Annotated in this window: 103 protein-coding genes, 3 tRNA genes and 2 pseudogenes (2 of these 108 running past the window's edge); 66 read left to right on the plus strand and 42 right to left on the minus strand. The window is 67.0% G+C overall.

The features are described 5' to 3' along the window. The 3 genes in view from K3G64_RS16420 to K3G64_RS16430 are tightly spaced (each overlapping or abutting the next) and all read right to left on the minus strand, a layout consistent with a single transcriptional unit that may run on beyond the window. Positions 1-578, minus strand: the 5' portion of a protein-coding gene (locus K3G64_RS16420; RefSeq protein WP_238885796.1) for a thiolase C-terminal domain-containing protein. The gene continues 1,066 nt to the left of window position 1, outside the view; 578 of the gene's 1,644 nt are visible here — the first part of the coding sequence; the start codon lies at positions 576-578; its stop codon lies off the left edge, out of view. Then, positions 575-889: a ferredoxin gene (locus K3G64_RS16425; RefSeq protein ID WP_238885797.1), complete on the minus strand. Its 315-nt coding sequence runs from the start codon at positions 887-889 to the stop codon at positions 575-577. Before K3G64_RS16425 ends, K3G64_RS16420 begins: the two co-directional genes overlap by 4 nt. Further along, a complete protein-coding gene (locus K3G64_RS16430) occupies positions 886-2,175 on the minus strand; it encodes an NADH-ubiquinone oxidoreductase-F iron-sulfur binding region domain-containing protein (protein WP_238885798.1) in 1,290 nt (429 codons plus the stop codon). The genes K3G64_RS16425 and K3G64_RS16430 overlap by 4 nt, the downstream gene beginning before the upstream one ends. 36 nt (positions 2,176-2,211) lie before the next feature. Between K3G64_RS16430 and K3G64_RS16435 the strand changes: the two genes are divergently transcribed. After that, positions 2,212-2,685, plus strand: coding sequence for a hypothetical protein (locus K3G64_RS16435; RefSeq protein WP_238885801.1), 474 nt, complete (start codon positions 2,212-2,214; stop codon positions 2,683-2,685). A 91-nt stretch (positions 2,686-2,776) separates the two neighbouring features. Here the strand turns inward: K3G64_RS16435 and K3G64_RS16440 are convergent, their stop codons facing one another. From K3G64_RS16440 to K3G64_RS16455, 4 genes are read right to left on the minus strand one after another with little or no spacing between them, the layout of a single operon-like run. Then, a complete protein-coding gene (locus tag K3G64_RS16440) occupies positions 2,777-3,685 on the minus strand; it encodes an alpha/beta fold hydrolase (protein WP_238885804.1) in 909 nt (302 codons plus the stop codon). After that, positions 3,682-4,074, minus strand: coding sequence for a Rieske (2Fe-2S) protein (locus K3G64_RS16445; protein ID WP_238885807.1), 393 nt, complete (start codon positions 4,072-4,074; stop codon positions 3,682-3,684). Before K3G64_RS16445 ends, K3G64_RS16440 begins: the two co-directional genes overlap by 4 nt. 1 nt (position 4,075) lies before the next feature. Then, positions 4,076-5,218, minus strand: a complete 1,143-nt coding sequence (locus K3G64_RS16450) for an amidohydrolase family protein (RefSeq protein ID WP_238885810.1) — start codon at positions 5,216-5,218, stop codon at positions 4,076-4,078. Between the two features lie 28 nt (positions 5,219-5,246). Next, entirely contained in the window at positions 5,247-6,353 is a 1,107-nt protein-coding gene (locus K3G64_RS16455; RefSeq protein ID WP_238950739.1) for an amidohydrolase family protein, read from the minus strand. 290 nt (positions 6,354-6,643) lie between these two features. Here K3G64_RS16455 and K3G64_RS16460 point away from each other — a divergent pair, with 290 nt between their 5' ends. The 11 genes from K3G64_RS16460 (at position 6,644) to K3G64_RS16510 (ending at position 18,217) form a co-directional block, all read left to right on the plus strand. Continuing rightward, on the plus strand, positions 6,644-7,642 hold the full coding sequence (locus K3G64_RS16460) for an acyl-CoA dehydrogenase family protein (RefSeq protein ID WP_238885813.1): 999 nt from the start codon (positions 6,644-6,646) through the stop codon (positions 7,640-7,642). Further along, on the plus strand, positions 7,626-8,813 hold the full coding sequence (locus K3G64_RS16465) for an acyl-CoA dehydrogenase family protein (protein ID WP_238885815.1): 1,188 nt from the start codon (positions 7,626-7,628) through the stop codon (positions 8,811-8,813). The genes K3G64_RS16460 and K3G64_RS16465 overlap by 17 nt, the downstream gene beginning before the upstream one ends. A 5-nt stretch (positions 8,814-8,818) precedes the next feature. Continuing rightward, positions 8,819-9,622, plus strand: a complete 804-nt coding sequence (locus K3G64_RS16470) for an enoyl-CoA hydratase/isomerase family protein (protein WP_370646961.1) — start codon at positions 8,819-8,821, stop codon at positions 9,620-9,622. Between the two features lie 19 nt (positions 9,623-9,641). Beyond that, positions 9,642-10,964 carry an acyl-CoA dehydrogenase family protein gene (locus K3G64_RS16475; RefSeq protein ID WP_238885817.1) on the plus strand — a complete coding sequence of 441 codons (1,323 nt, stop codon included), beginning with the start codon at positions 9,642-9,644 and terminating at the stop codon, positions 10,962-10,964. Continuing rightward, on the plus strand, positions 10,954-11,730 hold the full coding sequence (locus K3G64_RS16480; RefSeq protein WP_238885820.1) for an SDR family NAD(P)-dependent oxidoreductase: 777 nt from the start codon (positions 10,954-10,956) through the stop codon (positions 11,728-11,730). Before K3G64_RS16475 ends, K3G64_RS16480 begins: the two co-directional genes overlap by 11 nt. Beyond that, positions 11,727-12,854: an LLM class flavin-dependent oxidoreductase gene (locus K3G64_RS16485; RefSeq protein WP_238885822.1), complete on the plus strand. Its 1,128-nt coding sequence runs from the start codon at positions 11,727-11,729 to the stop codon at positions 12,852-12,854. Before K3G64_RS16480 ends, K3G64_RS16485 begins: the two co-directional genes overlap by 4 nt. Further along, positions 12,851-14,020: a sulfotransferase family protein gene (locus K3G64_RS16490; RefSeq protein ID WP_238885823.1), complete on the plus strand. Its 1,170-nt coding sequence runs from the start codon at positions 12,851-12,853 to the stop codon at positions 14,018-14,020. Before K3G64_RS16485 ends, K3G64_RS16490 begins: the two co-directional genes overlap by 4 nt. A 1-nt stretch (position 14,021) precedes the next feature. Beyond that, positions 14,022-14,795 carry a sugar phosphate isomerase/epimerase family protein gene (locus K3G64_RS16495; protein WP_238885825.1) on the plus strand — a complete coding sequence of 258 codons (774 nt, stop codon included), beginning with the start codon at positions 14,022-14,024 and terminating at the stop codon, positions 14,793-14,795. 8 nt (positions 14,796-14,803) lie between these two features. Continuing rightward, positions 14,804-16,012, plus strand: a complete 1,209-nt coding sequence (locus K3G64_RS16500; RefSeq protein WP_238885826.1) for a DUF1214 domain-containing protein — start codon at positions 14,804-14,806, stop codon at positions 16,010-16,012. 18 nt (positions 16,013-16,030) lie between these two features. Next, entirely contained in the window at positions 16,031-17,395 is a 1,365-nt protein-coding gene (locus K3G64_RS16505) for an amidase family protein (protein ID WP_238885829.1), read from the plus strand. A 171-nt stretch (positions 17,396-17,566) separates the two neighbouring features. Further along, complete coding sequence (locus K3G64_RS16510) at positions 17,567-18,217, plus strand: TetR/AcrR family transcriptional regulator (protein ID WP_238885831.1); 651 nt, start codon at positions 17,567-17,569, stop codon at positions 18,215-18,217. On the opposite strand, the gene K3G64_RS16515 is transcribed toward K3G64_RS16510, so the two are convergent. The 5 genes from K3G64_RS16515 to K3G64_RS16535 form a co-directional block, all read right to left on the minus strand. Then, positions 18,200-18,640 (minus strand): hypothetical protein, encoded by a 441-nt coding sequence (locus K3G64_RS16515; protein WP_238885834.1) that lies wholly within the window; start codon positions 18,638-18,640, stop codon positions 18,200-18,202. The two genes, K3G64_RS16510 and K3G64_RS16515, sit on opposite strands and share 18 nt — an antisense overlap. Before the next feature lie 67 nt (positions 18,641-18,707). Beyond that, on the minus strand, positions 18,708-20,066 hold the full coding sequence (locus tag K3G64_RS16520; RefSeq protein ID WP_238885836.1) for a cytochrome P450: 1,359 nt from the start codon (positions 20,064-20,066) through the stop codon (positions 18,708-18,710). Positions 20,067-20,094: 28 nt separating this feature from the next. Next, positions 20,095-20,289, minus strand: coding sequence for a ferredoxin (locus K3G64_RS16525; protein ID WP_238885839.1), 195 nt, complete (start codon positions 20,287-20,289; stop codon positions 20,095-20,097). Positions 20,290-20,301: 12 nt separating this feature from the next. Further along, the gene (locus tag K3G64_RS16530) at positions 20,302-21,162 is read right to left on the minus strand and encodes a mycofactocin-coupled SDR family oxidoreductase (protein WP_238885841.1); all 861 of its coding nucleotides are present in this window, start codon (positions 21,160-21,162) and stop codon (positions 20,302-20,304) included. Between the two features lie 38 nt (positions 21,163-21,200). Beyond that, complete coding sequence (locus tag K3G64_RS16535; RefSeq protein WP_238885843.1) at positions 21,201-21,899, minus strand: SDR family NAD(P)-dependent oxidoreductase; 699 nt, start codon at positions 21,897-21,899, stop codon at positions 21,201-21,203. Between the two features lie 273 nt (positions 21,900-22,172). Here K3G64_RS16535 and K3G64_RS16540 point away from each other — a divergent pair, with 273 nt between their 5' ends. From K3G64_RS16540 to K3G64_RS16595, 12 genes are read left to right on the plus strand one after another with little or no spacing between them, the layout of a single operon-like run. Further along, positions 22,173-23,660, plus strand: a complete 1,488-nt coding sequence (locus tag K3G64_RS16540) for an aldehyde dehydrogenase family protein (RefSeq protein ID WP_238885844.1) — start codon at positions 22,173-22,175, stop codon at positions 23,658-23,660. Positions 23,661-23,715: 55 nt separating this feature from the next. Beyond that, a complete protein-coding gene (locus K3G64_RS16545) occupies positions 23,716-24,924 on the plus strand; it encodes a CaiB/BaiF CoA transferase family protein (protein ID WP_238885845.1) in 1,209 nt (402 codons plus the stop codon). Positions 24,925-24,942: 18 nt separating this feature from the next. Then, positions 24,943-26,112 carry an OB-fold domain-containing protein gene (locus K3G64_RS16550; RefSeq protein ID WP_238885846.1) on the plus strand — a complete coding sequence of 390 codons (1,170 nt, stop codon included), beginning with the start codon at positions 24,943-24,945 and terminating at the stop codon, positions 26,110-26,112. A gap of 10 nt (positions 26,113-26,122) precedes the next feature. After that, complete coding sequence (locus K3G64_RS16555) at positions 26,123-27,274, plus strand: thiolase C-terminal domain-containing protein (RefSeq protein ID WP_238885847.1); 1,152 nt, start codon at positions 26,123-26,125, stop codon at positions 27,272-27,274. Between the two features lie 4 nt (positions 27,275-27,278). Then, complete coding sequence (locus K3G64_RS16560) at positions 27,279-28,088, plus strand: MlaE family ABC transporter permease (protein ID WP_238885848.1); 810 nt, start codon at positions 27,279-27,281, stop codon at positions 28,086-28,088. A 3-nt stretch (positions 28,089-28,091) separates the two neighbouring features. After that, entirely contained in the window at positions 28,092-28,949 is an 858-nt protein-coding gene (locus K3G64_RS16565; protein ID WP_238885849.1) for an MlaE family ABC transporter permease, read from the plus strand. A 10-nt stretch (positions 28,950-28,959) separates the two neighbouring features. Continuing rightward, positions 28,960-30,159 carry an MCE family protein gene (locus K3G64_RS16570; protein WP_238885850.1) on the plus strand — a complete coding sequence of 400 codons (1,200 nt, stop codon included), beginning with the start codon at positions 28,960-28,962 and terminating at the stop codon, positions 30,157-30,159. Further along, positions 30,156-31,184, plus strand: a complete 1,029-nt coding sequence (locus K3G64_RS16575) for an MCE family protein (RefSeq protein ID WP_238885853.1) — start codon at positions 30,156-30,158, stop codon at positions 31,182-31,184. Before K3G64_RS16570 ends, K3G64_RS16575 begins: the two co-directional genes overlap by 4 nt. A gap of 8 nt (positions 31,185-31,192) precedes the next feature. Beyond that, entirely contained in the window at positions 31,193-32,296 is a 1,104-nt protein-coding gene (locus K3G64_RS16580) for an MCE family protein (RefSeq protein WP_238950743.1), read from the plus strand. After that, positions 32,280-33,776, plus strand: a complete 1,497-nt coding sequence (locus tag K3G64_RS16585) for an MCE family protein (RefSeq protein ID WP_238950745.1) — start codon at positions 32,280-32,282, stop codon at positions 33,774-33,776. Before K3G64_RS16580 ends, K3G64_RS16585 begins: the two co-directional genes overlap by 17 nt. Before the next feature lie 5 nt (positions 33,777-33,781). Continuing rightward, positions 33,782-35,110, plus strand: a complete 1,329-nt coding sequence (locus K3G64_RS16590; protein ID WP_238885855.1) for an MCE family protein — start codon at positions 33,782-33,784, stop codon at positions 35,108-35,110. Next, positions 35,110-36,873: an MCE family protein gene (locus tag K3G64_RS16595; protein WP_238885857.1), complete on the plus strand. Its 1,764-nt coding sequence runs from the start codon at positions 35,110-35,112 to the stop codon at positions 36,871-36,873. Before K3G64_RS16590 ends, K3G64_RS16595 begins: the two co-directional genes overlap by 1 nt. Before the next feature lie 63 nt (positions 36,874-36,936). Here K3G64_RS16595 and K3G64_RS16600 read toward each other — a convergent pair whose 3' ends face one another. Further along, positions 36,937-37,479, minus strand: a complete 543-nt coding sequence (locus K3G64_RS16600) for a hypothetical protein (RefSeq protein WP_238885859.1) — start codon at positions 37,477-37,479, stop codon at positions 36,937-36,939. 78 nt (positions 37,480-37,557) lie between these two features. Between K3G64_RS16600 and K3G64_RS16605 the strand changes: the two genes are divergently transcribed. Further along, a complete protein-coding gene (locus K3G64_RS16605) occupies positions 37,558-37,935 on the plus strand; it encodes a hypothetical protein (protein WP_238885861.1) in 378 nt (125 codons plus the stop codon). Positions 37,936-38,502: 567 nt separating this feature from the next. Here the strand turns inward: K3G64_RS16605 and K3G64_RS16610 are convergent. After that, positions 38,503-39,783 (minus strand): cytochrome P450, encoded by a 1,281-nt coding sequence (locus K3G64_RS16610; RefSeq protein WP_238885864.1) that lies wholly within the window; start codon positions 39,781-39,783, stop codon positions 38,503-38,505. Positions 39,784-39,980: 197 nt separating this feature from the next. Here K3G64_RS16610 and K3G64_RS16615 point away from each other — a divergent pair, with 197 nt between their 5' ends. Further along, positions 39,981-40,649, plus strand: a complete 669-nt coding sequence (locus K3G64_RS16615; protein ID WP_238885866.1) for a TetR/AcrR family transcriptional regulator — start codon at positions 39,981-39,983, stop codon at positions 40,647-40,649. On the opposite strand, the gene K3G64_RS16620 is transcribed toward K3G64_RS16615, so the two are convergent. From K3G64_RS16620 to K3G64_RS16630, 3 genes are read right to left on the minus strand one after another with little or no spacing between them, the layout of a single operon-like run. Further along, positions 40,607-41,065 carry a hypothetical protein gene (locus K3G64_RS16620; RefSeq protein ID WP_238885869.1) on the minus strand — a complete coding sequence of 153 codons (459 nt, stop codon included), beginning with the start codon at positions 41,063-41,065 and terminating at the stop codon, positions 40,607-40,609. The genes K3G64_RS16615 and K3G64_RS16620 overlap by 43 nt on opposite strands. Positions 41,066-41,110: 45 nt before the next feature. Next, on the minus strand, positions 41,111-42,256 hold the full coding sequence (locus tag K3G64_RS16625) for a thiolase family protein (RefSeq protein WP_238885872.1): 1,146 nt from the start codon (positions 42,254-42,256) through the stop codon (positions 41,111-41,113). A 14-nt stretch (positions 42,257-42,270) separates the two neighbouring features. Further along, positions 42,271-42,705 (minus strand): Zn-ribbon domain-containing OB-fold protein, encoded by a 435-nt coding sequence (locus K3G64_RS16630; RefSeq protein WP_238950746.1) that lies wholly within the window; start codon positions 42,703-42,705, stop codon positions 42,271-42,273. Between the two features lie 72 nt (positions 42,706-42,777). On the opposite strand from K3G64_RS16630, the gene K3G64_RS16635 reads away from it, so the two are divergent. Together K3G64_RS16635 and K3G64_RS16640 are read left to right on the plus strand one after the other, a co-directional pair. Next, a complete protein-coding gene (locus K3G64_RS16635) occupies positions 42,778-43,197 on the plus strand; it encodes a nuclear transport factor 2 family protein (RefSeq protein WP_238885875.1) in 420 nt (139 codons plus the stop codon). Then, entirely contained in the window at positions 43,194-44,006 is an 813-nt protein-coding gene (locus K3G64_RS16640; RefSeq protein WP_238885877.1) for an SDR family NAD(P)-dependent oxidoreductase, read from the plus strand. The genes K3G64_RS16635 and K3G64_RS16640 overlap by 4 nt, the downstream gene beginning before the upstream one ends. Before the next feature lie 83 nt (positions 44,007-44,089). Here K3G64_RS16640 and K3G64_RS16645 read toward each other — a convergent pair whose 3' ends face one another. Beyond that, positions 44,090-44,803 carry an enoyl-CoA hydratase/isomerase family protein gene (locus K3G64_RS16645; RefSeq protein ID WP_238885879.1) on the minus strand — a complete coding sequence of 238 codons (714 nt, stop codon included), beginning with the start codon at positions 44,801-44,803 and terminating at the stop codon, positions 44,090-44,092. 93 nt (positions 44,804-44,896) lie between these two features. Between K3G64_RS16645 and K3G64_RS16650 the strand changes: the two genes are divergently transcribed. The 6 genes from K3G64_RS16650 to K3G64_RS16675 all read left to right on the plus strand — a co-directional run bounded on the left by K3G64_RS16650 (position 44,897) and on the right by K3G64_RS16675 (position 51,642). After that, positions 44,897-46,450 (plus strand): AMP-binding protein, encoded by a 1,554-nt coding sequence (locus K3G64_RS16650; protein WP_238885881.1) that lies wholly within the window; start codon positions 44,897-44,899, stop codon positions 46,448-46,450. 69 nt (positions 46,451-46,519) lie between these two features. Beyond that, a complete protein-coding gene (locus K3G64_RS16655) occupies positions 46,520-47,710 on the plus strand; it encodes an amidohydrolase family protein (protein WP_238885882.1) in 1,191 nt (396 codons plus the stop codon). Positions 47,711-47,742: 32 nt separating this feature from the next. After that, complete coding sequence (locus tag K3G64_RS16660; protein WP_238950748.1) at positions 47,743-49,167, plus strand: FadD3 family acyl-CoA ligase; 1,425 nt, start codon at positions 47,743-47,745, stop codon at positions 49,165-49,167. A 147-nt stretch (positions 49,168-49,314) separates the two neighbouring features. Next, a complete protein-coding gene (locus K3G64_RS16665) occupies positions 49,315-50,250 on the plus strand; it encodes a hypothetical protein (protein ID WP_238885884.1) in 936 nt (311 codons plus the stop codon). Continuing rightward, positions 50,247-50,930, plus strand: coding sequence for a hypothetical protein (locus K3G64_RS16670; RefSeq protein WP_238885885.1), 684 nt, complete (start codon positions 50,247-50,249; stop codon positions 50,928-50,930). The genes K3G64_RS16665 and K3G64_RS16670 overlap by 4 nt, the downstream gene beginning before the upstream one ends. Before the next feature lie 13 nt (positions 50,931-50,943). After that, a complete protein-coding gene (locus K3G64_RS16675) occupies positions 50,944-51,642 on the plus strand; it encodes an IspD/TarI family cytidylyltransferase (RefSeq protein WP_238950750.1) in 699 nt (232 codons plus the stop codon). Here K3G64_RS16675 and K3G64_RS16680 read toward each other — a convergent pair. From K3G64_RS16680 to K3G64_RS16690, 3 genes are all read right to left on the minus strand, one after another. Then, positions 51,617-52,342, minus strand: a complete 726-nt coding sequence (locus tag K3G64_RS16680) for an IspD/TarI family cytidylyltransferase (protein ID WP_238885887.1) — start codon at positions 52,340-52,342, stop codon at positions 51,617-51,619. The two genes, K3G64_RS16675 and K3G64_RS16680, sit on opposite strands and share 26 nt — an antisense overlap. A 111-nt stretch (positions 52,343-52,453) precedes the next feature. Continuing rightward, positions 52,454-52,804: a DUF732 domain-containing protein gene (locus tag K3G64_RS16685; protein WP_238885888.1), complete on the minus strand. Its 351-nt coding sequence runs from the start codon at positions 52,802-52,804 to the stop codon at positions 52,454-52,456. Between the two features lie 125 nt (positions 52,805-52,929). Further along, on the minus strand, positions 52,930-53,262 hold the full coding sequence (locus K3G64_RS16690; RefSeq protein WP_238885889.1) for a hypothetical protein: 333 nt from the start codon (positions 53,260-53,262) through the stop codon (positions 52,930-52,932). A 23-nt stretch (positions 53,263-53,285) separates the two neighbouring features. On the opposite strand from K3G64_RS16690, the gene K3G64_RS16695 reads away from it, so the two are divergent. Beyond that, positions 53,286-53,444 (plus strand): hypothetical protein, encoded by a 159-nt coding sequence (locus K3G64_RS16695; protein ID WP_238885892.1) that lies wholly within the window; start codon positions 53,286-53,288, stop codon positions 53,442-53,444. A 137-nt stretch (positions 53,445-53,581) separates the two neighbouring features. Continuing rightward, positions 53,582-54,002 (plus strand): annotated as a pseudogene (locus K3G64_RS16700) (ChaB family protein). Here K3G64_RS16700 and K3G64_RS16705 read toward each other — a convergent pair. Then, on the minus strand, positions 53,999-55,309 hold the full coding sequence (locus tag K3G64_RS16705; RefSeq protein WP_238885893.1) for an MFS transporter: 1,311 nt from the start codon (positions 55,307-55,309) through the stop codon (positions 53,999-54,001). The pseudogene K3G64_RS16700 and the gene K3G64_RS16705 overlap by 4 nt on opposite strands. 328 nt (positions 55,310-55,637) lie before the next feature. Here K3G64_RS16705 and K3G64_RS16710 point away from each other — a divergent pair, with 328 nt between their 5' ends. From K3G64_RS16710 to K3G64_RS16735, 6 genes are all read left to right on the plus strand, one after another. Beyond that, on the plus strand, positions 55,638-56,393 hold the full coding sequence (locus K3G64_RS16710) for a MerR family transcriptional regulator (protein WP_238885895.1): 756 nt from the start codon (positions 55,638-55,640) through the stop codon (positions 56,391-56,393). A gap of 112 nt (positions 56,394-56,505) precedes the next feature. Then, complete coding sequence (locus tag K3G64_RS16715) at positions 56,506-57,225, plus strand: DUF1906 domain-containing protein (RefSeq protein ID WP_238950752.1); 720 nt, start codon at positions 56,506-56,508, stop codon at positions 57,223-57,225. A gap of 516 nt (positions 57,226-57,741) precedes the next feature. Next, positions 57,742-67,008 carry a type I polyketide synthase gene (locus tag K3G64_RS16720; protein ID WP_238885898.1) on the plus strand — a complete coding sequence of 3,089 codons (9,267 nt, stop codon included), beginning with the start codon at positions 57,742-57,744 and terminating at the stop codon, positions 67,006-67,008. A gap of 15 nt (positions 67,009-67,023) precedes the next feature. Then, positions 67,024-67,416 (plus strand): holo-ACP synthase AcpS, encoded by a 393-nt coding sequence (gene acpS / locus K3G64_RS16725; RefSeq protein ID WP_238885900.1) that lies wholly within the window; start codon positions 67,024-67,026, stop codon positions 67,414-67,416. A gap of 79 nt (positions 67,417-67,495) precedes the next feature. Then, positions 67,496-68,833, plus strand: a complete 1,338-nt coding sequence (locus K3G64_RS16730; protein ID WP_238885902.1) for a dipeptidase — start codon at positions 67,496-67,498, stop codon at positions 68,831-68,833. Continuing rightward, entirely contained in the window at positions 68,826-70,112 is a 1,287-nt protein-coding gene (locus tag K3G64_RS16735; protein WP_238885904.1) for a wax ester/triacylglycerol synthase domain-containing protein, read from the plus strand. The genes K3G64_RS16730 and K3G64_RS16735 overlap by 8 nt, the downstream gene beginning before the upstream one ends. Positions 70,113-70,147: 35 nt before the next feature. Here K3G64_RS16735 and bcp read toward each other — a convergent pair whose 3' ends face one another. After that, positions 70,148-70,636, minus strand: a complete 489-nt coding sequence (gene bcp, locus K3G64_RS16740; protein WP_238885905.1) for a thioredoxin-dependent thiol peroxidase — start codon at positions 70,634-70,636, stop codon at positions 70,148-70,150. A 113-nt stretch (positions 70,637-70,749) separates the two neighbouring features. On the opposite strand from bcp, the gene K3G64_RS16745 reads away from it, so the two are divergent. Next, on the plus strand, positions 70,750-70,977 hold the full coding sequence (locus K3G64_RS16745) for a DUF3618 domain-containing protein (protein WP_238885906.1): 228 nt from the start codon (positions 70,750-70,752) through the stop codon (positions 70,975-70,977). 532 nt (positions 70,978-71,509) lie between these two features. Here the strand turns inward: K3G64_RS16745 and K3G64_RS16750 are convergent. Continuing rightward, positions 71,510-71,585 (minus strand) — tRNA-Lys (locus K3G64_RS16750). Between the two features lie 153 nt (positions 71,586-71,738). On the opposite strand from K3G64_RS16750, the gene K3G64_RS16755 reads away from it, so the two are divergent. Continuing rightward, positions 71,739-72,956 (plus strand): L,D-transpeptidase, encoded by a 1,218-nt coding sequence (locus K3G64_RS16755; RefSeq protein ID WP_238885908.1) that lies wholly within the window; start codon positions 71,739-71,741, stop codon positions 72,954-72,956. Positions 72,957-73,172: 216 nt separating this feature from the next. Here K3G64_RS16755 and K3G64_RS16760 read toward each other — a convergent pair whose 3' ends face one another. The 4 genes from K3G64_RS16760 to K3G64_RS16775 are packed head-to-tail and all read right to left on the minus strand — an operon-like array spanning position 73,173 to position 79,311. Further along, positions 73,173-75,500, minus strand: coding sequence for an arylsulfatase (locus K3G64_RS16760; RefSeq protein WP_238885910.1), 2,328 nt, complete (start codon positions 75,498-75,500; stop codon positions 73,173-73,175). A 45-nt stretch (positions 75,501-75,545) separates the two neighbouring features. Beyond that, positions 75,546-76,163, minus strand: coding sequence for a hypothetical protein (locus K3G64_RS16765; RefSeq protein WP_238885912.1), 618 nt, complete (start codon positions 76,161-76,163; stop codon positions 75,546-75,548). A gap of 11 nt (positions 76,164-76,174) precedes the next feature. Next, on the minus strand, positions 76,175-77,788 hold the full coding sequence (locus tag K3G64_RS16770) for a long-chain fatty acid--CoA ligase (RefSeq protein ID WP_238885914.1): 1,614 nt from the start codon (positions 77,786-77,788) through the stop codon (positions 76,175-76,177). Next, positions 77,785-79,311: a WS/DGAT/MGAT family O-acyltransferase gene (locus K3G64_RS16775; RefSeq protein WP_238885916.1), complete on the minus strand. Its 1,527-nt coding sequence runs from the start codon at positions 79,309-79,311 to the stop codon at positions 77,785-77,787. Before K3G64_RS16775 ends, K3G64_RS16770 begins: the two co-directional genes overlap by 4 nt. A gap of 116 nt (positions 79,312-79,427) precedes the next feature. Here K3G64_RS16775 and K3G64_RS16780 point away from each other — a divergent pair, with 116 nt between their 5' ends. Beyond that, a complete protein-coding gene (locus K3G64_RS16780) occupies positions 79,428-80,774 on the plus strand; it encodes a PucR family transcriptional regulator (RefSeq protein WP_238885918.1) in 1,347 nt (448 codons plus the stop codon). Here K3G64_RS16780 and K3G64_RS16785 read toward each other — a convergent pair. The 5 genes from K3G64_RS16785 to orn all read right to left on the minus strand — a co-directional run bounded on the left by K3G64_RS16785 (position 80,771) and on the right by orn (position 84,572). Next, positions 80,771-81,574, minus strand: coding sequence for an SDR family NAD(P)-dependent oxidoreductase (locus tag K3G64_RS16785; protein ID WP_238885920.1), 804 nt, complete (start codon positions 81,572-81,574; stop codon positions 80,771-80,773). The two genes, K3G64_RS16780 and K3G64_RS16785, sit on opposite strands and share 4 nt — an antisense overlap. Positions 81,575-81,587: 13 nt before the next feature. Continuing rightward, on the minus strand, positions 81,588-82,436 hold the full coding sequence (locus tag K3G64_RS16790) for an SDR family NAD(P)-dependent oxidoreductase (RefSeq protein ID WP_238885922.1): 849 nt from the start codon (positions 82,434-82,436) through the stop codon (positions 81,588-81,590). 101 nt (positions 82,437-82,537) lie between these two features. Next, positions 82,538-83,404, minus strand: a complete 867-nt coding sequence (locus tag K3G64_RS16795) for an alpha/beta hydrolase fold domain-containing protein (protein ID WP_238885923.1) — start codon at positions 83,402-83,404, stop codon at positions 82,538-82,540. A gap of 420 nt (positions 83,405-83,824) precedes the next feature. Then, positions 83,825-83,897: transfer RNA gene (locus K3G64_RS16800), tRNA-His, on the minus strand. 27 nt (positions 83,898-83,924) lie between these two features. After that, positions 83,925-84,572 carry an oligoribonuclease gene (gene orn / locus K3G64_RS16805; RefSeq protein ID WP_238885925.1) on the minus strand — a complete coding sequence of 216 codons (648 nt, stop codon included), beginning with the start codon at positions 84,570-84,572 and terminating at the stop codon, positions 83,925-83,927. An 81-nt stretch (positions 84,573-84,653) separates the two neighbouring features. On the opposite strand from orn, the gene K3G64_RS16810 reads away from it, so the two are divergent. Beyond that, complete coding sequence (locus K3G64_RS16810; RefSeq protein ID WP_238885927.1) at positions 84,654-86,231, plus strand: helicase HerA-like domain-containing protein; 1,578 nt, start codon at positions 84,654-84,656, stop codon at positions 86,229-86,231. 86 nt (positions 86,232-86,317) lie between these two features. On the opposite strand, the gene cmrA is transcribed toward K3G64_RS16810, so the two are convergent. Further along, complete coding sequence (gene cmrA / locus K3G64_RS16815) at positions 86,318-87,124, minus strand: mycolate reductase (protein WP_238885928.1); 807 nt, start codon at positions 87,122-87,124, stop codon at positions 86,318-86,320. A gap of 26 nt (positions 87,125-87,150) precedes the next feature. Between cmrA and K3G64_RS16820 the strand changes: the two genes are divergently transcribed. Then, entirely contained in the window at positions 87,151-88,479 is a 1,329-nt protein-coding gene (locus tag K3G64_RS16820; protein ID WP_238885929.1) for an MFS transporter, read from the plus strand. On the opposite strand, the gene K3G64_RS16825 is transcribed toward K3G64_RS16820, so the two are convergent. Then, the gene (locus K3G64_RS16825; protein WP_238885930.1) at positions 88,476-89,255 is read right to left on the minus strand and encodes an MmpS family transport accessory protein; all 780 of its coding nucleotides are present in this window, start codon (positions 89,253-89,255) and stop codon (positions 88,476-88,478) included. The two genes, K3G64_RS16820 and K3G64_RS16825, sit on opposite strands and share 4 nt — an antisense overlap. 188 nt (positions 89,256-89,443) lie before the next feature. On the opposite strand from K3G64_RS16825, the gene K3G64_RS16830 reads away from it, so the two are divergent. The 3 genes from K3G64_RS16830 (at position 89,444) to K3G64_RS16840 (ending at position 91,782) form a co-directional block, all read left to right on the plus strand. Further along, on the plus strand, positions 89,444-91,285 hold the full coding sequence (locus K3G64_RS16830; protein ID WP_238950754.1) for an alpha/beta hydrolase family protein: 1,842 nt from the start codon (positions 89,444-89,446) through the stop codon (positions 91,283-91,285). Positions 91,286-91,377: 92 nt separating this feature from the next. Next, positions 91,378-91,587, plus strand: a complete 210-nt coding sequence (locus K3G64_RS16835; protein ID WP_238885931.1) for a hypothetical protein — start codon at positions 91,378-91,380, stop codon at positions 91,585-91,587. Between the two features lie 39 nt (positions 91,588-91,626). After that, a complete protein-coding gene (locus K3G64_RS16840; protein ID WP_238885933.1) occupies positions 91,627-91,782 on the plus strand; it encodes a DUF6131 family protein in 156 nt (51 codons plus the stop codon). 3 nt (positions 91,783-91,785) lie between these two features. Here K3G64_RS16840 and K3G64_RS16845 read toward each other — a convergent pair whose 3' ends face one another. Continuing rightward, a complete protein-coding gene (locus tag K3G64_RS16845; RefSeq protein ID WP_238885934.1) occupies positions 91,786-92,415 on the minus strand; it encodes an SACE_7040 family transcriptional regulator in 630 nt (209 codons plus the stop codon). Positions 92,416-92,505: 90 nt separating this feature from the next. Here K3G64_RS16845 and K3G64_RS16850 point away from each other — a divergent pair, with 90 nt between their 5' ends. The 5 genes from K3G64_RS16850 to K3G64_RS16870 are packed head-to-tail and all read left to right on the plus strand — an operon-like array spanning position 92,506 to position 98,521. Beyond that, positions 92,506-94,053, plus strand: coding sequence for a carboxyl transferase domain-containing protein (locus K3G64_RS16850; protein WP_238885936.1), 1,548 nt, complete (start codon positions 92,506-92,508; stop codon positions 94,051-94,053). 16 nt (positions 94,054-94,069) lie between these two features. After that, a complete protein-coding gene (locus K3G64_RS16855; protein WP_238885938.1) occupies positions 94,070-96,055 on the plus strand; it encodes an acetyl-CoA carboxylase biotin carboxylase subunit in 1,986 nt (661 codons plus the stop codon). After that, positions 96,052-97,212, plus strand: coding sequence for an acyl-CoA dehydrogenase family protein (locus tag K3G64_RS16860; protein ID WP_238885939.1), 1,161 nt, complete (start codon positions 96,052-96,054; stop codon positions 97,210-97,212). The genes K3G64_RS16855 and K3G64_RS16860 overlap by 4 nt, the downstream gene beginning before the upstream one ends. Next, positions 97,209-97,709 (plus strand): MaoC family dehydratase, encoded by a 501-nt coding sequence (locus K3G64_RS16865; RefSeq protein ID WP_238885941.1) that lies wholly within the window; start codon positions 97,209-97,211, stop codon positions 97,707-97,709. Before K3G64_RS16860 ends, K3G64_RS16865 begins: the two co-directional genes overlap by 4 nt. Continuing rightward, positions 97,709-98,521 (plus strand): HpcH/HpaI aldolase/citrate lyase family protein, encoded by an 813-nt coding sequence (locus tag K3G64_RS16870; RefSeq protein ID WP_238885943.1) that lies wholly within the window; start codon positions 97,709-97,711, stop codon positions 98,519-98,521. The genes K3G64_RS16865 and K3G64_RS16870 overlap by 1 nt, the downstream gene beginning before the upstream one ends. Before the next feature lie 148 nt (positions 98,522-98,669). On the opposite strand, the gene K3G64_RS16875 is transcribed toward K3G64_RS16870, so the two are convergent. Continuing rightward, positions 98,670-98,954: a hypothetical protein gene (locus K3G64_RS16875; RefSeq protein ID WP_238885944.1), complete on the minus strand. Its 285-nt coding sequence runs from the start codon at positions 98,952-98,954 to the stop codon at positions 98,670-98,672. Between the two features lie 231 nt (positions 98,955-99,185). Between K3G64_RS16875 and K3G64_RS16880 the strand changes: the two are divergent. The 5 genes and pseudogenes from K3G64_RS16880 to K3G64_RS16900 all read left to right on the plus strand — a co-directional run. Next, positions 99,186-99,317, plus strand: a pseudogene (locus tag K3G64_RS16880) (CoA ester lyase); the annotation flags it as partial. A gap of 100 nt (positions 99,318-99,417) precedes the next feature. Continuing rightward, a complete protein-coding gene (pdhA, locus tag K3G64_RS16885) occupies positions 99,418-100,533 on the plus strand; it encodes a pyruvate dehydrogenase (acetyl-transferring) E1 component subunit alpha (protein WP_238885946.1) in 1,116 nt (371 codons plus the stop codon). Next, entirely contained in the window at positions 100,530-101,588 is a 1,059-nt protein-coding gene (locus K3G64_RS16890; RefSeq protein ID WP_238885948.1) for an alpha-ketoacid dehydrogenase subunit beta, read from the plus strand. Before pdhA ends, K3G64_RS16890 begins: the two co-directional genes overlap by 4 nt. Further along, entirely contained in the window at positions 101,585-102,757 is a 1,173-nt protein-coding gene (locus K3G64_RS16895) for a dihydrolipoamide acetyltransferase family protein (RefSeq protein WP_238885949.1), read from the plus strand. Before K3G64_RS16890 ends, K3G64_RS16895 begins: the two co-directional genes overlap by 4 nt. Before the next feature lie 6 nt (positions 102,758-102,763). After that, a complete protein-coding gene (locus K3G64_RS16900; RefSeq protein WP_370646965.1) occupies positions 102,764-103,030 on the plus strand; it encodes a YchJ family protein in 267 nt (88 codons plus the stop codon). A 1-nt stretch (position 103,031) separates the two neighbouring features. Here K3G64_RS16900 and K3G64_RS16905 read toward each other — a convergent pair whose 3' ends face one another. From K3G64_RS16905 to K3G64_RS16925, 5 genes are all read right to left on the minus strand, one after another. Then, on the minus strand, positions 103,032-103,784 hold the full coding sequence (locus K3G64_RS16905) for an enoyl-CoA hydratase (protein WP_238885950.1): 753 nt from the start codon (positions 103,782-103,784) through the stop codon (positions 103,032-103,034). A gap of 33 nt (positions 103,785-103,817) precedes the next feature. Beyond that, positions 103,818-104,195 carry a hypothetical protein gene (locus K3G64_RS16910; protein WP_370646967.1) on the minus strand — a complete coding sequence of 126 codons (378 nt, stop codon included), beginning with the start codon at positions 104,193-104,195 and terminating at the stop codon, positions 103,818-103,820. 125 nt (positions 104,196-104,320) lie between these two features. Continuing rightward, positions 104,321-105,724, minus strand: a complete 1,404-nt coding sequence (locus K3G64_RS16915) for a PE-PPE domain-containing protein (RefSeq protein ID WP_238885952.1) — start codon at positions 105,722-105,724, stop codon at positions 104,321-104,323. Positions 105,725-105,811: 87 nt separating this feature from the next. Beyond that, positions 105,812-106,564 carry an acyl-[acyl-carrier-protein] thioesterase gene (locus K3G64_RS16920; RefSeq protein WP_238885954.1) on the minus strand — a complete coding sequence of 251 codons (753 nt, stop codon included), beginning with the start codon at positions 106,562-106,564 and terminating at the stop codon, positions 105,812-105,814. A gap of 39 nt (positions 106,565-106,603) precedes the next feature. After that, positions 106,604-106,676, minus strand: a tRNA-Arg gene (locus tag K3G64_RS16925). Positions 106,677-106,806: 130 nt separating this feature from the next. On the opposite strand from K3G64_RS16925, the gene K3G64_RS16930 reads away from it, so the two are divergent. The 6 genes from K3G64_RS16930 to ettA form a co-directional block, all read left to right on the plus strand. Next, positions 106,807-108,288 (plus strand): wax ester/triacylglycerol synthase family O-acyltransferase, encoded by a 1,482-nt coding sequence (locus K3G64_RS16930; RefSeq protein ID WP_238885956.1) that lies wholly within the window; start codon positions 106,807-106,809, stop codon positions 108,286-108,288. After that, a complete protein-coding gene (locus tag K3G64_RS16935; protein ID WP_238885957.1) occupies positions 108,285-109,976 on the plus strand; it encodes an HAD-IB family hydrolase/lysophospholipid acyltransferase family protein in 1,692 nt (563 codons plus the stop codon). Before K3G64_RS16930 ends, K3G64_RS16935 begins: the two co-directional genes overlap by 4 nt. Beyond that, positions 109,973-112,306, plus strand: a complete 2,334-nt coding sequence (locus tag K3G64_RS16940) for a glycerol-3-phosphate 1-O-acyltransferase (protein ID WP_238885958.1) — start codon at positions 109,973-109,975, stop codon at positions 112,304-112,306. Before K3G64_RS16935 ends, K3G64_RS16940 begins: the two co-directional genes overlap by 4 nt. Before the next feature lie 31 nt (positions 112,307-112,337). Then, a complete protein-coding gene (locus K3G64_RS16945; RefSeq protein ID WP_238885960.1) occupies positions 112,338-114,329 on the plus strand; it encodes a cytochrome c oxidase assembly protein in 1,992 nt (663 codons plus the stop codon). Between the two features lie 188 nt (positions 114,330-114,517). Beyond that, on the plus strand, positions 114,518-114,976 hold the full coding sequence (ssb, locus tag K3G64_RS16950) for a single-stranded DNA-binding protein (protein WP_238885962.1): 459 nt from the start codon (positions 114,518-114,520) through the stop codon (positions 114,974-114,976). Positions 114,977-115,096: 120 nt separating this feature from the next. Beyond that, positions 115,097-115,343, plus strand: the 5' end (the start) of a protein-coding gene (ettA, locus tag K3G64_RS16955; RefSeq protein WP_238885963.1) for an energy-dependent translational throttle protein EttA. Its footprint extends 1,427 nt past the window's final position; the window shows 247 of its 1,674 coding nt (coding positions 1-247); it begins with the start codon at positions 115,097-115,099; its stop codon lies off the right edge, out of view.

Here is a 115,343-nt window from a genome sequence, read left to right on the forward strand (position 1 = left end):
TCGCACGCCTCGATCGTCAGTGAAAGCGGCGGCACCATCAGCCGGCGCCCGAGCCGCGACGCGCCGATGCCGGTGATCGCCGAGTGCTCCTCGAACCGGTGCGTGGTCAGCGGGGGACTGACGTGCCTGGCGAAGTCCTGCGGCGGGATCTCGTCGTCGGGCAGCGGGCCGGACTGGCCGTCGCTGCTGGGCGCGAAGACCGGAAGCCAGACGTCCTCGAGTTCCTCGAACCGGACCTCGAGCAATTGCCCCAATTGCAGCTCGTCGGGCTCGCAGTCAACGATGTTGGTGGTCAACCGAACTCGCGGATCCTCGACCACGGCGACCTGGGCCACCACGTACGGTGGCGGCAGGTCGGGGAACCCGAAGCGGTGGTTGACGGTGAACGCCGACAGGGTGGCCTTGCCGGAGACGTCGCGCACACCCAGGTGGTGGCTGCGGCAGTACCGGCACACCGGCTGTGGCGGGTGGATCAGCGCGGCGCAGTCGCGGCATTCCTGGATGCGCAGGACGCCGTCGGCGCCTGCGGTCCAGAAGAATTCGTTGAGGACCGTCAGCTCGGGTAGCGGCCTGGTCACCGCACGAATCCCGAGATCGCCTCGCTGTTGTCGCCGGTTGTCGGATCGGGTTCGGGCGACTCGTGCGGTTCTTCGTGGAAGGCGTTGTCGTCGGAGGGCCGGTGTTCGCCCAGGTAGACAATCGCGTGCACAGGGCAGTCGAACAGCGCCCGCATCACAGCGTCGCGGTCCTTCTCGGGCACGGTGCCGTCGCCGATGAGCGAGGCGTATCCCCAGTCGTCGAGGGAGAAGTAGCCCGGCGCATGCTTGGCACAGATGCCGAATCCGTCGCACAGCGTCCGGTCCAGCCGAATCCTCAAGCCGTCACTCACGGTTTCACCGCCTCCACTTCGTACGGCCGCACCGCGTCGAACCTGTTGGTCCGACACGTCTCGCAGTCGCCGGCGAGGTGACGGGAGACCGCCTGGGGGAACTGGCGCAGCAGGCTGGCGGCGATGTTGGTGGCGCCGTCGAGGGTGCCGCAGGCGCCCCGTCCGCGCAGCACCACCGACCACCGTTCCAGCCGCGTGACATCCTCGTCGGTCGCCACTCCGTCGCGCAGCGCCGAGATGACGGCGGCCATCGCGGCGGTGCCGTTGAAGCAGCTGCCGCACTGTCCGGCGTTCTCGCGGTCGAAGTAGGACATCACCGACGCGGCGACGGCGACCGGGCAGTCGTCGGTGAGGATCGAGATCGCCCCGCAGCCCAGTCCGCTGCCGAGGCGGCGGATCGATTCGTGGTCCAGCGTCGCATCGAGGACGTCGGTGTTGAGCAGACCCGCGAAGTAGCCGCCCATCAACGCGCCGGTCACGGCCTCCCGGTCGACGCCGTGCGCCTGCAGCAGCTCGGAAAAGCCCACGCCGTGCGGTAACTCGTAGAGAGCCGGCGGCCTGCCGGCACCGGTGACCGTCGCCAGGAACGTGCCCGGCGACATCGGCGTGCCCACCGACCGGAACGCTAGTGAACCGTGTTCATGGATGAACGGCAGATTGGCCAGCGTCTCGACATTGCTGACCATGGTCGGGACACCGGACACACCCTCCTCGAAGGGGCGCGGCGGTTTGTCGGTGGGCTTGGCCGGACCGCCGTTGATGCGGCGCACCGCGGCGGTCTCCTCACCCGCGACGTAACCCGGTTCGACGGTGACGACGGCGATCGCGGTGCGCCCGAACGTATCCGGCGCGAGTTGGCCCAGTGCGGTGTTCACCGCATCGGTCGCCTGCTCGTCGGAGACGTACACGTAGGCGCGGCTGGCCCCGGCGACAGCGGCCGCCAGACGCAAGCCGTCCAGAACGAGGTGCGGACGGTGGCGCAGCAACCAGCGGTCCTTGATCGACGCCGGCTCGCCCTCTTCGCCGTTGGCGACGACGACGGTCTCCGATCCCCTCCGGTGGGCGTCGCGGACGGTGCGCAGCTTGGTCCCGACGGGGAAGGCCGCGCCGCCACGGCCCAGCAGGCCGGACAGTTCGACCTGTTCGACCAGCGCCTCGGCGTCGGTGAGCGGCAGGTAACCCCCGGCCTGCGCGTAGTCGGCGTAGTCCTCGGACCCCGCAGGCCGCAGCAGTCGCGGCGCGCTGTCCGGCCAGACGGCGACGGTGAGCCCGGTGGTGGTGGTCATGAAATGTCCTTGCGATCCGCGGATAGGCTGACGGACATGAGGACTGCGGTGGTTCGCGTCGGGGTCGACCGCGCGGGCGAACTCGATGCCGCACAACTGCGCGACGGCGCGGGCCGGTTGCGTGAGTTGGCCGGTGCGGCGGGCATCGAACTGGTGGACAACGACCTGGCCGGCCTGCCGCCGAAGCGCCGTGAGGTCGAACTGCTCATCGACGGCGTCGATCCCGAGACGCTGATGAAGACCGCAGTCGACCTGTGCGCCAAGGCTTTCGGCACCACGCCGGCTCCGGGGGTGGTGACCTTCATCAGCCGCGGCACCGACGACGACGCGTACGGCGTGCTCGCCGGACTGGGACTGACCGGTGACATCGAGCGTGTGCCCGGCGACGACGGCTGGGACGTCGTGCATGTGACGCTGCGCAAGGCCGACCTCGAGCGTGTCCCCGAAAGTCGCGTCCACACGGCACTCGAAGCCTCACTCAACTGCGAGGTGCTCATCCGCACGACGTAGGGCTCCCGCGGGCCGACCGCACGTTGTTGTACGCGACACGCCGGTGCAGTTGTACACCGTTGCGCCCTCGCTGTTCGCGGCCGTGCCTTCATCAGCTGTCCAGGAACCGCAAGATGGCGGGCGCGGCCTGCACCCACGTGTCGAACATGTTGAAACGTTTCACCTTTCCGGAGGCACGGGCCTCGCCGGCACGCTCCCATGCGTCTTCCGGCCAGGGCGGGTCGATCAATTGCGAGCCCTTGATCAGACAACTCACCTCGAGCGAGGTCCGCTTGGGGTGGTCCAGATCGTTCTCACCGCCGCGGATGATCAGCGTGGGCACCCTGATGTTGTCGAACATCTCGTCCTCGACGCCGGGGATCGTCTGGCCTGGCTTGGGCACGAACGCGTTGAGCCAGCGCAGCATCAGCTTGAGGAACTGGTCGGGATCCTGACCGAGGATGCGGTCGCGGTTGGCCGGGTTCTCGGCGATGCGCTGCTTCCATTCGTCGACGGCCGCAACGGCTTTCATGCCGGCGCCGCGAACCGCGAGGATGCTCGGCACGATGTAGTAGGAGCCCAGTACGAAGGATCCGTACACCCCGCCGACGATGTTCCACACCACCAGCTTTCGCACGATCTCGGGGTGCAGCATGGTGGTCAGCATCGAGTCGCGGGCACCGCCGGACCCGCCGGCGATGATGCACGGGCCGATGTCGAGACCGGTGATCAGCGCGTGCAGGGTATCGGCACGCATGTGCGATTCGCTCTGGCCGTAGAACTGGACGTCGGACTTGCCGCAGTTGGGCCGGTCCCACAGCAGCACCCGGTAACCGCCGTCGACCAGTTCCTGCGCCAGCGGGCGCAGCCCGTCGATGTCCTTGCTGAACCGGCCGCCCGGCGTCAAGGCGATGAAATCGCCCTCTTCGCCGAGGATCTCGTAGACGACGTTGCCGCCGTTGATCTCGATGGTCTTCTCGCCCCGCCCGAGCTTCGGCCCGGCGGACTCGGTGGCGGTCATGCCTGAACCAGCACGTCGTTGCCGACCACCCGGACGGGGTAGGTGCGGATACTCCACTCGGGCTTGACGGCGGTGGTGCCGGTGGCCAACTCGAAACCCCACTGGTGCCACGGGCAGTAGATGTACTCCATGTCGCGCACCATCACCGAATCACCGGGCACGGTCTCGTCGACGACGGTGCGTCCACGGGCGCGTCCCGAACACAACGGGCCGCCTTCGTGCGGGCAGTAGTTCGCGATGGCGTAGAAGGTGCCGTTGACGTTGTAGACGCCGACGCCGTGGCGGCCGATCGGCACGAGTTTGTGCTTGCCCGGCGGGATCTCGTCGACCGTGGCCACGACGTGCTCACGCCCCTGGGCGAGCCGGGGCGCCTTCTTCTGCTCGTCCAACTCAGAACACCCGAACCTGGCCCTCGAGGGCCGGGACCGTATCGGGCAGGTGGTAGGTCGCGATCCCGTTCTTGAACATCACGGCCTCGCGCGCATACTCGGGCAGATGCTTGACGAGCCAGCGCGGATCGTCGAACGTCCAGTGCGGGTAGTCCGAGGAGTACAGCAGGATCTTCTCGCACTCCATCCACTCCAACGCCCGGGACAACTCCGTCTTGTCCTCCGGATAGTCCAAGGGCTGCGTGGTGAACTTGATGTGGTCCTTGACGTACTCCGACGGCTTGCGCTTGATGTCCAGCCACGACTTGCGCGCCTCGTAGATCGCGTCCATCCGCCACATCAGCGGCAGGATCCAGGTGAACGCATGCTCCACCAACACGATCCGCAGTTTCGGGAAGCGGTCGAAGAGCCCGTCGAAGACCATGCTCATCACCTGGTTCGCCGCCAGCAGCGAGTAGGTGACCATGAAATCGTGGTTGTAGCTGGGGAACCCGACAGGGGGGATCGGTAGTTCCTCGTGATGGCTGCGCGACAGGTGACAGCTCACCGTGATGTCGTTGCGGGTGGCGGCCTCCCACAGCGGGTTGTACTTCGGGTCACCCCACGCCGGACGCGGTTCGGCCTTGATGAGGATCTGCGCCATATACGGGTGACCGGCCCAGCGCTCGATCTCGCGCGCCGCGTCCTCCGGCGCCTCGATCGCCGCGCAGATCGAGCCCCGCCAGCGCTCATGCCAGTTGTTCTTGCTGTCGAGCCAGTGGTGGGCCTGCCAGTCGTTGAGCGCAACGCTCATCGCGTGATTGACCTCGGGAAAGCGCGCCGGATACGCGGCGGGCTCCAGCACCGCGATATCGGCGCCGGCCTCCATGATCAGCTGCTTGAACGCCAGGTCGGGATCGCTGCCCGCGAAGTTGCCGTCCGCCGGGAAGGTGTCCACCCGCATCGCGTAGGCGTGTGCGTAGTCGGGTGCGTCGTAGTAGATCTGGTCGCCGACCTTGCGCGTCAGGAAGTACTTGCTGCGCCATGGCTCCGGGATGTACTGGGTCAGCTCGCCCGCCTTCGGCGTCGGATGCACGTCGGAGTCGACGCAACGCACCGCGACGCGCTCGGCCGCCGGCTTGCGCTCTGTGATCGTCACCGTCATCGTGCCCTCCTCGAAAGCCAAGTTCTCACTACTGTGCGCCTACCCCGGCCCCGACGTCTATGCCGTACAGCTGCGCGGCGTTTCGCCAGCACAGCTTGTCGCGTTGCTCGTCGGAGAACGTGCTCGGCACCTTGAGGTCGTTGAGCTGCCAGTGCGGGTAGCTCGAGCCGTACATCACCATGTCGTCCTTGCCGGTGAATCCGAACCACTCGCCGGCGAACTCCACATCGCCGGGCCCGTCCATCGCCCCCTGGACGAAGTACGTGTGTCCGGGCAGGTAGTCGCTCGGCATCTTCGGTGCCCACGGCGTCTGCTCCAGGTGTGGACGGCCGAAGCAGTCCATCCGCCAGATGAACGGCGTCAACAGGTCCGCGGCCCCGTCGGCCCAGACGAACTTCAACGTCGGCATCTTCTCGAAGACGCCTTCGACGATGAGATTCATCAGGTGGTAAAGGTAGTTCAGCGCCATGAAGCTGACGTAGTTCTCGTATGTCCTTGGCACGCCGGACGGGGTGGGGGCGAACTGCACTCCCGCGCCGACCTCGATGTGCACCGAAACTGGCAGATTCGCTTCGGCGGCCGCCTCCCACAGCGGCCAGTACTGCGGCTTGCCGTACAGCTCGCGAGACTGCAGCGGGACGCCCACCTGCACCACCCGCGGGTGGTCGGCGTACTTCTTCAGTTCGCGCAGCGCGCCGGTGATGTCGTCGGGGTTGACCCGGATCGTGCCGCGGAACCGGTCGGCGTAGGGATTGTCCTCGAGCCAGCGCGTCACCAGCATGTCGTTGTGGGCCGCGGCGATCGCGGTGCCCAGGTGGCGGTCGGGCATGATGCCGCGCGTCATCGGATGCAGCACCGCAACGTCCACGCCACGCTCGTCGAACAGTTGACCGCCGACGAAGTCGGGGTCCGAACCCGGATACCTGCGGTCACCGCTGGTGTTCGGCGCGTACTCGCCGCCGGGCGCCCCGTACCAGTCCATCTCATAGTCGGGGAAACCGCGGCTCTTGAACGGTTCGCGCATGAAGCCGCGCAGATCCTTGTTCGACTTGCTGAAGATGTGCACGCTCGCATCGATAAGGGGTGTGTTGAGCGGTGTGGTGACGGGTGTGGAGCTTCCGTCGGGGTGGTGCATCACCAAGGCTGTCCTCCGATGTCATCCGGCCGACGTCGGGCGTGTGTGGAGAGCGCTGCGCGAACCGCCGGACTGAGTCCCAGTGTAAAGCGTTGTTCTTCAATATCAAGAATCGAGTTCTCTACAGAACGCTTAATGAACCCGCAGGTCAGCGTAGGGGCTGGTCACCCGCACGGCACGCTGGTCGTGAAACGGGGTAGGCGGATACAGAGAACGGTTACAGCAGCTAAGGAGAATGTTATTCTCATCGCACACAGCGTCTGTGATCACGAGCGGCCCCGGGAGGCTTGGTGTTACTGGAGTTCGACGCCGATCAGCGGCTATGGCAGGAAACCGTGCGCGACGCGGTGACCAAGCAGTGCCCGGCGTCGCTGGTCCGCGGCATCGCCGAGAACGGCGTCGACCCCACGCCGCTGTGGAAGACCTACGTCGACGCCGGGTGGACCGAGCTGACGGATCCCGAGAACGCCGTCGAGCTGACGATCGTGCTGGAAGAGCTGGGGCGCGCCACCGATCCGACACCCTTCCTCGCGACGCTGACGCAGTTCGCCCCGCTGGCCGGCGACCGGTTCGACGCCCAGCAGGCAGCGACGGCGGTCTACGCGGGCGTGACCGCCCATCGCGACGCCGACGGGTGGGTGCTCAACGGCACGGCGCACCACGTGCTCGACGGCGACCGTGCCGAGCGCCTCGCCGTGGTGACCGACGCGGGCGTCTTCCTCGTCGACGCCGATCAGGTGACGGCGCGGCGCAGCCCGGTGTTCGACCCGGTGCTGCACATCGCCGAGGTGACGTTCGCCGACGTCCGGATTCCGGACGGCGACCGGGTGCGCACCGATACCGAGCGGGCCCGCCACATCGCGCTCACCGGGATGGCCATCACCATGGTCGGTGCCTGCCAGCGCATCCTCGATCTGGCCCTCGAACACGTGAAGCAGCGCCAGCAGTTCGGCGTCGCCATCGGTTCCTTTCAGGCCGTGCAGCACAAAGCCGTCGACATGCACGTCGCGACCGAACGCGCGCGGGCGCTCTCGTACTTCGCCGCGCTGACCATCGCGGCCGACGACCCGCGCAGGCGGCTGGCCGCGGCGATGGCCAAGGCGTCGGCGGGTGAGGCGCAGGCGCTGGTGTTCCGGCACGGCCTTCAGCTGTTCGGCGCGATGGGGTTCACGTGGGAGAACGATCTACAGTTCGCGCTGAAGCGGGCCAAGGCCGGCGAGCTGCTCCTCGGCGGCGCCGCCGAGCATCGCGCGATGATCGCGGAGGAGTTTCATGCAGCTGACTTTTGATTCCGACGTCGAGGAGTTCCGCGCCGAGTTCGCGGCTTTCCTCGACAAGCACCTGCCGTCGGAGGCGCAGACCCTGGAGCGGCCCCGATCGGTGTCACACATGCCGCAGTGGGCGCGGGACTGGCAGCGGCTGCTGTTCGACAACGGGTGGCTGTTACCAGCCCAGCCGCCCGAATTCGGCGGACGAAACGCCACCGTGCTGCAACAGTTCGTTCACCTCGACGAGCTGTGCCGACGGCGGATCTACCACAGCTTCAACCCGCAGGGCGTCAACATCGTTGCGGCTTCGTTGATCTCGTTCGGCTCTGAGGAACAGAAACAGCGTTGGGCGGTGCCCGTGCTGAGGGCGGAACTGACCGCCTCGCTCGGCATGAGCGAACCCAGCGCCGGATCGGATCTGGCGTCGCTGCGCACCCGAGCTGAGTTTGTCTCGGGCGTGGACGGCGACCACTTCGTCGTCAACGGGCAGAAGGTGTGGACCTCGGGCGCCCACGACGCCGACTTCCTGCTGGCGTTCGTGCGCACCGATCCGGATGCGCCCAAGCACAAGGGCATCAGCGCGCTCATCATCCCGACCGACACCCCGGGTGTGGTGTGTCGGCCGTTCGCCGATTTGTGTGGGGAAGAAAACCTCGACTTCAACGAGGTCTTCTTCACCGACGCCAGTGTGCCCGCCGAGAACCTTGTCGGCCCGCTCAACGGCGGATGGGGCGTGGCCAACGGCTCGCTCGGCCACGAGCGCACCATGATGTGGCTGGGTTTCGCCGACCGGATCGACAACATGATCGCCGACTTCCGGCCGCGGGGCCCGCTGCAGCGCGACCAGTACGCGACGACGATCATGGACTACCAGGCGCTGCGCGCGATGGGCTCGGCCGCGCTGGCACGGGCATCGCGGGGCGAGATGGACACCGCCTCGGTCTCGGTGCTCAAGCTGTTCGGGTCGGAGGCCGAGATGCGGGCTGCGGACACGGCTTTCACCGCCGCCGGCGCCGACGGCCTTACTCACCCCTCGACCACCGGCCGATACGCGCACATGAACCTCGACCACTACTTCGCCAGCTGGTTCGAGCGCTACGCGCGCAGCTTCTCCGGTACGATCGCCGGTGGCACGTCGGAGATTCAGCGCAACATCATCGCCACGCAGGTGCTCGGCTTGCCGCGGCGCTGATTTCAGTGACCGAGTCCGTTCCCACCCAAACCCACCCGGAGACGCTCGTCCTGGACCGGAGTCGCCCCGGCATCGTTGTCCTGCAACTGAATCGACCCAAGCAGCTCAACGCCATCAACGAGGCGATGCGCGACGCGCTGATCGAGGCTTTCGACTCGATCGCCGCCGACAACTCGGTGCACAGCGTCGTGCTGACCGGTGCCGGGCGTGGCTTCTGCGCGGGCATCGACGTGCGAAACTTCGGGCCGGGAATGCCGGAGGCGTCGGCGCCGACCATCGACCGGATGCGCTTCCAGGAGTCGATGGCCGCGCTACCCGAGGCCATCCGCGCGCTCCCCCAGCCGCTGATCGCCGCGGTCAACGGGCCGTGTGTCGGCGCCGGGCTGGCCCTCACACTGGCCTCCGACGTCCGGATCTGCTCCAAGGCAGCCTCATTCGGCAACGCCGCGATCCTGCTCGGACTCTCCGGCGCTGAGATGGGGATGAGCTACCACCTGCCGCGGATCGTCGGCACCAGCGTCGCGGCGGACTGGATGCTGACCGGGCGCATGGTGACCGCGGAGGAGGCCGATCGCCGCGGCTTGGTCAGCGAGCTCACCGAATCGGACCGATTGCTCGACCGCGCCGTGGAACTGGCCACCACGATCGCGGGCCTCTCGCCGCTCGGCGTGCAGTTGACCAAGCGAGCGCTGCAGGCCAACACCGACGCGCCGCTGGACGCCGCGGTAGAACTCGAGAACCGCAATCAAGTGCTTTCGCACGCCACCGAAGATGCGGCACAACGACGGCGCAAGTGGTCGGACACCTGAAACTCGCGAAAGGACATCAGTGGGCTGGGACTTCTCGACGGACCCCGAGTGGGCCGAGCAAGTGGCGTGGGTCGAGCGGTTCGTTCGGGACGAGTGTGAACCGATCGACTACGTGGTCAAGGAGTCCCACGACCTGGCCGACCCCGTGCGACAGGCGCTGATCCCGCCGCTGCAGGAGATCGTCAAGGAGCGCGGTCTGTGGGCCACCCACCTTGGACCGCACCTCGGCGGTCCGGGCTATGGACAGGTCAAGCTGGCGCTGCTCAACGAGATTCTCGGGCGCTCGGAATGCGCGCCGATCGTCTTCGGCTCACAGGCGCCGGACTCGGGCAACAGCGAGATATTGGCGCACTACGGGACTCCCGAGCTCAAGCAGCGGTACCTCGAGCCGCTGCTCGACAACCGCATCGTGTCGTGCTTCTCGATGACCGAACCGCACGGCGGGGCCGACCCGAAAGTCTTCACCACAACCGCCACGCAGGACGGCGATCACTGGGTGATCAACGGCGAGAAATGGTATTCGTCGTTCGCCTCGATGGCCTCGTTCATCATCGTCATGGCGATGACCGATCCCGATGCTCCGCCTTATCAACGCTATTCGATGTTCGTGCTGCCGGGAGACACACCCGGGATCAATGTCCTGCGCGATGTCGGGCTGGGCTATCAGCCGCTCGGCGGCGGAGGCCGAGAGGGCTATGTCCGCTACGACAACGTCAGGGTCCCCGCCGATCACATGCTCGGTCCCCGCGGTGGGGCATTCGTGGTGGCGCAGACGCGCCTCGGTGGCGGTCGAATCCACCACGCCATGCGCACGGTCGGACTGGTGCGGCGGATCTTCGACATGCTGACCGAGCGGGCGGTATCGCGCTACACCCAGGGCGAGGTGCTGGCCAACAAGCAGATGGTGCAGGAGATGATCGCCGACTCATGGATGGAGATCGAGGCGTTCCGGCTGTTGACCCTTCAGACCGCGTGGAAGATCGACAAATACAACGACTACAAGGCCGTTCGCGCCGACATCTCGGCGGTCAAGGCGATGATGCAGAAGGTGCTGCACGATGTGTCGGCGCGGGCGTTGCAGTTGCACGGATCGCTCGGCACGTCGCACGAGATGCCGTTCGTGCAGTACCTGACGGAGTCGTTCGTACTGGGGCTGGCCGACGGACCCACCGAGGTGCACAAGGTGACGCTGGCCCGGCAGCTGCTCAAGGACGCCAAGCCGGCACCCGACGCGTTCCCGTCCGAGCACCTGCTGCGGCTGCGGGATGCCGCGGAAGCCAAGTTCGCCGACAAGCTCTCGGGTATCCCGCGCACGGCAGGGAGGTCCCACGATGACGTGTGACGGAAAGGTCGCGCTGGTCACCGGCACCAGCCGAGGGCTCGGCAAGGCCATCGCTAAGCGGCTCGCCGCAGAGGGTGCGACGGTCGCGCTGACCGCACGCACGTTGGAGCCCGATCCGAAGTACCAAGGGTCGCTGCGCGAGACGCTCCAGCAGATCGAGTCCGCAGGGGGACAAGGGATCGCGGTGGCCGCCGACCTGTCGCAGAGCGAGGAGCGCGAACGGCTTTTCACCGAGGTGGTCGACAAGGTCGGCGCGCCGGACATTCTCGTCAACAACGCCGCCGTCACGTTCCTGCGCCCCCTCGACGGGTTCCCCGAACGACGGGTCAAGCTGATGATGGAGATGCACGTGATGGCGCCGCTGCACCTCACGCAGCTGGCGATCCCGGCGATGCGCGAACGCGGTTCCGGATGGGTGCTCAACGTGACATCGGTCGGTGGTGACCTGCCCGCGGGACCGCCGTTCTCCGACTTCGACCGCAGTGCAGGGTTCGGCATCTACGGGACGGTCAAGGCCGCGTTGAACCGGCTGACGAAAAGCCTTGCGGCCGAACTCTACGACGACGGTATCGCCGTCAACGCCGCCGCGCCGACGAACCCCGTCGCCACCGAGGGTGCCGGTGCGCTCGACCTGGCCAAGACCGACACCGAGGACATCTCGCTGATCACGGAGACGGCATTCCGGTTGTGCAACGGCGATCCCAGAACACTCACCGGTCGCATCGCCCACACACAGTCGTTTCTGCGCGAGTTCGGCCGGCTGTGAAGGTTCAGCCCGCCGCCTATCTGCGCACCACGCTGCCACTGGACCTCTCGGTCCTGCCAGGCCTCGACAACGAACGCTACCACTCGATCTGGTTGCCCGACCACATGGTCAGCTTCTGGCCCGATTCCATCTGGACGCCGGAGTTCACCGACCTGGCAACGGTTTCCCCGTCGCCGCACCGGCACCTCGACGGGATGGCCGTCGCGGCGGCTGCGGCGGTGCTGACACACAACGTGCCGATCGCGACCAGCGTCGTCGACACCGTACGGCGACACCCCTCGCTGTTGGCGCAGAGCGCGCTGACGATCGACCACCTCGCCGGGGGCCGCTTCATCCTCGGCCTGGGCAGCGGCGAAACCGAGAACACCGTGCCCTACGGGTTCGACTTCAGCCGGCCAGTCAGCCGGCTCGAAGAAGCGCTGCACGTCATCCGGCTGTTGTGGGACAGCGACGGCCCCGTCGACTACCAGGGCCGGTTCTACCGGCTGACCCACGCCCGGCTGGACACCGAACCGTATGACGGTCGGCTACCGCGGATCTGGATCGGCGGCAGTGGGCCGCGCACCCTCGACATCGTGGGCCGCTACGCCGACGGCTGGTGGCCTACGGGCGCATGGACTCCGGAGGACTATGCCGAAAAGCTCTCGATCGTCCGGCTTTCCGCCGAGCGGGTGGGTCGTGATCCGGTGGTGATCACGCCGTGTTTCATCCAGGTGTGCCTGGTCGGCCGAGACGAAGCCGAGCTGGCCGAGATCCTGGACGCGCCGCTGGTGAAGTCCTTCCTGCTGCAGGTGTCCGCCGCCGTGCTGCGCAAGGCGGGATTCGAACATCCGATGGGGGATACCTGGCGCGGGTACCAGGACATTGATCCGGCGGTGCTCACCCGCGAACGCATCGTCGAGTTCCTCGACCGCGTCGAACCCGAGATGGTACTGGCGATGGTGCCGCACGGCACGCCGAAACAGCTCGCCCGCGTCATCAAGGACTACGTCGACGCCGGGTTGCGGGTGCCCAAGATCATGGACTACGGCGCCATGGCGGGCCTGCGGTACACCGCCCAGTCGGCACAGAACGTCCGAGAAGTCGAGGACGAACTGCTGAGCCTGTGCGGAGACGTCCGGTGACCGCACGGCTGGTGGCGGCGGACATGCTCGCCCAAGCCGAGACCGTCACTTCGCTGCGCGACTACGGTGATCCGACTCTGCCAGAACGATTCTCGCTGGTCGTAGATCATCTCAACGCGGTCGGAATGGACGCCGACGGGATGCGACAGGCGGCCGAGGTATGCCACTGCCTGCTGACGTCGCGGCTGCAGTTCATCGCCGACCGGCGCCGGTATCCGGTCGACGAGGAGGTCATCGAGCGGCCGATGTTCGTCACCGGCGAGCCACGTTCGGGCACCACGCTGATGCATGCGCTGATGTCGGTCGATCCCGGGGCGCGGGCGCTGCGGTTCTGGGAGGTGATGTACCCGTCGCCACCGCCCGGCGTCGTCGACGGTGAGGACCCGCGCCGCGCACGGGCCGATGCCGACTGGCGTCAGATCAACGCCAAACTGCCGAAGTGGCTGCACAGCCACCCGTACAACGACATGCTGGGCGACGGCCTGCCCGAGGACGAACGGACCTGGGCGTTCGACTTCCGGGTACTGACCCCCACGGCGTGGTGGCGGGTGCCGATGCAGACCGTCGTCGGCGGGCTGCCCACCGATCCGGCAGCGCAGTACCGCATCCACAAGGCCATGTTGCAGCAGCTGCAGTACCGGCGGCCGCCGAAACAGTGGGTGCTGAAGGGTTTTCACGGCTTCCGCCTAGCCGAGCTCTTCGACGCCTATCCCGATGCAACGCTGCTGTGGCTGCATCGCGACCCGGTTCAGGTCGCGGCGTCGCGCACCATGATGATGGCCGACATCCTCGAGGGCATCGTCGGTCCGATCGATCTGCAGGCCGCCGCGAAGATGCACCTGCAGTTGACCCGCGAGAGCGTCGCCAACACGATGACCAACTCGCTGGTTGACGACCCCCGGGTCCTGCACGTGCGCTACACCGACTTCGTCGCCGATCAGGTCGCCACGGTCCGTCGCTACTACGCGTTCGCGGATCGGCGGCTCACCGGCGAGGCGGAGGCCGCGATGCGGGCCTACCTCGTCGCCAATCCCGGTGACCGGCACGGCAAGTTCCGCTACTCCACTTCACTGCTGACCGACATCGGCGAGGACCTCGACGCGCTGCACGACGAATTCCGGCCTTTCCGGGACCGATTCGGCGTCGAGATCGAGAAACGGGGTTGACGTGGCAGGCGTCGACCAGCGCTTATCCGTGCACAGCGTGACGTTCATGGGTTCGCCGTTGCCGGAGATGAACTCGTACTGGCGGTCACTCGGGGTCCGGCGGCTCAGCCTGATCGACGCCCAGCTGTCCGAGCCGAACCTGCCGAACATCGTTGCCGGCGAGGGCTATTCGGTGGAGACCGTGTACCACCTCTTCTCGTCGTACGACTCGCTCATGCCGGTGATCGAGGCGGCGGCCGACGTCGGCGCCAGGGTGGTCTACATGCTGACCGGCGGGCGCGGCGAATTGACGTGGGCGGCGGCGGCCGAACGCTTCGGCGAAGCGGTCCGGCCGTGTCTGGAGGCGGCTGAGCAGGCCGGGGTCGCGCTGGCGATCGAGAACGCGTCCAGCCTCTATGCCGACATCCACATCGCTCACAGCCTGCGCGACACGATCGCCCTCGCCGAGATGACCGGACTGGGCATCTGCATCGACCTGTTCCACTGCTGGGCCGAGGCGGAACTGCCCGCCCTGCTGGCCCGCGCGCTGCCCCGGACCCAGGCAATCCAGTTGAGTGACTACGTGCTTGGCGACCGCGCGCTGCCCGCGCGCGCCGTGCCCGGCGACGGCGCCATCCCGATCGAGCCGTTCATCGCCGCGGTGCTCGCGTCGGGCTACCCGTATCATTTCGACCTGGAACTGATCGGCCCGCGGATCGAGGCAGAAGGGCGGCTCGAGGCGGCCCACCGCGCATCGGCGATGGTATCGGCGATGCTGCAACGAGTTGGCGGCTAGGAGCGGCGATGGGCTTCGGCGACGGTCCCCACGATGCGGCACTGAAGTCGGCATGGGACGGTTTTTGCGACCGGCTGAAGGCGACGGGCCAGCGGGTCTTCAAGGATCACAACCCTCCGACGGGAGCCCAGCGCGTCGACGGATTCCGGTTCCTGACCCAAAATCTGGGACAGGCATTCGATCTCGCGCTCGAGACCCGCGACACGCGCTACCCGGTATTCCACAGCTTCTGTCACCCCACCCGCAAGCTCGGCGGCGACAGCGCCGACTTCCTCTACCAACAGGCCTGGATAGACGGGACGTCGACCTACCGAATCACCGGCCACCGCGGCACCGCCCGCTTCGTCAACATCGCGGTGCACGGTCCACGCCAGGACAGTCCGGGCGTGCTGCACGAGCCGTTCGGCGATGTGCCGGAGGCAAACTTGACCGGCGCAGACTTGCATACCGCCGCCGACGGAAGTTTTGAAATCCACGTCGGTGGCTCACGACGGGATGCGAACTGGTTGCCGACCACACCAGGGTCACGAAAGCTCTTCGTCCGGCAGGGGTTCGACCGTTGGGACGAGTTACCGGTCCACATGAGCATCGAGCATGTCGACATGGATGCGCCCAAACCGCTGCCCTGTCCGGCGGAGATGGTCGCCGCCATAGAGTGGGCGGGGGACTTCCTGACTGGGATGATGAACGACTGGCCCGAATACCCCTTCGCGCACGGCGGCGTCGACTCCGAGCACCCGAACCGGTTCCCCGAGTTGACGTCGACGGGTGCGGATGCGAAGCGTGGTCGCGCGGCGGTGAACATGCATTGGCAGCTGGCCTCCGACGAGGCCTTGATCATCGAGTTCGACGCCCACGAGGGCCTTTGGACGCTGACCAACATGGGCGCCTTCTTCACCAGCATGGACTACCTGTATCGGCCGGTCAGCTACACACCGAGCCGCACCACTGTTGACTCGGACGGTCGAGTGAGGATGGTGATGTGCCACGGTGATCCGGGCCACCACAACTGGCTGGACACTCAGGGCTTCGAGCGGGGCAACGTGACGTACCGGCACATGCTCGAGGGTGAACCGGCGCAGCTGCGGACCCGACTCGTCAAGCGCGCAGAGCTCGCGACTGCACTTCCGTCGGACACCGTCACGGTGACGCCGGAGGAGCGCACCGCGCAGATGTGGGAGCGCTTCCGCGGGATCCGCCTGCGCTACGGCTGGTGAGGCGGCTACCGTTCGTCCATGACGGCTGACGTCGCCCTGTGGCCGGCTCATCGGTTGGCGGAGGGGATCCGCCGTCGCGACTTCAGTAGTCGCGAACTGCTCGATGTGTATCTGGCCCGCATCGAGCGGCTCAATCCGTCGCTGAACGCCGTCATAACGCTCGACGTCGATGGTGCCCGTCGCGCCGCGGACGCCGCGGATGTGGCCGTGAGCCGCGATGAGGTCTCCGGGCCCCTGCATGGGATTCCCATGACGGTCAAGGACTCCTTCGAGACCGCGGGAATCCGCACCACCTGCGGAGTGCCCGAGTGGGACCGGGTGCCAGACCGTGACGCGGAGGCCGTGGGCAGACTGCGAGGGGCCGGTGCGGTCATCTTTGGCAAGACGAACGTGCCCGTGATGGCCGGTGATTGGCAGACGTTCAACCCGATCTTCGGTGTGACGAGCAATCCGTGGGATACGTCGCGCTCGACGGGCGGGTCGTCGGGCGGGGCAGCCGCGGCGCTCGCCGCGGGGCTGACAGCGCTGGAGCTGGGTAGCGATATCGCCGGATCGATCCGGCTGCCGTCGAACTGGTGTGGTGTGTGCGGCCACAAACCCAGCTGGGGTGTCGTTCCGCAGTTGGGTCATCTGCCACCGCCGCCGGGTGCCCTGTCGGCCGCCGACCTGGCGGTGATGGGACCGCTGGCCCGCGAGGTGGCGGATCTGGAGCTCGCGCTGACTGTTCTGGCCGGCCCGACGAGGTCCGATGCCATCGGGTGGCGCCTGGACATGCCACCGGCGCGGGCGTCGGCTCTGAGCCAGCTGCGGCTGGCCACCTGGCTGGACGATCCGGCCTATCCGGTCGAGCCCGACGTCGCGGCGGTCTTGCAGGCGGCGGTGGCGGCACTGGCCGATGCCGGGGTCAACCTGGTGGAGGATCCTCCGCCGGTGAGCCTGCCCGAGCTGGTGGGGCTGCACGTGGAGCTGCTCTATCCGCTGATGGACTCGACGTCGGCGTTGCGCCATCGGCAGTGGCTGACGGCCAACGAGCGACGGGAGCGCATCCGTGCACGGATGTCGCAGTACTTCCGTCAGGTCGATGCGCTGCTGATGCCCGTGGCAATGGTGTCCGCCATTGCGCACGATCATCTGGAGCCGATGGCCGATCGGGTACTCCCACTGAAGGACGGAAATCGTTCGTATCTGGACCTTTTCGGCTGGGTCGGCCTGCCGACGGTGGCGTATCTGCCGGCGACGGCGGTGCCTGTGGGACGCACCGTGGACGGACTGCCGGTCGGCATCCAGGTTGTCGGACCCTATCTGGAGGACCACACGACGTTGGCAGTGGCCCGGGCGATCGAGCGGGTGCTTGGCGGGTTCACCGCGCCGCCTGGAGTGTGAGTCCACCGGCACAGCGAGGTTCGGGTTCGAGGCGACGGACACGTGTTTCGCTTGCCGGACGTAAAGTGGTGACTTGTCGAACGACGAGCGAGCACTTGCCGGATGTCGAACATCCGGCACGTCTCAGACTGCCGGATGTCTGAGACCTTTTCTTCAGGGGAGGGCTGCGATATGACGTCGCTTTGGGTCGACGACGGAGATTTTCCCGTCGACACACGGACGCGGCTGCTCGACGTCGCCGTCGGACTGATCAGCCGCCACAGCTTCGCCGGCACCTCGCTGCAGATGATCGCCGACGAACTCGGGTTCACAAAGGCCGCGATCTACTACCACTTCAAAACCCGTGATCAGCTGCTGATCGCGCTGTTGGAGCCGTTGCTGGACCAGATCTGCCAAGTCATCGCGACGGCGGAGAATCAGCGCACCCCGCGCACCCAAATGGATGCCATGATCCAGGGATTCGCCGGAGTTGTCGCGAGGAACCGGTCGCTGGCGGCAGTCATGGTCTTCGATCCCAGCGTCCACCGCGTATTGCAATTGCAACCCCAGTGGGGCGATCTGATCGAGCGCCAACTGGCACTGCTCATGCGACTCGAGCCCGGCCCTGTCGGCGTCGTCAAAGCCACCGCCGTCCTCACCGGGCTGGCCGGCGCTGCCACCGGTGCGCCGCTGGATATGGACGAAGCGTCACTGGTCGAGCAACTCGCCGATGTCGGGCGCCGGGTCCTGGGTCTGCGTCCACCGCGACGCAGCGCCAACGGCGAGTCGGTCGCGCGCACGCGGGTCGATTGGACTGTGAGTCCGTTACAGTCGCTGCAGTGAGAAGGTCCAGAACTGGCTTCCCGGCGGACCATTGAAACATCCGACGTCGTAGCGCGAATCGATGGTGCCGGCCAGCGAGACCTCGTCCCACGTCCACGTCTCATGCGTCGGCATGGCGTAACCGGGAAGGCACTGCAGTCCATCTGGAACATCGACGGTCAATGTATACCGACCATCGGCGAGGTGAGCGTCACCGTCGTAGTAGGCATAGAACTTCAGCCGCGGTATCGCGCTGATGTCCAGGCAGGTGTCGTCCGGCGGTTGGCAGTTCGAAATGAACCACACCCACGAAGCCCGCTCGTACCGGTTGGTCAGGACGTCGTAGTTGCCCACGAGCATCTTGGCCTGCGCCGGCGGGGATGCGACGAGGCCCGCAGCGACCACCAGGACGGCAGCAGCGATAAGAATGTGCATACGCTTCAACGTCGTTCCTCCCAGTACCCCGGCCCGCTGCCCATCAAATCATCTCCTCGCGGCTCGCCACTGCCGATTAGTCGATGACCGCTGCTTCTTTGCGCTCGGTGATCGGTCGCGCGAGTTCTTGCTCGTCGCAGATGCGCTGCAACTTCTCCAGCGTCTCGTCCAGGCCCGGACCCAGCGGCCGGCTCGGTGTGAAGGTCGCCGGCAGGTGCTTCATGCCCTGGATCACGCCGATGGTCTCGTAGTGCTCCGTGCCATGCCGGTCGCAGACATAGTCGGGCATCCGGTCCAGGACAGCGGTCAGCATCGACTTGAACACGGTGCGCGCCACGTTGGATCCCACGCAGCGGTGCACGCCGATCCCGAAACTGAAGTGGCGGTTGCCCTTCCGGTCCAGAATCACCTCGTTGGGTCTGTCGAAGACGGCAGGGTCGCGGTTGGCCATGGCCCAGGAGATCCACAGCCGTTCGCCCTCCTTGAACCGGGTGCCCTCGACTTCCACATCGTCGGAGAACGTGCGGCCGTCGCCTGGCGCGGGTGTGAAGAAGCGCAGAAACTCCTCGGTGGCCGCATCAAGAAGGGTGGCGCGCTCGCGGCTGAGCAACTCGCGCTCATCGGGGTATTTGGACAACCACTCCAGCGAATGCGCCGTGAGCGCGGTGGTGGTGTCGAACCCGCCGCCGATGATCAGGCCGAGGTTGCCCAGGATCTCCAGATCGGGTGCAGGTTCGCCGTCGATGCGAAGCTGCAGCAGGGCGTTCACCAGACCGGGACGCGGGTTCTCCCGGATCTCCATCATGGTGTTGATCATGTCGATGCCCATCTGCCGGTTCATCTCGGCGACACGCGCGGCATCGGGCGAATGCTCCGGGGTGGACACCGAGAGATGCGCCGGCTCACTGTAAACCGGCCATTTCTTGAGTTCGATGCCCATCATCGCCAGGGTCAGGACGGCGGGCACGATGTTGGCCAGGTCGTCGACGAAGTCGATGCGTCCCGACTCGATCTTCTCATCCAGTGCGGCGCGCACGACCTCATCGACGAACGGTTTCCACCGCCTGACGGCCGCGGGGGAGAGGTAGGGGTTCAGTGCGCCGCGGTAGATGCTGTGTTCGGGCTCGTCCATCTCCAGGATGCCGCCACGGACCACCGTGGCCCGCTGCGCTTTCGGGATCGTGATGCCCTGGTAGGGAGTCTCGCCGGTGAGGTCGTGATGGTTGGACACCGCCGGGCAGCGGGCCAATTCGAAGACGTGCTTGCTGTCCGCTGCGACCCAGTGCCCGTCGTAGGTGTCGGACCACGCCATCGGGCACCGGGACTGCATCTCCTCGGTGATCTTCTCGAATTGCAGCCGGTATTCCGGAGTGTGCCGGTCGAAGTGGTACCTGTTCTTCTTGCGGTCGCCGGCGGCGATGTCGTCGACGCTCACGTCTTTACTCCTGTGCTGTGGTCTGGACTCACTCGTCGATCGATATGGCTTGTTCCGGACAGGACTGCACGGCTTCTCGCACGGCGTCCTCTTGGTCGGCGGGCACGACCTCGTTCACCGGGGACGCGGTGCCGTCGATGTCGCTCAGCTCGAACGAGTCCGGAGCGATCATCGAGCACAGGGTGTGTCCCTGGCAGCGGGCTGAGTCAACATGAACTTTCACCTTCGGCCTCCGCTAGATGTGGTAGTCGTACCACTTGAGATAGCCGCCGGCGTCGACGCGCTGTTGGGTGCCGGTGACGTACCGTGACTCATCCGACGCCAGGAACAACACCATGTTGCTGATGTCCTCGGGCTCGACCCACGGAACTTTCATGGCCTGCTGCACGTAGAAGACGGGTTCGGCGTCGGCCTTGGTCGGGTGCTCCAGATCCGGTCGGAAGGAGCGGTACATCGGCTCGCTCTGCAGCATGTCGGTGTTGCAGTTGGTCGGGTGGACGACGTTGGCCCGGATCCCGCGGGGCGCGAGTTCGGCGGCGAGGTTGTGGACGTACTGCGACAGCAAACGCTTCGAATGCAGGTAGCCTGCCCCGCCCGGGTCGGCTCCCGGATTGTCGCTCGCGCCGACGTCCATCAGCGCCGCAGTGGAGCCGGTCGCGATGATCGAGGCGCCCTCGGACAGGTGCGGCAGTGCGACATGGATCGCGTTGAGGGTGCCGATGAGGTTGGTGTTCATCACATCGACCCAGGCGTTCATGTCGGCCGAGCCCTTCATCGCCGCAATCCCGGCGGATGTGACCACGATGTCGAGCTTCCCGAGTTCGGCGACACCGTTTTCCAGCGCGGTTTTCAGCGCACCGGCGTCGGCGACATCGACCTTTGCGGTGACGATCCGTTGCCCGGTCTTTTCGACGAATTGCGCAGTCTCCTCGAGGTCTTCCGGTGTGGCCATGGGGTATCCCACCGTTGCGAAGTCCTCACACCGATCGACGGCGATGATGTCGGCGCCTTCCTCGGCAAGCCGGATCGCGTGACTACGTCCCTGTCCGCGCGCCGCACCGGTGACGAATGCGACCTTTCCCTGTACGCGTCCCACTTCAGATCCTTTCTTCGCACTTGAGTTTCTGGTTCTTTTTACGTGTTCCGGCCGCCGTTGACGCCCAAGATCTGTCCGGTGATGTAGCCCGCTTCCTCGGATATCAGAAAGGCGCAGGCGGCCGCGATGTCCTCGGGTCTGCCGATGCGGCGCACCGGTGTTGAGTCGATGTTCTTCTGCACCACCAGATAGCCGCGCTCCTCTGACTTGCGGAGCATCGGTGTGTCGATGAAGCCGGGCGGCACCGCGTTGACGGTGATGCCGGCCGGACCGTACTCCAGCGCCAGCGACTTCGTCAGGCCGTTGACCGCCGACTTGGCCGCCACATATGCCGACATGAACGGCTGGCCGGAGTGGGTGCTCGACGACGAGATGTTGACAATGCGTCCCCAGCCGGCCTCGACCATGTCGGGCAGTACGGCCTGGACGCAGTGGAAGACGCCGTTGAGGTTGACGTCGACGACGCGCTGCCAGTCGTCGAACTTCAGATCGGCGAACCGCTTGAACTTCTCCATACCGGCGGCGTTCACCAGGACCGTCACCGGACCCAGTTGGGCGCGGATCGCGTTGAGCGCCTCGTCGACCTGTCCCCGGTCGGTGACGTCGGCGGTGAAGGCGAACTCGGCCTCCGACGGATTGATGTCGATGGTGGCCACATGCATGCCGTCGGCGCGCAGGCGGTGCGCGACGGCCAGTCCGATGCCGGACCCACCTCCGGTCACGACGGCGTTCTTCATGCCGTCCGGCCTTCACCTGTCAAGAATCGTCCTTCCGATTATGAGAACCGTACTCTCGTGCAACGCAATCTAGCAAGACAGTGGCCACCGCTCGTTCCCACAGATGAGACGTTCGGCGCACGATTGTCGCACCGTAATTCGCAGGCAGTGGCCAGTTCCTATCATTTCCTTGAGTTCTCTTGTGGCGAATGTATGATTCGCCGGTGATGAGAATGCAGTTTCCATCACATCGCGCGAGTTGATGCGACAGCGGCGCGGAGGCTGAGGAGGACGATGCGGGAAGCGATCACCATCACGGAGGAAACCGACGCCGAGCCACGCGGCGTCGATCGGCGGTTGCTGATCGGGGGGCGGCTGCTCGCGACCTCACGTTCATTTCCTTCCCTCAATCCCGCAACCGGGCAGGTGCTCGGCCATGCCCCGGACGCCACGGCCGCCGACGCCGAAGCGGCCGTCGCGGCGGCCCGGCGGGCGTTCGACGAGACCGACTGGTCCACCAACACCGATCTGCGTATCAGGTGCCTCGAGCAGTTCCATCGGGCGTTGGTCGAGCACCGGGACGAATTGGCCGCCCTCACCATCGCCGAGGTCGGTGCCACGGAGGCGCTTTGCCAGGGCGCGCAGCTCGATCAGCCGATCGAGATCGTGCGCTACTACGCCGAACTGTTGAAGAGCTATCCGATGAGCGAGGATCTCGGCAACATCGAGAGTCGCGGTATGCAGCACCACCGCTGGGTGGAGAAGGAAGCAGCCGGCGTGGTGGCGGCCATCATCGCCTACAACTATCCCAATCAGCTGGCGCTGGCGAAGCTCGCGCCCGCGTTGGCCGCCGGCTGCACATTGATCCTGAAGTCGGCACCCGACACCCCGCTCGTCACGCTCGCACTGGGCGAGCTGATCGCCAACCACACCGATATCCCCGCGGGGGTGGTGAACGTGCTCAGCGGCGCCGATCCCGAAGTCGGCGCCGCGCTGACCACCAGCCCCGACGTCGACATGGTGACTTTCACCGGATCGACGCCGACCGGGCGCCGGATCATGGCGGCCGCCAGTGACACCTTGAAGAAGGTCTTCCTCGAACTGGGCGGCAAGTCGGCGGCGATCGTGCTCGACGACGCCGACTTCGGCACCGCGGCGCTGTTCAGCGCCTTCAGCATGGTCACGCACGCCGGTCAGGGGTGTGCGCTGACGTCCCGGCTGTTGGTGCCGCGCCAGCACCACGACGAGATCGTCGAGATGGTCAAGAGCAACTTCGGCATGGTGCGTTACGGCGACCCGGCCGAACCCGGCACGTACATGGGACCGCTGATCAGCGAGAAACAACGCGAGAAGGTCGACGGGATGGTCCGGCGTGCGGTCGCGGCGGGCGCCACCCTGGTGACCGGTGGCGAGAAGGTGGGTCCCGGCTACTTCTACACACCGACGCTGATGACCGACGTCGATCCGGCCAGCGAGATCGCCCAGGAGGAGGTCTTCGGTCCGGTGCTGGTGGTGATCGCCTACGACGACGATGACGATGCCGTCCGGATCGCCAACAACTCCATCTACGGGCTGTCGGGTGCGGTGTTCGGCAGCCAGGACCGTGCGCTGGCCGTCGCCCGGCGCATCCGCACGGGCACGTTCTCGATCAACGGGGGCAACTACTTCAACGCCGACACGCCGTTCGGCGGATACAAGCAGTCGGGCATCGGCCGCGAGATGGGCACCGCGGGACTCGAGGAGTTCCTCGAGTCCAAGACGTTCGCAACGGTGGTGGCCTGATGTGGGGGCACCGCCGGCTTGTGGGGGACGCTTGCGCGAAGAGGAGAGGGCACTGATGAGTAGGCCGCTGGAGGGCATCCGTGTCCTCGAGGTCGCGATGTACGGCTTCGTGCCCTCGGCCGGTGCGGTGCTGCGCGAGTGGGGCGCCGACGTCGTCAAGGTCGAGCACGCGGTCACCGGTGATCCGCAGCGCGGACTGCGCCAGACCGGCCTGCTTCGCGTCGAGGGTGATCCCAACCCCAACATCGAGCACGCGAACCGGGGCAAGCGCAGCATCGGCCTGGACATGTCGGTTCCCGAAGGCAAAGAGGTACTGCTGGAACTGGCACGCCGCGCCGACGTCTTCCTGACCAGCTTCCTGCCCGGGCACCGACAGAAGTTCGGCATCGACGTTGACGACATTCGCGCCGTGAATCCGATGATCGTCTACGCAAGGGGCAGTGCGCTGGGGCCACGCGGCGAGGAGTCGGTCAAGGGCGGCTACGACATGACCGCCTTCTGGTGCCGCGCGGGTACGGCGGCCACCATCACGCCGCCGGGCACACCGGGCATGGTGGGTCCACCGGGCCCGGCCTACGGCGACACCATCTCCGGAACCAATCTCGCCGGCGGCATCGCAGCCGCGCTGCTGAAGCGCGAGCGCACCGGGGAACCATCGGTGGTCGACGTGTCATTGCTCGGCAGCGGGCTGTGGTCACTCGGGCACACCGTCGCGCTGACCAAGCACCTCGGCCAGCGGATGGAGGCGTTCCCGCCGGGGGTGCACGGGTCGCCGATCAATCCGCTTGTCGGCCTGTACGCGACGGCCGACGACCGCTACATCTCGTTCGTGATGATGCAGCCCACCAAGTTCTGGGCTGACGTGTGCAGGCACATGGACCTCGAAGAACTCGCCGACGATCCCCGGTTCGCGACCGTCGAGTCGATTGCCGAGAACACCGAGGCCGCCGCCGAGATCCTCAAGGAAGCGATGTCCAAGCGACCGCTGGCCGAGTGGAGCGAGCGGTTCTCGACGTTGCTGGGCCCGTGGGCGCCGGTGCAGGACACTCTGCAGGCCGCTGAGGACGCACAGATCCGTGCCAACCAGTACTTGGTCCGGGCCGGCGAGCTGGAGCTGGTCGCCAATCCGGTGCAGTTCGACGTCAGCGCCCCGCACACGGGACCCGCGCCCGGGTTCGCCGAGCAAACCGACGAAATATTGCTGGAACTCGGCTTGGATTGGGACCGCATCATCGAGCTCAAGACGGCCGGCGCCGTCACCTAGGTTCGCGAAGGAACGTCCATGCCCCACGTCACGTCGATCGGCACGTACCTTCCGTGTTGGGGATCGCCCCGGCACCGCGTGCCCGGCGACGACGAGGACGCGATCACCCTTGCGGTCGAAGCCGGCCGGGCCGCGCTGATCGCCAGTGGCGCGGTGGAACGCGTCGTCTTGGTCAGCCGGGACCTGCCGCTGCTCGACAGCAGCAACGCGGCGGTGCTGCTCGCCGGTCTCGGGCTCGACCCCGAACTGGAGGTCGACGAGCGGCTGGGCGGTGCACCGGCGACGCTCGACGCGATCAGTTCGGCGCGTCCGCGGACCCTGATCATCGGTACGGACCTCGACCCCGCAGGGGCGGCCGCGATCCTGACCGCCGAACGGGGCATGCAAGTTCGGACCGCTGCGCGGGTGGCGCGCAGCCTGCCGGTGCGCACCCGCAAGGCCACCGTGCACGACTACGGAGACCCGCGCCTGCTGCACGAGCGTGGGCTCATCGCATCGTTGGAGGCGGCGTGGCTCGACACGCCGGCCGCGGTGGCGGGGGTGGATCACGCTCGCGCACTCGAGCTGACCGTCGGTGATCCGCCCGCGCTGCCGACGACCGGCGCCAGTTCGGGTCTGTTCGCCTTGGCCGGCATGGCCGAGTGCGATGCGACCGGTCCACTGGTCGCCGTCGAACAGGCCAGCCTGTCGGGCATCACGGTCATCGGGGGTGTCGCCGAACTTCACCGGCGTGAATTGGCCGCACGTGCGTTGCCCGAGGGTGCCGTCATCGGTGACGCCGAGATCCCGATTTCGCTGGCCGCCTACGAACGCGCCTTTGAAGCGAAAGTCCGTTGGGAGGCGGGCCGTTTCGCCGATTCGGAGGATCTCGATTTTCCACCCCGCTACCGCGTGGCCGACGATGGCGCCCTCTCGACCGGCTACGAACTGATCCCGCTCCCGCGCACCGGAACGGTTTACACCGAGACAACGGTGTGCATCCCGGTGCCGGGGCTGCGTTCGCCGTACTCACTTGTGATCGTCGAGCTGGACGGCGTCGGGGTGCGAGCGCTGGTGAAGGTCACCGGGGCCGAACCCGGCTCGGTCGACATCGGCACTCGCGGACGGCTGGCGCTGCGCCGGGTCGCGATTCGGTCCGGGGTTCCGGATTACGGCTACATGTTCGAGCCCGAACCGGTGGCGGCATGAGGGCCGGCTCGTGAGGCGCGTGGCCATCGTCGGCGCGGGGATGACCGCCTTCGGCGAGCATTTCGCGCTCGGGCTCAAAGACCTCCTCCCGATGGCCTTCTCCGAGTGCGCGGCAAGTGTGGACAAAGGCCTGGCGAAATCGGATCTGCAGGCCGCCTGGTTCGGTGCGATGGGCACCGCCGACGGGTTTCCGGCCGGAATACTCGCCGACAGCCTCGGGCTGCCCGACTTGCCGGTGACGCGGGTCGAGAACTCTTGTGCCACCGGCAATGACGCGGTGCGCAACGCGCTGCTCGGGATAGCCTCGGGGGCTTACGACGTCGCGCTGGTGGTGGGAGCGGACAAGCTGAGGGACACCACGTCGCGCGACATGCTGTGGAAGTGGGAGGCGATGGCCCGCGACATGGCGTGGGATTATCCGCTCGGCGTGGTCTCGCCCGCCGGCTTCGCGCTGCACGTGCGCCGGTACTTGCACGAGTCACCCGCGACGCCCGAGCACATGGCAATGGTGGCGGTGAAGAATCACCGCCACGGCGTCAAGAACCCCAAGGCGCGACTGCGCTTCGAGATCACGATGCAGCAGGCGCTCGAAGCGCCGATCGTCGTCAATCCGTTCCGGCTCTTCGACTGTGCGCCGCAGAGTGATGGCGCGGCCGCGCTGGTGCTTGCCGCCGAAGAGGTGGTCGACCGATTCACGAACCGGCCGGTGTGGATCCGTGGAGTCGGTCTCGGCCTGGACTCCGTCATGCACCAACACAAGGGGGACATGACGACCTTTCCGGCCTCGACGCGGGCCGCCAAGCAGGCTTTTGAGATGGCCGGTCTTGTTCCTGGAGATGTTCATGTGGCTGAAGTTCACGATTTCTTCACGGGCATCGAGCTCATCAGCTATGAAGATCTCGGATTCGCCGAGCGGTTCGGGGGCCACAAACTCGTCGAAGCCGAAGTCACGACTATCGGCGGAGGTTTGCCGGTGAACCCGAGTGGGGGGCTGAAGGCCAAAGGGCACCCGCCCGGCGCAACGGGTGTGGCACAGTGTGTGGAACTGTTCGACCAGCTTCGCGGTGATGCGGTCAACCAGGTGGACGGTGCACGCGTTGGGCTAGCACACAACATCGGCGGACCGACGGCGGTGTCCGCCGTCACGATCCTGGAAGGATAAGCCAATGGCACGCGGTAGCGGAGCGGAACGATGGTCGACTGGCATCTCGCTCGGCCGTGGTTCCAAGCCGATGGAGGCCGTCGGCGGATTGTTCGCGATGTCGAAGGACGCCGTGCGAAACGTCTTCCGGCGGCCCTTTCAGTGGCGTGAGTTTCTGGAGCAGTGTTGGTTTGTGACGAAGGTATCCCTGGCACCAACGTTGTTGGTGGCCATCCCGTTCACCGTCCTGGTGTCGTTCACGCTGAACATCCTGCTGCGCGAATTGGGCGCCGCGGACCTGAGCGGCGCCGGTGCGGCGTTCGGCGCAGTGACCCAGGTCGGTCCGCTTGTGACCGTGCTGATCGTGGCCGGCGCGGGTGCCACGGCTATGTGTGCGGATCTGGGTTCGCGCACGATTCGCGAAGAGATCGACGCGATGGAAGTGTTGGGCATAGACCCGGTGCAACGCCTGGTGACCCCTCGGATGCTGGCCTCGGGTTTGGTGGCCCTGCTGCTCAACAGCCTGGTGGTGATCATCGGAATCTTGGGCGGCTATACGTTCTCGGTGTTCATCCAAAACGTCAATCCGGGCGCGTTCGCGGCCGGCATCACCCTGTTGACGGGGATTCCGGAGGTGATCATCTCCTGTGTGAAGGCGTTGCTGTTCGGGTTGATCGCCGGGTTGGTGGCCTGCTACCGCGGGCTCAGCATCACCGGCGGTGGTGCGAAGGCGGTGGGCAATGCCGTGAACGAGACCGTCGTGTACGCGTTCATGGCCCTGTTTGCGATCAATGTGGTCGTGACGGCCATCGGCATCCAGATGAGTCAGGACTGAGCGATGAGCACAAATAAGGTACTGCAGCATCGCTTCCCGCGGCTGATCCGGGGGCTCAAGAAGCCGACCGAATTGCTGGGCCGCCTCGGCGATCACATGTTGTTCTACCTGCGGGCACTGGGCGGCATACCGCACGCCTCCGTCCACTTCCGCCGCGAGATCGTCCGGTTGATCGCGGAGATCTCCATGGGGGCGGGCACCTTGGCGATGATCGGGGGCACCGTGGTCATCGTCGGCTTCCTGACTATGGCCGCCGGTGGAACACTCGCCGTTCAGGGGTACAGCTCCCTGGGCGACATCGGCATCGAGGCCCTGACCGGATTCTTGTCGGCGTTCATCAACGTCCGCATCTCCGCCCCGGTGGTGGCGGGTATCGGTCTGGCCGCCACCTTCGGTGCCGGGGTCACCGCCCAGCTGGGCGCGATGCGCATCAACGAGGAGATCGACGCGCTGACGGCCATGGCGATCCGTCCCATTGAGTACCTGGTATCCACCCGGATCGTGGCGGGCATGATCGCGATCACCCCGCTGTACTCGATCGCCGTGGTGCTGTCGTTCCTGGCTTCCCAATTCACCACGGTCGTCTTGTTCGGGCAGTCCGGTGGGCTGTACGACCACTACTTCAACACCTTCCTCAACCCGATCGATCTGTTGTGGTCGTTTCTCCAGGCGGTACTGATGGCCATCACGATCTTGTTGATACACACCTACTTCGGATATTTCGCCTCCGGTGGACCCTCCGGTGTCGGAGTCGCCGTGGGCAACGCGGTGCGCACCTCCCTCATCGTCGTCGTCTCGGTCACCCTCCTGGTTTCACTGTCCATCTATGGCTCCAACGGCAATTTCAACCTGTCGGGATAGGTAGGCGCAGATGCAGAACAGTGCGGTTCGCCCGCTGACAGGCTTGGCCTTGATCGTCGCCATCGGCCTGATCATCGCCTTGGCCATCGGTTTGTTTCAGGGCAGCTTCACGAAGACCGAACCGGTGACCGTCATTTCGGATCGCGCCGGTCTGGTGATGAACAACGATGCCAAGGTCAAGATGCGTGGCGTGCAGGTCGGCAAGGTCGATTCGATCGAATATCGGTCTGATGGCACGGCGGCGCTGAGCCTCGCGATGGATCCGTCCCAACTGGAACTCATCCCGTCGAACGTGGAGGTTGACATCAGATCGTCAACCGTCTTCGGGGCCAAGTCCGTGGATATGATCGCCCCGGAGAATCCTTCACCGCAATCGTTGCGTCCGGGCCAGGTGATTCAGGCCGAGCACGTCGTGGTCGAGATCAACACCGTTTTTCAACAGCTGGTACAGGTGTTGGACAAGATCGACCCCGCCAAGCTGAACCAGACCCTGGGCGCGATCGCGAAGGCGTTCAACGGTCGGGGCGAGAAGTTCGGCGAGACGCTGACCGACTTCAACGCGTTCCTGGCCAAAATAGAACCGAGCCTGCCGAATCTCAGCCGCGACCTGGAAGTCGCGGCGCCGACATTGAGCGCATACGCGGACGCAGCGCACGACCTCATCAGCACTGCCCGCGACGCCACACAGATCAGCAACACCATCGTGGACCAGCAGGATGAGCTCGACCAATTCTTGGTCAGCGCCATAGGCCTGGCGGACATCGGAAACGACGTGATCGGCGGCAACGAACCGGCACTGGCCGAGGTGTTGCATTTGCTGGTGCCCACCACCGACTTGTTGAACCGGTATCACGAGTCATTGAATTGCTCAATTGGCGGTCTTGCCGTGATGGCGAATTCGCCACCACTGCCGGGTAACAACAGCGCCGTGGTGGTGTCCGCCGGCCTCACGCTCGGTACCGAACGCTATCGCTATCCTCAGGACCTGCCGAAGGTCGCCGCCAAGGGCCGGCCGTACTGCGAGGAACTGGGTCTGCCGAACGTTCCCCCCGAGTTCCGGGTACCGGCGGTCGTCGCTGATGTTGGCGCGAACCCCTACCAATACGGAAATCAGGGCATCCTACTGAACTCGGCAGGTCTCAAGAACTGGTTGTTCGGTCCCATTCCCGGCCCGCCGCGCAACACCGCACAGATCGGAATGCCAGGATGACCCGGCCGACCGGCACGCTGATCAAGTTCACTAGTTTCGCACTCGTGATGGCCGTTCTGACCGCCTTCCTGTTCCTGATCTTCAGCAATATGAGAACCGGGTCGACGAATGAATACTCGGCGATCTTCACGGACGCCTCGCGACTCAAAACCGGTGACACCGTGCGGGTGGCCGGAATCCGGGTCGGCACGGTGAATGGGGTATCGCTTCAGCCCGACCGCAACGTGCTCGTCGATTTCGATGCAGATCAAGACATCGTGCTGACCACCGGAACCAAAGCGCACATTCGCTACCTCAACCTGACCGGCGACCGCTTCCTCGAACTCGCCGACAGTCCGGGTTCGACGAAGATACTCCGCGCCGGCTCGCAGATACCCGTGGAACGCACGGCACCCGCTCTGGACCTCGACCTGCTGCTCGGTGGCCTCAAACCGGTTATCCGCGGCCTCAATCCGCAGGACGTGAATGCGCTCACCTCGTCGCTGATCCAGATCTTGCAGGGCCAGGGGGGCACCCTCGAATCGTTGTTCTCGAAGACGTCGTCGTTCACGAACTCGTTGGCCGACAACAGCCAGGTCATCGAGCAAATGATCGACGAGTTGCGAACCCTGCTCGACACGCTGTCCAAAGACGGCGACCAGTTCTCCGGTGCGATCGACCGGCTCGAGCGACTTGTCAGTGGCTTGTCGGAGGACCGCGATCCCATCGGTGAGGCGATCACGTCTCTGGACAACGGCACGGCCTCGCTGGCCGATCTGCTCACGCGGGCGCGACCGCCGCTGGCCGGTACCGTCGACGAGTTGAACAGGCTGGCTCCGCTGTTGGACGGCAAGCACAAGGATTACATGGACGCCACCCTGCAGCGCTTGCCTGAGCTGTACCGCAAATTGGCGCGGGTTGGTTCGTACGGCGCGTTCTTCCCTTACTACATCTGCGGTATCACCTTCCGAGCCAGCGATCTGACGGGCCGAACCGTGGTCTTCCCGTGGATCAAACAAGAGACAGGGAGGTGCGCGGAACAGTAATGGCACTCATGGACAGATATCAGGGATCCCAACTCATCAGAGCGGGCGTCATCGGCGTCACTCTGATGATTCTCGTCATCATCGCAGGCCTTCAGCCCGAACGGTTGCTGCAATACGCGACCGCCGTCAAGTATCAGGCGCTGTTCACCGAGGCGGGCGGGCTCTCAGCGGGTAATGACGTCACGGTGTCGGGCATCAAGGTCGGAACTGTTTACTCGATCGAACTCGATAACGGCGACGCACTGGTGAGTTTCACCATCGCCGGAAAGGCGGCCCTCGGCTCGGAATCCACCGCGCATATCCGTACGGGGACCCTGCTCGGCGAGCGCGTGCTGGCCCTGGAGTCCGAGGGAAGTGGCAAGCTTGATCACGATCAGGTCATTCCGGTCACGCGCACGTCGTCGCCCTACTCCTTGACCGACGCTGTCAGTGAGCTCACCACGAATACCGCTGAGACCAATACCGACACCTTGAACCAGTCGCTGGACACGCTGGCGACGACGCTCGACCAGATTTCGCCGGAGCTGGGCCCGACCTTCGACGGGCTGTCCCGACTGTCGCGCTCGCTCAATGAGCGTGACGAGAGTCTGGCCGAACTGCTGAGAACCGCCGGCGACGTGACCGGCATCTTGTCCGAGCGCAGCGAGCAGGTCAACACGCTTATCCTCAATGCCAACGATCTGCTAGCGGTGCTCAACGAGCGTCGGCAGGCCATCGTGAGCCTGCTCGCGAACACCTCGGCGGTGTCGCGGCAGCTGACCGGTGTAGTGGCCGACAATGAGCAGGAGCTGGCGCCGACGCTGGAGAAGCTCAACCGCGTCAATGCAATGTTGATCAAGAACAGGGACAACATCGGCAAGGCGCTTCCCGGCCTGGCCAAGTACGAAGTCACCCAGGGTGAGATCGTGGCAAACGGGGCCTACTACAACGCGTTCATACCCAACATCCAACCATCGCAGATCCTGCAGCCGTTCTTGGACTACGTCTTCGGATTCCGCCGTGGTGTGGATGCAGGCCAGCCGCCGGACAATGCCGGGCCACGCGCCGAGCTGCCCTTCCCCGTCAACGGCATTCCGCAACCAGGAGATCTGCCCAATGATGGCAACCCGTAAGCCACTCGCGGTCGTCACCGCCGTGCTGCTGGCCGTCGTGCTGGTGGCCGGAGCGGTGTTTCTGGTGCGACAGATGTTCTTCAGGCCTTACACCATCACCGCCTACTTCCCGACCGCCACCGCGATCTACCCCGGCGACGAGGTTCGCGTCGCGGGTGTCAAGGTCGGCAAGATCGACTCCATCAAGCCTGAAGGCACGCAAACCAAGATGACCTTGAAGGTCGACCATGAGGTGCCCGTTCCGGCGAACGCCAAGGCGGTGATCGTCGCGCAGAATTTGGTTGCGGCGCGTTATGTCCAGCTCACGCCGGCGTACCGGAAGGGCGACGGGCCGACCATGGCTGACGGCGCGGTGATCCCTAGCGATCGAACCGCAGTCCCTGTCGAGTGGGACCAGGTAAAAGATCAACTGATGCGCCTGGCATCGGAGTTGGGTCCGACGGCCGAAGAGTCGGGCACCTCCATCTCGAGGTTCATTGACAGCGCAGCCAACGCATTGGACGGCAACGGCGACAAGCTGCGGGAGACTCTGGCTCAGTTATCCGGCGCGGCGCGGATTTTCGCCGAAGGCAGCGGCAATGTCGTCGACATCATCAAGAATCTCCAAACGTTCGTCACCGCACTTCGCGACAGCAAACAACAGATCGTGATGTTCGAGAATCGGCTGGCCAGTCTGACCAGCGTTGTGAACGACAGCCGGTCCGATCTGGACGCAGCATTGTCCGACTTGTCGGTTGCCCTCGGCGAGGTGCAGCGCTTCGTCGCCGGCAGTAGGGATCAAGTGTCTGAACAGGTCAGAAGCCTCGCCGATGTCACCCAGATCCTGGTCGACAACCGCACGGCCGTGGAGAACATCCTGCATATCACGCCGAACGCGATCGCCAACTACGCGAACATCTACTACCCACCCTCGGGCGGGGTGAGCGGAGCGTTCAGTCTGTCCAACTTCGCGAATCCGGTGTACTTCGTCTGCGGGCTGATCGGCGCCATCGAGAACACCACCGCGCCCGAAACGGCGAAACTGTGCTCGCAATATCTGGGCCCGGCGCTGCGATTGCTCAATTTCAACAACCTGCCGTTCCCCATCAACTTGTATCTGAGACCTGCCCCGAAACCGGAGAACATCATCTACACCGACCCGAAGCTGGCACCGGGCGGCGCCGGGCCGGGCGATCCGCCCGAGCCCTTCCCATCGGTGTCGGCCTACCTCGGGGCCGGTGACATCCCGCCGCCCCCCGGCTGGGGAGCGCCGCCCGGCCCACCGGGGTTGTATTCGCCGGGCGGAGAAGTGCCCGCCACTCCCCAACCGGCGTTGTACCCGGGCGCGCCGATTCCGGGGCCGCCCACCGTGCTCCCGGGACCCCCCACTGTGGACGAGATGCTGCTTCCGCAATCCCCGGCAGTTCCTGCGGATCAGGCGCCGCCGCCTGTGGCACCCGGCACGCCGCTGCTGCCCGCAGAAGGAGGGCCACGACCGTGACACGCATGAGGAACGTCAAGTCGTTGGCCATCGGCGGTGCCTGTGTGGTCGTGACAATGACGGGCTGCTCGTTTCAAGGATTGAACTCGCTACCGTTGCCAGGAGCAGTAGGGCGGGGCCCAGACGCGGTCACCTACCACGTCGAGATTCCGAATGTGTCGACGATGGAGTCCAATTCGCCGGTCATGATCGACGACGTCGTTGTCGGCAGCGTCGGCAAGATGACTGTCGACGACTGGCACGCGGATGTGGAGATCTCGGTCAAGCCGGACGTTGTGGTGCCTGCCAATGCGGTGGCCTCGGTCGGGCAGACCAGCCTGCTGGGGTCGATGCACCTGGCCCTCAACCCGCCGCTGGGCGAAGAGCCGAGCGGCAGGCTGCAGCCGGGCGCCACTATCGGGTTGAACCGGTCTTCGACCTATCCGACTACCGAACAGACACTGTCATCGCTGTCCGTGATAGCCAACGGCGGCGGTCTGGGGCAGATCGGTGACATCATCCAAAACACCAACACCGCGCTGTCCGGCCGTGAACCGCAGATCCGGGAACTGCTCACCCGCCTCGACAACGTCGTAGGCGTCCTCGACCAGCAACGCGACAACATCATCACGACCATCCAGCAACTGAGGCGAGTCGCCGGCACGTTCGCAGCCCAACGCGATGTGATCGACCGCGCGCTCAGGGACATTCCGCCGGCATTGGATGTGCTGGTCAGGGAACGGCCCCGGCTGACGACCGCACTGGACAAGCTGGGGCAGTTGAGCAACACCGCCACCCGTCTGGTCAACGACGCCGGCGACGATCTGGTGACCAACCTCAAGAACCTCGAGCCGACGATCAAGGCGCTCGCCGACGTGGGACCCGATCTGACGATTGGGCTTCGGTTTGCTACCGCCTTCCCGTATGGCCCGACGTTCGCCGACCGAATCACAAGGGGCGACTACATCAACCTGTTCGCGGTCTTCGACATCACCTATCCGCGACTGAAACGAACGTTCTTCCTCGGCACTCGGTGGGGTGACCAAGACGCCAAGTTCATCCCGGCGCCAGGCGATCCCTTCCATCTCAACTACTCCTACAATCCGCTCGGTGTCGGTGTCGCGCCGCCCCCGCCGGAGGACGCGGCCCTCACGGCGGCATTACCCCCGCCCCTGCCTGCGCCGAGCGGGCCGATGCCGCCAGTGACGGGACCAGTCGTCCCGGTCGAGCCACCGGCGAACACGGCCCCGGTAACCACGTCCTCGCAACTCTTCGCGGGTCCGTACGTACCGGAAGCGGCGGCACCACCGGCACCGTCGATACCTGTGCCACCGACACCGGGAGGTGGTGGCTGATGCTTCTCACGCGCTTCGTCCGGAACCAGTTGATCATCTTCACCATCGCATCGATCGTCGGTGTCTCAGTGATGGTCTTCACCTACATGCAACTGCCGGCCCTGCTCGGCATCGGTCACATCCAGGTGACGTTGGAACTGCCGGCCGCGGGCGGTTTGTATCGCTTCTCCAACGTGACCTACCGAGGCGTTCAAGTGGGTGAGGTGCGGGAAGTCACGCTCACCGAGAAGGGCGCGGAAGCAAAGCTGACTCTAGGTACCTCGCCGAAGATTCCCGCGGATCTCGAGGCCGCCGTACGTAGCGTCTCGGCTGTGGGTGAGCAGTACGTCGACCTGCGTCCGCGTACCAATTCCGGCCCGTACCTGCGGGATGGCTCGGTGATACCCATGTCGGAAGCCACGATCCCGCAGCCGGTTGGCCCGATGCTCGATCAGGTCAGCAAACTGGTGGACAGTATTCCGGGAGACCGGCTCAGCGACTTGCTCGATGAGTCGTTCAAGGGCCTCAATGGCGCTGGTGAGGACTTTCAGTCCCTGCTCGACTCGTCGTCGAACATCACCGATTACCTCAATGACGTATCCGACCAGAGCCGAGCGTTGATCGACGACAGCGGACCACTTCTGGAATCGCAGGCCGAGAGTGCGGAGGCCATCCGGACATGGTCGCGCAGCCTTGCGGGAATCACCGAGCAGGTCGCGCAGGACGACCCCCAAGTGCGGGCAATCCTGCAGCGCGGACCAGGCTTCGCCCAAGAAGTGTCGCAGCTTCTCACTCAGGTGAAGCCCACGCTGCCGATTCTGTTGGCGAACCTGACCACCTTGGGTCAGATCCTGGTCACCTACAATCCAGCGCTCGAACAACTGCTCGTGCTGCTGCCTGCAGTCATCGCGTCTCAACAGTCCTTCGGATTGCCGAAGAACAACCCGACGGGTCTGCCGTTGAGTGACTTCACGCTCACCGTCGCCGACCCGAACTCTTGCACGGTCGGCTTCCTACCTCCGTCGCGGTGGCGCAACCCCGCCGATACCACCACCGTCGACACACCCGACGGGTTGTACTGCAAACTTCCGCAGGATTCGCCGATCGCTGTGCGTGGCGCTCGCAACTACCCCTGCATCGAGCACCCTGGAAAGCGCGCTCCCACAGTGGAAATCTGCAACGACCCCAAGGGGTTTGTGCCCTCTGCTATACGGCAACACACACTCGGGCCGTATCCGTTCGATCCGAATCTGATCGCGCAGGGTGTGCCGCCCGATGACCGCGTCGACTTCGAGGACCGGATTTATGCCCCCGTTGAGGGCACGCCGCTGTCGCCGGGCGCCCCACCGACCGGAGGGGAACCCCTCCCGCGGGGAGCCCCGCCGTCCGCGCCCGGCCCGCCGAATCCGCTGACGGCTCCATTGCCACCGACGCCCTCAGCGTCACCGTTGGCGCCGCCGCCTCCGGGCAATTCCCCCAATGGAGTGCCGATACCGCCCGCGGCCGCACCGATCGCACCGGCCGCCGGAGAGGTACCGCCGGCGCCGCAGGGTCCGCCACCTGGGCCCGTCGTGATGCTGCCGCCGGATGGCGGCGCGGTTCCGGCAGCGCCAAGCGGTTTCAGCAGCAGCGGTTCTGGGCGCGCCGGCGGACCATCCGTCGCGGTAACGCAGTATGACCCGCGCACGGGTCGTTATCTCGCTCCCAATGGTCAGCTGCAGCAGGTGACGACTGCGGCGGCCGGGTCGCACCCCAAGACCTGGAAAGACCTGCTGCCGACCTGAGCTTGACCCGGGCCCGAGGCTGATCGAAGAGTTGACCGGGCCCGAGCCTGATTGCGCTGGCGGCTAAGACATGATTTCCAGCCGCACCGGCAACTGTGTGACGACTGGCTTGTTGTATCCGCATGCGCCACTAGGGGCCTGGGTCCTCTCCCAGCCCACGACCAAGTTCCGGTCCTTGTTCTTCTCACTGGTGTCCGGGCTCCACCCCCACAACGCGAAGTTCTGGTGAGCGGAGACTGCGGTGCCGTCGGGGCACGGCAGCCAGTTCGGGATGTCGCGGTCGATCCGCCAGGAATCGCCATTGAAGTTCAGCGCACCGGTCCAGCCTGCGTCGCTTCTGACCTCGCCGTAGCATTCGATCGGACTGATGCAGTCCGAGGTCACAGCCCAAGTCTCCGTTTTCGACGGCTGGTCTATGTAGACCTGGGCTCCACCCGCGCCGTTGGGACCCGCGCTGGTTTGCGCCCATTCGCCGTTCGAGAAGGCCCGGTAGGTGCCGTTGAGCGCAACTCCATAGTCCGTGGCGTTCGCTGACGGCGCGGATACCACATTTCCGATCATGGCGATCGACGCCAAAGCGCCAGCGGCCCACTCAACTCCGCGCATGTGTGCAAGCCTATCGCCGCTGGCCGCGATCCTTCGCGAAAGCGAGAATTTGACTACTGCACATGTGAGAATGGGCCGGTGCGATCCGTCGTCGCCCTGCTTGCCACCGTCCTATCCGCCGTTTCGGTAACCGCCGCGCCACCCGCTGCAGGGCAACCTGAGTGCAACTATCCGAGCTGCACGCCGGGCATCGTTCCCAACATCGTTCTTGGTTCGTATTGCAGCAACCACACCTACTACGTGTTCGGTGTGACGTCGTGGGGCCGGCTGGTTTTCTGCGGTTCACCCAGGCGTTACGAACCGCGGTGGTTCCGATCGCCAGAGATGCACGGGGTCAAGAACGAGAACGACTACTGTCCCGCATTGGACGGTGAGGTCGCTCAGGCACCGGATGGCCTGTTCTTGACGTGCGTGGGCAACAACGGCGCCAGTCGCTGGGTGCGCGGCGACGTGTAGATCGTTCGACACGCGGGGGAACCACTAACGCGCGTCAAGCCGGCGCGCGTTGCCATGTGCTTGGGTCCAGCGTGAAATGCACCCACCGCGTCGCCCCGTTCATCGCCGCACACTGCAGCGGAATGCCGGGGGTACGCGGCTGCAAGTCGTTCCCGGCCAAGGGTTCCTGCGCCGTATCACCGGCCCGTTCGCAGGGAAGTGCCAATTCGCGTGTGCCGATCAACGGTCCGACGCGCACCCACCTACCCCATGCGGCACAGATGAGGGTCCCACGGTCGGCGTCCAAGCCGAAGACGAAAGAAGGGCGAGGTTGACAGGGCGCGCCCTCAACGACATTCTGGGCAACGTTGGGAACGCAGTCCGCCGAATCACAAGCTGCCGACGCCTGACCGGCGAGGGGCATCGTCGTGGTGATCAGTCCACAAGCGATGACCGGTGCAATGAAGATCTTGCGCACCTTTGCCCCTCTCGGAAATCAGGTCATCGGATGTCCAGCCTAGCGTTGCCGCTGCAGCTTCGGGCGATGTTCCAGGCTGAAGAACCGCGCGATGGTGACCTCAGGCGGGCTTACCCGATCGGCGTGAACTCGATGTTGATCTCGGTGAGCCCGCGCAGGATGAATGTCGGCTCGTAGACGTACCGACGGTCGTCGACCGGCCCGTGCTTCTCCTCGCTGACCGTGATGTCGGCCATCCGGTCGAGGATGCGTTCGATCGAGACACGACCCTCCACGCGCGCCAGCGGCGCGCCGGGGCACGAGTGGATACCCCGGCTGAAGGCGATGTGCTCGCGGACGTTCTTGCGTTCGAGGGAGAACTCGTGCGGGTTGTCGAACCGTCGGGGATCGCGGTTGGCCGCACCCGGGCTCACCATCACCGTGGTGCCGGCAGGGACGGCGGTCTCGCCCAAGTTGGTTGACTTTCGCGCCATCCGGAACACGCTCTTCACCGGGCTGTCCATCCGTAGGCACTCCTCGATGAAGACCGGGATCAGGCTGCGGTCGTCGCGGAGCCGCTGCTGAATTTCGGGGCGGTCGGACAGCACCCGCATCGCCGCGCCGAGCAGTTTGGCCGTCGTCTCCTGACCGGCCGCGAACAGGAACGTGGCCGTGCGGACCACGTCGACCACCTCGGGAGTCGACCCGTCAGGATACTTCGCGGTCGCGATCGAGGTGAGCACGTCGTCGCGCGGCGACTCGCGGCGTTCCTCGATGTAGCGGGCGAACTTCTCGTCGGCCCACTCCAGCGGGTTGGTCGCGATGACCTCGTGGTCGAGTCCGCCGATGTTCGACCCGGGGCGCTGGGCGCCGAACGACTCGCGGAATGCCTCGTGGTCCTCCTCCGGAACACCGAGCAGGTCGGCGACGACGAGCAGCGAGAACGGCTTGGCGTACGCGGCGAGGAACTCACATCTGCCGTCGGCGATGAACTCGTCGATGTGGCGGTCGGCCAGCCGCCACATGAAGTCCTCGTTCTCCTTGAGCCGCTTGGGTGTCAGCAGCCGCGACAGGATGGACCGCGCGTCGGTGTGCCGAGGCGGGTCCATCGTGACCATGTGCTCGAACATGGGGATCTCGGTGCGGTGCTGTTCGAGCTGTGCGCAGATGTCGTCGCCCTCGGGGGTGAACGGCATGGGCGTGAACGGACCCATCACCGCCACGCACGACGAGAAGTTCTCGGAGTCCTTGTAGACCGTGTTGGCCGCCTCCCAGCCCGTCACGGCCAGCACGCCGTTGTTGATCGGGCAGCACACGGGGTCCTTCGACCGGATGTGGTCGTAGTAGGGGTGCGGGTCGGGGACCAGGGAGGGGTCGGTGAAGTAGTCCACCGAGTCGAAATCTGTGGTCATGGTGCGCAAACCCTCCAAGTTCGGCGCAGGCGCGCCGGGTGGTGACGAGCAGGCGACGCCGCTCGCGGAATCTGGTGAATCGAATATGCTGAGCACCTGCTTAGCATGGGGCTGAGGTCAGGGTCAAGATCGTGGGACGACCTGCCACTACGATCGGCGTGTCGGAACGCCACATGTCCGGAAAGTGAAGTGATCGCATGACATCGCGTGCCGGGCAGTCGCGGCGCATCGGAGCGCCGGACGCGAAGAACCGCGGCGTGCTGCTCGACGCCGCCGAGAGGCTGCTGCTGCAGGAGGGCTATGCCGCGGTGACGTCGCGTCGGGTCGCCGAGGTCGCCGGACTCAAACCACAATTGGTGCACTACTACTTCCGCACCATGGAGGACCTGTATCTGGCGGTCTTTCGCCGCATGGCCGACGCGGGCTTCGAGGTGCTGGCCAAAGCGCTGGCCTCTCCGCAGCCGCTGTGGGCGCTGTGGCGGTTCAGCACCCAGCCCGAGGCGACCCGGTTGACCATGGAGTTCATGGGGCTGGCCAACCACCGCAAGGCGCTGCGAGCCGAGATCGTCGCCACGGCCGAGCGTTTCCGGGCCGAACAGAACCGCGCCATCAGCGGCGCGCTCGAGCGCTACGGCTTCGCGACCGGTGATGTGCCGCCCATCGTGTGGACGGTCTTTGCGACCAGTGTGTCGCAGGGGCTGGTGGTGGAACGGGCGCTGGGCATGACCACCGGCCATGCCGAGACCTATGCGTTCTGCGAGAAGTGGATCCGTCGGCTGGAAGGCGAACCACTTCCGGCCGGCGATGGGACTGCGGCGGGCGATCACCAGCTCCGGAGGGAACAGAGCGCACCCTTCGGTCCCTGATGCGTCTTGACCACCACGCCGTCGACCGCGAGCACGCAGTGGACGTTGGGATTCTCTTCGCCGGGCCCGCTGGTCGCCGTGACCAACGCCCAGTCGTCTGGATTGGCCAGCTGCACGTCGAGGTTCCACTGTTGATCGGGGCCGACCTGTGCCTCGACCTTGGGACTGAACTGGTAGGGATTGTGGCTGTAGGCGGCCCAGTTGGGCGGATCGACGTCGCGGTAGTAGATGTCGACGAAGAACGGCTGCTCGGCGAACACCGTGTACTTGACGTTGTGCAACGGCGCGGGAAGTGGGGGTTGCGCGGCCACCGGCACCGCCGTCGGCAGCAAGGTCCCGACCACGATCGCCGTTGCCGAGGCGACCGACAGCAACGTCACCGGCCGCGGTCTCGCACACACCCGCGAAAACTTCATTTCCGAATCCTAGAACGATGTTTCCATGCTGGGATCCGATTCGGCTCACACCGCCAGGATGGTCGCCGACGCGGTACCGGGCGCCCCGTACACCTGCGCGAGCCCGACCTTCGGTGCACCGGGAATCTGACGGTCGCCGGCTTCTCCCCGCAACTGACGGACGAGTTCGTGCACCTGGCGCAGGCCGGATGCCCCGATCGGCTCACCGTTGGCGATCAGCCCGCCATCGGTGTTGATGGGCATCGACCCGTGGATCTCGGTGGCCCCGTCGGCCAGCAGCTTCTCCTGCTCTCCGTCGGCGCACAGGCCGGTCTCGGCCATGTGAATGACCTCGGCGCCGGCGTCGGTGTCCTGCAGTTGTGCGACATCGACGTCGTCGGGTCCGATCCCGGCCGCCTCGTAGGCGGCCTTCGCCGCATACACCGTGGGCGAGGCGTCCTCGTCCAGCGGCGCCGACGTCGCATGCACCTCGTACGCACCGAAGGTTCTGGTGCGGATCTCGGTGGCCTTGACGTACACCGGTTTGTCGGTGAAGCGGTGGGCGATGTCGCCGCGGCACATCACCACTGCGGCGGCGCCCTCGTCGGGCGCGCAGAACATGTACTGCGTCAAGGGATAATTGAGCACGGTCGAGTTGAGGATCTCGTCGACCGAAATCTCCTTGCGGCGGAACGCGTTCGGGTTCAGTGCGCCGTTGCGAAAGTTCTTGTTGGCGACCCTGGCCAGGGTGTCCTGCGAGATACCGTGCTTGTGGATGTAGTGGTTGGCCTTCATCCCGAAGAACTTGGTGGTGACGAACTGACCGTTCTCGGCGTACCACTGCGGCAGCGCCAGCTTGGCGGGGTCGTCGGTGAAAGCACCGCGCGGGTGTTTGTCGAGCCCGATCGCGATCCCGATGTCGTACTTGCCCAGCAGGATGGTGTCGGCAGTCTGCTGAATCGCGCTCGCCGAAGTGGCGCAGGCGTTGAACACGTTGGTGAACGTGATGCCCGTCAGGCCGACGAGCCGGGTCACCGCGTCAGGATTGGACACCTCATAGCTGCCCCCGAAACCGAACTGGATGTCCTTCCACTCGACGCCCGCGTCGGTCAGGGCGAACTGGATGGCTTCGGCGCCCATCTCCATGGCGGTCTTGTCGAATCGGCCGAACGGGTGCAGTCCGACGCCGATGATAGCTACGTCGTTAGTCATGGATAGCGCCTCCCTCAGACCGGCTTGAACGCGAAGGTGACGACCTCGTTGCCCTCGTCGTCGGTGGTGAACGGAATCATCGTCAACTCGACTTCCTGGCCGAACTGCAACCTGGCGGGGTCGTTCTCGGTGAGCCGGCCCTCCACGCGAATGACTTCCTCGAGCTGGACGAGTCCGACGCCGAACGGGACGAAGTCCTTGCCCGTCGGGCCCTTGTAGGGAGCGCCGGGCGGAAAGCCCTGCGTCGTCCAGGCGACCAGCGTGCCGCGCCGCGGCAAGTTGACGTCCGACATCTCGGCGGCACTGCATCGGGGGCACCGCTGCTGCACCGGGAAGACGGTCGCCCCGCAGGCGCCACACCGGCTGCCGATCAGCTGGGGATTCTCATCCGGCCAGGTGGAGATTTCGGGCGCGAGCGCGATCTGCTGAGTCGACACGCCGCTGACAATAATCGGAAATGGCGTTCTCGTCTAGAGAGAACCCCTTTCGTAAACCGGGCCGAAACGCGTTAGTCTTCGGCTGTGGATGCCGACAAGGCGCAGATCACCGAGGTGCTGATCCGTTACGCGACCGGAATCGACTTCAAGGACTGGGCGCTGTTTCGCACGTGCTGGGCCGACGAGGTGGACATCGACTACGGCGACCTCGGGCGCTACACCGATCCCGACGAGTTCACCGCCTTGATGGAACAGATCCACGGCGGCATGGGGCAGACATATCACCGCATCGCCAACCCCGCCGTCGCCGTCGACGGCGACCGGGCGACGGCGCGCTCCTACGTCCACGCGGTGCTGCAGGCCGTGCCCGACGACACCAACAGCTGGATCGACGCGCTCGGCCACTATGACGACGAGCTCGTCCGCACCGCTGAGGGCTGGCGAATCAACAAACGCACCACCAACATCGCGCGGGTGATGAGCGCCGGGAGCGCGGCGACTTGACCGACGCGGAATTCGCCACGAGGTACGGCCGCTGGGCGGTGATCGCCGGCGCGTCGGAAGGCATCGGCGCCGCGCTGGCCGACCAACTCGCGGCACGGGGACTCGATCTGGTGCTGATCGCGCGCAACAGACCGCTGCTCGAGGAGGTCGCCGGCCAAGCTCGCGATCGGCACGGTGTGCAGGTGCGTGTGGTCGTGCAGGATCTCACCGCCGACGACATGCTCACCGAAATCGACGGGTGCACTGATGATCTCGACGTGGGTCTGGTCATCTACAACGCGGGGGCCTCGGACCGCACGGCGACGTTCCTGGACAACGAGATCGAGTATTCACTCAAGCAGGTGGCGTTGGACTGCATTGGGCCGATGGCGCTGGCCCGCCATTTCGGGCCGGCCATGTGTGAGCGAGGCCGGGGCGGGATCGTGATCGTGGTTTCTCTGGCGTGTCTGGCGGGTTCGGCGACCCTGGCGGTCTACTCGGCGGTCAAGGCCTTCCAGCACACATTCGCCGAGGGCCTGTGGGCCGAGTTGCGCCCGCACGGTGTCGACGTCTGCTGTACGCCGCTGGGCATGACTTTCACCCCGGCACTGCAGCGGATGGGTGTGGAGTACGACCCGCAGACCCAGATGCGTTCGGAGGATGTGGCCGCCGAGATCGTCGACAACATCGGCAACGGACCGACTTTCGTAGTGGGGGCGAACAACCGCACGATGGCGCAACAGGTCTGGACTGTCGACAGGCGCACCCTGGTCGAGATGATCAGTGCGGCGGCCACGGATTTCGCGGCGAAGCGAGGACGTGGCGGCTAGCCGCGAGCGTGCGCAGAATGCCGAAATTCCGCGGCGTGTCCTGTGCAGACACGCACGCTCGCGGAGAAGTGGTGAGCGTCCTACTAGCTGCGCTTCATCGCCTTGTCTGCGGCGGCCCAGTGCTCGTCGGACACCCACAGGCGAGCGAACGCCATGACGGCCTCCTCGGTGTCCACGCCCTGCATCACGCGCTTGATCTCGCCGGCCGCGCGGTGGGCGAGCTTACGGGCGACGGCCCGCCACTCGTCGTCGAAGGAGGCCCGCGGCAGGACGCGGTCGACCAGGCCGTAGCGCTCAGCCTCGGCGGCTTCGAGGATGGTTCCGGTACCGGCCAGCAGCAGCGCCTTGCTGTAGCCGACGAGGTCCACGAGCCGCTCGGCGCCGCCCCAGGCCGGCATGATCTCCAGCGCCACCTGGTTGAAGCCGATCCTGATGTCGGCGGCGGCCAATCGGATGTCGGCGGCCACCGCGAACTCGGCGCCGCCGCCGAGCGCATGGCCGTTGAGCACCGCGATGGTGACCGCGGGGAAGTCCGCGATGCGGTCGCAGACGCCGCGCATCCGCCGTGCCATGGCGGCGGCGTCCTCCTCGGTGCGCAAAGCGGCGAGTTGTTTGAGGTCGCCGCCGGAGACGAACGCTTTGTCGCCGGCGCCCTTGACGACCAGCGCCGTGGCCCCCACCGCTTTGTCGAGCGCCTCGTGCAACTGCTCCATGGTTTCCGGCGCGATGGCGTTGCGTGCCTGGGGGCGGTCGATGGTGATGACCGCCAAGCCGTGGTCGAACTCGAGGTCCACCATCAGACATTCTCCGTTTACGATATTGGCATTCTCAAATCCAGAGAATAGCATCGCGTCGGAGTCGGAGGTTGCGGGCGAACCAGTGGGGAGTGCATGCGGAACATCCCTGTCGAGCTAGCCAGACGCTACGAGGAGAAGGGGTGGTGGACACCCGACACCCTCGGTGAGTTGCTCGCGCGGCACCTGGCGGCCAACCCCGACGCCGGCTTCTGGGTGCACTCCGATGTCAGGCCGTACACCGGAACCTTCGCCGACGTCGAACAGCGGGCACGGCGGCTCGCCGCGGGCCTGCATCGCCGTGGTGTCGGGCCCGGTGATGTGGTGGCCCTGCAGCTGCCGAACTGGATGGAAGCCGCGGTGGCGTTCTGGGCCTCGGCCTTCCTCGGCGCTGTCGTCGTGCCGATCGTGCACTTCTATGGCCGTAAGGAGCTGGCCCATATCCTGTCGACATCGCGGCCCAAGGCGTTCATCACCGCAGAAGAGTTCGGCCGCATGCGCTTTGAACCCGACCTCGCCGCGGAGGTGCCGGTCGTCGCCCTGGTCGGCACCTCCGGCTTCGACGAGCTCTTCGACGAGGAACCGATGGTGGGCACGTTGCCCGCCGACCCGGCCGGTCCCGCGCTGATCGCGTTCACTTCGGGCACCACGAGCAACCCCAAAGGCGTTGTGCACAGCCATCAGACGCTGGGTTTCGAGACGCGTCAGCTGCTGGAGAACTACCCGAAGGACCGTGGTCGACAGTTGACCGCGACGCCGGTCGGCCATTTCATCGGCATGCTCGGCGCCTTCCTCATCCCCGTGCTCGAAGGTGCCCCGATCGACCTGTGCGACGTGTGGGATCCGGGCAACGTGCTCAAACTCATGGATTCGCAAGGCATGTCGATCGGCGGCGGGCCACCGTTTTTTGTCACCAGCCTGCTCGACCACCCGGACTGCACCGACGCCCATCGAGGACGGTTCACCACTGTGGGTCTCGGCGGATCCACCGTGCCTGCCGCGGTCACGCGTCGGCTCGCCGACATGGGCATGTTCGTGTTCCGGTCCTACGGCAGCACCGAGCATCCCTCGATCACCGGATCGCGTCCGACGGCGCCGGAGGACAAGCGCCTCTACACCGACGGCGACCCGCGGCCGGGCGTGGAGATCAAGCTCACCGAGGACGGCGAAATCCTCTCGCGTGGGCCGGATCTGTGTCTCGGCTACACCGACGACGAGTTGACCCGGCGCGCGTTCGACGAGGAGGGCTGGTACCACACCGGGGATATCGGCGTCCTCGACGAGGACGGCTACCTCACCATCACCGACCGCAAGGCCGACGTGATCATCCGTGGCGGCGAGAACATCTCGGCGCTGGAAGTCGAAGAGGTGCTGCTGAGCATGCCGAGCGTCGCCGAGGCCGTCGTGGTCGCTGCACCGGACGTCCGCCTAGGGGAGCGGACGGCCGCGGTGCTGCGCATCCGCGACGGTCACGCTATGCCGACCCTCGACGACGTGCGCGCGCACTTCCGGCACGCGGGCGTCGCGGTGCAGAAATGGCCCGAGGAACTGCACCGGGTCCCCGAGGGACAGGACTACCCGCGCACCGCGAGCGGCAAGGTACAGAAGTTCCGGGTGCGCGAAATCGTGCGCCAGCACGCCGCGTCGTAGGGGCGGAGGGACGTTGCCATCCGGGCACCTGTGAGAATAGGATTCTCCCAAGAGGAAAAGGAGTGTTCCATGGGGCAACTTTCACATCGGGTCAATATCCCGTTTCCGCTGTTCGATGCGGACAACCATCTCTATGAACCGCCAGAGGCGATGACCAAGTACCTCCCCAAGGAGTATCAGGACGTCGTCCAGTACGTCGAGGTCAACGGCCGCACCAAGATCGCCATCAAGGGGCAGATCAGCAATTACATCCCGAACCCCACGTTCTCCCACGTGGCCAAGCCGGGCGCCTGGGAGGAGTACTTCAAGTTCGGCAACCCCGACGGCAAGAGCAAGCGCGAGCTGTTCGGTGAGCCGATGCGGTCCATTCCCGCGTTCTTCGAGCCCGCGCCGCGTCTGGAGCTCATGGATCAGCTGGGAGTAGACCGCTCGCTGATGTTCCCGACCCTGGCCAGCCTCATCGAGGAGCGGCTGCGCGACGATCCGGTCGCCATCCACGTCATCATCCACTCGCTGAACCAGTGGCTCGACGAGGTCTGGAGCTTCAACTATCAGAACCGGATCTTCACCACGCCGGTCATCACGCTGCCTATTGTCGACAACGCGATCGAGGAGCTGGATTGGGCCGTCAAGCGCGGCGCCCGCGCGATCCTGGTCCGCCCCGCGCCGGTGCCCGGATTCCGCGGCCCGCGCTCGTTCGCCCTGCCGGAGTTCGACCCGTTCTGGGAGAAGTGCGTCGAGTACGACGTGTTCGTCGGCATGCATTCCTCCGACAGCGGCTACTCGCGCTACACGTCCGAGTGGGACGGCGTCGCCCAGGAGATGCTGCCGTTCCAGACCAACGCGATGTCGATTCTCAACGAGTGGCGCCCGATCCAGGATGCGGTGGCCTCCTGGGTCATCCACGGTGCGCTGTTCCGGCACCCGAAGCTGAAGGTTGGCATCGTCGAGGCAGGTTCTAAGTGGATGTTCCCGTTGCTGGACTCGATGGCCGAGGTCTACAAGAAGGCGCCCGAGGCGTTCCCGGGCAATCCGATGGAGGAGATCAAGAACCGGATCTTCGTCAGCCCGTTCTACGAGGAGGGCATCGACGACCTGATCAACCTGATCGGGGTGGAGCAGGTCCTCTACGGGTCGGACTGGCCCCATCCCGAGGGGCTTGCCGAGCCGACCCACTACGTCACGGCGCTCGAGCACCTTTCCGTCGAGGATCAGGCGAAGATCATGGGTGGCAACCTGGGTCGCCTCGTAACGGTGTGACCCCACCTCCACGCTGGGAGACCATCCCCGAGATGGTCGTGAGCGCGGCGGACCGCTTCGGCGACGCGGAGGCGGTCGTCGACGGTCCGCTGCGCCTGTCCTTCGGCGAGCTGGTGCACCGGATACGTTGCGCTGCAGGGGCTTTCAAAGAGTTCGGCATCGGTAAGGGCGACCGCGTCGCGGTCTGGGCGCCGAACTCAGCCGAGTGGATCGTGGCCGCCTTCGGGGTGATGATGGCCGGTGGGGTGCTCGTCCCGGTCAATACCCGGTTCAAGTCCGAGGAAGCGGCCGACATCATCGGCCGCAGCGGCGCCAGGGCCGTTCTGGTGCAGAAGGACTTCCTGGGCCTCGACTACCCGGTGCCCGCAGCAATACCGGTCATCAACCTGAAGTCGAACTTCTTGTCCAGCGGTTCGCCGTTCGAGTGTGAGGTCAGCGGAACAGACGTCGCCGACATCATCTTCACCTCGGGCACCACCGGGAAACCCAAGGGCGCGATGATGAACCATCGCCAGACCCTGCGGGCGTACCAGGAATGGGCGACGCTCGCCGACCTTCGCGAGGGCGACCGCTACCTCATGATCAACCCGTACTTCCACACGTTCGGGCTCAAGGCCGGGCTCATCGCCTCGTTCCTACGCGGTGCGACCATGGTGCCGGTGGCCGCCTTCGACGTCGAGCGCGTGGTGGAACTCGTTGAGTTAGAACGCATCACGATGCTGCCCGGACCGCCCACGCTGTACCATTCGCTTCTCGCCGTCGCCGACAAGAGCAGGCTCGCGAGCCTGCGGGCCGGCGTCACCGGGGCGGCCGACATCCCGGTCGAGTTGATTCGGCGGATCCACGACGAGCTGCCGTTCGAGACGCTGATGACCGGATACGGCCTCACCGAGGCGGGGAACGTCACGCTGTCGCGGCCCGGCGATTCGTTCTCCGACGTCGCGACCACGGCCGGCCTGCCATGCGAAGGCGTCGAGGTCCGCACCGGCGACGACGGCGAGGTACTGGTGCGCGGATACAACGTCATGCAGGGCTACCTCGACGACCCCGACGCCACCGCCCAGGCGATCGACGCCGACGGGTGGTTGCACACCGGCGACCTGGGTGAGTTCACCGACACCGGCCGGTTGCGCATCGTCGGCCGCAAGAAGGACATCTTCATCGTCGGTGGCTTCAACGCCTATCCCGCCGAGATCGAGGGTTTCCTGCTCGAGCACCCCGCGGTTGCTCAAGTGGCCGTCATCGGGGTGTCCGACGACCGTCTGGGGCAGGTGGGCAAGGCGTTCGTCGTTCGCCAGCCGGGTCACGAAGGTGTCACGGATGAGGACCTCATTTCGTGGAGCCGAGAGCAAATGGCCGGTTTTAAGGTGCCGCGGTCTGTAGAGTTCCTCGACGAGTTGCCGGTGAACGCCACCGGCAAGGTGATGAAGGATCGTCTTCGCCACATTCACGACTGAGCAAGCGCAAGCGCACAGCGTGCAAATTGCATTTCCGCAGGAAGCGGCTTTGGCGGGGGCGTGCGGGCCCGGGTATCGTCGCTACCGTACTCAAAATTGATAGTGGCATTCTCACAGAATGGTTACGTAGCAGACGAGGAGGTCGCTGTGCCGTCTTTCAGGCGCCGCGCGTCGGTGATAGACGCGGATCGCGTCGCTGAATCGCCGCAGCAAGACCCTGAGCGGTCGGCCGACGCGGCGGATGCGCTGGCGCTCGCGGAGGAGGCGGAGGCCGAAGCGGCCGAGGCCGAGGCATTGGCGGCCGCCGCCCGGGCGAGGGCCAAGGCGATACGACTGCGCAGGCAAGCGCAGACCGCTGAGGAAACGACGGCCCAACCGACGGAACACGCTGACGCGAAACCAGCCGTTGAAAGCGATGTCGGCGACGAGTCCGTTAAAGACGCCGAACTCGAGGACACCGGCACTGACGCGAAAGACGTCGCCTCGGCCGAGCAAGACGCGGCTGATGCGGACGACGAAGCCATCGAGGTCGCGGATGATCCCGCCGAGGCCGATACCGCCGAGCCGGCGATCAAGCGACGCCGCCTGCGAATACCGCGGATCCGGTGGAGCCTTATCGCCGCCGTGGTGGCGATTCTGTGCATCTCCGCACTGATCACGCTCAGCGTGCTCACGGTGCTCAATCACCGCCAACAAGTCCGTGAGCAGCAGCGCACCGCCGAGTACGTCGCCGCCGCGCGACAGAGTGTCGTGACGTTGATGTCGCTGGACTTCAACAACGCGAAAGAAGACGTGCAGCGCATCATCGACAACTCGGCCGGGCAGTTCAAGCAGGATTTCCAGGACCAGGCGGAGGATTTCGCCAAGGTGGCTCAGGAATCCAAAGTCGTCACTGAGGTGACAGTCAATGCCGCGGCGGTGAAATCGATGACAGACACCGGCGCCACCGCCCTCGTGTCGGCCACCTCGCGCGTCACCAACAGCGCGGGGGCCAAACAGGAACCGCGTGCCTGGCGGCTCTTGGTGGAACTGGTTCACGAGGGCGAACAAATCAAGATGTCGAAAGTCGAGTTCGTGCCGTGACCACAGGAGCCAAAGCCAATCAGGAGGACGCCGCAGCCAACGACGCCTTGACGGCGGACGACGCGACAGCAGCCGCTAAGGCTGAGTCGACGGCCACCGAACCGCGATCAACTGCCGCGGAGTCCGATTCGACCGCCACGGACGAGCGGGCTTTAATGCGGCGTCCCGGTGCGGGGCGTAGAACATTGCGCGGAGCGCGCAAGCGCATCGGCACCATTGTCCTGACGCTTCTGCTGCTGGTGTCGGCGGGTGTCGCGGCATGGCTCTACTTCGTCCAGTACCGGTCCGACCAGCAGACCAACGCTGATGCCCGGGAATTGGCGCTGAACGCGGCGACAACTGGAACAGTCGCGCTGCTGTCCTACTCCCCCGACACCCTGGACAAGGACTTCGCTGCCGCCAAGTCGAATCTGACCGGTGACTTCCTGAACTACTACACGCAGTTCACTCAGCAGATCGTCACACCCGCCGCCGAGGAGAAGCAGGTCAAGACCAGCGCAGCCGTCGTGCAGGCCGCCGTCTCGAAGATCGAACCCGGTGCTGCGGAGGTGCTGGTCTTCGTCAATCAGAACACCATCAGCAAGGAGAATCCCGAAGGGGCCTTCGCAGCGAGTGCCGTCAAGGTCGGACTGACCAAGGTCGACGGCCGCTGGCTGATCAACGCCTTCGACCCTGTCTAGCGTTGACACGGTGATGGCGCCGCCCGACCGGGAGCTGTCAGCAATCGTCCAGCTTGCGGTCGGGGCTGACGACAGCGGGGCGGCCGGATTGGACCCGCTGGCCGGTCGGGCACCGTTGCTGCGTGTGATCGACACGCTGCTCCGTGGAGTGGGTCCCCAAATCGTGGTGGTGGCCGGTGAATCGATCGCCGATGCGGTCGGCGGCGTACTCGCCGATCACGACATGGCCTCGGTGCGCGTGGTGGCGGTCGGGAAGCCGGCCACACCGATGCGATTCCTGGCCGCCGGCCTCGAAGAACTCCTGCGCGAACATCCGTCCAGCCGGTGGGTCCTCGTCCATGACCTCCGTCAGCCGCTCGCGTCGCCTCCCGTGACGGATCGGGTGCTCGCCCTGCTGCGAGAAGGCAATCCGGTGGTAGTCCCGGCGTTGCCCGTGACCGACAGCGTCAAGGCCGTCGATGAGCGCGGTTCGGTAGCCGCGACGTTGGACAGGACAGCGCTGCGCGCGGTTCAGTACCCACGGGGTTTCGCGGTCGCCCACCTGGCCGAGTTGCTGAACCGGCCGCCCGCCGATGACCTGGAGGTCGATGCGGCGGTTCTCACCCACGGCCCGATCACCGTGGTCGACGGCGACAGCGCTGCGTTCGTCGCCGAGTTGCCTGGCGATGCGCCGTTCTTGGAGGCGATCATCGCGGGTCGCCGCTCCTACTGACCGTGTATCCCAGCAGGCGTTCGGCGAGTGCGATGTCGGGAGCGTACGTGACCTTTATGTTGCAGTTCTCGCCGCGGAAGGTGCGGACCTCTACGTCGGTGAAGGTCTCGATGCACGAGGACGTGTCGGTGCCCTTGAACCCTTCCCGTTCGGCGATTCGATACGCCTCGAGCAGTGGCGCAGCGCGAAACGCCTGTGGTGTCTGTACTCGGACCAGCGCAGCCGCCTCGATCGATTCAGACCCGTGGGTCAAGACGTCGGGCAATGGCAGAACGGGAACCGCCCCGCCAAATTCGCGGGCCGTCTTGAGCGCGGAAAGGAACATGTCGGGGCTGGCGACCGGCCGGGCGGCGTCGTGGATCAGCACGACGTCGATCGCCCCCGCTTCGATGTCGGCCGCCAGATAGCGCAGCGCGTTGAGTTCGGAGCCGTGCCGGCTATCGCCCCCTTCAACCAGCTCGATCGCGGCAGCGGTCGACACCTGTCCGGCAATGTCCTCAGCGAGACGCCGCTCGCCCCGCCGGTGAACGAGGAGTATCCGCGTCACCCCGGCGACGTGGGTCAACGTGTGCAACGACCAGGCGACCATCGGGCGGCCGGCCACCGTGAGATACGCCTTGTTGCCGTCGGCGCCTACCCGCGTTCCCGTGCCCGCGGCCAGCACGACGGCCACGGCGGAGGGGCTCGGCGTTGGATTCACCCCTTTATTTTGGCACCGCGGCCGATGAGCTCAGTCCTGCTTGCGGCGCGGAGCAGTCAGCGGCTGCTCCCGCCGACGACCTGAGGCATCGCTGCGAGCCGATGGACTCGCCTAGTGGCCGACGAACAGGTTCGCGTATCCGGGGCAGTAGAACTGCACGGCATCGGCCATGAAGATCGCGGCCTGTTGCGGAGAAAAGGCGGAACCTTCACTGTGTGCGGTGCCGTTCATCACGGCGTCGTGCACCTCCGCCGGTGACATGCCGGCGTCGAAAGCCGCGCAGGTCTCCGCGGCCCTCTTGACCGCAAGCTGCTGCCCAGCGAAATTTATCGCGTCGTCGAAGAGCTTCTGACTGAAGGCATCGTCGCGTTCATCCGCTGCGGCCTGGCCCGGAAGGTTGATACCCAACGCGACTACCGCTGTCGCCACGCCGACGAGCTTGATGGTGCGACGAACGATCATGGTGATGGCTCCTCAGTGGGACGACGCGAATAACGACCCAGTGTTGACTAATGATAGGCAACCGCTTGCACTTCGCGTTGAAGTTCATGGTGCGTACCTGGACCCGGTATGTCCCGTTGCGGCGGTCAGTCCTCGGCGTGGCCGAGCATCCTGAAAGCCGCCGTGCGCATCTCGTGATAGCGGTCCCGATGGCCGTCCACCCACGGCTCGGTCCACCGGTCCAGCAATTCCGCGGCGCGCAGCAGCGGCAGGAGTTCGGCCACCAGGTGCGGGTCGATGCCGCCGGCCAGCAACTGCTCGAGCAGGTCCACCGCGTCGTGCAAGTCGACTGACACACCTGCGCCGAGTTGCAGATACTGCGGGTCGACGGTCAGCAGGCCGGTTACGCTGAGTGGGCGCAGGCGCCACGTCGCCGAACGCAGGCTGGCAACGGCCTGCGCGTCTACGCTTGCGGCCATAGTGTGGCGCACACCCAAAGCCGGTGCACTGGCTTGCGTTTCAGCGCCGCCAGCGCAACCACCCGCTGGCAGGCTGGAGGCAGGTCGACGCGCCGGCCACCGTGGGACACGGCGAATTCGCCGAGGAGGTGCAACGACAACTGATCCATGCATCGATCGTCGAGGCGACGCATGGGCGGTGACATGCGTAGTGGACTACTCGTTTCGTGACGCAACCCACGCCGCCGGAGTGAATGGCACACCGGTTTAGCTACTCGTCCCCGGGGTATGGGACGACAGGCAACGGACGAACGCGGAAGTGCAACGAAGGAGGTCGACGATGCCGAAGACGACCAAGAGCGGCAGCGCGCGCAAGAGTGAATTGCCCAGCACACTGCAGAAATCAGACGCCAAGGCCCAGCGTACGTTCGCCAAGACCCACGACTCGGCGGCCGAGGAGTACGGCGACGGCGAGCGTGCGCACCGCGTCGCCTACAGCGCGCTGAAGCACCAGTTACGAGAAGGTCGGCGACCACTGGGAACGGAAGTCCAAGAAGGGCCCGTCCGACCAACGTGCCCGCAGCGGCGGGCCGAACGCCAAGGGCAAGACCGCGGAGGGCGTCGATGCCAACGCTTCGAAGAAGCACCTCTATGACATCGCCCGCCGGCTCGACGTCTCGGGACGGTCCTCGATGAACAAGAGCGAGTTGGTCTCGGCGATCAAGAAGGCCAACCGCCGGAAGTCGGCCAAGAACCGTTAGTCGGCGGCCGGGTTCACGCCCGTTTCTAGGGCCGCATCGGCCCCCTCCAACAGCAGGTGCCCGGAGGCGACCTGCGGATTGAGTTCGTTGAGCCGCATCAGGCGACGGGCCTTGCGGCGCGTGATCAGGATCCCGACGACCGCAACCGTCCAGATCACGTACTGCGCCGTCCACGCCCATCGGAACGAATCGAACGAGATCTCGCCCGCGGCGTCGAGGATGACGCCCATCGCCTGCATCACGAGCAGCGAGGCAACGAAGCCGCCCATGTTGACCAGCCCTGACGCGGCGCCCAGGGTCGCGCCCGGGTTGAACGTGCGCGCGAAGTCGAACCCGACCATCGAGCCGGGACCCCCGACGGAGATCACCACGATCAACACGATGAGCAGCCACAGCGGCGCCGGGCCGGGCAGTGCCAGCACCACCGACCACACCAGGGCGTTGCTGGCGATTATCCCCAGCACCAGGCGCGAGCGCCGGTGGGGTCGGCGTCCGGTGAAGATGCCGACGAGGATCCCCGAGGAGATGGCCGCCACCACCGACACCGTCAGCAGGGTGCCCGCGACGCTCGCGGACACGCCCTGCGCCTCTGTCAGATAGGGCACACCCCACATCAGCGCGAACACCGTCACCGAGAACTGAGTGCCCATGTGAGTGAAGAACCCCAGGCGGGTTCCCGGGCGTAGCCACACGGTCTTGACGCTGGCCAGCGTCTCGCGCACCGACATCGTCTCGGCCTCGACCAGATTGCCCCGCGGGGTGTTCTCCACCAGCGCCAGCGTCAGCACCATCGACAGCACGCCCAGAGCGGCCACCGATGCGTAGGCGGTGCTCCAGCCCCACGCCGCCAACACGGTGAAGAACGGCACCGCAGAGAGCACCTGTCCAAGCTGTCCGCAGATCCCGGTCAGCTGGGTCACGAGCGGAACCTGCCGCGGGGTGAACCAGTGCGGCACGAGCCGCAGCACGGAGATGAACGTAAAGGCATCGCCGAGGCCGAGCACCGCCCGCGCCGCGATGGCCACCGGCAGCGATTCAGCGAAGGCCAGCACGAGCTGCCCCGACGCCATCAGCGCGGCACCGGTCAGGATCATGGCCTTCGAGCCGAAACGGTCGAGCAGCAGCCCCGCGGGAACCTGCGCGCAGGCATAAACGATGACCTGCAAGACGACGAACGTCGACAGCAGACTGGGGCTGGCTGAGAACCGGTCGGCAGCGTCCAGGCCCGAAACGCCGAGTGTGGTGCGGTCCAACACGGCGACGATGTAGGCGAACAGGCCGGTGGCCCACACGATCCAGGAACGCACACCGAACCTTTCTCGTGATCGCCTCATCAGCGGCCCTCTGACCATGGTCGCCCAGCCGCGCCTGCCGACGCCAATCCCGGCCGGGTGAACTCGCTCACCTCCGCGGATCCACTGGAGTGACTGTTGGCTGAATCGACACCGGCCTGCGATCGGTACCTAGCTCAGTGTCAGATCCCTGCAGGCCGGACCTGTTCCGGCGCATAGCCAGCAAACCGAGATACATGGTGCATGAGTTTCGCTCGCCCCGGGCTGCGCAGCTAAGGTGGGGTTATGACTTCCGGCGGTGCCACGCCGTCCCGCACCACACGAGAGACCTGGGTGCGGCGGGGTGACTGAGTACCGTCTCGACGAACTCGCCCAGATCTCCGGGGTCAGCGCCCGCAACATCCGGGCTTACCGGGAGCGCGGGCTGCTCGACCCCCCGCGGCGGGTGGGGCGATCCGCGGTCTACGACGATTACCACCTCTCGCAGCTGCGCACCATCAACCAGCTGCACCGCCGCGGCTTCAACTCCGCCCACATCGCCGAGTTCTTCACGAGCTTGCGCCAAGGCGCCGATCTGGCCGACATCCTGGGTCTGCAGCGGGCGGTCCTGGGTCCGCGCACCGATTCCGCAGACGAGGGCACCGGCGCGGAGACCACCGCCCGCGATCCGGCGATCGACGCCGGCAGTGACGAGGCGCGCCGGCTCGTCGACTACGGCCTGGCCGAGGTGGTCGACGACATGGTCAAGGTGACCGACCCCGCGGTGCGCAAGGTCATCACGCGGTCGGATGACCCTCTGGTCTACATACGGGTGCTGCTGCACATCGTCGAGGCGACGCGGGACGCGATCGACGGGTTGGCGGGCGGGTTCGTCCACGGGCTCGACGAGTGCATCGCCGCTCGGTTCGGCGCCGTCCACGCGCCCGGACCCGGCCAGACCGAAGAGCTGGGCCAGGTGGTGCGGGACTACCGCGAGCTGTGGAACGGAGTCGTGTCGGGCCGGTTGGAAAGGGCGTTGCAGGAACACGTCACGGCGACCGACTCCGAGTACGCGGCAGGCATCCTCCTCGGCGGCCGACGGGAGGCCGGCTCCACCTGAGTCGACCGCCGAGTGGTACGGCCGCGATCCCTTCGAAACCTGTCAATGCCGCTGTGACCAGCGAAGTAGACGTGAAAATCGAGACTTCTGTCGTAATCTGTGGCTTGTGTCGATGTCCCGGCGCGCCGTGCTCAGAGGCGCCGTCTGCGCACCCGCCGCGTTGGCCGTCGGTGCCGGCCTTCAGGGGCTGGCACCGACGGCGCCCGCCTCCGCGGCGCCGCTGGGCATCCTGCTCGACTACGCGGCCGGCGTGATCAAGGCCAGCGACATAAAAGCATCAGGCGCACTCGGCGCGATCCGCTACGTTTCCGACCGCCGCCCCGGCGGAGAGTGGATGCTGGGCAAGCCGATCGTGCTGGCCGAAGCGCGCGACCTCTACCAGGGCGGCCTGAAGATCGTGTCGTGCTACCAGTACGGCAAGCAGGACACCGCCGACTGGCTCGCCGGCCAGAGCGCGGGCATCGCGCACGCCAAACGCGGCTGGGAACTTCATGTCGCCGCGGGCGGCTCAAACGGCGCGCCGATCTACGCCTCAATCGACGACGACCCGACATTCGAGCAGTACAAGCGGCAGGTGGCGCCGTATCTGCGCGGCTGGGAAGCCGTGCTGGGCCGGCAGCGGGTCGGCGTCTACGCCAACTCCAAGACCATCGAATGGGCCATGCAGGACGGCATCGGAACCTACTACTGGCAGCACAACTGGGGATCGCCGGGGAAAGTCGCCCATCCGGCCGCACATCTGCACCAGGTGGAGATCGACGAGCGCTCCGTGGGCGGCGTCGGCGTGGACATCAACCACATCTTGAAGCCTCGCTACGGACAGTGGGACTAAACCTTACCGATCAGTAAGTACGCGCAGCAAACTCCATGCGGTGGCTGGCCGCTTCGGGAAGACAAATCTCGCCGCCGTGTCTTGTCTGGAGCCGCCGACGTCGCTGGTGAGACGGGTCGAAGATTTTTACATAACAATTTGATAACAATCCCGCTCTGATCTGCGGACTTCGGTCTACTCGACCGTAACCACCCGCATGCAGGACGTTTGTCCGAGTGGCTGATAACGCCACCTGAGCGTTGCGTTACGCAATAGCGGGTTACCCGAGCGTAGAACTCTCCAGTAACCAATTCGCGGGCCAATCCAGGGTCACCTCTTATGACACTCTTAGTACGGCTGGCGTGCGCGGAAGGCGGATCGCAGGAGCAGAGGCAGGCGCTGTCCGATCCGCCGGGACGCAGCAGAACCAGCCGGATTCGACGCCGAATCGCATGGCCGGGCGCAGGCAGCGCGGGCCACCGGAGATTCCGAGACCACAGACGACGAGCTTCACGCGGGACGAGGAGAAGACAAGACGTGACGATCAACGAGCAGCACCGGGTGTCCACCGACCGCACCGCCGAATCGAGGGAGACCTTGGCGGGCACCCACGCCCTCGTCGATCGGCTCAACTCCGGAGAGCCTTACGCGGTGGCATTCGGCGGCCAGGGCGGCTTCTGGCTGGAGAATCTCGAGGAACTCGTCAGCTCGGCAGGCATCGAGTCAGAACTCAGCGAACTGGTCGGTGAGGCGGCGCTGCTGCTCGAACCCGTCGCGCGCGAGCTCGTGGTTGTCCGCCCCATCGGGTTCGAGCCTCTGCAGTGGGTGCGGGCGCTGGCCGCCGACGAGCCGCTGCCGCCGACCAAGCAACTCATCACCGCCGCCATCTCCGGCCCGGGAATCCTGCTCGCGCAGATGGCCGCGACCCGCGCGGTCATCCGCCAGGGCCTGGACCTGTACGACACCCCGCCGGTCGCCATGGCCGGGCACTCGCAGGGCATCATGGCCTGCGAATCGCTGCGGGCACGCGGCACCAAGGACGCCGAACTGCTGGCCCTGCTGCAGCTCATCGGCGCGGCCGGCTCGCTGGTCTCGCGACGGCGCGGCATGGTCGGGCGGGGCGACAAGTCGCCGATGGTCTCGGTGACCAACGTCGACCCCGATCGCATCGCCGCCCTGCTGGAGGAGTTCTCCACCGACGTGCGCACGGTGTTGCCGCCGGTGCTCTCCATCCGCAACGGCAGGCGATCCGTCGTCATCACCGGCACCCCCGAGCAGTTGGGCCGGTTCGAGCTCTACTGCGCGAAGATCACCGAGAAGGAGGAGGCCGAGCGCAAGAACAAGGTGCGCGGCGGCAGTGTATTCAGTCCAGCGTTCAGCCAGATTCAGGTGGAGGTCGGCTTCCACACGCCGCGGCTCGCCGACGGGGTCGAGGTCGTCGACCGCTGGGCCGCCAAGTGTGGCATCGACCCCGACCTCGCTCACCACATGACCGAGTCGATCTTCGTGCGCCCGATCGACTGGGTGGCCGAGGTGGAGCGGCTGCACGACGCCGGCGCCAAGTGGATCGTCGACCTGGGCCCCAGCGACACCCTGACCCGCCTGACCGCTCCGGTGATCCGCGGGCTCGGTGTGGGCATCGTGCCCGCCGCCACGCGCGTCGGGCAGCGCAACCTGTTCACCGTCGGCGCCGAACCCGAGGTGCCGCCGGCGTGGTCCAGCTACGCACCGACCACCGTGCAACTGCCTGACGGATCGGTGAAGCTGTCGACGAAGTTCACCCGCCTCACCGGGCGCTCGCCGATCCTGCTCGCGGGCATGACCCCGACGACGGTCGACGCGAAGATCGTCGCGGCGGCTGCCAACGCCGGGCACTGGGCCGAGCTCGCCGGCGGCGGCCAGGTCACCGAGGAGATCTTCACCGACCGCATCGCCGAGCTGACCACGCTGCTCGAACCGGGCCGCGCCGTGCAGTTCAACTCGCTGTTCCTCGACCCTTACCTGTGGAAGCTGCAGCTGGGCGGGAAGCGTCTGGTGCAGCGGGCCCGCCAGTCGGGCGCCCCTATCGACGGCGTCGTCGTCTCCGCCGGCATCCCCGAGCTGGAGGAGGCCGTCGCGCTGATCGACGAGCTCAACACGGTCGGCATCAGCCACGTGGTGTTCAAGCCCGGCACCGTGGACCAGATCAAGTCGGTCATCAAGATCGCCGCCGAGGTGCCCGGCAAGGACGTCATCGTGCACATCGAGGGCGGTCGCGCCGGCGGGCACCACTCCTGGGAAGACCTCGACGACCTGCTGCTGACCACCTACGGCGAGCTGCGCAAGCTGCCGAACATCACGGTCTGTGTCGGCGGCGGCATCGGCTCCCCGGAGCGGGCGGCCGAGTACCTGTCCGGGCGGTGGGCCACCGAGTACGGTTTCCCGGCGATGCCGGTCGACGGCATCCTGGTCGGCACCGCGGCGATGGCGACGCTGGAGGCCACCACCTCGCCGGCCGTCAAGCAGATGCTGGTCGAGACCACCGGAACCGACCACTGGATCAGCGCCGGGAAGGCCCAGGGCGGCATGGCCTCCAGCCGTAGCCAGCTGGGCGCCGACATCCACGAGATCGACAACGCCGCATCGCGCTGCGGCCGGCTGCTCGACGAGGTCGCCGGGGATGGCGAGGCCGTCGCGGCCCGGCGCGACGAGATCGTCGCCGCGATGGCCACCACCTGCAAGCCGTACTTCGGCGATGTCGGTGACATGACCTACCGGCAATGGCTAGAGCGCTACCTCGAATTGGCGGTCGGAGACGACGACAGCACCGCCGACACCAGGCTGTCCGGCAGCCCGTGGCTGGCCGACACCTGGCGGGACCGGTTCGCCGAGATGCTGCACCGCGCCGAGGCCCGGTTGCATCCGCAGGACTCCGGCCCGATCGCCACCCTGTTCGACGACCCCGCGCTTTTCGACGACCCGGCCCGGGCGATCGCCACATTGGTCGCCCGCTACCCCGAGTCGGAGACTCTGCGCCTGCATCCCGCCGACGTGCCATGGTTCGTCACGCTGTGCAAGGTCCCCGGAAAGCCGGTCAACTTCGTGCCGGTCATCGACAAGGACGTGCGCCGGTGGTGGCGCAGCGACTCACTGTGGCAGGCCCACGACGCTCGCTACACCGCCGACGAGGTGTGCATCATCCCGGGCACCCAGGCGGTCGCGGGCATCACCCGCGTCGACGAGCCGGTCGGTGAACTTCTCGACCGCTTCGAGCAGGCCGCGATCGACGAGGCGCTGACCACCGACGGCAATCCGGTGCCGGTGGTGTCGCGGCGGCAGGCGCGGGCCGACGTGAGCGGCCCGCTGGCGGTGGTGCTCGACTCGCCCGACGTGCTGTGGGCCGGTCGCACCGCGATCAACCCGGTGCACCGCATCGGCGCGCCCGACGAGTGGCAGGCCAACGAGAATCGTGCTGCCACCCACCCGTCCACCGGCGCCCGCCTCGAACTCGCCGGTGATCAGGTCACGCTGAGCGTGCCGTTGTCCGACATCTGGATCAACATCGCGTTCACCTTGCCCTCGTGCACGGTCAACGGCGGTATGCCGGTCGTCACCGTCGAGGACGCCTCTGCCGCAATGCGTTCCGTGCTGGCCATCGCCGCCGGTGTCGACGGACCCGAAGCGCTGCCGCCGGTCGCCGACGGGGTCGCCACGATGACCGTCAACTGGGATCCCGAGAAGGTCGCCGACCACACCGGCGTCACCGCGACGTTCGGCGCCCCGCTTGCGCCCGGCCTCACGCTGGTGCCCGATGCCCTCGTCGGCCACTGCTGGCCCGCGGTGTTCGCGGCGATCGGCACGGCCGTCACCGACGACGGTCTCCCGGTCGTCGAGGGTCTGCTGAGCCTGGTGCACCTCGACCACGCCGCCCATCTGCTGACCCAGATGCCCAAGACGCGCACCGAACTGACCGTCACCGCAACGGGTTCGGCGGCCACCGACACCGAGTACGGCCGTGTCGTGCCGGTGCACGTGCAGATTCGCGATGCCGGCGGCAACCTGCTGGCCACCCTCGAGGAGCGCTTCGCGATCCGCGGCCGCACGGGTGCGGCCGAACTCGCCGACCCGCCGCGGGCCGGTGGTGCGATCACCGACAACGCGACCGACACCCCGCGGCGCCGCCGCCGAGACGTCACCGTGGCCGCGCCGACTGACATGAGCGCGTTCGCCGTGGTGTCGGGGGACCACAACCCGATCCACACCGATCGCGCCGCGGCCCTGCTGGCCGGGCTGAAGTCGCCCATCGTGCACGGCATGTGGCTGTCCGCGGCCGCCCAGCACGTAGTCACCGCCACCGACGGCAGGCCCGCACCCCCGGCGCGGGTGGTCGGCTGGACATCGCGCTTCCTCGGCATGGTGCAGCCCGGCGACGAGGTGGACTTCCGCGTCGACCGGGTCGGAATCGACCGGGGCGCAGAGATCGTGGAGGTGACCGCCAAGATTCGGCGGGCAGCGAGCGAAGCGAGCCAGGGGAGTAGTTCCGCGGGTGACCTCGTGATGTCGGCGACGGCCCAGCTGGCCGCGCCCAAGACCGTCTACGCGTTCCCCGGCCAGGGCATTCAGCACAGGGGCATGGGCATGGAGGTCCGGGCCCGCTCCAAGGCCGCCCGCAAGGTGTGGGACACGGCCGACAAGTTCACCCGCGACACGCTGGGCTTCTCGGTGCTGCATGTGGTGCGCGACAACCCGACCAGCCTGATCGCCAGCGGGGTGCACTACCACCATCCCGACGGCGTGCTGTTCCTCACCCAGTTCACCCAGGTCGCCATGGCGACAGTGGCCGCCGCTCAGGTGGCCGAGATGCGCGAGCAGGGCGCATTCGTCGAGGGCGCGATAGCCTGCGGCCACTCCGTCGGCGAGTACACCGCGCTGGCGTGTGTGTCCGGCGTCTACGAGTTGGAAGCATTGCTCGAGGTGGTGTTCCACCGCGGCAGCAAGATGCACGACATCGTGCCGCGTGACCACCTCGGCCGGTCGAACTACCGGTTGGCCGCGATCCGGCCGTCGCAGATCGACCTCGACGACGCCGACGTCAAGCAATTCGTCGCCGACGTCTCCCGGAATGCCGGTGAGTTTCTGGAGATCGTGAACTTCAACCTGCGCGGCTCGCAGTACGCGATCGCGGGCACAGTGCGCGGGCTCGAGGCGCTGGAGGAGGAGGTCGAGCGGCGCCGCGAGATCACCGGCGGCAAGCGCTCGTTCATCCTGGTGCCGGGTATCGATGTGCCGTTCCACTCGTCGGTGCTGCGCGTCGGGGTCGCCGACTTCCGTCGTTCGCTGGAGCGGGTGATGCCCCGCGACCAGGATCCGGACCTGATCATCGGTAAGTACATCCCGAACCTGGTGCCGCGGCCGTTCACCCTCGACCGCGACTTCATCGAGGAGATCCGCGATCTGGTGCCCGCCGAACCGCTCGACGAAATCCTCGCCGACTACGACACGTGGCGAAACGAGAAGCCGGCCGAGCTGTGCCGCAAGGTGGTCATCGAGCTGCTCGCCTGGCAGTTCGCCAGCCCGGTGCGTTGGATCGAGACTCAGGACCTGCTCTTCATCGAGGAGGCCGCCGGTGGCCTGGGCATCGAACGGTTCGTCGAGATCGGCGTGAAGTCCTCGCCGACGGTGGCCGGCCTGGCGGCCAACACACTCAAGCTGCCCGAGTATTCGCACAGCACAACCGAAGTGCTGAACTCGGAGCGGGATGCGGCCGTGCTGTTCGCGACCGACACCGACCCTGAGCCCGAGGCCGACGAGGAAGAGGCCGCTCCGGTCGCCGCCGCGCCCGCGACGGACACGGCACCGTCGGCCCCGGCGCCGGCGCCCGCAGCACCGACCGGTGGCCCCCGCCCGGACGACATCGGCTACGACGCCGCGGACGCCACCATGGCGCTGATCGCGTTGTCGGCGAAGATGCGCATCGACCAGATCGAGCCACTGGACTCCATCGAGTCGATCACCGACGGTGCGTCGTCGCGGCGCAACCAGTTGCTCGTCGACCTCGGCTCCGAGCTCAACCTCGGCGCCATCGACGGCGCGGCAGAAGCGGATCTGGCCGGGCTCAAGGGCCAGGTCACCAAGCTGGCGCGGACCTACAAGCCGTTCGGGCCGGTGCTGTCCGACGCGATCAACGACCAGTTGCGGACCGTGCTCGGGCCGTCGGGCAAGCGTCCCGGCTACATCGCCGAAAGGGTCAAGAAGACCTGGGAACTCGGCGACGGCTGGGCCAAGCACGTCACCGTCGAGGTGGCGCTGGGCACCCGGGAAGGGTCGAGCGTGCGCGGCGGTGACCTGGGCGGTCTGCACGACGGCGCGCTCGCCGACGCCGCCACCGTCGACAAGGTCATAGACGGCGCCGTCACTACGGTGGCGGCGCGACGCGGTGTGTCGGTGTCGCTGCCATCGGCGGCAGGAGGCGGGGGCGGCGTGGTCGACTCGGCCGCGCTGACCGAGTTCGCCGAACAGGTCACCGGCCGCAACGGCGTGCTGGCCTCGGCGGCCCGCATGATCCTCGGCCAGCTGGGTCTCGACACTCCCGTTCCGGTTCCGGAGGCCACCGACGCCGAGCTCATCGACCTGGTGACCGCCGAACTGGGTTCGGACTGGCCCCGTTTGGTGGCTCCGGTGTTCGACGGCCGCAAGGCGGTGCTGTTCGACGACCGCTGGGCCAGCGCGCGTGAGGACCTGGCGAAGCTCTGGCTGCTCGACGAGGACGAGATCGACGCCGACTGGAGCCGGCTCTCGGAGCGCTTCGAGGGCGCCGGCCACGTCGTGGGCACCCAAGCGACCTGGTGGCAGGGTAAGGCCCTGGCCGCCGGGCGCACCATCCACGCGTCGCTCTACGGGCGCGCGGCGGCAGGTGCGGAGAACCCGGGCAAGGGTTGCTACTGGAACGAGGTCGCGGTGGTGACCGGCGCGTCCAAGGGATCGATCGCGGCGTCGGTGGTGGCACAGCTGCTCGACGGCGGCGCCACAGTCATCGCGACGACGTCCAAGCTCGACGACGACCGGCTGGCGTTCTACCGCACCCTCTACCGCGACAACGCCCGCTTCGAGGCCAAGCTGTGGGTGGTGCCTGCGAACATGGCGTCCTACACCGATATCGACGCGCTCGTCTCGTGGGTGGGTACCGAGCAAACCGAAAGCCTTGGGCCGCAGTCGATTCACCTCAAGGACGCGCAGACCCCGACGCTGCTGTTCCCGTTTGCCGCGCCGCGCGTGGCCGGGGACCTCTCGGAGGCCGGGTCGCGCGCCGAGATGGAGATGAAGGTGTTGCTGTGGGCGGTGCAGCGGCTGATCGCCGGACTGTCCCACATCGGCGCCGAACGCGACATCGCCGCGCGTCTGCACGTCGTGCTGCCCGGTTCACCCAACCGCGGCATGTTCGGCGGTGACGGCGCCTACGGCGAGGCGAAGTCCGCGCTCGACGCGCTGGTCACCAGGTGGAAGGCCGAATCATCGTGGGCGCAGCGGGTTTCGCTGGCGCATGCGCTGATCGGCTGGACCAAGGGCACCGGGCTGATGGGCCACAACGACGCGATCGTCGGCGCGGTGGAACAGGCCGGCGTCCAGACCTACACCACCGACGAGATGGCGGGCATGCTGCTGTCGCTGTGCGACATCGAATCCAAGGTCGCCGCCGCCCGCGAGCCGCTGCAGGTCGACATGACCGGTGGCCTGGCCGAGGTGGAGCTCGACATGGCCGAGCTCGCCGCCAAGGCGCGTGAGGAGATGGTCGCCGGGGCCGGAGAAGGCGGAGCCGACGACTCCGAAGACGAAGGCGCCATCCGGGCACTGCCATCACCGCCGCGCGGCTACCGGGCCGCACCGCCGCCGGCGTGGGACGACCTCGACGTCGATCCGGCCGACATGGTGGTGATCGTCGGCGGCGCCGAGATCGGACCGTACGGCTCGTCGCGGACCCGCTTCGAGATGGAGGTCGACAACGAGCTGTCGGCCGCCGGTGTGCTCGAGTTGGCGTGGACCACCGGGCTGGTCAAGTGGGAGGACGATCCGAAGCCGGGATGGTACGACACCGAAACCGGCGACCTTGTCGACGAGAGCGAACTCGTCGAGCGTTACCACGATCCGGTGGTGGACCGCGTCGGCATTCGGGAGTGGGTCGACGACGGCGCCATCGATCCCGATCACGCGTCACCCCTGTTGGTTTCGGTATTCCTCGACAAGGACTTCACCTTCGTGGTGTCGTCGGAAGCCGAGGCCCGAGGATTCATGCAGTTCGACCCGGAGCACACCGTGATCGCCCCGCTGCCCGACAGCAGTGATTGGCAGGTCACTCGTAAGGCGGGCACTGAGGTCCGAATACCGCGCAAGGTCAAGCTGTCGCGAACCGTCGGCGCCCAGATCCCGACCGGGTTCGATCCGAGGGTCTACGGCGTGAGCCCGGACATGACGAACTCGATCGATCGGCTGGCGCTATGGAACCTCGTCACCACGGTCGACGCGTTCTTGTCGGCAGGCTTCAGTCCCACCGAGCTGATGAGGTGGGTGCACCCGAGCATGGTGGCCAGCACGCAAGGCACCGGCATGGGTGGCATGACGTCGATGCAGACGATGTACCACGGCAACCTGCTCGGCCAGAACAAGCCGAACGACATCCTGCAGGAGGTGTTGCCGAACGTCATCGCCGGACACGTCGTGCAGTCCTACGTCGGCAGCTACGGCGCCATGATCCACCCGGTCGGTGCCTGCGCGACGGCGGCCATCTCCGTCGAGGAGGGCGTCGACAAGATCACATTGGGCAAGGCCGACTTCGTGGTCGCCGGCGGCTACGACGACACGACGCTCGAGGCCGTCATCGGCTTCGGTGACATGGCGGCGACCGCCGACACCGAGATGATGCGGGCGAAGGGCATCAGCGACTCGAAGTTCTCGCGTGCGAACGATCGTCGGCGGCTCGGCTTCGTCGAGGGCCAGGGCGGGGGCACGATATTGCTGGCCCGCGGCGACCTTGCGCTCAGGATGGGACTTCCCGTGCTGGCCGTGGTCGCGTATGTGTCCTCGTTCGGTGATGGAGTGCACACGTCGATCCCGGCTCCGGGGCTCGGTGCCCTGGGTGCGGGACGCGGTGGGCCGGAGTCGCAGCTTGCACGCTCGCTGCGCAAGCTCGGTGTCGGACCCGACGACATCGCCGTCGTGTCCAAGCACGACACATCGACACTGGCGAACGATCCCAACGAAACCGAGCTGCACGAACGGCTTGCCGACGCGATGGGCCGGTCGCAAGGTGCACCGCTGTTCGTGGTCTCCCAGAAAAGTTTGACGGGTCACGCCAAGGGCGGCGCGGCCGCGTTCCAGATGATGGGACTGTGTCAAATCCTGCGCGACGGAGTCATCCCGCCGAACCGCAGCCTGGACTGCGTCGACGATGAGATGGCCGGTTCCGCGCACTTCGTGTGGGTGCGCGATACGCTCCGATTCAGGGAGAAATTCCCGCTCAAGGCAGGTCTGATCACGAGTCTGGGCTTCGGCCATGTGTCGGGTCTCATCGCCTTGGTGCATCCACAGGCGTTCCTGGCGGCGCTGAGCCCGCAGCAGCGGGCGGACTACACGCAGCGCGCCGACGCCCGCGTGCTGGCCGGCCAACACCGGCTGACATCGGCGATCGCCGGTGGGCGGCCGCTGTATGAGAAGCCCGCCGACCGCCGGTTCTCCTCCGACGCTCCGGAGAAGCCGCAAGAGGCCGAGATGCTGCTCAGCGCGGGGTCGCGACTCGGTGTCGACGGCGTGTACCTGCCCGACGGGCGCTGAAGTAGCGTGTCGTCCATGGCGATTGTCGGAGTGGGGATCGACCTGGTCTTCATTCCCGACTTCGCCGAACAGGTCGACCAGCCCGGCACGGTGTTCTCCGAGACGTTCACCCCCGGCGAGCGGCGCCACGCCGCCGATGCGAGTTCTTCGGCGGCGCGCCATCTCGCGGCGCGCTGGGCGGCCAAGGAGGCAGTCATCAAGGCGTGGTCGGGTTCGCGGTTCGCCAAACGGCCGATGCTGCCCGAGGGCATCCACCGCGACATCGAGGTCATCACCGACATGTGGGGGAGGCCGAAGGTGCGGCTGTCCGGCGCGATCGCCGAGCACCTGAGCGACGTGACGATCCACCTGTCGCTGACCCACGAGGCCGACACCGCGGCGGCGGTCGCCATCCTCGAGGAACGGTAACTTCGCGAAACTGCGTCGCAGCCGAGAAAGTGCGAGTGGAGGCCTGCCGGAATACGGTTTCGCGGCTAGCGTCGGTGTGATGGATGACCTCGTCGAGCGGGTTCGTGAGGTGCTGCCCGTGGTCCGGCGCGATCTCGAGCACCTCGTGCGCATCGAGTCGGTGTGGGCCGACCCGGCCCGCCGCAGTGAAGTGCAGCGCAGCGCCGACGCGACGGCCAGGCTGTTGACCGAGGCGGGCTTTGGCGACGTGCAGATCGTCAGCGAAGGCGGGGCGCCCGCGGTCATCGCCCGGCACCCCGCACCGCCGGGGGCGCCGACGGTGCTGCTCTATGCGCATCACGACGTGCAGCCAGAGGGCGACCCGGCGCAATGGAACTCGCCGCCGTTCGAGCCGACCGAGCGCGACGGCCGGCTGTACGGCCGCGGCACTGCCGATGACAAGGCCGGAATCGCAACGCATCTGGCAGCTTTCCGGGCGCACGGGGGCAACCCGCCGGTCGGCGTCACGGTCTTCGTCGAAGGCGAGGAGGAGTCGGGTTCACCGTCGCTGTCGCGACTGTTGGCCGCTCACCGTGACGCACTGGCCTCCGACGTGATCGTCATCGCCGACTCCGACAACTGGAGCACCGAGGTGCCGTCGCTGACGGTGTCGCTGCGCGGGTTGGCCGACTGCATCGTCGAGGTCGCCACGCTCGATCACGGTCTGCACTCCGGGCTGTGGGGCGGGGTCGTGCCCGATGCGCTCAGTGTGCTCGTACGCCTGCTGGCCAGCCTTCACGACGACGACGGCAACGTCGCGGTGGCGGGTGTGCACCAAGGCACGGCCGCCGATGTCGACTATCCGCTTCAGCGGGTGCGCGAGGAGGCCGGACTGCTCGACGGCGTGTCTCCGATCGGCACGGGCACTGTGCCGCAACGATTATGGGCGAAATCCGCGATCACCGTGATCGGCATCGACACCACGCCCATCGACAAGTCGTCGAACACGCTGATCCCGCGCGCCAGGGCCAAGGTCAGCATGCGCGTGGCGCCCGACGGTGACGCCGCCGAGCATATGAAGGCGCTGACCCGTCACCTGGAACAGCATGCGCCGTGGGGAGCCCACGTGAGCGTGACGCCAGGTGATCTCGGTCAGCCGTACGCCATCGACACCAGTGGGCCGGTCTACGACGCCGCCAGGTCGGCCTTCCGCGAGGGCTGGGGTGTCGATCCCGTCGACACCGGGGTCGGGGGCTCGATCCCGTTCATCGCCGAGTTCGCCGCGGCGTTCCCGTCGGCCAAGATCCTGGTGACGGGGGTGGAGGATCCTGCGACCCAAGCGCACAGTGTCAACGAAAGCCTGCATCTGGGCGTGCTGGAGCGGGCGGCCGTTTCCGAGGCGTTGCTGCTGGCGCGACTGGCCCAACACCGTGCGTGACGATCACGACGATCCGGACCGTCTGTCGGCGGATGACGCCCGCATCCTGAATCTGGAGTCGGCGTCGATCGCCGGCCACACCCTCAAACTCGTCGTTCTCGAACCCGGCGACGGCGCGCTCGACATCGACGCCTTGCGCGCCTCCGTCTCCGAGCGGCTGTCGGGCCAGCCGCGGGCGACTCACCGCGTGGACACCACCGGGGCCGAGCCGCATTGGGTTTCCGCTGCCGACTTCGACATCCGCGACCATGTCCGGCGACCCGCTGCGCCACAATGTGTTTCGACCGAAGACCTATGGCGCATCGTCAGTGCGCTCATGTCCGAGCACCTCGACCGCGGCCGTCCGCTGTGGACCTTCGACGTGATCGGCCGGTTGGCGGATGGCCGGGAAGCAATAGCGGCGCGCATCCACCACGCGATGGCCGACGGGATCGCGGGCGTCCGATTCCTGAACGATGTGCTCTTCGATTCCCACCTCGATCAGACGGCGGGATCGCGGCCCGGTCTGCGGGAGCCCGCGCAACCGGCTCGGCTGACCGAGGTCCGTCGAATGCCTGGCGCCGTCCTTCGCGAATTGGTTCACCCGGGGGGACGCGCTCCGCTTGACCGGCCGGTGACGATCGCGCGCGAGCTGGCCTTCGCGGTGGCGCCGCTTGCCGAGCTCAAGGAGATCGGCGCCGGCAGGCCCACCCGTGCCACGGTCAACGATGTGCTGCTGGCCACCGTCGCGGGCGGGTTACAGACCTGGCTTGGTGCGTCGGCGGGGCGGACTCTGCGTGCGCAGATCCCGGTCAGCCTGCACCATCGTGACGAGGACACCGCCGAGGCTGGCAACCGCGACTCGTTTCTCAACATCGATCTGCCGCTCGACCAGGCCGACCCACTGGCACGGCTGGACCGGATCAGCGCCGAGACCCGTCGGCGAAAGCAGCTCGACGACGCCGACGAGATGTTCGAACTGTTCCACGCGCTGGGACGGATGAAGCACATCGGTTCGGTGGCGAACCGTCTCGCCGGCAGCGCGCACGAGTTCGACGTGTCGATCTCGAACGTGCCGGGGCCGCGGGAGACGGTGCGGGTCCTGGGCCGCGGGGTGCGACATCTGTTCTCGTCGTCCGAGCCGGCCGCCCACCACGCGTTGCGGATAAGCGCGATCTCCTACGCCGGCGACATGGGAATCGGCCTGTGCACCGATCCCACGGCGTTGCCGGATATCACCGGACTCGGCAACGCAATCGAAGCGGCGTACGCCCAATTGCGGGACGCCGCAACGACTTGACGCCGGGCGCATCGATGACGGGCCGGCCGCCGACGTTAGTCTGACGCCGAGGGCGTCAGGACCTTCTTGACGATGAACGACGCCGTGTTGGCGGCTTTGACGTTGTACTGCGCGTGGGCGATCTTCCCCTTCTCGTCGACCACGAACGTCGAGCGAATCACGCCCTGAACGGTCTTGCCGTACATCGTCTTCTCCCCGAAAGCACCCCAGGCGGTAAGCACCTCGCGATCGGGGTCCGACAGCAGTGGGAACGTCAGCTTCTCGTTGTCGCGGAACTTGGCCAACTTCTCCGGCTTGTCGGGGGAGATGCCGACGACGTCGATCCCTGCGTCGTTGAGCTCGCTCAAGCTGTCGCGAAAGGCGCACGCCTGTTTGGTGCAGCCGGGCGTCGAGGCGGCCGGGTAGAAGTAGACGACGAGCTTTCGGCCCCGGTAGTCGGAGAGCTTCACGGGATTGCCGTCGGCGTCGGGCAGGCTGAACGGCGGAGCTTTGTCGCCGACCTCGAGTCGCGGAGTCTCTGGCACGCGCGGCCATCCCTTCTTGTCGACCGGTGCGCTGCTTGGAGCGCAGGCTGCTTTAGGGTAGATCGGCAGGCTCCGTCCGGGAGCAGCGACACCGAAGCGGCTTGGAGGCGCACGTGGCGGACCGCGATCCCGACACCATCAAGCGGGAGATCGATCAAGCGCGGGAGCAACTCGCGTCGACGGTGGACACGCTGGCCGAGCGCGCCAATCCCAGCCGGCTGGCCGAAGACGCCAAGTCTGCGGCGATGCGATTCGTCAAGAAACCGGCCGTCGCGGCGTCGCTTGCCGGCGTGGGCGCGGTTGTGTTCGTGCTGATCGTGCGACGAGTCAGGCGGCGTTGAGGCGGTCCGCGCGGCGGCGCCGGGCGGTGCGGAACCAGTCGGTCAACGAGAAGGTGGGCGGGTTGGCGATCCGGCCGATCCTGCCGCAGGCGTAAACCGCCACGAGGTTCTGCGTAGTTACCTCGGCGTACGAAACTTCCCTGAGTGCATCAGTCGTAAACGGCTCAGGACTCTGCGCCATCAGCTAAGTCCCCGTTCCCCTTGATACCCCGCTGCCCCTGCGCGGGCAGCCGCTGTTTCAGCTAATAGCACTCTAGCAGAGCTACCCGCTTCGCAGCAGCTGGAAACGGCGATCGTCGTCAGCACGGTTCGCTTCCGCAACGGTTCATCGAGGCGAATGCCGAAGCAATAATGCACGCAAGTGTCGATTTCAGCACACTTTCGCCGCCGGGAGCAGGATCACCTGCGGTAATTTACGGCAAAGCAAGCGGCAACGATAGGGTTATTTGGTCCCCGATCCAGGGAAAAGAACCCGCAAAGGTGATTGGCTCAGGCTGCGCCCGGCCGCGTGAGCCGACCGAGAAGGAGGTCGTGGTGCGCCGTCAGGGTTTCGAACCCCGGACCCGCTGATTAAGAGTCAGCTGCTCTACCAACTGAGCTAACGGCGCGCGTGTGCGACAATAACAGGCCCCTTGGCACTGGGTGAAATCCGAGCCCGGCCGAGCGCGGGCAGTGACGCGGTCGTCACACCCGAGGTCGAAATTGCCCTTAGACTGTTGCCAGAAATCGTATTTGTTCCCGTCTGCGAGGTGGAGTTAATTATGTGGCGAGTCCGTTCAGTGGCCCGTCAGCGTCGACGCGTGCGATGGGCGGCCCTAGCGCTTATCCCCGCCGTGATGTTGGGCCTGTCCGCCTGCGGCGGCAGCGGCGAGCCGACTCAACCGCAGGTCATAGCGGACAAGGGAACGCCGTTCGGCGACCTGCTCGTGCCCAAGCTCACGGCGTCGGTGACCGATGGCGCCGTCGGCGTCAGCGTGGACTCGCCGGTGACCGTCAGTGCCGAGGACGGGGTGCTGGGTGCAGTGAGCATGGTCAACGAAAACGGCGAACCGGTCGACGGTGTGCTGAGCCGTGACGGCCTGACGTGGTCGACCACCGAGCCGCTCGGCTACAACAAGAGCTACACGGTGACCGCGGAGTCGCTCGGCCTCGGCGGCGCGACCAGCCGCAAGATGACCTTCGAGACGCATTCGCCCGAGAACCTGACGATGCCGTACGTCCTGCCCAACGACGGCGAGGTCGTCGGCGTCGGCCAGCCGGTCGCTATCCGCTTCGACGAGAACATCCCGAACCGGGTGGCCGCGCAGAAGGCGATAAAGATCACCACCGAGCCGCCGGTCGAGGGCGCCTTCTACTGGTTGAACAACCAGGAGGTGCGCTGGCGCCCGGCCGCGTATTGGAAGCCCGGCACCAAGGTCGATGTCGCGGTCAACACCTACGGCGTGGATCTGGGCGACGGCCTGTTCGGCCAGGACAACGTCAAGACCAGCTTCACCATCGGCGACGAGGTCATCACGACCGTTGACGACAGCACCAAGACGCTCACGGTGACCCGCAACGGTGAGGTGATCAAGACCATGCCGGTGTCGATGGGCAAGAACAGCACGCCCACCAACAACGGCACCTACCTCGTGGGGGACCGGCGGTCGTTCATGATCATGGATTCCTCGACCTACGGCGTGCCGACCAACTCGGCCAACGGCTACCGCACCGAAGTCAGTTGGGCCACGCAGATCTCTTACAGCGGGATCTACGTGCACGCCGCGCCGTGGTCGGTGGGCAGCCAGGGCTACAGCAACGTCAGCCACGGCTGCATCAACGTCAGTACCAGCAATGGGCAGTGGTTCTACAACAATTCCAAGCGCGGCGACGTGGTGCAGATCGTCAACACCGTCGGGTCCACGCTGCCGGGCACCGACGGTCTCGGCGACTGGAACATCCCGTGGGACCAGTGGAAGGCCGGTAACGCCAACCTTTGATGCCCTCTGACGCGTCGACGAGAAACGGGCCCGCACATTACGTGCGGGCCCGTTGCCGTCCGGGTGGCTGACGGGACTCGAACCCGCGCGGGGGACTGATCGCAATGCGTGAAAACGCCGTCAGCCACTTCTAGCAGCGGCTCAGCCAATGCCGACCAGCATTGCGCAAAGAGCAATCGCGAAGGAGCGCTGGTGCGGAAGTGCGGGAGTCGCGGCTCACGTGTACGCGACGTGGACGCCGTGGATGTGCCCCTCGAAGGGGAAGGGGGCCCGCTCGCGGTAATCCAGCGAGACGGGCGATCCCAGACATATCCCGATGTCGAGGCAGTCGTTGGCGGTGAAAAGCAGCGGTGCGCTGACGGGTACCTGTGCCTGCCCTACCACCACACCGTCGACCCGCAGCGTGACGGCAAGCGGGCCGCCTGGGCGCTGCTCGGCGTAGTGCGTCTCGACGATAATCGTCGCGGGCCCGGCGGGCAGCTTTGTTGTCGAGCGAATCTTGGTGCGCTGCAGGATGAACAGGTTGTACTCGTAGCACAGGTGACCCTCGTCCAGGTAACACGTCAGCCCGCCGGCGGCCGCCCCGAGTGCGTACAGCACGCCGTTGGCGCTTTCGGGCAGATCGGCTTCGATGGTCACCGTGTTGTTCTTGTTTCCCAATGCGGGTGCACAGAATTCGGGCATCCGGACGGTGTCGCCGGAGAACTCCCATTCCCGGTAGGGCGGCGCGATGCGTAACTCGGGGTGATAGACGGGGACCCACAGCCCGCCGCCGACGGGCAGCACCGAGTTCCGGGCGGCCTCGATCGCGAACATCTCCCGCATCTGGCCCAGCTTGTCGGGGTGCTGCTCGGCGAGGTCCGTTGACTGCGACCAGTCTTCGTCGAGGTGGTAGAGCTCCCACTGGTCGTCGTCGGGAGTCCACGACTCGATGCCCTCGGGCGCACCGGGCACCCACGGCAGCCGAGGACCGCGCGCGGACGCGAGCCAGCCGTCGTGGTAGATCGCCCGGCTGCCCATGATCTCGAAGTACTGGGTCGGCTTCCCACCGGGCGCGGCGCGGTCGACCAGCGTCTGGGCGAAGCTCGCCCCGGCTATCGGGATCTGCGGTTCTCCGTTGACGGTGCGCGGCGCGACGATGCCGATGATGTCGTAGACGGTAGGGACGATGTCGTTGCAGTGAAGGAACACGTCGCGAGGAGTTGGGTCGGGCTCGACCTTGGCAGGCCACTTGACCGCCATCGGGTTGCGGGTGCCGCCGAGATGCGATGCCAACAGTTTCATTCCCTTGTACGGCGTGCTGCCCGCCCACGCCCATGCCGCGTGGTACTGGTTGTCAACCAGCGGCGACCCCAGCACGTCCAGGCCGCCCAGCTGTTCGAGGGTGTCGATGTGCTGGCGGACGGTGGTCGGAATGCCGTTCTGCGCCAGCAGTTCTGCGATGGTGCCGTTCTGCCCCTCGCCGGATGAACCGTTGTCGCCCCAGATGTAGAAGAAGAGCGTGTTCTCCCCGTATCCCAGTCGGTCGAGCTCGTCGGCGATGCGGCCGACCTGCACGTCGACGTGCTCGGCGTACCCGGCCGCCACCTCCATCAGTCGGCGTTGGAAGGGTTTCTCGTCGTCGGGGATGCTCTCCCAGGAGGCCAGCGCGGGGTCGCGCTCGGTGAGTCGGCAGTCCTGTGGAATCCAGCCCTTCCCCTTGGCGCGGGCGAACACCCGCTCGCGGTAGGCGTCCCAGCCGTCGTCGAACTGGCCGGCGTAGCGGTCGGCCCACTCCTTCATGATGTGGTGCGGGCCATGCAGGCAACCGCTGGCCCAGTACATGAAAAACGGCCTGTCGGTGTTGAACGCCTTGTGGCGGCGCAGCCAGCCGATGGCGTCGTCGGCCAGATCCTCGGACATGTGGTAGCCCTCCTCCGGCGTCTTCGGGGGAGCGACCACCGTGGTGTTGCGTACCAGATGCGGTTCGTACTGCGATGCCTCGCCGGCGAGGAAGCCGTAGAAGTACTCGAATCCCAGCCCGGTGGGCCAATTCTCGAATGGACCGGCGGCCGTCGTCTCCTCGGCCGGGGTGTTGTGCCACTTGCCGAACGCCGACGTGGCGTAGCCGTACTGTTTGAGTACCTCGGCCATCGTCGCGCTGCTGCGCGGGATCTTGCCGGCGTAGCCGTCCCAGTCGTTGGCCAACTCGGCGATCTGGCCGTTGCCGATCTCGTGGTGGTTGCGCCCGGTCAACAGCGACGCCCGGGTGGGTGAGCACATCGCGGTGGTGTGGAACCTGTTGTAGGACAAACCCTCCGAGCAGATGCGGTCCATGGTGTCGGTGCGGACCTCACCGCCGAACGTCGTCGGCAGACCCGGACCCGCATCGTCGATCAGCACGATCACCACGTTGGGCGCTCCGTCGCCCAGGCGCCGCGGGACGACGCGCTGGGCGTATGTGGACTCCTGCAGTGTGCGTCCGGCGACACTCGCCGAGGGCACGGGTGCGAACGGCAGGGTCTCACCGCCGGGCAGTTTCGGAGCCACGACATCGTTGGTCATCTTCGTCCCTTCGCCGCATGCGCGTGCGTTGTCACTGTAGAGAAGTCACGTGGCATTCGCGTGTCGGTCGATGAAGGGATTGTGTGACGGTAGCGGCTTGATCAGAGGATCCAGCAGCTTGGCCGACTGCTCGGCGTTGAGGACGTCAGCGGGGTGCAACGGGATGATCTCGCGCACCGTGTCGTCGTACTCCCAGACGTCCTCGCCGATCAGCCGGCCCCGGTCGTCGTACGGCCAGATCATGTGCTCGGCCGTCTTCACCAGGTAGTAGTCGTCAGGGTCCACTGCGACGCCCTCGGCCGCCAGCACGTGACCCGGTGTCTGCTGATAGATCAGCGCCGTGGACACGATCATGTGGTCGCTGACCGCCAGCTTCTCGTCCTCGGCGTAGAAGATGCACTGCGCGGACGCCGACCACTCGTGATAAACGGCCTTGACCGCCTCGGCGCCCTCGAGCGTGAGGGTCTTGCCCAGCATGGTGAAGTGGTAGACGGGGTCCTCGACGGTCATGTCGGGTGCGAAGATCTCCTGGTAGCGGCCTGCCATCTCCAGGTAGCGGTGCCGGTTGTAGGCGTGCAGCAGATAACGATGGCGTGGGTTGTCCGTCGTCTCGATCAGGCGCTCCACGGCGCGGTTGGTCTGGGTGATGTCGAAGCGTTTCATTTCGGTTCCTATCAGGTGGTCGCGAACATCGTTCGCAGCTCGGATTTCTTGAACTTGCCGGTGGCGGTGCACGGAAGCGCTGCGATGAACTCGAAGCGATCGGGCAGTTGCCACTTGGCGAACTCCTGGGCGAGGTGTTCGCGCAGTTCTTCCGCCGATGCCCCGGCACCGTCCCGCAGCACCACGACGGCGAGTGGGCGCTCGCCCCAACGGTCGTCGGGCACGGCGATCACGGCCGCCTGGGCGACCGAAGGGTGCGACATCAGCTGGTTCTCCAGGTCGACCGAGGAGATCCACTCACCGCCGGACTTGACGAGGTCCTTGGAGCGGTCGCAGATGCGGATGCAGCCGCGCGGATCGATGCGCACCACGTCGCCGGTGCGGAACCAGCCGTCGTCGGTGAAGTTCTCTGCACCCCGGCCGCCGTGGTAGCCGGCGGCCACCCAGGGTCCGCGCACCTCGAGTTCACCCATGGCCGCGTCGTCCCAGGCGATGGTCTCGCCGTTGTCGTCGCGGGCACGGATGTCGAAGAACGGGCTGGCGACGCCTTGGCGGGTGCGGTAGGCGTACCGCTCGTCCTGTTCGCACGAGTCCAGATGTCCCGGCGGCCGGCAGACCGCGCCCAGGGGGGCGGTCTCGGTCATTCCCCACGCCTGTACGACGGTCAGCCCGTGGCGGTCGAAACCCTCGAACATCGACCGCGGCACCGCCGCACCTCCGACGATCAGCCGGTCCAGCTCGGGCAACTTCCATCGGGTGGGCTCGGCGTCGAGAGCCGCGAGCATGCCCATCCACACCGTGGGAACGCCCGCGGCCATCGTGACGTGCTCTTCCGCACACAGGTCCAGCACGCTCTCGGGATCCAGGTGCGGACCTGGCAACACCAGCCGGGCGCCCGCCAGAGCGGCGGCGTACGGCAGGCCCCACGCGTTGGCGTGGAACATCGGCACGACGGGAAGCACGGTGTCCCTGGCGGATACCGCCAGCTGGTCGGGCAGTGCGGCGACGAGCGAGTGCAGCACCAGGGCGCGGTGGGAGTACACGACGCCCTTGGGTCGGCCGGTCGTGCCGGAGGTGTAGCACATCGCCGCCGGCTGACGCTCATCCAGCGCAGGCCACTCGACCGGCTCGGCGCTCGCCAGCAGCGACTCGTAGTCCCGCGTTCCCGCGGGTGCCTCACCGGTGTGCGTTACGACGATGACATGCGCGAAATCATGTGTGGCGCGGAAGCTCTCGAATACCTCGAGCAGCGACTCGTCGACGACGATCACCTTGTCCGCGGCGTCGTTGACGATGAAGCCCAGTTCGTCGGGGAACAGCCGCGGGTTGAGGGTGTGGATGACCGCCCCCATCGCCGGCACCGCGAAGTACAGTTCTAGGTGCTCGCTCTGGTTCCACATCAGCGTGGCGACCCGGTCCCCGTCGCCGATGCCCAGCGACCGCAGCGCACCCGCGAGTCGATGTGCGCGCGTGGCGCATTCACCGAAGGTCGTTCTGCTGACCGCACCGGATGGCCGACGCGAGATCACGCCCTGACCGGTGTGGAACCGCTCGGCCCGCTCGACGATGTCGGTCAGTGTGAGCTGATGGTGGTCCATGCTGCTGCTGGCGATGTCGGCGTTCATGGGGTGGCCTTCCTACGGGTCGACGCCTTGGCGTGGAGGGGAGTGACGGGCGGTGGTGCGGTGTTCGCGGAGGCGAGGTCGACGAGTTCGGCCAGTCCGGCGCGTAGGGCGTCGAGAATCGGCCAGGCATCGTCGACCAGTTCGCGGTCGACGACGATGCCGAACTCGAGCGAGTCCTGGTAGCTCATCACGGTGATGTTGATGCCGATGCCGTCCAGCACACCGGAAACCGGGAATTGGGCGTTCTGGCGGGCGCCACCCAGATACAGCGGAGTCGACGGACCGGGAACGTTCGAAATCATCACGTTCGCGGGCTGATTCAGCCCGCGCACACCCGCCAACCGCGAGGTTGCGCGGGCGGCTTGGGCCAGCAGGGCGGGCGGGATGAAGTGGTTGGCGTCCTGCAACAACGACGCCGGCAACGCGCGGTGACGCTCCTTCGCCGCCCGCATCGCGTCGCTGATGCGGGCCAACCGCTGTACTGGGTTGGCCTCATCCGTCGGGAGCTCGGTGAGCAACACCGACACCCGATTGCCGAAGGTGCCCTTCTGCTCGGGAGTCCGCACCGACATCGGCACGAAGCCGGCGAGTGGCTCGTCGGGCAGTTCGCCGCGCTCGGCCAGCCAGCAGCGCAGTCCCGAGGTGCAGATCGCGATTACGACGTCGTTGACGGTGCAATCGAAGGTGTTCTTGATCACCTTGACGTCGCGCAGCGACAGCGACCCGAACGCAACGCGGCGGTGCGGGGACACCCGCGCCTGAAATCTGGTGCGGGGCGCGGTGATGTCGCTGCTCGGTGCCGGCTGCGCGTCGGACGGGGCCGGCAACGCGCGCTTGATCGCCCGGCTGGTGCGCGCGACGAGCTTCACGCCAGGTAGGTGCCGGATGGTCGGGACGTCGTCGAGGTGCGGCAGCGCGGTCGGACCCGCGCGCATCACCCGCAGCGGCTGGCACATCAGGCCGATCAGCCCGCGGCCGAGCATCTGGATATCGGAGGGGAACGGCTCGGCGACCACCGGGGGTGCCGGATCGCCTTCGCGGCCGGTGGTGTCGTCGAGCAGGATGCTCATGACCTCGGCGCCCGACACCCCGTCGACAGCGGCGTGATGCATCTTGGTCAGCACGGCCACCCGGCCATCGTCGAGTCCCCCGATGACGTAGACCTCCCACAGTGGGCGCGCCCGGTCGAGCTGGCGGCCGATGATCCGGGCCACCTGTTCGGCGAGCTGTCGGTCGCTCCCGGGCGCCGGCAGCGCGAGTTCCCGGACGTGATACTCGATGTCGAAGGTGCCGTCGTCGACCCAGTATGGGTAGTCGAGGGACAGCGGCACCTGTGCCAGCCGCCAGCGGAATGTGGGCAGCAGGTGCAGTCGTCGGCTGATCAACTCACGGACCAGCGCTGCATCGAGTGGGCGGCCCGAATCGGTATGGGCGTCGTAGACTCCGAGGACGCTGACGTGCCCCTGCACCCGATCGTTCTCCATGGCCAGGAACTGAGTGTCGAGGCTGGTCAGTTGTCGCATGCATTGATGGTCTGCGAGAAGACCCCACCTTCTCTTGTCCGCCAACGCCAACACCATGTCCGGCTGTTGTCGAATATCCGCACTACTCTTGGACCCGCGGCGCTACCGTGCAGATCATGGAGCCGAGCTGGGACGGTGTCCAGCGTGACGACGAGCGCCGCGTATGGGCGACGGTGCTGCGGCCGGCGGCCGCCGAGCTCGCCGAGCGCGCCGCGGAGATCGCCGCCGTGGCCAACGAGCACACCAGCGCGCGGCTGCCCGAGCTGCTCGCCAGTGCAGAGGCGCTCGAGGTCAACCGCTCGAGCACCGAGGCCAGCATCCGAGATTTCGCCGCGGTGCTGATGGACGGAGCCGACCCGGCCGGTGCCGCCGATCTTCCCGCACCGACTCTCGCTTATGCCCGCGACGGCGCACAACACGGCGTCGAACTGACCACCTTGATGCGCAGCTATCGACTCGCCCACGCTGCAACCGCGCGCTGCTTCAGCGAGATACTCGATGCGCACGCGAGCAACGCCGACGATCGCAAACTGGCCGCGGAGTTGGGGTCGGCGTGGATGTTCGCCTACGTCGACGCCGCCTTGTGTCAGGCCGAGCAGGTCTACGCCGTCGAGCGCGACCGCTGGATACGCAGCGCAGCGGCCAGTCAAGTGGATACGATCACGACGATCCTCGCCGGCCAACCCATCGACACCGACGTGGCCACCCGCCGCTTGCGCCACGAAGTCCGCCGCTGGCACGTCGCCGCCATCGCCTGGCTCGAAACCCACGAGGAGGGACGCAACACCCAGGCGATCCTTGAAGCAGCTATCCGCGACATCGCGTCCGCGGTCGGCAACCAGAACCCGCTGCTGTATCCGCTCGGCATCTTGTCGGTCGCGGCGTGGGTCAGCTCGCACAGCGAAGTTCCATCAAAGGTGTTGGACGAATTACGTATTCGGACAACGGCTGCACCAGGCGTCCGTGTTGCGATCGGCGAGCCCGGCCGCGGGCTGGGGGGCCTGCGGTCCAGTTACGTCGAAGCGCTCGAAGCGCAACGGATCGCGCGGCTCGCGCAGCGGCCGGTGGGGACAGTGACCAGATACCAAGCCGTCTCGTTGCGCGCCATCGCCACGGTCGACATCGAACAGACGCGAACGTTCGTGCGGCGCGAACTCGGTCGGCTCGGCGAGACGGACGAAACCACCCGCCGGCTCGCCGCCACCTTGCGCGCCTTTCTCGACGAGAACTGCAGCCGCGGCCGAACCGCCAAGCGGCTGCATGTCCACGAGAACACCGTCGCCTACCGGATCCGTCAGGCCGAGGAGCTGCTGGACCGACCCGTCGACAAGCGCACCCTCGAACTCCGCGCCGCACTGGCGCTCGCCGACCTAGTCGAGTACCAGACAACGGCCACGCCGTTACCGGCGGCCGAAAACGGCGGGCGCGCAACCCGACTCGGTTCGGCCCTGCCGACGTCCTAGTCGACCGACTCCCGGTTCAGCATCGCATCGCGGACCCGCCCCGCCCCTGCCCACCGCGCGAGGTCGCCGATGAACAGAGGTGCCACCGCGCCGATGCGCACCAGGATCCGCATCCCGGCCGGCGCGACGGTCGTCTCTGCCCTGCCTCGCTCGACCGCGTCGGCCACCGCGCGGGCGACATCCTCCGGTGAGGTGGTGCCGAAATGTGTGGGGACGGAGACTCCGGTGTCGGCCAGCATGCCGGCGTCGCGGACCGGTCCGGGGAAGACGGTCGAGACACCGACACCTGAGCCTCGAAGTTCCTGTCTGAGAGCCAGCCCGAGTCCACGCAGTCCCCACTTGGTGGCCGTGTACATGGTGCCGTTCCCCGGTGTCGCAATGAGTCCGGCGCCCGACGAGATGAAGACGATGTGGCCGTGGCCGTGGCCGCGCTCGCGCATCGGCTCCATCACCGCGCGGGCGAGTGCGGCGGGGGCCAACAGGTTGACGCGGAGCGCCTGTTCGATCTGTGCGTCACTCAACATGCCGAGATCCTCCGGAATGCCCACGCCGGCGTTGGCCACGAGCACGTCCACCGGACCAGCTCGGCTCACCAGATCGCGTACTTCGCCGAGGTCGGTGAGATCGGCGGTCAGCGCGCGCGCGGACGGACCCAACAAGCCGGCCAGCCGGCGCAATTCCGGCTCCCGTCGACCGGTGACCGTGAGAAGGCAACCCCGCGATGCCATTTCACGGGCGATGGCGCGGCCGATGCCGCCGGTGGCACCTGTGACAAGGACGCTGCGACCTTCGAGCTTCATGCCAGATACCTCATCACTTCGAAAGTTCGGCGAGTCGGGTGGCGGTCCAGCGGGCCACCGGCGGGGCGGCGCGCGAGAGCAGGTACATCAGATGCGCCTCGGCCGCGATCGGGGCCACGGCTCGGTCCTTGTCGACCGCACGGAGAATGTTGCGTGCGACACGCTCGGGCGGGTAGCCGCGCTTGTGATACGTCGCTGTCAGCCGGTTGCGTCGTTGCTCGGCGTCGCCGTCACCGCGAATAGCGCTGTTCTGTGTGATGGCGGTGTTGATGACGCCGGGGCACACGGCGGTGACACCGATGCGGTGCGGGGCCAGTTCCATGCGCAGCGCCTCAGACAACCCCAGCACCGCGAATTTCGTCGCGCTGTAAGCGGTCAACTGCGGGTTGGCCAGTAGACCGGCGGCCGACGACAGATTCACGACGTGACCTCCGCGGCCGGCCTCGATCATGGGCGGCAGGAAGGCGTTGCAGCCGTGCACCACACCCATCAGATTGACGCCGATCAACCAGTCCCAGTCCTTGCCGCTGGTATCCAGGAATCCGCCGACCAGACCGACACCGGCGTTGTTGATCAACAGGTCGACCGAACCGAAACGGTCGAGCGTCTCCTGGGCGAAGCGCGACATCGTCTCGGCGTCAGACACATCGACGCGCTCGGTCAGCACCCGGGCACCGAAGCCTCGCGCGGTCGCGGCGGTGTCTGCCAGATCGCTGTCGTTGATGTCGCACAGGGCCAGGTCGGCGCCGCGCGCTGCACACGACAGCGCCAGTTCGCGGCCGATGCCACTGCCGGCGCCGGTGATGACTGCGACTTTGTCGGTGAGGTTCGCGGTTCGTACCCGGGACCGATTTCTAGGCATGTCGAAAACGTACGGCGGGGTCATGCGGTGCTTCTCGTGCGATCCCGCCAATACCGTCGGCGCCTGTTGTGCGGTCGCGACAGAAGCGCCCGGTGCGCCGCTTATGTCAGGAACCGGACGAGGTGGGCGCCGATCAACCGCAACGCCGCGTGCGCGGTGGCGGCCTCGGATCGGGTGAACCCGTGGTCGGTCGAGGCCAAGCGGTGATGGGTGACCATGACTCCACGGCCGGCCAGCTCGTGAGCGAGGTGCTCACCTTCGGGGCCGAGCGTGTCGAGCTCGCCGGTGATGATCAGCGTCGGTGGCATGGCCTCGGCCAAGTCGGGGTCGAACACCGGCGATGCCAGCGGTTGGCAACGAACGCCCGGGTCGACGACGTAGGCGTCGATGGCGAGGCGCTGAACACGCCGCGATATTCGCGGACGCCTCTTGACCGAGGTACGGTCGGCGCGGGAGAGATCGACGACGGGGAACGCCAATGCCGCCGCGCGCAGGCCGATTTCACCGGAGCGGTGTGCCTGCTGGCACACGTTGACCGCCAGCTTTGCGCCTGCGCTTGCGCCCGACACCGACATTCGAGCGGCATCCCAGCCGCGCTCGGGCGCCTCGGCGCGGATCCAGCGTGCGACGTCGAAGCACTGCTGTTCGGCCACGGGATACTGGGCCTGGGGAGCGGTCGCGTAGTCGGCCAGCACCACCACCGCGCCGACCTCGGACGCGACGTACTCGGCGACGTACTCCTCTTGCCGCGGGTGGCGCACGATGAACGCGCCGCCGTGTAGGTGTAGGTCGACCGGACTGCGATCGCCACCGCGGGCCAGAGGGGCGTCCGGGTACGGCCGGTAGATCAGGCACCGGACATCGCCGTGTCGGGTGGGCACCTCGACGCATTCCGGCGGGGCGACCCGGCGGCCGGCGAGGTGGAAGCTCCGCGGCGCCCCGACCAGGGGGAGTATGCGTTGCGCCACATGGGCCCCGAACCATGCAGCTGCCCGACGTCTCGGAACACCGGGCGTGCCGGTGGACTCGCGGGAGCGAAAATTTATCAGGCGGCCGGGCGCGTCAACCGCTTTCTGCCTGTGTTGACCGCGTTCACAGTACTGACGCCGGCCGGAATCAGCACCGGAGTAAGGGGCAGCAGAAAGATCAGGAGGCCGGAAAGGTACGACGACATGTGGACTCGATTCCTCCGCGAAGCGGATGCAGGTGGTTCGCGTTCCCGACAAGTGTCGGGTGGGCACGTCGGCGTTCGCTTGTCTCGGGTGGACGAGAGAATGAGGCCTTCCTGTGGTGGCCGCACAAGAGTTCGCAACTGCATGTCTACTGCGTGAGCTCCGACGACATCGCCCCACCCGCGAATGTGCAGGTGGGGCGATGTCTTCAGTCGGGGTGGCTGACGGGACTCGAACCCGCGACATCCAGGATCACAACCTGGTGCTCTACCAACTGAACTACAGCCACCATTGCCGCGTGCGCGGCGTCGTAATATTAGCCGCTCGACCGCTCGGCAGCCGAATCCATATCCCGCGATCCGCCGTTCGCGGAGGCCAACTGCTCGGCGATGGCGGCGATGTCGCTGGTCGACGGCCCCGGCGCCGGCACGAACGCGGTACGCCGGTAGTACTGCAGCTCACGGATCGACTCGTGGATGTCGGCGAGGGCACGGTGGGCCAGCCCCTTCTCGGGCTGACCGAAGTAGATGCGGGGATACCAGCGCCTGCACAACTCCTTGATGGAACTGACGTCGATCATCCGGTAGTGCAGGTATCCGTCGAGCTTGGGCATATCACGGCAGATGAAGCCGCGGTCGGTGGCGATCGAGTTGCCGGCCAGGGGAGCGGTCTTGGCCTGTTTGACGTGGGTGCCGATGTAGTCGAGCACCATCTCCTCGGCCTGTGCGACGTCGACGGTCGAGGCGCGCACCTCCTCGATCAGGCCGGACTTGGTGTGCATGTCGGTGACCACCGGGATCATCGCCGACAAGGCCGCGTCGTCGGCGTGGATGACGACGTCCAAACCGTCGCCCAGGATGTTGAGGTCGGCGTCGGTCACCAGCACCGCAATCTCGATGAGCCGGTCGGTCTTCAGATCCAGCCCCGTCATCTCACAGTCGATCCATACCAGTTCGTCACGCACGACGCTCACAGTAAGCCCTGGACCGGCAACCCGGCGCTTTCACCCGCCCGGTGTCACTGGGGTCCAAGTAGGGTGCCAGCCATGACCACGGAGTCGGCCGCCGGCCCCGCCCAGCGGATCGCCGCAGGTTACGCCGTCGACGGCGCGGCGGTGGAGCTGGGCGCCGTCGTCGTCGACGGGGTGTGTGATCCCACGGCACGGGTCCGGATTCCGTTGTCGACGGTCAACCGTCACGGGCTGGTGGCCGGCGCGACGGGTACCGGCAAGACGAAGTCGCTGCAGGTGCTCGCCGAACAGCTCTCCGCCGCCGGGGTGCCCTGTTTGATGGCCGACGTGAAGGGCGACCTGTCGGGTCTGTCACGCGCCGGCGAGGCTGCCGACAAGATCACCGCGCGGGCTGCCGACACGGGGGACACCTGGACGCCGACGGCCTACCCGGTCGAGTTTCTTTCGCTCGGCGCGAGCGGCACCGGTGTGCCGGTCCGCGCAACCATCTCCAGCTTCGGGCCCATCCTGCTGTCAAAGGTGCTCGGGCTGAATGCCACGCAGGAGTCGACGCTCGGGCTGATCTTCCACTGGGCCGACCAGAAGGGGCTGTCGCTGCTCGACACCAAGGACCTGCGGGCGGTGATTCAATACCTCACCAGCGACGAGGGCAAGCCCGATCTCAAGGCGCTCGGCGCGGTGTCCACGACGACCGCCGGGGTGATCCTGCGCGCACTCGTCAACCTCGAAGCCGATGGCGGCGACACCTTCTTCGGCGAGCCCGAACTCGAACCGCACGATCTGGTGCGAGTCGACGAGCACGGCCGCGGCGTCATCTCGTTGCTCGAACTCGGTGACCAGGCCGCTCGACCGGTGATGTTCTCCACCTTCCTGATGTGGGTGCTCGCCGACCTGTTCACGACGTTGCCCGAGGTCGGCGACGTCGACAAGCCGAAGCTGGTGTTCTTCTTCGACGAGGCGCACCTGCTGTTCACCGACGCGTCGAAAGCGTTTCTGGCGCAGGTCGAACAGACCGTCAAGCTGATCCGGTCCAAAGGCGTCGGCGTTTTCTTCTGTACGCAGCTGCCCACCGACGTCCCCAGGGACGTGCTGTCGCAGCTCGGCGCGCGCATCCAGCACGCTCTTCGTGCGTTCACCCCCGACGACGAGAAGGCGCTGACGAAGACGGTCGGCACCTACCCGAAAACCGATGTCTACGAACTGAAGTCGGCGCTGACTTCACTCGGTATCGGCGAAGCCGTCGTCACGGTGCTCTCCGAGAACGGGGTGCCGACACCGGTGGCGTGGACGCGGATGCGCGCACCCCGGTCGCTGATGGACACCATCGGCCCCGATGCGATGGCTGCGGCCGCGAAAGCCAGTGCGCTGCAGGCGCAATACGGTCAGCCCATCGACCGCGAGTCGGCCTACGAGCGGCTCAACGCGCGCCTCGCCCCGCTCGAGCCCTCCGCCGACTCGCTGCCACCGCCGGTCGACATCGGCGGAGCGACCGCGTCCGGGGACGTGCGATCCCGCGACACCGCCGAGCCCGGGATGCTGGAACAGGTGATGGCCAGCCCGGCGTTCAAGAGCGCCATGCGCTCGGCGGGCACCGTGATCGGCCGCGAGATCACCCGCAGCATCTTCGGCACCGCGCGCCGCCGCCGGCGTTAGGGCTCGGCGCCGAAATAGCGTTCTGGGCTGTTAATTCGGCGAATCAACGACCGGGAATGCTATTTCGCGGCAGTCGGGGAAGGCGGCTAGCCGCCGCCGAGCCTCTTGTAGACCGCGCCGACGATCGGCGTGACGATCGCGCGCGGAGTGTAGCCCGCTGCCACCGACATCGCCTTGGACGTGGCGCCGGGAACCACCCGCATCTTGTTGCGCTCTAAGCCATCCAGCGACTGCTTGGCGGTGTACTCGGTGGAGATCCACAGGAAATCCGGAATCAGCTTCTCGACCAGCGACTGCTCCTCCTCCGAGGGCAGCGTCTCGCGCACCGGGCCCGGCGCGAGCACAGTCACGTGCACGCCCACTTTCTTCAACTCGCCGCGCAGCGACTCGCTGAACGTGTTGACGAACGCCTTGGTCGCGGCATACGTGGCATTGTTCGGGATCGGCGAATTGCCCGCCGCAGAGCCGGAGATCAGGATCCCGCCGGCCTTGCGCTCGACCATGCCCGGCAGCACCGCCAGAACAAGGTCGTGCACTCCGAGGACGTTCAGCTGAACCTGCGCCTTCTCGTCAGCCGGGTCCAGCGCGGCCACCGGACCGAACGTCGCGGTACCCGCGTTCGCGCACAGGATCGAGATGTCGCGGGGGGCCAACTCGTCGCAGAATTTGGTGCGCTCGCTCGGATCGGCCAGGTCCACCGGGCGCACCTCGACGGTCACGCCGTACTGCGCGGTGAGCCGGTCGGCCAACGAACGCAACACGTCCTCGCGACGCGCCGTGACGATCAGGTGGTGCCCGCGGGCGGCGAGCTCGACGGCCAGCGCCTCGCCGATGTTCTGCGACGCGCCGGTGACGACGGCGCGGGTGTCGGCGCTGGGAGCGGGTACTGACATGGGCGGGACTATATCGTGGGCCGATCATGAGCCAGCCACCCGATTCGGCCGAGCCGTCCGTGCGGACCGCGGGCCGGCGGCAGATCATTTCCTGGGCGCTGTGGGACTTCGGGGCCACGGGCCTGAACGCGATGGTCGTCACCTTCGTGTTCTCGGTCTACCTCACCAGCTCCGTCGGCGACACGCTGCCCGGCGACAGCAGCCCGGCGAGTTGGCTGGGCTGGGCGCTCGGCCTCGCCGGTCTGGTGGTCGCGTTGCTGGCCCCGGTCACCGGGGTCTGGGTCGACGCACCCTGGCGCAGGCGCCGGGTGCTGGCGATGCTCACCGCGCTGGCCGCCGTGTCGACCGCGGGCATGAGCTTCATCCGCGACGACTGGCACTACCTGCTGCCGGGGCTGGTGCTGCTGGCGGGCGCATCGGCGTGCAACGAGTTGGCCACGGTGCCCTACAACGCGATGCTGCGGCAGCTGTCCACCCCGCAGACGTCGGGGCAGATCTCCGGAATGGGAATCGGGCTCGGCTATTTCGGTAGCGTGGTGTTACTGCTGATCGCCTACTTCGGCTTCATCTCCGGCGACGGCGACACCCGCGGGCTGCTGGGGATCGCCGCCGATGACGGGCAGAACGTGCGCGCCGCGATGCTGGTGACCGCGATCTGGTTCGGGGTGTTCGCCCTGCCCCTGCTCTTCACGGCACCCGGCGCGCCGCCCGACGAAGACCGTGAGCGGGGCGCGGTCGGGTTCTTCGGCGGCTACCGCGTGTTGTGGACCGAGATCGTCAGCGAATGGCGGCGTGACCACCACGTCATCTACTACCTGATCGCCAGCGCGGTGTTCCGGGACGGACTCACCGGCATCTTCGCCTTCGGGGCGGTGCTCGGCGTCAACGTCTACGGCATCTCCAGCGCCAACGTGCTGCTGTTCGGGGTGAGCGCCAGCGTCATCGCCGCCATCGGCGCCGTGCTCGGCGGTCTGCTCGATGACCGCTTCGGCGCCAAGCCGGTCATCATCACGTCGCTGGCCGCGATGATCATCGCCGGCCTGACGTTGATGGCGCTGGACGGTCCGTTGGCGTTCTGGGTCTGTGGCCTGCTGCTGTGCCTGTTCATCGGGCCGACGCTGTCGGCGGCGCGCACCCTGATGCTGCGGATGTCGGCCGACGGCAAGGAAGGTGTGGCCTTCGGCCTGTACACCACCACCGGCCGGGCCGTTTCCTATCTTGCTCCGCTGCTGTTCTCGGTCTTCATCGCGGTGTTCGGGACCGACCGCGCAGGCATGGGCGGGCTGGTGGTGGTGCTCGCCGCGGGCTTGGTGGCGATGCTGTTCGTGCGGGTGCCCGGGCGGCTGCGGGTCTAGCCGCCAGCCGTGCAGATCGTCAGGCCGGCGCCGGTGCGCTGCTGGACGACGGCGCCGTCGACGGTGATCGAGCAGTTCACTTCGCGGCCGACGTTGATGATGCTGACGCTGGCCGATGAGGCCGCCGGCGCGCTGAGCTCCACCTGCTTGCTCCATGGCAGGAGCACGTTGAACTCGGTCTGCAGCAGCCCACCGCTGTCGACGTAGGTGATGTTGATGGCGCGCCCGTCGCCGGAGACCTCGTAGACGACGGTCTGCGTGACACCGGGTGCGGTGGTCGGCGGCCTGGTCGGCACCGTCGGAACCGAAGGCACCGTCGGGGCGGGCAGCCGCGGGACGGTGGGCGCCCGGGTCGTCGTGGTGGGCGCGGACGTGGTGAAGTCCGGCTCCTGCATCGGCGGCACGGGTGCGACGACCGTCTCCTGCCGCGAACTGTTGACGATGACCAGCGCGATCACCAGGCCGACGACGGTGACCACGGCGACCCCGGCCACCACCCACAGCCAGCGCGGTGACTTCGGCTCCTCGGGCGGCGGGCCCGGGGGTTCGCCGGGCGGGTAGCCGGCACCGTACTGGCCGGTCGCATACGGGTCATAGCCGTACGGCGATGAGAGCCGCTGCGTCGGCGCGGGCGTCTCGTAGGTCGGGCCGTACGGAGTTTGGCTGGCGTAGGCGGGATCGGTGTACCCGGGGTAGCCGTACCCCTGGGACTGGCTCGGATCGGGCCCGCCGCGGTAGCCGGATTGCTCCTCGCGCCCGCGGTATGGATCGGTCATGCCCACCTCATGGCTGCCACGGTACCTGGGCACCCGCTCAACTGGCCGTGACCTCGCACCGGTCTCGGCGCACCCGTTCGGCGCCGACGGCTCAAGGGCTCGGGCGGGGCGTCGGTGGGCGGCCGCGGCGAGGGCTATGCAGAATTGGAGCGGTGGGAGAGCAGATACGTCGGATCTACGGCGCCTCGATGTCGCCGGATGCCACCGCGTTCGCCCATCTGGTCGACGAAGGGGGCTACCCGCGGGCGGTGCAGCGGTTCCTGCGCGGCTGGCGCGCCACCTCGTCGCGCGACGTGGAGTTGCCCATCGAGGGGCCCATCACCCGGGTGCTGCACTCCGCCGACGGTCACTGGCTCGCTTGCGAGGTGGCGCCCGACGGCAGCAGTCGCACGCAACTGTGGGTCGTCACAACCGATCCCGATGACCGCGATGCCCGTCGCATCGATTCCTGGCCTGCGGAGATGCCGGAGGGCACTGCCGAGCTGATCAGCTGGGACGGCACCAAGGTCGCAGCGATCCTGACCGGTGCGGACGGCGTCGGCAGTTCGTGTCTGATCGACCCGGCCACCGGCGACACCATCGTGCTTGACCGGCGGTCGAGCGGACGCCTGGTCGACGCGTGGGCCGGTACCGCTCTGGTTCGGGTCGGTCCGCGCGGTTACCGCGATCTCATGATGCTGCGCGGTCAAACCGAAATCGCCCTGTTGCCATACGATCCGGGCTCCACCACCGACACCGGCATAATTCTCGACGACCACGGGCCGCGCCGACTGCGAGCAGGCCTCGAGGGCGAGGCATTCGAGCTGTACCAGCCGGCGAAGACCTTCGGTCTCAACAGCACCGAAGGCTACGTGCGGGCGTTGATCCGCAGCGAGAACGGCGCCGAGCATGCCCGACTGCTCGAGGTGACCACCACTCCCGACGGGGTCGCCTATCAGGTGATCGCCGAGAAGCCGGGCTACGAACTCGACGAGTTCACCGTCAGCGATGACCAGTCCACCGTAGCGATGTTGTGGAATATCCACGGCGCCAGCGAGTTACAGATCCTCGAACTCGGCGACAACTTCTTGCACGACCCGACTCCGCTGCCCGGCATGGTGGCCAGTGAGCTGAGCATCAGCGCGGGCGGATCGATGCTGGCGCTTACAGTGGAGGGACCGTCCACACCGCCGTCCGTGGAACTGGTGGACCCCCGCACGGGCGAGTGGGAGCCCGTTGACCGCCAACCCAGTTCGGGTCCCGTCGCCGCCGACCCGACCCTGGAGACCGTCACCGCACGCGACGGGCTGCAGTTCACCGGTTGGCTCTTTCGGCCTCCGGACGGTGTAGCCACCATCGGCGCGATGCTGTTTCTGCACGGCGGCCCGGAAGGCCAGGGCAGGCCGGGTTACAACGAGTTCTTCCCCCGACTGCTCGAGGAGGGCATCGCGGTGTTCCTGCCGAACGTGCGGGGTTCGGGCGGCTTCGGCCGCAACTTCATGCACGCCGACGACAGGGAGCGGCGGTTCGCGGCGATCGACGACGTTGCCGACGCCGCCGCATACCTCGTCGACGGTGGCTTCGTTCCGGCCGACCGCGTCGCCTGCTGCGGATGGTCTTATGGCGGCTACCTGACGCAGGCGGCGATGACCTTCCATCCGCACTCCTTCGCCGCGGGCATCTCCATCTGCGGGATGAGTGACCTGAACACGTGGTACCGCAACACCGAACCCTGGATCGCCGCGGCCGCATATCCTAAGTACGGCCACCCGATCAGCGATCGCGATCTGCTCGAGCAGCTATCGCCGCTGCAGCGGGTCGACGCGCTCACCGCACCATTGCTGCTCGTGCACGGCGCCAATGACACCAATGTCCCGCCCAGTGAGTCCCAGCAAATGTTCGAAGCGCTGCAAACTCTTAACCGGAGAGTCGATCTGCTGATGTTCTCCGACGACGGCCACGAAATCGACAAGCGCGAAAATCGAGCGGTGCTGGTCAAGGCCATGTGCGAGTGGCTGATTGAGGCATTCAGCGCACCGCCGAAGTCGTGACCGAATTGACGCCGTAGCCAGGTTTGGACAAATTATCTGCCGGGTAAACTCGCTGCGCACGCGCCAGTTCACGCTGAAAAAGGAGGCGCAATATGCGAGGTGGCGGAATTATCGGCGTTATCGTGCTCATCTGGTTGCTGATCGGTGTGGTTGCCGCCTATCAGCGCGATTATTTCAGTGACACTGAAGCCAACTGTGCGACGGCGGGAAGCATCGCTCTCACTGTGGTGGCCGGCCCGTTGAACTATGCCGGTGTCAACCCCGAGGTGACCGACTGCGAGATACCACAGCCGAGTCAGTAGTCCTCTGGCACCGAACAATTCAAGAGAAATGGAGATGCCATGATCATCCTCGGAGCAATTCTGGTGATTCTGGGATTGGTGTTCAATATCTCGATCCTGACTTGGATCGGTGTGGTGCTGCTCGTGATCGGCGCGGTGTTCTGGATCCTGGGTGCGATGGGACGCGCGGTCGGCGGGCGAAAAGTCTGGTATTAGCGCCTAAGCGCTTCCTGCGGCCGGGGTCAGCGCCGCAACCGTCATGGCTTTCAGGACGGTTCGCGAGCTGGCCTCGGCCCCTTTAGCTGCGTCCGCCTTCACCGAGTGCGGTGTCGAATTCAGCAGTCCGAACGCCGCGTGTGCCATCACCCTGGCCTCGTCCTCGCGCAGCGAGCCGTTGACGCGGCACAGCACATCGACCCAGATTTCCACGTACTGCCGCTGAGCGCGGCGAACCTGCCGTTTGGCCGACGGCGGCAGGTTGTTCAGGTCGCGGTCCTGAATCCGGATGAGGTCGGACTCGCCGAGCGCGAAGTCCAGGTGAAAGTCGATGAGCCCGTCCAGTGCAGCTCTCGGGTTCCGCGCCTCTGCCACGACCGTGTCGGCACCGGCGAGCAGTCGGGTGCTGATGCCCACCAACAGTTCGACCAGCAGCGCTTCCTTGTTGGGGAAGTGGCGGTAGATGGCCGGCCCACTCACCCCGGCCGCGGCGCCGATGTCTTCGAGGCGCACGGCCAGATAGCCGCGTTCGGCGACCAGTCGCTCGGCCGCGGCGATCAACTGGGAACGACGGTCCGACTTCGCTCTGCTTCGCCGCGTGGTCGCGGGCCCGGGCACCGCCGTAGCCGACATCGCGCCTCCCATCCCGCTGTGGACATCTGAGTTAATCGTGACTAACATACCATGAGTTAGTCACGATTAACTCAACTGAACGGTTCTGTGATGACTCCGCGGTCACATCGCGAGCAGCATCTCGCGCTGGTCGACGAATTGCGTTCGAAGCTGGCCGCCGCCGCGCTCGGCGGCCCGGCGCGGGCCCGTGAGCGCCACGTGGACCGCGGCAAGTTGCTTCCCCGCGACCGTGTCGACGATCTGCTCGACCCCGGCAGCCCCTTTCTCGAACTGACCCCGCTGGCGGCAGACGGCATGTATGACGACCAGTGCCCGGGCGCCGGAATCATCACGGGCATCGGCCGGGTGTCGGGCCGTGAGTGCGTGATCGTCGCCAATGACGCCACGGTGAAGGGCGGCACCTACTATCCGGTCACCGTCAAGAAGCACCTGCGGGCCCAGGAAGTGGCCAAGCAGAACCGTCTGCCGTGCATCTACCTGGTCGACTCGGGTGGGGCATTCCTGCCGCGGCAGGACGAAGTGTTCCCCGACCGTGAGCATTTCGGCCGCATCTTCTACAACCAGGCCACGCTCAGCGCCCAGGGGATCCCGCAGATCGCGGCGGTACTCGGGTCGTGTACGGCGGGTGGCGCCTATGTGCCCGCCATGAGCGACGAGGCCGTGATCGTGCGCAACCAGGGAACGATATTCCTCGGCGGCCCACCGTTGGTGAAGGCCGCAACCGGTGAGGTGGTGACCGCGGAGGAACTCGGTGGCGGCGATCTGCATTCCAAGACCTCGGGTGTGACAGATCATCTCGCCCACGACGACCGGGACGCGCTTCGCACCGTGCGACGCATCGTGGCCACGCTGGGTCCGCGCGAGAAGCCGCCGTGGGAGGTGTGGCCGACGGTCGAGCCGGTCGCCGACCAGGCCGAGCTCTACGACGTCGTCCCGGTCGATTCGCGCACTCCCTACGACGTCCACGAGGTGATCACGCGTATCGTCGACGGCGGCGAATTCGCCGAGTTCAAGGCCGAATACGGCAGCACGCTGGTCACCGGCTTCGCCCGCATCCATGGCCATCCGGTCGGCATCGTCGCCAACCACGGCGTGCTCTTCGGTGAATCGGCGCTCAAGGGCGCGCATTTCATCGAGCTGTGCGACAAGCGGATGACACCGTTGCTGTTTCTGCAGAACATCTCGGGATTCATGGTGGGCCGCGACTACGAAGCCGGCGGCATCGCCAAGCACGGCGCAAAGATGGTCACCGCGGTGGCATGTGCCAGGGTTCCGAAGATGACAGTGGTTATCGGCGGGTCCTACGGAGCAGGCAACTACTCGATGTGCGGACGGGCGTACTCGCCGCGGTTCCTGTGGATGTGGCCGAACGCTCGGATCTCGGTGATGGGTGGTGAGCAGGCGGCGGCCGTCCTGGCGACGGTCCGCGGCGAGATGACGGCTGAGGAGGAAGAGGAGTTCAAGGCCCCGATCCGGGCGCAGTACGAACACCAGGGCAACCCCTACTACTCCACCGCTCGACTGTGGGACGACGGCGTCATCGATCCCGCCGACACCAGAACGGTTCTGGGGCTGGCGCTCTCGGTGGTCGGCCAGGCGCCGGTCGAACCGGTCTCCTACGGCGTTTTCCGGATGTGATGAGTTGCAGACGCCCATGAACTTCGACACCATCCTGGTCGCCAACCGCGGCGAGATCGCCGTGCGCGTCATCCGCACGCTGCGTGTCATGGGCATCCGGTCGGTCGCGGTTTTCAGCGATGCCGACGCCGGCGCCCGCCACGTCGCCGAGGCCGACGTCGCGGTGAACATCGGTCCCGCCCCGGCACGGCAGAGCTATCTCGACATCGGCGCGGTGATCGCCGCAGCGCTGCGCACCGGCGCGCAGGCCGTCCACCCCGGTTACGGATTCCTGTCGGAGAACGCCCAATTCGCCGCCGCGCTACAGGACAACGGGATCGTGTTCATCGGGCCGCCGGTCGCCGCGATCAGGACCATGGGTGACAAGATCGCCGCCAGAGCCGCGGTCTCGGAATTCGGAGTGCCGGTGGTGCCCGGCATTTCGCGCGCAGGACTCACTGACGCCGACCTGATCGCGGGTGCCGGCGAGGTCGGCTATCCGGTGCTGGTGAAGCCGTCGGCCGGCGGCGGCGGCAAGGGCATGCGCGTGGTGCACGACGCCCACGAGCTACCGGCTGCCCTCGTCTCGGCCCGCAGGGAGGCCGCCGCCGCGTTCGGCGACGACACGCTGTTCCTGGAGCGGTTCGTGCTCAGCCCCCGCCATATCGAGGTCCAGGTGCTGGCCGACGGCTACGGCAACGTCGTGCATCTCGGCGAACGGGAATGCAGCCTGCAACGCCGCCACCAGAAGGTGATCGAGGAGGCGCCCTCGCCGCTGCTCGACGCGGTCACCAGGGCGCGGATCGGCGCGGCCGCCTGTGACACCGCACGCAGCGTCGACTACACCGGCGCGGGCACTGTCGAGTTCATCGTGTCGGCCGACCGGCCCGACGAGTTCTTCTTCATGGAGATGAACACACGTCTGCAGGTGGAACACCCGGTCACCGAACTGGTCACCGGAGTCGACCTGGTCGAACAGCAGGTGCGCATCGCGGGCGGCGAGAAGCTGCCGGTCAGCCAGGACGAGATCGTGCTCACCGGCCACGCCATCGAAGCCCGCGTCTACGCCGAGGATCCCGCTCGCGGCTTCCTGCCGACCGGCGGCACCGTGCTGGGTCTCTCGGAGCCGCAGGACCCCGGCGTGCGGATCGACTCCGGGCTGGCCTGCGGAACAGTCGTCGGCAGCGACTACGACCCGATGCTGTCCAAGGTCATCGCCCACGCCGACGACCGCGCGGGTGCGTTGCGCGCACTGGACCGGGCGTTGGCGCGGACCGCGGTGCTCGGGATCACCACCAACATCGAGTTCCTGCGGTTCCTGCTCGCCGACCCCGACGTCGCGGCGGGCCGACTCGACACCGGGCTGCTGGACCGACGCCTGCCGGACTTCGTGTCGGCCGCCGCCGGTGATGCCGAATTGATCGCGGCCGCGGCGGCCAAGTGGCTGCGCGCCTGGCACGCATCCTCCGGTGAGCTGTGGGAGGTGCCGTCGGGGTGGCGGATCGGGGAGCGGGCGCCGACGAAGTATCGACTGCGCTCGGGCGAGCGCACCGAACACGTCTATCTCACCGGCACCCCGGGCTCGGCCACCGCTGTCGTCGAGAACGGTGGAACATACTCGCTGACGGCCTCTTCGGCGGGCGACCGATTGTCGGTCACGCTAGACGGCGTGCGCACCGAGTACCTGGTCGCGGGGAGCGGCCGTCAGCTGTGGCTGGCCGGTGGCGGGCACACCGCTGTCGTCGAGGAGGTGCGCGAAGCGCCGGTGCGCGCCGACGACGAGCACAGCGGCGACGCGGAGCTGACCAGCCCCATGCCCGGCTCGGTCGTGGCGGTGGGCGTCGGTGACGGCGACACGGTGACCGCGGGCACGGTGGTGATAACAATCGAGGCCATGAAGATGGAACACGCGTTGACCGCCCCGGTCGACGGTGTGGTGGAACTGCTTGTCGCCGTAGCCGATCAAGTCAAGGTGGGGCAACCGGTGGCGCGGGTCACCGCAACTCAGAAGGAAGAGTCATGAGCGATCTGATGGCGACGGGCATGCTGCCCGACCACTACGAGCAACTGGCCAAGACGGTGCGCGACTTCGCCCAGAGCGTGGTCGCGCCGGTGGCCGCCAAACACGACGAGGAGCACTCGTTCCCGTACGAGGTCGTCGCCGGAATGGCCGACATGGGCCTGTTCGGGCTGCCGTTCCCCGAGGAGTACGGCGGCATGGGCGGCGACTACTTCGCGCTGTGCCTGGCGCTGGAGGAGCTCGGCAAGGTCGACCAGAGCGTGGCGATCACGTTGGAGGCCGGGGTGTCGCTGGGCGCGATGCCGGTCTACCGGTTCGGCACCGAAGAGCAGAAGCGACAGTGGCTGCCGCTGCTGGCCAGCGGTAAGGCGCTGGGCGCGTTCGGGTTGACCGAGGCGGGCGGCGGTACCGACGCGGGCGCCACCAAGACCACGGCCAAGGTCGACGACGGCCACTGGGTGATCAACGGCTCCAAGCAGTTCATCACGAACTCGGGCACCGACATCACCAAACTGGTGACGGTCACCGCGGTCACCGGTGAAATGGGTGACAAAAAGGAGATCTCGTCGATCCTGGTGCCCGTGCCGACCGACGGCTTCACCGCCGAACCGGCATACAACAAGGTCGGCTGGAACGCCTCGGACACCCACCCGCTGAGCTTCGACGACGTGCGCGTGCCCGAAGAGAACCTGCTCGGGGAACGCGGGCGCGGCTACGCCAACTTCCTGCGCATCCTCGACGAGGGCCGCATCGCGATCGCGGCGCTGTCGGTCGGCGCCGCGCAGGGCTGCGTCGACGAATGCATCAAGTACGCCAGGGAACGGGAGGCCTTCGGGGCGAAGATCGGCACATATCAGGCCATCTCGTTCAAGATCGCCAGAATGGAGGCCCGCGCCCACGCGGCCCGCACCGCCTACTATGACGCGGCCGCGCTGATGCTGGCGGGCAAGCCGTTCAAGAAGGCCGCGGCCGTGGCCAAGCTGGTGGCCAGCGAGGCCGCGATGGACAACGCGCGCGACGCGACGCAGGTCTTCGGCGGCTACGGTTACATGAACGAGTACCCGGTCGCGCGGCACTACCGCGACAGCAAGATCCTCGAGATCGGCGAAGGGACAACAGAAGTGCAGCTGATGCTGATCGCGCGCGAGGCAGGCCTGTGAGCGGAGCGGCGGGAGCGGGAAAGGTCATCGTCCAGCGCGGGCTGTGGTTCGAGGAGTTCGAGCCCGGTGTCCTCTACCAGCACCGGCCCGGCCGCACCATCACCGAGGCCGACAACGTGCTGTTCACCACGTTGACGATGAACACCCAGGCGCTGCACCTGGACGCGGCGTTCTCCGATGCCCTGCCGCCGTTCAACCAACGGCTGGTCAACTCGATGTTCACGCTCTCGACGCTGGTCGGTCTCTCGGTGGCCCAGCTGACGCAGGGCACGATCGTCGGCAACCTCGGGTTCGGTGAGGTGGCCTTCCCGAAGCCGCTGTTCCACGGCGACACGCTGTATGCCGAGACCGAGGTGACCGACAAGCGCGAGTCCAAGAGCCGGCCCGGTGAAGGCATCGTGACGTTCGCCCACACCGGCCGCAACCAGCACGGCGACGTCGTGGCCACGGCGTCGCGCAAGACGATGGTGCGCAAGAAGCCGGCGGAGGAGGACTGATGGCCCTCGCCGGCCCCGGGGTCGCCTGGTTGTTCTGCCCGGCCGACCGACCCGAGCGGTTCGAGAAGGCCGCTGCGGCGGCCGATGTCGTCATCCTCGACCTCGAGGACGGGGTGGCGGCCGAGGACCGCGAGGCCGCGCGCGCCGCGCTCGTCGACACCCCGCTCGACCCCGCCCGCACCGTGGTGCGGGTCAACCCGAGCACCACCGCCGAGCATCACCTCGACCTCGAGGCGCTGGGGAAGACGGCCTACACCACCGTCATGCTCGCGAAAACCGAGGAGCCGCAACAGGTCCGCGACCTCGCGCCGCTGGACGTGGTGGTGCTCATCGAGACGCCCCTTGGTGCGTTGGCGGTCAATGACCTGGCCCGGACGGACAACGCGATCGCGCTGATGTGGGGCGCCGAGGACCTGTTCGCGGTCACCGGCGGCACGGCCAACCGCTATCCCGACGGCAGCTACCGCGAGGTCGCCAGGCATGTGCGCTCGCAGACCCTGCTGGCGGCCAAGGCCTACGGTCGGCTGGCGCTGGACTCGGTCTACCTCGACATCAAAGACCTCGACGGCCTGCGCGCCGAGGTCGACGACGCGGTGGCGGTCGGGTTCGACGTGAAGGTCGCGATCCACCCGTCGCAGGTCGCGGTGATCCGCGACGGCTATGCACCCACCGAGGATCAGATCCAGTGGGCGAGTGCCGTGCTGGCCCGGACGGAGAGCGAGCGCGGCGTTTTCGCGCACGAAGGTGTGATGGTCGACGCGCCAGTGCTTCGGCGCGCCGAGCGCATCGTCAGGCTTGTTCCGCGGGACTGAACCGGGTGCTACTGGAGATGCGCCCGATCAGCCGGGCATGTCGTAGCCGCGGCTGTCGCGCACTGCCGTGGTAAGTGGCACATCCGTCCGATCATTTCCGAGACGGAAGTGCCACTCGCCAGGGTGCTCATAGGCAGCCGCCGCGCCCCTAACAGCTCGCCGCCACCCACGCGTTTTCTGCGCGTTGGAGGTTGCTCGCGGCCTGCAGGGTGAGTCTGTCGTCTCTCCCGTACTTGCTCAGGGCATCCATGTATAGGGCCCCGGTACGTTCGAGATCGCTGTTTACCTTGGCGCAGTACCTCTTGTTGTCGCGTTCCATCGGCCTGGCATCCGCTGCGTCGGCGGTCATCACCGCGAATGACCCCACCGCGCCAAGTGCCGACGCTGTTAGTGCCGCGGCAGCCGCAACGCGTTTAATTGCATGACTCTTCATCTTGATCTCCTTCTGGTTGGTCGCTCGTCGCGTGTCTTCGGCGAGCTGCTGACGCCATGCACGATGACAAGCGAGGCTGAGGCAAACGTTCGCAGATCATGAAATGCGCTGGTCAGCGGCCCATCGCAAGGCCGGCCTGGGCCGCGGGCGGGGTAGGCGACCGCGAGACCGCGAAGGGCGCCATCTGGTCGTGCCCGCGCAGCGGTCACGCCGGTCGCGACAACCGGCCGCACGGCGCGACACGGGCTCGACGCCGCCCGCGATGCCCGGGGGGTGTTCGCGTTCGAGGGCATAATGGTGGATGCCCCAGTACTGCGGCGAGCGGAGCGCATCGTCGCGCTGGCGCCCCACCCCGGCGCCTAGCCGACAGCCTCACACCCGAGGTCCTGCTCCGACCGCCTCCGTGCTGAGCACCTCAGTCGCCCGACGGCGCGATCCGCCGTCAGTGACCGCAGGAGGCGGTATGGCAGGGCCCGTTTCGAGTGCGTCGACCTCGCGGGAGATCGAGGCGGTCGCGTTGGAGCCGATACGACTGGTCGCCCCCGACGGGACGCCGACCGCCGAGACCCGGTACCGCCGAGAACTTCCCCCCGAGACGCTGGCCTGGCTCTACGAGTCGATGGTCGTCACCCGCGACCTCGACGGCGAGTTCGTCAACCTCCAACGCCAGGGCGAGCTGGCGTTGTTCGCCTCGTGCCGCGGCCAGGAGGCCGCGCAGATCGGCGCCGCTGCGTGCCTGCGCAAGACCGACTGGCTGTTCCCGCAATACCGCGAGCTGGGCGCCTTCCTGATGCGCGGCATCACGCCTGCGCAGATCGGAGCGGTGTGGCGCGGTACCTGGCACGGCGGCCTGGGCTTCACCGACAAGTGCGTCGCGCCCATCGCCATCCCCATCGGCACCCAGACCCTGCACGCGGTGGGCGCGGCCATGGCGGCCCAGCGGCTCGGCGAGGACTCGGTGACGCTGACCTACCTCGGCGACGGCGCCACCAGTGAGGGCGACGCCCACGAGGCGCTCAACTTCGCCGCGGTGTACCGGGCGCCGTGCGTGTTCTTCGTGACCAACAACCAGTGGGCGATCTCGGTGCCCGTCGACAGGCAACTGGCGGCGCCGTCGATCGCACACAGGGCCGTCGGCTACGGCATGCCGGGTGTGCGCGTCGACGGCAACGACGTGCTCGCCTGCTTCGCGGTGACGGCCGAGGCCGCGCAACGGGCCCGAGCCGGCGGCGGACCCACGCTGATCGAAGCCGTCACCTATCGGATGGGCCCGCACACCACCTCCGACGACCCCACCCGCTACCGGTCCGCCGAGGAGGTCGACGAGTGGGCGGCGCGCGACCCCATCACTCGCTACCGCGTCTACCTGGGATCGATCGGGGTGTGGACCGACCGGCTCGAGGAACGGGTGCGGACCAGATCGGCACGGCTGCGCGCCGACCTGCGCGCTGCGATCGTCGGCGCCGAGGAGTTCGGCATCGCCGAGGTGTTCGACACGGTGTACCGCGACATCACGCCGGACCTCGCGGCTCAACGCGATGGACTCCGCGCCGAACTGGCAGGGGAAGGTCTGACATGACGCAGATCATCGAACGCCCCGCCTACCACGGCGGCGACGAGGATCGCGGACCGCTGCTGCGGCCGGTGCCCACCGTGCCGACGCTCACGACGGCGCAGGCGATCAACCGCGCATTGCACGACGCGATGGCGTCCGACGACCGGGTGCTCGTCTTCGGCGAGGACGTCGCGACGCTCGGCGGGGTGTTCCGGGTGACCGAGGGGCTGACCGAAACATTCGGTGCGGAGCGCTGTTTCGACACCCCGCTGGCTGAGTCGGGGATCGTCGGGATCGCGATCGGAATGGCGATCCGTGGGCTGGTGCCGGTGCCGGAGATCCAGTTCGACGGGTTCGCCGCCCCGGCGTTCGACCAGATCGTCAGCCACCTCGCCAAGTACCGGATGCGCAGCCGCGGCGACGTCGACATGCCGGTCACCATCCGGATCCCGTCGTTCGGCGGCATCGGCGCCGTCGAGCACCATTCCGAATCCACCGAGACCTACTGGCTGCACACCGCCGGCTTGAAGGTGGTGTGCCCGTCGACGCCGTCGGATGCGTACTGGCTGCTGCGACAGGCGATCAGCAGCCGGGATCCGGTCATCTACCTGGAGCCCAAACGCCGGTACTGGACCCGTGAACCCGTCGACACCACTACGTCGGGACTGCCGATCGGGCGGGCCGCGGTGCGCCGCAGCGGCGCCGATGCGACGGTGATCACCTACGGACCGCTGGTGGCCACGGCGCTGAGCGCGGCGGAACTGGCTGAGCAGCAGCACGATTGGAACATCGAGGTGCTCGACCTGCGAACGCTGAACCCGCTCGACTTCGAGACGTTGGCCGAGTCCGTGCGCCGCACCGGCCGTGCGGTCGTCATGCACGAGGGTCCGCGCACGCTCGGCTTCGGTGCCGAACTGGCCGCGCGCCTGCAGGAGGAGCTGTTCTACGACCTCGAGGCTCCGGTGTTGCGCGCCACCGGATTCGACACGCCGTATCCGCCGGCCCGGCTGGAGAAGCTGTGGCTACCGGGTGTCGACCGGCTACTGGACTGCGTGCAGCGGACCCTGGAGCAACCGTGAGCGTTCGCGAGTTCCTGGTGCCCGACCTCGGTGAGGGGTTGGAGGACGCGACGGTCACCGCGTGGAGCGTCGCGGTCGGTGACGACGTCGCATTGAACCAGACGCTGTGCACCGTCGAAACCAACAAAGCCGAGGTCGAGATCCCCAGCCCGTACGCGGGTCGCGTCGTCGAACTGGGTGGCAGCGAAGGCGACACCCTGGCTGTCGGCGCGATGCTCGTCCGGATCGCGGTCGACGCCGAACCGCCTGCACGGAAACGCGCACCGGTGCTCGTCGGGTACGGCGCCGACGACGCGATGGACACCAGCAGACGGCTGCCGACCGGATCGCCGCGACCGCGGGCGAAGCCGCCGGTGCGCAGATTGGCCGCCGAACGGGGCGTCGACCTCGCCGCGCTGAACGGCTCCGGACCCGACGGCATCGTCACCCGCGAGGACGTCCTCGCCGCGGCGGACCGCCCGGTACCTGCGCCCGACATGGTGGCGGTCAGCGGTGTGCAGGCCGAGCTGGCACATCGAATGACGCTGTCGCGGAGCAAGATCCCGGATGCGCACGCCAGTGTGCAGGTGGACGGCAGCAACCTGCTGCGGTTGCGAGATCTGTTGACTGCACGAGCCGACGACCAAGCGCCGATCACCCCGTTCGTGCTGACCCTGCGGCTGCTGACGATCGCGCTGGGCCACCACCCGCAACTGAACGCCACCTGGATCGACACCACCGACGGCCCGCGGATCCACCGGCATTCCGCGGTGCACCTCGGCTTCGGGGTGGCCGCGCCGCGAGGCCTGCTGGTGCCGGTCGTCGACGACGCAGAGGCCAAGACCACCCGCCAGCTCGCGGCGGTGGTGGCCCGTCTGGTCCGCGATGCACGGGCGGGCACGCTCAAACCCGCGGAGCTCCAGGGCTCGACGTTCACGGTGTCGAACTTCGGCGCGCTCGGCCTCGACGACGGTGTGCCCGTCATCAACTATCCCGAGGCCGCGATCCTGGGCGTCGGCTCGCTCAAACCCCGAGCGGTGGTGGTCGACGGCGATGTCGTCGCCCGGCCGACGATGTCGCTGACGTGTGCCTTCGACCATCGCGTCGCCGACGGGGCGAAGGTGGCGGCGTTCCTAGGAGAGCTTCGGAATCTGATCGAAGCGCCGGAGTCGGCGCTGCTGGACCTGTAGGGCGGCGTGGATCTCGCCGCACCGTCGAACCGCGAATGTCCCGGCGGCAACGTCCTGCCGTATGCCGCGTGCTGCGAACCGCTGAACGACGGCGTGCGTGGCGCCGCCACCGCCGAGGCGCTGATGCGGTCCCGCTACTCGGCGTACGCGAAAGGCTTGGCGGACTATCTGTTCCGGACATGGCATCCGCGGACCCGCCCACAGCATGTCACGGTGGATGCCGACGTGGTGTGGAGCGGTCTCGAGGTCGAGGAGGTGATCGACGGCGGCTAGGTCACCGGCGCCGGGCGGCGGCGAGGCGCTGTTGGAATTCGGGCGAGGTGATCGAGGCGGCCTGGGGACCGAGTTCGACGTCGACGGCGATGCGGTGCTGGTCGGTGTCGACCACCCCGGGATTGGCGGTCGCGCGCATCGACGCCTTGGTAGCGAGGACCACGTCGCGTGGCGCACCGGCCGGGCCGGCGGCCAACTCGCGGGCCGCGGTGACCGGATCGTCGGCGACCTGGAGAGCCAGGCCGTGCCGCACCGCCGCCTCGGCGTCGAAGCGCATGCCGAACAGCAACGAGGCCCGGGCCACCTGCGGACCAACGGCGCGCTGCAGCATCCACGTCGCGCCGCCGCCGGGGTGGATGCCCAGCTTCTGGAAGCGCGGGTCGAACAGCGCGGCCGGCCCCGCGATGCGCACATCGGCGGCCAGCGCGAGATTGAGTCCGGCGCCGACCGCCGCTCCGTTGACCGCTGCGATGGTGGGCAGCGCACAGTTGGCCACCGCGAGGAACCCGTCGTAGATCTTGCGCAGCCCGTCACCGGTGGCCTCGCCGAGCGCGCTCAGGTCCGCGCCTGCGCAGAAGGCCTTGCCCGCGCCGGTGACAATGAGCGCGTGGACCTCGGGGTCGGCTTCGGCGGCGTCGACTGCGCTGCGCAGCGCGGCCGAGATCTCGAAGGTGACCGCGTTACGGCGCTCGGGGTCGTTGACGGTGACTACGGCGATGCGGTCCTCGATGTGGACCAGTACCGGATCGGACACCCGCTCAGCCTAGTGACCGGGTGGATCGGCCCCTCAGGCAACCGTGAGCGTCACGTTGTGCAGTGCCACGGCGACGTCGGTCGGCAGGATGTCGACGAAGGTGGGCGTGTTGCGGTCGGCAGGCGCCGACGCGATCACGTTGCCGGGGTAGTAGGGGCTGCACGGAAAGCTGTGGCAGCGGTACCAGAAGCCCAGGGCGCTTTGATAGGGAAACATGCTCGGCGCCTGATCGACCCGATACCGGCCGGGTTCGATGGTGGCCGTCGTCCACCCCGGACGCGGGTTGGTCACGACGTTGAAGACACCGTTGCTGCCGTAGCTCGGCGGGTTGGCGTACGCAGGTGCCGCCGCGAACGCTCCCGTCAGCAGTGCGCCGGCTGCCAGGGTCGCGACGGAGCGCCGGGTGTTCACGCCGACGAGTCTATCGAGGCGTTGCTGACAGCAAGCAGATATCGGAAGTACGACTACGCCGACGTCGGCTGTCGAAGAAAGCATCTGGCGCCTTGGCCGGCCCCAGACGTCGTTGCCCGACGTCATCAGGCGGCGGCGTCACCGGTGTTTGTACCCGAGGCATCGTCGGAGCTGTCGGCGGCCTCGGTGCTTGGGTCCGTTGCGGTGTCGGTGTCCGTGTCGGTGGCGGTGGGATCCGCTCCGGTGCTGCTGCTCGAGTCGGCCGCACCGAGGTCGGCGCTCGAATCCTCTTCGGTGGCAGCGAGGTCCGAGCGCTCGTCGGGATCGATGATGGCGATCTCGCCGGGCACCGCCTTCGCGCTCGTGCGCACGAGGTCGAGTTGCGGCCTCGACTGGGCGTCGGAGTCGTCGTCGTTGGCGCCGGTCCTGGTAGCGGTCACGGCGGTCGTCGTGGCTTCGGGCGGCGTCGTCGGCGGGGGTGGTGACGAGATGGCCGCCAAGCCCTCCTGAATGGCGCCGGGGATCTTCGTCGCCGTCGCCACCAGCTCCGCGGGCGATGGCATCAACCGCGCGGGACGGTAGGCGCTCGGATCCCTCGGGATCGGGTTGCCGCCGTAGTAGGCCGAGTCGACGGCCAGTTTCAACAGCGGCCCGACGAGGTCGGCGAGCTGGTCACCGAAGACGTCGCGGATCAACCGGGTCAGCGGCAGTTCCTCGACGGTGTAGGTCACGTAGGTGGTGTTGTCACGTTGGGTGACATAGGCAGTGATCCGGTCGGTGGGTGAACTGCAGCGGGCGTCGGCGCAGTCGAGCACGGCGCCGCCCACCGTGAGCGCACACGTATTGGCGTTGCACGACACCGAGGGCGAGCCGTCGGCGTTGACGGGCAGATCGACCTCGGCCTGGTTGAGTCGGGTGTAGAGGTAACCGACCAACGAGTTGACCGCGGCGATCGGGTTCAGGACGTCGGCGGGCGCGTTGGAGTTGTAGTCGTACTGGTAGCCGATGTTCACGGCGGCCGACGCGGGCACATCGCTGGGGGTGGGGATGGGGTTCACGCCGATCAGCGCGAACCACGGATAGCGGGTGCCGAACCCGCCGTCGGGACGGGCGACGTCGTTGTCCAGGATGAACACCGTCTGGTCGAGGTCGGCCCGATCCCCAAGTACCAGCAAACTTGCATTGGCCGCTCCCCAGCCGGAGGCCAGGACGAGGTTCGGCTCGCCGGCGTTGGCGTCGAGGGCCTGTTGGATGCCGAACGGGCCGGTCAAGAAGTTCACATAGACGATGTCGTCGCCGCTGGGACCGGTGTAGACCGGGTCGGCGAACTTGCCGCCGAAGAAGCTCTCGACGCCTGCACCGCTCGGGTTGGTCGAGGAGCCGACGACGATCAGGGCGGACAAGTCGACCAGCGACGCCGAGATGGAGCCGGGCATCGTCGCGGCGACCCCCGTGACAGCGGTCGCGACCCCGGCCGCGGCGGCGGTCATCGCCCATCGCCCCGCCCGCTTTTCACCGGCCCTCGCCATGGCCTCGTCCCCTCCCGCGCCGTCGTGCAGCAAACGCGCTGTCCCTTCAGGAAATGGTACGCGAGGTCATCGACGGCCGCGCCGTGCTCAGAGCTTGCGCAGCAGCGCGCCCGCGCGCACGTCGTCGTCGACGGCCAGCGCGATGTGTACGCCGTCTTCGCGTCGCGCCCAGCGGATCGTGACGTCCTCGCCGTAGCGGATGGGCCTGCGGTACTCCACGACCGCGCGGTAGGGAGCCCGGCACACGTCGGGCGCCTGCGCCGTCACCTCGTGGATGGCGTGCCAGTAGGCGGTGTTGGTCACGTGCTCGAAGATGTCGATGTCGGTGCGACGCAAAGGGAAGGGCGTGACCTCCCCGGCGCTGTCGAGGTCTCTCAGCCAGGGCCGCCACTTGAGGCGGTGTTCGTCGGTGGTGGTGGCGAACCGCGCGATCAGGCTGTCCGAGGCCCGCTGCGGCGTCAGCGTTTTGCTGTTGATCGCGATCCAGAAGCCCTCGGTCTCGATACGGCCACCGTCGCTGCCGACGAGATCGACGCGCATCGTGCACCACCTGGTCGACAGCGCCGAGCACCAGCGACTGAACGACACTTCGGTCGGGAACTCGATCGGCTCGATGACGTCGATGACGGTGCGCTGCACCAGCCAGTGCGGGTGATCCTCGGCTTCGCCCGCGTCGACCAGGTTCTCCGCGCCGACCTCCTGGATGTAGCGCGCCACACTGTCCAAGCGCAAATGTAGGTCGCCGTCGATGTCGCCGGTCGCGACCCGCCACGCGGTGCGGTAGACGTAGCCGGATTCCGGCAGCGGGCTGAGTCGGTGGTCGACGTGGTTGGCGGGCATCGGGACAAGTATCGACGGGCGCGGAGTGCCGGCACCGAGCGCCCCCGGCAGGGATCGAACCTGCGACCAACCGCTTAGAAGGCGGCTGCTCTATCCGCTGAGCTACGGAGGCAGCGGTGCGAAGTGTATCCGGCCCGTGAGTGTCCGCCGCCCCGCGACAGCCACTAAAGGGCTCTCGCGCCGACGGGCAGCGGACTAGCGTGGTGATCATCGGTTCGACGGCAGGGAGGTAGCGACGGCCAATGAGCGACGTGCCGGAACTCGACGCGGCGGGCATGCCCGAGGAACTCAGCCCGCTCGACCAGATTCTGCATCGCGGTGAGGCCAACCCGCGGACCCGCTCGGGGATCATGACGCTCGAGATCTTGGACTGTGCGCCGGACTGGGAGACGTTCCGGGCCAAGTTCGAGAACGCTTCGCGCAAGGTCCTGCGCCTGCGGCAGAAGGTCGTCACGCCCACCCTGCCGACCGTGGCGCCGCGGTGGGTCGTCGATCCCGACTTCAACCTCGACTTCCACCTGCGCCGTATCCGCGTCCCCGAGCCGGGCACGTTCCGGCAGGTTCTCGACTTCGCCGAGGTGGCCGCCCAATCGCCGCTCGACATCTCCCGCCCGCTGTGGACGGCGACCCTCGTCGAGGGGCTCGCCGACGGCCGGGCCGCCATGGTGGTGCATCTGAGCCACGCCGTCACCGACGGGGTGGGGGGTGTGGAGATGTTCGCCAACCTCTACGACCTCGAACGCGACCCGCCGCCGCAGGAGGTGCCGCCGCTGCCGATCCCGCAGGATCTGTCGCCCAACGACCTGATGCGCCAAGGCATCAACCGCATACCCGGCACGGTCGTGGGTCGGGTGCGCCATGCCCTCTTCGGTGCGGCACATGTCGCGAACTCGGTGGTTCGCGATCCGATCTCCCGGCTGAGCGGTGTCGTCGGATACGCCATGTCGGGAGCGCGGGTGCTGGGCCCGGTCGCCGACCCGTCGCCGCTGCTGCGCCGCCGCAGCCTGTCGACGCGCAGCGAGGCGATCGACATCGAGTTCGGTGCCCTGCACCGTGCGGCCAAGGCGGGTGGCGGCTCGATCAACGACGCTTATCTGGCCGGGCTGTGCGGCGCGTTGCGCCTCTACCACGAAGCGATGGGGGTGCCGGTCGACACCCTGCCGATGGCGGTGCCGGTCAACCTGCGCTCCGACGCCGACCCCGCGGGCGGCAACCGGTTCGCCGGCGTCAACCTCGCCGCACCGATCGGGCTCACCGATCCGGAGATCCGCATCCACAACATCCGCTCGCAGATGACCAGTAAGCGCGAGGAACAGGCGATCGACATGGTGGGCGCCGTCGCGCCGGTGATCGGCCTGCTGCCCGATGCGGTTCTGGAGTCCATGGCGGGCTCGATCGTGAACTCCGATGTCCAGGCGAGCAATGTGCCGGTGTATGCCGGCGACACCTTCATTGCGGGCGCGAAAGTGCTGCGGCAGTACGGGCTCGGCCCGCTGCCGGGGGTGGCGATGATGGTGGTGCTGGTCTCACGTTCGGGCTATTGCACGGTGACGACCCGGTATGACCGCGCCGCGATCCTCGATCAACCGTTGTGGGCGCGCTGTCTGCTGGTGGGCTTCGACGAGGTGCTCGCCCTCGGCGGTACGGCGCGCGCCGAGCCCGCCTCGTTCACCGCGGATGTCGAATCGCCGGTTACCTCATCCAATGGGAGTGCAGCGCAATGACTTCGGAGAACGGCCAGTCCCGGCGCACCATGCGTCTACCCGGCTCGGTCGCTGAGATCGAGGCGAGCCCGGCCGGCCCCGAGGTCGGGGCGTTCTTCGACCTCGACGGCACGCTGGTCGCCGGCTTCACCGGAATCGTCATGACGCAGGAGCGGTTCCGGCGCAGGCAGATGTCGGTCGGCGAGTTCATCGGCATGGTGCAGGCCGGTCTCAACCACCAACTCGGCCGCTCGGAGTTCGAGGACCTCATCGGCAAGGGTGCCCGGATGCTGCGCGGCAATTCCCTCGACGACATCGACGAACTCGCCGAACGGCTCTTCGTTCAGAAGATCGTCAGCCGGATCTACCCGGAGATGCGAGAACTGGTGCGTGCCCACATGGCTCGCGGTCACACTGTGGTGCTCAGCTCGTCGGCGCTGACCGTTCAGGTCGAACCGGTCGCCCGCTTCCTCGGCATCGACAAGGTCCTGAGCAACAAGTTCGAAATCGACGAACACGGGCGGCTCACCGGTGAGGTCCTGCGGCCGGTCATCTGGGGGCCGGGCAAGGCCAGGGCGGTGCAGGCCTTCTCGGCCAAGAACGGCGTCGACCTGTCCAAAAGCTACTTCTACGCCGACGGCGACGAAGACGTCGCGTTGATGTACCTGGTCGGCAATCCCCGACCGACCAACCCGGCGGGCAAGCTCGCCGCCGTCGCGGCCAAGCGCGGCTGGCCGGTGCTTCGCTTCACCAGTCGCAGTGGGGCCAGCCCGATCTCGCAGGTGCGCACCGCCGTGGGTATCGCGTCGATGGCGCCGATCGCGGCCGGTGCCGTGGGACTGGGCCTGCTGACCCGCAACAAGCGAACCGGTGTCGACTTCTTCACTTCGACATTCGGCCGGACGTTGATGACCACGATCGGCATCAACATCAACGTGCTCGGCGAGGAGAACCTGACCAAGGAGCGGCCTGCGGTCTTCCTCTTCAACCACCGCAACCAGGCCGACCCGCTGATCGCGGGCAGGCTGGTCGAGAGCGGGTTCACCTCCGTCGGCAAGAAGGAACTCGAGAAAGACCCGATCGTCGGCACTCTCGGCAAGATCATGGACGCGGCGTTCATCGACCGCGAGGATCCGCGCAAGGCGGTCGAGGGCCTCAAGAAGGTCGAGGAACTGGCGCGCAAGGGGCTGTCGATTCTCATCGCGCCGGAAGGCACCCGCCTCGACACCACCGAGGTGGGCCCGTTCAAGAAGGGTCCGTTCCGCATCGCGATGTCGGCCGGAATCCCGGTCGTGCCCATCGTCATTCGCAACGCCGAGGTCATCGCCGCTCGCGACTCGAGCACCTTCAACCCCGGCACGGTCGACGTGGTGGTCTATCCACCGATCCCGGTCGACGGCTGGACGCACGACAACCTGCCCGAACGGATCGAGGAAGTCCGCCAGCTCTACCTCGACACGCTCAAGGACTGGCCGCACGACGAGCTGCGCCTGCCCGAGCTCTACACCCGGAAACGCACGCCGGCGAAGAAGGCGGCGAAGAAGGGCGCGAAGAAGGCGGCCAAGAAGTCGGCCGACAAGCCCGCTTCGAGTGCGGCGGACAAGCCGCCGGCAGCCAAGGCGGCGACCAGGAAGTCGGCGTCGAAGTCGACATCGAAGTCGGCGTCGAAGTCGGCCAAGGCGCGGCCTGCGGCAAAGGGCCGGCCGTGAAACCCTCCATCGACTACTACGCCCCCTTCACTCCGACCGGTGACGCGCTGGTGCTGGCGTCGGTGTCGTCGCCCGCCGAACAGGAGATGATCGACGACTGGCTGGACCGCCAGCGACGGGACAATCCCGGCTCCAAGGTCGACGTGCTGCGGTTGCCCCACGACGATCCGCCCCCGGCGGTGCTGGCCCAACTCGTGGCCGAACTCGAAGCCGACGACGACCGCTCGGTGGTGCCGGTCCGGGTGTTCTGGATACCGGGCGGCCTGCCCACCCGGTCGAAGGTGGTGGCGCTGCTGTCGGGGCGCGATACGTACCGGCCGCCCGAGATACTGCAACGGCGCATCCTGCGCCGCGACCCGACCCGGGCGCGCATCGTAGCCGGTGAACCGGCCAAGGTGTCCGAACTGCGACAGCAGTGGGCCGACACCACCACAGCCGAGAACGCCCGCGAGTTCGCGCGATTCGTCATCCGGCGCGCCGTCTTGGCGATCGAACGCGTGGAGCTGCGGCTGCTGGGTCCCGAGTACAAGTCCCCGCGGCTGATCAAGCCGGAACTGTTGGCGTCGGCCCGATTCCGCGAGGGTCTCGAGAAGCTGCCCGGTGCGACGCTGGAGCAGGCCGGGGAGATGCTCGACGAGCTGTCCACCGGATGGAGCCGGTTCTCGGTGGACCTGATCCCGTCGCTGGGCCGGGCCATCTTCAGCCGCGGCTTCGACCCGAACATCGACTACGACCGCGCCGAGGTCGAGTCGATGCGCCGCAACCTGGAGAACCATCCGGCGGTCCTGCTCTTCTCGCACCGGTCCTACCTCGACGGCGTCATCGTGCCGGTCGCCATGCAGGAGAACAGGTTGCCACCTGTACACACCTTCGCCGGGATCAACCTGTCGTTCGGTTTGATGGGCCCGCTCATGCGCCACTCCGGCGTCATCTTCCTGCGGCGCAAACTCGACGACCCGGTGTACAAGTACGTGCTGCGTCAGTTCGTCGGCTACATCGTCGAGAAGCGGTTCAACCTGAGCTGGTCGATCGAAGGCACCCGGTCGCGCACCGGAAAGATGTTGCCGCCCAAGCTCGGTCTGCTGGCCTATGTCGCCGACGCCTACCTCGACGATCGTAGCGAGGACATCCTGTTGCAGCCGGTGTCGATCAGCTTCGACCAGTTGCACGAGACGGCCGAGTATGCCGCCTATGCCCGAGGCGGGGAGAAGACCCCCGAGAGCCTGTCGTGGATGTACAACTTCATCAAGGCGCAGGGCGAGCGAAACTACGGCAAGATCTACGTCCGGTTTCCCGAGGCCGTGTCGATGCGCGAATACCTCGGTTCCCCGCACGGGCCGATGGCCACCGACGAGGCCGCGAAACGGCTCGCGTTGCAGAAGATGGCGTTCGAGGTGTCCTGGCGGATTCTGCGGGCGACGCCGGTCAACGCGACGGCGTTGGTGTCGGCGCTGCTGCTCACCACCCGGGGTGTCGCGTTGACGCTCGCCCAGATCCATCACACGCTGCAGGACTCGCTGGACTATCTGGAGCGCAAGCAGACACCGATGACCAACAGCGCGTTGCGGTTACGCACTCCCGACGGGGTCCGGGCGGCGCTCGACGCGCTGTCGAACCGGCATCCCGTCACCTGTGTCGAGGGCGGCCGGCAGCCGGTGTGGCGGATCGCGCCGGAGGACGAACACGAGGCGGCGTTCTATCGGAACACGCTCATCGACGCCTTTTTGGAGACCTCGCTCGTCGAACTCGCGCTCGCGCACGCCGGGTGCGCGGAGCCGGATCGGCTGGACGCCTTCTGGTCGCAGGTGATGCGGCTGCGGGACCTGCTGAAGTTCGACTTCTACTTCGCCGACTCGGCCGCGTTCCGCGAACACGTCGCCGAGGAGATGTCTTGGCATGACGGCTGGGAACAGGATGTGTCGGCGGGCGGCGAGAGGGTCGACGCGCTGCTGCGGACCAAGCAGCCGCTGCTGGCCGGTGCGATGCTGCGGCCGTTCTTCGAGGCCTACGAGATCGTCGCCGACGTGTTGCGCGACGCGCCCGCCGAGATCGACGAGAAGGAACTGACGCGACGGGCGTTGGGTCTGGGCAACCAGTACGCCGCCCAGGGCCGGGTGCGTAGCACCGAAGCGGTGTCCGCCCTGCTGTTCGCGACCGCGCGGCAGGTGGTCGCCGATCAGGGTCTGCTCGGACCGGGGCCCGACCTGGTCGAGCGGCGCACCGCGTTCCGCGATGAACTACGCGCCGTGTTGCGCGACATGGATACCGTCGAGCGCATCGCCCTCGAACAGTTTCTCGCTCGCGAGGCCCAGCGCCGCGCCCAGCCGTAGGGGCGCCGGTGCTGGCCATACGCTGGTAGGTATGGCGACGGTATCGAGCGTGCGCACCAGCGCGGTGTGGCCGGTGCTCGTCGGTGTCGCGGTGCTGGCCGGCGCCGTCGCCGCAGGCATCTCGGCACTCTCGCTGGCCGACGCCCTGACCGCGACGGGACTGCCGAACCCGGGGCCCGTCACCACCTACGGCCTGCCGTTCATCCGCGCCGCCGGGGAGATCGCCGCCGTCACGGCCGTCGGGAGTTTCCTGTTCGCGGCGTTCTTGACTCCGCCGCAGTCCACCGGCGTCCTCGACGCCGACGGCTACCGGGCTTTGCGGTTGGGCACGGGCGCCTCGGCGATCTGGGCCGTGTGTGCGGCGTTACTTGTGCCGCTGACCGTCTCCGACGTGTCGGGGCAACCGGTGTTCGAACACCTCAACCCGCTCGATGTGCTGCAGGTGATCGGTTACATCGACATCGCCGGGGCATGGATGTGGACTGCGGCGATCGCGGCGTCGCTGACCGTCGTGAGCCTTCCCGTGCTGCGGTGGTCCTGGACACCGGTGCTGCTCGCAGGTGCGTTGTTCACCCTGGTCCCACTCGGCCTGACCGGACACTCGTCGAGCGGCGGCGCCCACGACCTGGCCACCAACAGCCTGCTGTTCCACCTGGGCGCCGGCGCGCTATGGGCCGGTGGCCTGCTCGCCCTGCTGGTACACGCGCTGCGCGGCGGCGCGCACGCCGACCTGGCCGCGCGCCGGTTCTCGGCGCTGGCGCTGTGGTGCTTCGTCGTGATGGCCGTCAGCGGCGTGATCAATGCTTTGGTGCGCATTCAGCCCGCCGATCTGCTGCGCACCGAATACGGCTGGCTGGTCGTCGGCAAGGCCGTGGCGCTGGCCACGCTCGGGGTGCTGGGCTGGCGGCAGCGTCGCGTCGCGGTGCGTGCGCTGCAACGAGACGCCACCGCCCGTGGCCCGCTGATCCGGCTGGCGCTGGTCGAGGCGGCGGTGTTCGGTGTGACGTTCGGCATCGCGGTCGGGTTGGGCCGCACGCCTCCTCCGCCGCTGCGGGAACAACCCAGCCCGACGGAGGTGGCGATCGGCTACGACTTCGCCGGACCGCCCACGGCGGCGCGCATCCTGTTCGACTGGCGGTTCGATCTGATCTTCGGCACCGCCGCCGTCGTGCTGGCACTGGTGTACCTGCTGGGAGTGCGTCGCCTGCGGCGCCGCGGCGATGCGTGGCCGGTCGGCAGGACGCTGGCCTGGATGTGTGGCTGCGCCGCACTGTTGTTCGCGACGTCGTCGGGTGTCGGCCGGTACATGCCCGCGATGTTCTCCGTGCACATGGTGGCGCACATGCTGCTGTCGATGCTGGTGCCGATCCTGCTGGTGCTCGGCGCGCCGATGACGCTGGCGCTGCGTGCGCTGCCGACCGCGGGCCGCGGGGCGCCGCCCGGCGCGCGGGAGTGGCTGCTGGCGGCGCTGCACTCGCGGGTGTCGCGCTTCCTGACCCATCCGATCGTGGCGACGATCGTGTTCGTCGCCGGTTTCTACGGCCTGTACTTCGGCGGCCTTTTCGACGCCGCGGTCGACGACCACGCCGCTCACGTGCTGATGAACCTCCACTTCCTGCTCAGCGGATACCTCTTCTACTGGGTGGTGATCGGCATCGATCCGGCACCCCGGCAGTTGCCGCAGCTGGGCAAGCTGGCGATGGTGTTCGCCTCGCTGCCGCTGCACGCGTTCTTCGGTGTGGTGCTGATGGGCATGAAGACGGTGCTCGGCGAGACGTTCTACCGGTCGTTGCAGCTGAGCTGGCACACGGATCTGCTGGGCGATCAGCGCACGGGCGGCGGTATCGCCTGGGCGGCGGGCGAGGTGCCGCTGGTGATCGTGATGCTCGCGCTCTTGATCCAGTGGAAACGCAGCGATGATCGCACCGCCAGGCGGCTGGACCGGGCGGCCGACCGCGACGAGGACGCCGATCTCGCGGCCTACAACGCGATGCTGGCCGAACTCGCCCGCCGCGACGCGTGAACAAGCGGCGGCACGAGGGTTCGCTCGGCGACGAATTTCCGGGTTGTCCCCAATCCCGGCTCTGTCCCCAAGCCGGTCCTCCGCGGCTGCGCGCGGCCGTTCCGTGTCGGCGCCGCGAGGCTCAATGGCGGTGTCACGACGCGCCGGGACGCCCGGACGTCGCAAGGAATCAAGTCAAGGAGATCAGCATGTTCGAGACACCGTTCACCATCGTCGGCAACATCGTCAACGATCCGATCCACCGCCGGGTCGGCGACCAGGAGATGGTCAGGTTCCGCGTCGCGAGCAACTCGCGCAAGCGCACCGCCGAGGGAACATGGGAGCCGGGTAACTCGTTGTTCGTCACGGTCAACTGCTGGGGGCGGGTGGTCGCCGGCGCCAGTGCGGCTCTGGTCAAGGGCGATCCGGTGATAGTGGTCGGGCACGTCTACACCAGTGAGTACGACGACCGCGACGGCAACCGCCGCTCGTCGGTCGAGGTGCGCGCCACGTCCGTCGGCCCCGATCTGGCGCGCTGCGCTGCGCGCATCGACCGGGGTAAGCAGCAGGCCGACCAGCGGTCGTCGAATCAGAACGACCCGATCGAGGACGCCGGCGACGACGACGATGCGGACCAGGCCGGCGAGGCGCTGAGCTTGACGGCGTAGCGGGCGACAACGACGGCGCAGCCACTTCGGTAACGCTCTCGGCTGCGCCGAGGTGGCCACGCCTACGATGGTCCGCGGGCAATACCCGGATACTCCCGATTTCGAAAGGCACCCCACGGCATGGCCGAATTCATCTATTCGATGCGGAAGGTCCGCAAGGCGCACGGCGACAAGGTGATCCTCGACGACGTCAGCCTCAACTTCCTTCCGGGCGCGAAGATCGGCGTCGTCGGTCCCAACGGGGCCGGCAAGTCGAGCGTCTTGCGGATCATGGCCGGACTCGATCAGCCGAACAACGGTGACGCGTTCCTTCAGCCCGGCGCGACGGTGGGCATCCTGCAACAGGAGCCGGCGCTCGACGAAACCA

This window comes from Mycobacterium sp. IDR2000157661, assembly GCF_022317005.1.
Lineage (GTDB): Bacteria > Actinomycetota > Actinomycetes > Mycobacteriales > Mycobacteriaceae > Mycobacterium.

Bases quoted from the DNA above. Each gene is read 5' to 3' on its own strand.
- K3G64_RS16655 (WP_238885882.1), top strand. From the start codon at position 46,520: ATGGGGCAACTTTCACATCGGGTCAATATCCCGTTTCCGCTGTTCGAT.
- K3G64_RS16620 (WP_238885869.1), bottom strand. From the start codon at position 41,065: ATGAAGTTTTCGCGGGTGTGTGCGAGACCGCGGCCGGTGACGTTGCTG.
- K3G64_RS16790 (WP_238885922.1), bottom strand. From the start codon at position 82,436: ATGCCTAGAAATCGGTCCCGGGTACGAACCGCGAACCTCACCGACAAA.
- K3G64_RS16875 (WP_238885944.1), bottom strand. From the start codon at position 98,954: ATGAAGAGTCATGCAATTAAACGCGTTGCGGCTGCCGCGGCACTAACA.
- K3G64_RS16850 (WP_238885936.1), top strand. From the start codon at position 92,506: ATGACTCCGCGGTCACATCGCGAGCAGCATCTCGCGCTGGTCGACGAA.
- K3G64_RS16435 (WP_238885801.1), top strand. From the start codon at position 2,212: ATGAGGACTGCGGTGGTTCGCGTCGGGGTCGACCGCGCGGGCGAACTC.
- K3G64_RS16550 (WP_238885846.1), top strand. From the start codon at position 24,943: ATGCCCCACGTCACGTCGATCGGCACGTACCTTCCGTGTTGGGGATCG.
- K3G64_RS16945 (WP_238885960.1), top strand. From the start codon at position 112,338: ATGGCGACGGTATCGAGCGTGCGCACCAGCGCGGTGTGGCCGGTGCTC.
- K3G64_RS16570 (WP_238885850.1), top strand. From the start codon at position 28,960: ATGCAGAACAGTGCGGTTCGCCCGCTGACAGGCTTGGCCTTGATCGTC.
- K3G64_RS16930 (WP_238885956.1), top strand. From the start codon at position 106,807: ATGAGCGACGTGCCGGAACTCGACGCGGCGGGCATGCCCGAGGAACTC.
- K3G64_RS16685 (WP_238885888.1), bottom strand. From the start codon at position 52,804: ATGATCGTTCGTCGCACCATCAAGCTCGTCGGCGTGGCGACAGCGGTA.
- K3G64_RS16780 (WP_238885918.1), top strand. From the start codon at position 79,428: ATGGAGCCGAGCTGGGACGGTGTCCAGCGTGACGACGAGCGCCGCGTA.
- K3G64_RS16585 (WP_238950745.1), top strand. From the start codon at position 32,280: ATGATGGCAACCCGTAAGCCACTCGCGGTCGTCACCGCCGTGCTGCTG.
- K3G64_RS16675 (WP_238950750.1), top strand. From the start codon at position 50,944: ATGGCGCCGCCCGACCGGGAGCTGTCAGCAATCGTCCAGCTTGCGGTC.
- K3G64_RS16480 (WP_238885820.1), top strand. From the start codon at position 10,954: ATGACGTGTGACGGAAAGGTCGCGCTGGTCACCGGCACCAGCCGAGGG.
- K3G64_RS16510 (WP_238885831.1), top strand. From the start codon at position 17,567: ATGACGTCGCTTTGGGTCGACGACGGAGATTTTCCCGTCGACACACGG.
- K3G64_RS16825 (WP_238885930.1), bottom strand. From the start codon at position 89,255: ATGACCGATCCATACCGCGGGCGCGAGGAGCAATCCGGCTACCGCGGC.
- K3G64_RS16935 (WP_238885957.1), top strand. From the start codon at position 108,285: ATGACTTCGGAGAACGGCCAGTCCCGGCGCACCATGCGTCTACCCGGC.
- K3G64_RS16840 (WP_238885933.1), top strand. From the start codon at position 91,627: ATGATCATCCTCGGAGCAATTCTGGTGATTCTGGGATTGGTGTTCAAT.
- K3G64_RS16560 (WP_238885848.1), top strand. From the start codon at position 27,279: ATGGCACGCGGTAGCGGAGCGGAACGATGGTCGACTGGCATCTCGCTC.
- K3G64_RS16615 (WP_238885866.1), top strand. From the start codon at position 39,981: ATGACATCGCGTGCCGGGCAGTCGCGGCGCATCGGAGCGCCGGACGCG.
- K3G64_RS16430 (WP_238885798.1), bottom strand. From the start codon at position 2,175: ATGACCACCACCACCGGGCTCACCGTCGCCGTCTGGCCGGACAGCGCG.
- K3G64_RS16770 (WP_238885914.1), bottom strand. From the start codon at position 77,788: ATGAACGCCGACATCGCCAGCAGCAGCATGGACCACCATCAGCTCACA.
- acpS (WP_238885900.1), top strand. From the start codon at position 67,024: ATGGCGATTGTCGGAGTGGGGATCGACCTGGTCTTCATTCCCGACTTC.
- K3G64_RS16830 (WP_238950754.1), top strand. From the start codon at position 89,444: ATGTCGCCGGATGCCACCGCGTTCGCCCATCTGGTCGACGAAGGGGGC.
- K3G64_RS16755 (WP_238885908.1), top strand. From the start codon at position 71,739: ATGTGGCGAGTCCGTTCAGTGGCCCGTCAGCGTCGACGCGTGCGATGG.
- K3G64_RS16500 (WP_238885826.1), top strand. From the start codon at position 14,804: ATGGGCTTCGGCGACGGTCCCCACGATGCGGCACTGAAGTCGGCATGG.
- K3G64_RS16465 (WP_238885815.1), top strand. From the start codon at position 7,626: ATGCAGCTGACTTTTGATTCCGACGTCGAGGAGTTCCGCGCCGAGTTC.
- K3G64_RS16820 (WP_238885929.1), top strand. From the start codon at position 87,151: ATGAGCCAGCCACCCGATTCGGCCGAGCCGTCCGTGCGGACCGCGGGC.
- K3G64_RS16775 (WP_238885916.1), bottom strand. From the start codon at position 79,311: ATGCGACAACTGACCAGCCTCGACACTCAGTTCCTGGCCATGGAGAAC.
- pdhA (WP_238885946.1), top strand. From the start codon at position 99,418: ATGGCAGGGCCCGTTTCGAGTGCGTCGACCTCGCGGGAGATCGAGGCG.
- K3G64_RS16835 (WP_238885931.1), top strand. From the start codon at position 91,378: ATGCGAGGTGGCGGAATTATCGGCGTTATCGTGCTCATCTGGTTGCTG.
- K3G64_RS16455 (WP_238950739.1), bottom strand. From the start codon at position 6,353: ATGCACCACCCCGACGGAAGCTCCACACCCGTCACCACACCGCTCAAC.
- K3G64_RS16590 (WP_238885855.1), top strand. From the start codon at position 33,782: ATGAGGAACGTCAAGTCGTTGGCCATCGGCGGTGCCTGTGTGGTCGTG.
- K3G64_RS16920 (WP_238885954.1), bottom strand. From the start codon at position 106,564: ATGCCCGCCAACCACGTCGACCACCGACTCAGCCCGCTGCCGGAATCC.
- K3G64_RS16870 (WP_238885943.1), top strand. From the start codon at position 97,709: ATGGCCCTCGCCGGCCCCGGGGTCGCCTGGTTGTTCTGCCCGGCCGAC.
- K3G64_RS16535 (WP_238885843.1), bottom strand. From the start codon at position 21,899: ATGAAGAACGCCGTCGTGACCGGAGGTGGGTCCGGCATCGGACTGGCC.
- K3G64_RS16785 (WP_238885920.1), bottom strand. From the start codon at position 81,574: ATGAAGCTCGAAGGTCGCAGCGTCCTTGTCACAGGTGCCACCGGCGGC.
- K3G64_RS16860 (WP_238885939.1), top strand. From the start codon at position 96,052: ATGAGCGATCTGATGGCGACGGGCATGCTGCCCGACCACTACGAGCAA.
- cmrA (WP_238885928.1), bottom strand. From the start codon at position 87,124: ATGTCAGTACCCGCTCCCAGCGCCGACACCCGCGCCGTCGTCACCGGC.
- K3G64_RS16760 (WP_238885910.1), bottom strand. From the start codon at position 75,500: ATGACCAACGATGTCGTGGCTCCGAAACTGCCCGGCGGTGAGACCCTG.
- K3G64_RS16715 (WP_238950752.1), top strand. From the start codon at position 56,506: ATGTCCCGGCGCGCCGTGCTCAGAGGCGCCGTCTGCGCACCCGCCGCG.
- K3G64_RS16610 (WP_238885864.1), bottom strand. From the start codon at position 39,783: ATGACCACAGATTTCGACTCGGTGGACTACTTCACCGACCCCTCCCTG.
- K3G64_RS16645 (WP_238885879.1), bottom strand. From the start codon at position 44,803: ATGGTGGACCTCGAGTTCGACCACGGCTTGGCGGTCATCACCATCGAC.
- K3G64_RS16450 (WP_238885810.1), bottom strand. From the start codon at position 5,218: ATGACGGTGACGATCACAGAGCGCAAGCCGGCGGCCGAGCGCGTCGCG.
- K3G64_RS16600 (WP_238885859.1), bottom strand. From the start codon at position 37,479: ATGCGCGGAGTTGAGTGGGCCGCTGGCGCTTTGGCGTCGATCGCCATG.
- K3G64_RS16765 (WP_238885912.1), bottom strand. From the start codon at position 76,163: ATGAAACGCTTCGACATCACCCAGACCAACCGCGCCGTGGAGCGCCTG.
- K3G64_RS16580 (WP_238950743.1), top strand. From the start codon at position 31,193: ATGGACAGATATCAGGGATCCCAACTCATCAGAGCGGGCGTCATCGGC.
- K3G64_RS16545 (WP_238885845.1), top strand. From the start codon at position 23,716: ATGAGTAGGCCGCTGGAGGGCATCCGTGTCCTCGAGGTCGCGATGTAC.
- K3G64_RS16540 (WP_238885844.1), top strand. From the start codon at position 22,173: ATGCGGGAAGCGATCACCATCACGGAGGAAACCGACGCCGAGCCACGC.
- K3G64_RS16915 (WP_238885952.1), bottom strand. From the start codon at position 105,724: ATGGCGAGGGCCGGTGAAAAGCGGGCGGGGCGATGGGCGATGACCGCC.
- K3G64_RS16650 (WP_238885881.1), top strand. From the start codon at position 44,897: ATGCGGAACATCCCTGTCGAGCTAGCCAGACGCTACGAGGAGAAGGGG.
- K3G64_RS16890 (WP_238885948.1), top strand. From the start codon at position 100,530: ATGACGCAGATCATCGAACGCCCCGCCTACCACGGCGGCGACGAGGAT.
- K3G64_RS16810 (WP_238885927.1), top strand. From the start codon at position 84,654: ATGACCACGGAGTCGGCCGCCGGCCCCGCCCAGCGGATCGCCGCAGGT.
- K3G64_RS16575 (WP_238885853.1), top strand. From the start codon at position 30,156: ATGACCCGGCCGACCGGCACGCTGATCAAGTTCACTAGTTTCGCACTC.
- K3G64_RS16565 (WP_238885849.1), top strand. From the start codon at position 28,092: ATGAGCACAAATAAGGTACTGCAGCATCGCTTCCCGCGGCTGATCCGG.
- K3G64_RS16505 (WP_238885829.1), top strand. From the start codon at position 16,031: ATGACGGCTGACGTCGCCCTGTGGCCGGCTCATCGGTTGGCGGAGGGG.
- K3G64_RS16625 (WP_238885872.1), bottom strand. From the start codon at position 42,256: ATGACTAACGACGTAGCTATCATCGGCGTCGGACTGCACCCGTTCGGC.
- K3G64_RS16660 (WP_238950748.1), top strand. From the start codon at position 47,743: ATGGTCGTGAGCGCGGCGGACCGCTTCGGCGACGCGGAGGCGGTCGTC.
- K3G64_RS16440 (WP_238885804.1), bottom strand. From the start codon at position 3,685: ATGACCGCCACCGAGTCCGCCGGGCCGAAGCTCGGGCGGGGCGAGAAG.
- K3G64_RS16845 (WP_238885934.1), bottom strand. From the start codon at position 92,415: ATGTCGGCTACGGCGGTGCCCGGGCCCGCGACCACGCGGCGAAGCAGA.
- K3G64_RS16730 (WP_238885902.1), top strand. From the start codon at position 67,496: ATGGATGACCTCGTCGAGCGGGTTCGTGAGGTGCTGCCCGTGGTCCGG.
- K3G64_RS16855 (WP_238885938.1), top strand. From the start codon at position 94,070: ATGAACTTCGACACCATCCTGGTCGCCAACCGCGGCGAGATCGCCGTG.
- ssb (WP_238885962.1), top strand. From the start codon at position 114,518: ATGTTCGAGACACCGTTCACCATCGTCGGCAACATCGTCAACGATCCG.
- K3G64_RS16690 (WP_238885889.1), bottom strand. From the start codon at position 53,262: ATGGCCGCAAGCGTAGACGCGCAGGCCGTTGCCAGCCTGCGTTCGGCG.
- K3G64_RS16595 (WP_238885857.1), top strand. From the start codon at position 35,110: ATGCTTCTCACGCGCTTCGTCCGGAACCAGTTGATCATCTTCACCATC.